The sequence below is a fragment of the Agromyces sp. P2_B3 genome (assembly GCF_056404815.1).
The window spans coordinates 1-99,668 of record NZ_JBFUDH010000011.1 but is presented as its reverse complement, the minus strand read 5'-3'; the positions used below and the strand labels follow the sequence as shown (position 1 = coordinate 99,668).

99 protein-coding genes are annotated in these 99,668 nt (G+C 72.0%); 51 read left to right on the top strand and 48 right to left on the bottom strand.

Features of this window, described 5'->3' with window-relative positions:
* Nucleotides 1-696 (top strand): NUDIX hydrolase (locus tag AC1DZA_RS15470; RefSeq protein WP_476773400.1); only part of this gene is annotated, 696 nt, incomplete at its 5' end.
* A 39-nt stretch (nt 697-735) separates the two neighbouring features.
* Here the strand turns inward: AC1DZA_RS15470 and AC1DZA_RS15465 are convergent.
* From AC1DZA_RS15465 to AC1DZA_RS15450, 4 genes are all read right to left on the bottom strand, one after another.
* Nucleotides 736-1,716: a GNAT family N-acetyltransferase gene (locus AC1DZA_RS15465; RefSeq protein WP_476773399.1), complete on the bottom strand. Its 981-nt coding sequence runs from the start codon at nt 1,714-1,716 to the stop codon at nt 736-738.
* An 11-nt stretch (nt 1,717-1,727) separates the two neighbouring features.
* Nucleotides 1,728-1,937 (bottom strand): DUF3072 domain-containing protein, encoded by a 210-nt coding sequence (locus tag AC1DZA_RS15460; protein ID WP_476763295.1) that lies wholly within the window; start codon nt 1,935-1,937, stop codon nt 1,728-1,730.
* Between the two features lie 151 nt (nt 1,938-2,088).
* Nucleotides 2,089-2,379, bottom strand: coding sequence for a DUF4287 domain-containing protein (locus AC1DZA_RS15455; protein ID WP_476773398.1), 291 nt, complete (start codon nt 2,377-2,379; stop codon nt 2,089-2,091).
* Nucleotides 2,380-2,480: 101 nt separating this feature from the next.
* Nucleotides 2,481-3,446: an NAD(P)/FAD-dependent oxidoreductase gene (locus tag AC1DZA_RS15450; protein ID WP_476773397.1), complete on the bottom strand. Its 966-nt coding sequence runs from the start codon at nt 3,444-3,446 to the stop codon at nt 2,481-2,483.
* 70 nt (nt 3,447-3,516) lie between these two features.
* On the opposite strand from AC1DZA_RS15450, the gene AC1DZA_RS15445 reads away from it, so the two are divergent.
* Nucleotides 3,517-4,098 carry a helix-turn-helix domain-containing protein gene (locus AC1DZA_RS15445; RefSeq protein WP_476763290.1) on the top strand — a complete coding sequence of 194 codons (582 nt, stop codon included), beginning with the start codon at nt 3,517-3,519 and terminating at the stop codon, nt 4,096-4,098.
* A gap of 87 nt (nt 4,099-4,185) precedes the next feature.
* Here AC1DZA_RS15445 and AC1DZA_RS15440 read toward each other — a convergent pair whose 3' ends face one another.
* Nucleotides 4,186-4,950, bottom strand: a complete 765-nt coding sequence (locus AC1DZA_RS15440) for an SDR family NAD(P)-dependent oxidoreductase (protein ID WP_476773396.1) — start codon at nt 4,948-4,950, stop codon at nt 4,186-4,188.
* Nucleotides 4,951-5,096: 146 nt separating this feature from the next.
* On the opposite strand from AC1DZA_RS15440, the gene AC1DZA_RS15435 reads away from it, so the two are divergent.
* Entirely contained in the window at nt 5,097-5,891 is a 795-nt protein-coding gene (locus AC1DZA_RS15435) for a bestrophin-like domain (RefSeq protein WP_476773395.1), read from the top strand.
* Here AC1DZA_RS15435 and AC1DZA_RS15430 read toward each other — a convergent pair.
* The 5 genes from AC1DZA_RS15430 to AC1DZA_RS15410 all read right to left on the bottom strand — a co-directional run bounded on the left by AC1DZA_RS15430 (nt 5,888) and on the right by AC1DZA_RS15410 (nt 9,227).
* A complete protein-coding gene (locus AC1DZA_RS15430) occupies nt 5,888-6,178 on the bottom strand; it encodes a DUF1905 domain-containing protein (protein ID WP_476773394.1) in 291 nt (96 codons plus the stop codon). The genes AC1DZA_RS15435 and AC1DZA_RS15430 overlap by 4 nt on opposite strands.
* 7 nt (nt 6,179-6,185) lie before the next feature.
* Entirely contained in the window at nt 6,186-6,506 is a 321-nt protein-coding gene (locus tag AC1DZA_RS15425; protein ID WP_476773393.1) for a hypothetical protein, read from the bottom strand.
* Between the two features lie 360 nt (nt 6,507-6,866).
* Nucleotides 6,867-7,889, bottom strand: coding sequence for a 1-aminocyclopropane-1-carboxylate deaminase (locus AC1DZA_RS15420; protein ID WP_476773392.1), 1,023 nt, complete (start codon nt 7,887-7,889; stop codon nt 6,867-6,869).
* A 45-nt stretch (nt 7,890-7,934) separates the two neighbouring features.
* Nucleotides 7,935-8,639, bottom strand: coding sequence for a GntR family transcriptional regulator (locus AC1DZA_RS15415; protein ID WP_476773391.1), 705 nt, complete (start codon nt 8,637-8,639; stop codon nt 7,935-7,937).
* Nucleotides 8,640-8,693: 54 nt separating this feature from the next.
* The gene (locus AC1DZA_RS15410) at nt 8,694-9,227 is read right to left on the bottom strand and encodes a winged helix-turn-helix transcriptional regulator (protein ID WP_476773390.1); all 534 of its coding nucleotides are present in this window, start codon (nt 9,225-9,227) and stop codon (nt 8,694-8,696) included.
* 86 nt (nt 9,228-9,313) lie between these two features.
* Between AC1DZA_RS15410 and AC1DZA_RS15405 the strand changes: the two genes are divergently transcribed.
* From AC1DZA_RS15405 to AC1DZA_RS15395, 3 genes are all read left to right on the top strand, one after another.
* A complete protein-coding gene (locus AC1DZA_RS15405) occupies nt 9,314-10,507 on the top strand; it encodes an MFS transporter (RefSeq protein WP_476773389.1) in 1,194 nt (397 codons plus the stop codon).
* 111 nt (nt 10,508-10,618) lie between these two features.
* The gene (locus AC1DZA_RS15400) at nt 10,619-11,044 is read left to right on the top strand and encodes a VOC family protein (RefSeq protein WP_476773388.1); all 426 of its coding nucleotides are present in this window, start codon (nt 10,619-10,621) and stop codon (nt 11,042-11,044) included.
* 89 nt (nt 11,045-11,133) lie between these two features.
* Nucleotides 11,134-12,657: an ATP-dependent DNA ligase gene (locus tag AC1DZA_RS15395; protein ID WP_476773387.1), complete on the top strand. Its 1,524-nt coding sequence runs from the start codon at nt 11,134-11,136 to the stop codon at nt 12,655-12,657.
* Between the two features lie 37 nt (nt 12,658-12,694).
* Here the strand turns inward: AC1DZA_RS15395 and AC1DZA_RS15390 are convergent, their stop codons facing one another.
* Complete coding sequence (locus AC1DZA_RS15390; protein ID WP_476773386.1) at nt 12,695-13,777, bottom strand: DNA glycosylase AlkZ-like family protein; 1,083 nt, start codon at nt 13,775-13,777, stop codon at nt 12,695-12,697.
* 289 nt (nt 13,778-14,066) lie between these two features.
* On the opposite strand from AC1DZA_RS15390, the gene AC1DZA_RS15385 reads away from it, so the two are divergent.
* Nucleotides 14,067-14,834 (top strand): SDR family oxidoreductase, encoded by a 768-nt coding sequence (locus AC1DZA_RS15385; protein WP_476773385.1) that lies wholly within the window; start codon nt 14,067-14,069, stop codon nt 14,832-14,834.
* A 264-nt stretch (nt 14,835-15,098) separates the two neighbouring features.
* Nucleotides 15,099-18,797 (top strand): glycoside hydrolase, encoded by a 3,699-nt coding sequence (locus AC1DZA_RS15380; protein ID WP_476773384.1) that lies wholly within the window; start codon nt 15,099-15,101, stop codon nt 18,795-18,797.
* A 189-nt stretch (nt 18,798-18,986) separates the two neighbouring features.
* Here the strand turns inward: AC1DZA_RS15380 and AC1DZA_RS15375 are convergent, their stop codons facing one another.
* Complete coding sequence (locus tag AC1DZA_RS15375) at nt 18,987-20,024, bottom strand: LacI family DNA-binding transcriptional regulator (protein ID WP_476773383.1); 1,038 nt, start codon at nt 20,022-20,024, stop codon at nt 18,987-18,989.
* 126 nt (nt 20,025-20,150) lie between these two features.
* Between AC1DZA_RS15375 and AC1DZA_RS15370 the strand changes: the two genes are divergently transcribed.
* The 4 genes from AC1DZA_RS15370 to AC1DZA_RS15355 all read left to right on the top strand — a co-directional run bounded on the left by AC1DZA_RS15370 (nt 20,151) and on the right by AC1DZA_RS15355 (nt 25,388).
* Complete coding sequence (locus tag AC1DZA_RS15370; RefSeq protein WP_476773382.1) at nt 20,151-21,089, top strand: carbohydrate ABC transporter permease; 939 nt, start codon at nt 20,151-20,153, stop codon at nt 21,087-21,089.
* On the top strand, nt 21,086-22,036 hold the full coding sequence (locus tag AC1DZA_RS15365) for a carbohydrate ABC transporter permease (protein ID WP_159604361.1): 951 nt from the start codon (nt 21,086-21,088) through the stop codon (nt 22,034-22,036). Before AC1DZA_RS15370 ends, AC1DZA_RS15365 begins: the two co-directional genes overlap by 4 nt.
* Before the next feature lie 97 nt (nt 22,037-22,133).
* Nucleotides 22,134-23,477 carry an ABC transporter substrate-binding protein gene (locus tag AC1DZA_RS15360; RefSeq protein WP_476773381.1) on the top strand — a complete coding sequence of 448 codons (1,344 nt, stop codon included), beginning with the start codon at nt 22,134-22,136 and terminating at the stop codon, nt 23,475-23,477.
* A gap of 117 nt (nt 23,478-23,594) precedes the next feature.
* A complete protein-coding gene (locus AC1DZA_RS15355) occupies nt 23,595-25,388 on the top strand; it encodes a glycoside hydrolase family 35 protein (protein WP_476773380.1) in 1,794 nt (597 codons plus the stop codon).
* 37 nt (nt 25,389-25,425) lie between these two features.
* Here the strand turns inward: AC1DZA_RS15355 and AC1DZA_RS15350 are convergent, their stop codons facing one another.
* A complete protein-coding gene (locus tag AC1DZA_RS15350) occupies nt 25,426-26,430 on the bottom strand; it encodes a LacI family DNA-binding transcriptional regulator (protein WP_476773379.1) in 1,005 nt (334 codons plus the stop codon).
* A 233-nt stretch (nt 26,431-26,663) separates the two neighbouring features.
* On the opposite strand from AC1DZA_RS15350, the gene AC1DZA_RS15345 reads away from it, so the two are divergent.
* The 5 genes from AC1DZA_RS15345 to AC1DZA_RS15325 all read left to right on the top strand — a co-directional run bounded on the left by AC1DZA_RS15345 (nt 26,664) and on the right by AC1DZA_RS15325 (nt 33,693).
* Nucleotides 26,664-27,974 (top strand): ABC transporter substrate-binding protein, encoded by a 1,311-nt coding sequence (locus AC1DZA_RS15345; protein ID WP_476773378.1) that lies wholly within the window; start codon nt 26,664-26,666, stop codon nt 27,972-27,974.
* A gap of 93 nt (nt 27,975-28,067) precedes the next feature.
* On the top strand, nt 28,068-28,952 hold the full coding sequence (locus AC1DZA_RS15340) for a carbohydrate ABC transporter permease (protein WP_309973921.1): 885 nt from the start codon (nt 28,068-28,070) through the stop codon (nt 28,950-28,952).
* Between the two features lie 5 nt (nt 28,953-28,957).
* Nucleotides 28,958-29,869 carry a carbohydrate ABC transporter permease gene (locus AC1DZA_RS15335; RefSeq protein ID WP_476773377.1) on the top strand — a complete coding sequence of 304 codons (912 nt, stop codon included), beginning with the start codon at nt 28,958-28,960 and terminating at the stop codon, nt 29,867-29,869.
* Entirely contained in the window at nt 29,866-32,598 is a 2,733-nt protein-coding gene (locus AC1DZA_RS15330; RefSeq protein WP_476773376.1) for a family 78 glycoside hydrolase catalytic domain, read from the top strand. Before AC1DZA_RS15335 ends, AC1DZA_RS15330 begins: the two co-directional genes overlap by 4 nt.
* Nucleotides 32,599-32,637: 39 nt before the next feature.
* On the top strand, nt 32,638-33,693 hold the full coding sequence (locus AC1DZA_RS15325; RefSeq protein ID WP_476773375.1) for a family 43 glycosylhydrolase: 1,056 nt from the start codon (nt 32,638-32,640) through the stop codon (nt 33,691-33,693).
* Nucleotides 33,694-33,741: 48 nt separating this feature from the next.
* Here AC1DZA_RS15325 and AC1DZA_RS15320 read toward each other — a convergent pair whose 3' ends face one another.
* A complete protein-coding gene (locus AC1DZA_RS15320; RefSeq protein WP_476773374.1) occupies nt 33,742-34,356 on the bottom strand; it encodes a dihydrofolate reductase family protein in 615 nt (204 codons plus the stop codon).
* A gap of 138 nt (nt 34,357-34,494) precedes the next feature.
* Here AC1DZA_RS15320 and AC1DZA_RS15315 point away from each other — a divergent pair, with 138 nt between their 5' ends.
* On the top strand, nt 34,495-35,373 hold the full coding sequence (locus tag AC1DZA_RS15315; RefSeq protein ID WP_476773373.1) for an intradiol ring-cleavage dioxygenase: 879 nt from the start codon (nt 34,495-34,497) through the stop codon (nt 35,371-35,373).
* Between the two features lie 26 nt (nt 35,374-35,399).
* Here the strand turns inward: AC1DZA_RS15315 and AC1DZA_RS15310 are convergent, their stop codons facing one another.
* Nucleotides 35,400-36,173: an SDR family oxidoreductase gene (locus AC1DZA_RS15310; protein ID WP_476773372.1), complete on the bottom strand. Its 774-nt coding sequence runs from the start codon at nt 36,171-36,173 to the stop codon at nt 35,400-35,402.
* Between the two features lie 43 nt (nt 36,174-36,216).
* Nucleotides 36,217-37,131 carry a LysR family transcriptional regulator gene (locus AC1DZA_RS15305; protein WP_476773371.1) on the bottom strand — a complete coding sequence of 305 codons (915 nt, stop codon included), beginning with the start codon at nt 37,129-37,131 and terminating at the stop codon, nt 36,217-36,219.
* Nucleotides 37,132-37,231: 100 nt separating this feature from the next.
* Between AC1DZA_RS15305 and AC1DZA_RS15300 the strand changes: the two genes are divergently transcribed.
* A complete protein-coding gene (locus AC1DZA_RS15300; protein ID WP_476773370.1) occupies nt 37,232-38,167 on the top strand; it encodes an aldo/keto reductase in 936 nt (311 codons plus the stop codon).
* 11 nt (nt 38,168-38,178) lie between these two features.
* Here AC1DZA_RS15300 and AC1DZA_RS15295 read toward each other — a convergent pair whose 3' ends face one another.
* Both AC1DZA_RS15295 and AC1DZA_RS15290 read right to left on the bottom strand, forming a co-directional pair.
* Complete coding sequence (locus AC1DZA_RS15295; protein WP_476762252.1) at nt 38,179-38,880, bottom strand: endonuclease/exonuclease/phosphatase family protein; 702 nt, start codon at nt 38,878-38,880, stop codon at nt 38,179-38,181.
* 72 nt (nt 38,881-38,952) lie between these two features.
* Entirely contained in the window at nt 38,953-39,345 is a 393-nt protein-coding gene (locus AC1DZA_RS15290; protein ID WP_476773369.1) for a cupin domain-containing protein, read from the bottom strand.
* A 98-nt stretch (nt 39,346-39,443) separates the two neighbouring features.
* On the opposite strand from AC1DZA_RS15290, the gene AC1DZA_RS15285 reads away from it, so the two are divergent.
* Nucleotides 39,444-40,424 (top strand): ArsR/SmtB family transcription factor, encoded by a 981-nt coding sequence (locus tag AC1DZA_RS15285; RefSeq protein ID WP_476773403.1) that lies wholly within the window; start codon nt 39,444-39,446, stop codon nt 40,422-40,424.
* A 114-nt stretch (nt 40,425-40,538) separates the two neighbouring features.
* Here AC1DZA_RS15285 and AC1DZA_RS15280 read toward each other — a convergent pair whose 3' ends face one another.
* Genes AC1DZA_RS15280 through AC1DZA_RS15270 form a run of 3 tightly spaced genes read right to left on the bottom strand, consistent with a single transcriptional unit; the run spans nt 40,539 to nt 43,157 of the window.
* Entirely contained in the window at nt 40,539-41,252 is a 714-nt protein-coding gene (locus tag AC1DZA_RS15280) for a response regulator (protein WP_476773368.1), read from the bottom strand.
* The gene (locus AC1DZA_RS15275) at nt 41,249-42,481 is read right to left on the bottom strand and encodes a sensor histidine kinase (RefSeq protein WP_476773367.1); all 1,233 of its coding nucleotides are present in this window, start codon (nt 42,479-42,481) and stop codon (nt 41,249-41,251) included. Before AC1DZA_RS15275 ends, AC1DZA_RS15280 begins: the two co-directional genes overlap by 4 nt.
* 4 nt (nt 42,482-42,485) lie before the next feature.
* A complete protein-coding gene (locus AC1DZA_RS15270; protein ID WP_476773366.1) occupies nt 42,486-43,157 on the bottom strand; it encodes a DUF2306 domain-containing protein in 672 nt (223 codons plus the stop codon).
* A gap of 150 nt (nt 43,158-43,307) precedes the next feature.
* On the opposite strand from AC1DZA_RS15270, the gene AC1DZA_RS15265 reads away from it, so the two are divergent.
* On the top strand, nt 43,308-43,925 hold the full coding sequence (locus tag AC1DZA_RS15265; protein WP_476773365.1) for a histidine phosphatase family protein: 618 nt from the start codon (nt 43,308-43,310) through the stop codon (nt 43,923-43,925).
* 4 nt (nt 43,926-43,929) lie between these two features.
* Here AC1DZA_RS15265 and AC1DZA_RS15260 read toward each other — a convergent pair whose 3' ends face one another.
* Nucleotides 43,930-44,625: a TetR/AcrR family transcriptional regulator gene (locus AC1DZA_RS15260; protein ID WP_476773364.1), complete on the bottom strand. Its 696-nt coding sequence runs from the start codon at nt 44,623-44,625 to the stop codon at nt 43,930-43,932.
* A gap of 78 nt (nt 44,626-44,703) precedes the next feature.
* Here AC1DZA_RS15260 and AC1DZA_RS15255 point away from each other — a divergent pair, with 78 nt between their 5' ends.
* The 3 genes from AC1DZA_RS15255 (at nt 44,704) to panD (ending at nt 46,810) form a co-directional block, all read left to right on the top strand.
* Nucleotides 44,704-45,720 (top strand): NAD(P)-dependent alcohol dehydrogenase, encoded by a 1,017-nt coding sequence (locus AC1DZA_RS15255; RefSeq protein WP_476773363.1) that lies wholly within the window; start codon nt 44,704-44,706, stop codon nt 45,718-45,720.
* A 43-nt stretch (nt 45,721-45,763) separates the two neighbouring features.
* Entirely contained in the window at nt 45,764-46,294 is a 531-nt protein-coding gene (locus tag AC1DZA_RS15250) for a hypothetical protein (protein WP_159603460.1), read from the top strand.
* 99 nt (nt 46,295-46,393) lie between these two features.
* Complete coding sequence (panD, locus tag AC1DZA_RS15245) at nt 46,394-46,810, top strand: aspartate 1-decarboxylase (RefSeq protein ID WP_476773362.1); 417 nt, start codon at nt 46,394-46,396, stop codon at nt 46,808-46,810.
* Nucleotides 46,811-46,846: 36 nt separating this feature from the next.
* Here panD and AC1DZA_RS15240 read toward each other — a convergent pair whose 3' ends face one another.
* On the bottom strand, nt 46,847-47,293 hold the full coding sequence (locus tag AC1DZA_RS15240; protein WP_476763776.1) for an SRPBCC family protein: 447 nt from the start codon (nt 47,291-47,293) through the stop codon (nt 46,847-46,849).
* Nucleotides 47,290-48,258, bottom strand: coding sequence for a helix-turn-helix transcriptional regulator (locus tag AC1DZA_RS15235; RefSeq protein WP_476773361.1), 969 nt, complete (start codon nt 48,256-48,258; stop codon nt 47,290-47,292). Before AC1DZA_RS15235 ends, AC1DZA_RS15240 begins: the two co-directional genes overlap by 4 nt.
* Nucleotides 48,259-48,321: 63 nt before the next feature.
* Here AC1DZA_RS15235 and AC1DZA_RS15230 point away from each other — a divergent pair, with 63 nt between their 5' ends.
* Complete coding sequence (locus AC1DZA_RS15230; protein ID WP_476773360.1) at nt 48,322-49,473, top strand: epoxide hydrolase family protein; 1,152 nt, start codon at nt 48,322-48,324, stop codon at nt 49,471-49,473.
* 57 nt (nt 49,474-49,530) lie between these two features.
* Here AC1DZA_RS15230 and AC1DZA_RS15225 read toward each other — a convergent pair whose 3' ends face one another.
* Both AC1DZA_RS15225 and AC1DZA_RS15220 read right to left on the bottom strand, forming a co-directional pair.
* A complete protein-coding gene (locus AC1DZA_RS15225) occupies nt 49,531-50,628 on the bottom strand; it encodes a phage tail sheath family protein (RefSeq protein WP_476773359.1) in 1,098 nt (365 codons plus the stop codon).
* Nucleotides 50,629-50,792: 164 nt separating this feature from the next.
* The gene (locus AC1DZA_RS15220; protein ID WP_170963971.1) at nt 50,793-50,930 is read right to left on the bottom strand and encodes a hypothetical protein; all 138 of its coding nucleotides are present in this window, start codon (nt 50,928-50,930) and stop codon (nt 50,793-50,795) included.
* A 238-nt stretch (nt 50,931-51,168) separates the two neighbouring features.
* Here AC1DZA_RS15220 and AC1DZA_RS15215 point away from each other — a divergent pair, with 238 nt between their 5' ends.
* On the top strand, nt 51,169-52,119 hold the full coding sequence (locus AC1DZA_RS15215; protein WP_476773358.1) for a cytochrome b/b6 domain-containing protein: 951 nt from the start codon (nt 51,169-51,171) through the stop codon (nt 52,117-52,119).
* Nucleotides 52,120-52,183: 64 nt separating this feature from the next.
* Entirely contained in the window at nt 52,184-52,783 is a 600-nt protein-coding gene (locus tag AC1DZA_RS15210) for a class I SAM-dependent methyltransferase (RefSeq protein ID WP_476762923.1), read from the top strand.
* 198 nt (nt 52,784-52,981) lie between these two features.
* Here the strand turns inward: AC1DZA_RS15210 and AC1DZA_RS15205 are convergent, their stop codons facing one another.
* A complete protein-coding gene (locus AC1DZA_RS15205; RefSeq protein ID WP_476762922.1) occupies nt 52,982-53,773 on the bottom strand; it encodes an EI24 domain-containing protein in 792 nt (263 codons plus the stop codon).
* Nucleotides 53,774-53,791: 18 nt separating this feature from the next.
* Between AC1DZA_RS15205 and AC1DZA_RS15200 the strand changes: the two genes are divergently transcribed.
* Complete coding sequence (locus AC1DZA_RS15200) at nt 53,792-54,700, top strand: alpha/beta fold hydrolase (protein ID WP_476773357.1); 909 nt, start codon at nt 53,792-53,794, stop codon at nt 54,698-54,700.
* Nucleotides 54,701-54,740: 40 nt separating this feature from the next.
* Here AC1DZA_RS15200 and AC1DZA_RS15195 read toward each other — a convergent pair whose 3' ends face one another.
* Both AC1DZA_RS15195 and AC1DZA_RS15190 read right to left on the bottom strand, forming a co-directional pair.
* Complete coding sequence (locus tag AC1DZA_RS15195; RefSeq protein ID WP_476773356.1) at nt 54,741-55,832, bottom strand: trans-sulfuration enzyme family protein; 1,092 nt, start codon at nt 55,830-55,832, stop codon at nt 54,741-54,743.
* A gap of 67 nt (nt 55,833-55,899) precedes the next feature.
* On the bottom strand, nt 55,900-56,439 hold the full coding sequence (locus tag AC1DZA_RS15190) for a hypothetical protein (protein ID WP_476773355.1): 540 nt from the start codon (nt 56,437-56,439) through the stop codon (nt 55,900-55,902).
* Between the two features lie 159 nt (nt 56,440-56,598).
* On the opposite strand from AC1DZA_RS15190, the gene AC1DZA_RS15185 reads away from it, so the two are divergent.
* Both AC1DZA_RS15185 and AC1DZA_RS15180 read left to right on the top strand, forming a co-directional pair.
* Nucleotides 56,599-57,774: an adenosylhomocysteinase gene (locus AC1DZA_RS15185; protein ID WP_476773354.1), complete on the top strand. Its 1,176-nt coding sequence runs from the start codon at nt 56,599-56,601 to the stop codon at nt 57,772-57,774.
* Nucleotides 57,771-58,508, top strand: a complete 738-nt coding sequence (locus AC1DZA_RS15180; RefSeq protein WP_476773353.1) for an IclR family transcriptional regulator — start codon at nt 57,771-57,773, stop codon at nt 58,506-58,508. The genes AC1DZA_RS15185 and AC1DZA_RS15180 overlap by 4 nt, the downstream gene beginning before the upstream one ends.
* Nucleotides 58,509-58,547: 39 nt before the next feature.
* On the opposite strand, the gene AC1DZA_RS15175 is transcribed toward AC1DZA_RS15180, so the two are convergent.
* Nucleotides 58,548-59,195: a uracil-DNA glycosylase gene (locus AC1DZA_RS15175; RefSeq protein ID WP_476773352.1), complete on the bottom strand. Its 648-nt coding sequence runs from the start codon at nt 59,193-59,195 to the stop codon at nt 58,548-58,550.
* Between the two features lie 30 nt (nt 59,196-59,225).
* On the opposite strand from AC1DZA_RS15175, the gene AC1DZA_RS15170 reads away from it, so the two are divergent.
* Nucleotides 59,226-59,420 carry a hypothetical protein gene (locus tag AC1DZA_RS15170; RefSeq protein ID WP_309973859.1) on the top strand — a complete coding sequence of 65 codons (195 nt, stop codon included), beginning with the start codon at nt 59,226-59,228 and terminating at the stop codon, nt 59,418-59,420.
* A complete protein-coding gene (locus AC1DZA_RS15165) occupies nt 59,417-59,836 on the top strand; it encodes a DoxX family protein (RefSeq protein WP_476773351.1) in 420 nt (139 codons plus the stop codon). Before AC1DZA_RS15170 ends, AC1DZA_RS15165 begins: the two co-directional genes overlap by 4 nt.
* Before the next feature lie 63 nt (nt 59,837-59,899).
* Here AC1DZA_RS15165 and AC1DZA_RS15160 read toward each other — a convergent pair whose 3' ends face one another.
* On the bottom strand, nt 59,900-60,523 hold the full coding sequence (locus AC1DZA_RS15160; protein ID WP_476773350.1) for a hypothetical protein: 624 nt from the start codon (nt 60,521-60,523) through the stop codon (nt 59,900-59,902).
* A gap of 93 nt (nt 60,524-60,616) precedes the next feature.
* On the opposite strand from AC1DZA_RS15160, the gene AC1DZA_RS15155 reads away from it, so the two are divergent.
* The 4 genes from AC1DZA_RS15155 (at nt 60,617) to AC1DZA_RS15140 (ending at nt 63,825) form a co-directional block, all read left to right on the top strand.
* On the top strand, nt 60,617-61,312 hold the full coding sequence (locus tag AC1DZA_RS15155; RefSeq protein WP_476773349.1) for an NAD-dependent deacylase: 696 nt from the start codon (nt 60,617-60,619) through the stop codon (nt 61,310-61,312).
* 122 nt (nt 61,313-61,434) lie between these two features.
* Nucleotides 61,435-62,610: an AI-2E family transporter gene (locus tag AC1DZA_RS15150; RefSeq protein ID WP_476773348.1), complete on the top strand. Its 1,176-nt coding sequence runs from the start codon at nt 61,435-61,437 to the stop codon at nt 62,608-62,610.
* 16 nt (nt 62,611-62,626) lie between these two features.
* Entirely contained in the window at nt 62,627-63,007 is a 381-nt protein-coding gene (locus AC1DZA_RS15145; protein WP_476773347.1) for a hypothetical protein, read from the top strand.
* Nucleotides 63,008-63,012: 5 nt separating this feature from the next.
* Entirely contained in the window at nt 63,013-63,825 is an 813-nt protein-coding gene (locus AC1DZA_RS15140; RefSeq protein ID WP_476773346.1) for a nitroreductase family protein, read from the top strand.
* Here AC1DZA_RS15140 and AC1DZA_RS15135 read toward each other — a convergent pair.
* Entirely contained in the window at nt 63,759-64,649 is an 891-nt protein-coding gene (locus AC1DZA_RS15135) for a glycosyltransferase family 2 protein (protein WP_476773345.1), read from the bottom strand. The genes AC1DZA_RS15140 and AC1DZA_RS15135 overlap by 67 nt on opposite strands.
* 9 nt (nt 64,650-64,658) lie before the next feature.
* Nucleotides 64,659-66,518 (bottom strand): Na+/H+ antiporter NhaA, encoded by a 1,860-nt coding sequence (gene nhaA / locus AC1DZA_RS15130; RefSeq protein WP_476773344.1) that lies wholly within the window; start codon nt 66,516-66,518, stop codon nt 64,659-64,661.
* A 312-nt stretch (nt 66,519-66,830) separates the two neighbouring features.
* Between nhaA and AC1DZA_RS15125 the strand changes: the two genes are divergently transcribed.
* Nucleotides 66,831-67,046: a hypothetical protein gene (locus AC1DZA_RS15125; RefSeq protein WP_476773343.1), complete on the top strand. Its 216-nt coding sequence runs from the start codon at nt 66,831-66,833 to the stop codon at nt 67,044-67,046.
* Nucleotides 67,047-67,059: 13 nt separating this feature from the next.
* On the opposite strand, the gene AC1DZA_RS15120 is transcribed toward AC1DZA_RS15125, so the two are convergent.
* Nucleotides 67,060-68,679 carry a DHA2 family efflux MFS transporter permease subunit gene (locus AC1DZA_RS15120; protein WP_476773342.1) on the bottom strand — a complete coding sequence of 540 codons (1,620 nt, stop codon included), beginning with the start codon at nt 68,677-68,679 and terminating at the stop codon, nt 67,060-67,062.
* Between the two features lie 256 nt (nt 68,680-68,935).
* Between AC1DZA_RS15120 and AC1DZA_RS15115 the strand changes: the two genes are divergently transcribed.
* Nucleotides 68,936-69,238, top strand: coding sequence for a DUF1540 domain-containing protein (locus tag AC1DZA_RS15115; protein WP_309973839.1), 303 nt, complete (start codon nt 68,936-68,938; stop codon nt 69,236-69,238).
* A 74-nt stretch (nt 69,239-69,312) separates the two neighbouring features.
* Here AC1DZA_RS15115 and AC1DZA_RS15110 read toward each other — a convergent pair whose 3' ends face one another.
* Nucleotides 69,313-69,903: an NADPH-dependent FMN reductase gene (locus AC1DZA_RS15110; protein ID WP_476760814.1), complete on the bottom strand. Its 591-nt coding sequence runs from the start codon at nt 69,901-69,903 to the stop codon at nt 69,313-69,315.
* 88 nt (nt 69,904-69,991) lie between these two features.
* On the opposite strand from AC1DZA_RS15110, the gene AC1DZA_RS15105 reads away from it, so the two are divergent.
* From AC1DZA_RS15105 to AC1DZA_RS15090, 4 genes are all read left to right on the top strand, one after another.
* Entirely contained in the window at nt 69,992-70,468 is a 477-nt protein-coding gene (locus AC1DZA_RS15105) for a MarR family winged helix-turn-helix transcriptional regulator (RefSeq protein WP_476773341.1), read from the top strand.
* A gap of 113 nt (nt 70,469-70,581) precedes the next feature.
* Nucleotides 70,582-71,061, top strand: coding sequence for a helix-turn-helix domain-containing protein (locus AC1DZA_RS15100; protein ID WP_476773340.1), 480 nt, complete (start codon nt 70,582-70,584; stop codon nt 71,059-71,061).
* 110 nt (nt 71,062-71,171) lie between these two features.
* Nucleotides 71,172-72,047, top strand: coding sequence for a hypothetical protein (locus tag AC1DZA_RS15095; protein WP_476773339.1), 876 nt, complete (start codon nt 71,172-71,174; stop codon nt 72,045-72,047).
* A gap of 13 nt (nt 72,048-72,060) precedes the next feature.
* Nucleotides 72,061-72,426 (top strand): hypothetical protein, encoded by a 366-nt coding sequence (locus AC1DZA_RS15090; RefSeq protein WP_476773338.1) that lies wholly within the window; start codon nt 72,061-72,063, stop codon nt 72,424-72,426.
* Here AC1DZA_RS15090 and AC1DZA_RS15085 read toward each other — a convergent pair.
* The 3 genes from AC1DZA_RS15085 to AC1DZA_RS15075 all read right to left on the bottom strand — a co-directional run bounded on the left by AC1DZA_RS15085 (nt 72,423) and on the right by AC1DZA_RS15075 (nt 74,325).
* Complete coding sequence (locus tag AC1DZA_RS15085; RefSeq protein WP_476773337.1) at nt 72,423-73,028, bottom strand: ClpP family protease; 606 nt, start codon at nt 73,026-73,028, stop codon at nt 72,423-72,425. The genes AC1DZA_RS15090 and AC1DZA_RS15085 overlap by 4 nt on opposite strands.
* On the bottom strand, nt 73,025-73,648 hold the full coding sequence (locus AC1DZA_RS15080) for a ClpP family protease (RefSeq protein WP_476773336.1): 624 nt from the start codon (nt 73,646-73,648) through the stop codon (nt 73,025-73,027). The genes AC1DZA_RS15085 and AC1DZA_RS15080 overlap by 4 nt, the downstream gene beginning before the upstream one ends.
* A 155-nt stretch (nt 73,649-73,803) precedes the next feature.
* Nucleotides 73,804-74,325 (bottom strand): MarR family winged helix-turn-helix transcriptional regulator, encoded by a 522-nt coding sequence (locus tag AC1DZA_RS15075; protein ID WP_476773335.1) that lies wholly within the window; start codon nt 74,323-74,325, stop codon nt 73,804-73,806.
* Nucleotides 74,326-74,427: 102 nt separating this feature from the next.
* Between AC1DZA_RS15075 and AC1DZA_RS15070 the strand changes: the two genes are divergently transcribed.
* Complete coding sequence (locus AC1DZA_RS15070; protein WP_476760822.1) at nt 74,428-75,003, top strand: NADPH-dependent F420 reductase; 576 nt, start codon at nt 74,428-74,430, stop codon at nt 75,001-75,003.
* Between the two features lie 4 nt (nt 75,004-75,007).
* On the opposite strand, the gene AC1DZA_RS15065 is transcribed toward AC1DZA_RS15070, so the two are convergent.
* Complete coding sequence (locus AC1DZA_RS15065; protein WP_476773334.1) at nt 75,008-75,817, bottom strand: MBL fold metallo-hydrolase; 810 nt, start codon at nt 75,815-75,817, stop codon at nt 75,008-75,010.
* Between the two features lie 81 nt (nt 75,818-75,898).
* On the opposite strand from AC1DZA_RS15065, the gene AC1DZA_RS15060 reads away from it, so the two are divergent.
* From AC1DZA_RS15060 to AC1DZA_RS15050, 3 genes are all read left to right on the top strand, one after another.
* Entirely contained in the window at nt 75,899-76,639 is a 741-nt protein-coding gene (locus AC1DZA_RS15060) for an NUDIX hydrolase (protein ID WP_476760824.1), read from the top strand.
* Between the two features lie 19 nt (nt 76,640-76,658).
* A complete protein-coding gene (locus tag AC1DZA_RS15055) occupies nt 76,659-78,089 on the top strand; it encodes a phytoene desaturase family protein (RefSeq protein ID WP_476773333.1) in 1,431 nt (476 codons plus the stop codon).
* A 227-nt stretch (nt 78,090-78,316) separates the two neighbouring features.
* Nucleotides 78,317-79,762 (top strand): lipase maturation factor family protein, encoded by a 1,446-nt coding sequence (locus AC1DZA_RS15050; protein ID WP_476773332.1) that lies wholly within the window; start codon nt 78,317-78,319, stop codon nt 79,760-79,762.
* Here AC1DZA_RS15050 and AC1DZA_RS15045 read toward each other — a convergent pair.
* Entirely contained in the window at nt 79,759-81,168 is a 1,410-nt protein-coding gene (locus AC1DZA_RS15045) for an MDR family MFS transporter (RefSeq protein ID WP_476773402.1), read from the bottom strand. The genes AC1DZA_RS15050 and AC1DZA_RS15045 overlap by 4 nt on opposite strands.
* Before the next feature lie 278 nt (nt 81,169-81,446).
* Between AC1DZA_RS15045 and AC1DZA_RS15040 the strand changes: the two genes are divergently transcribed.
* Complete coding sequence (locus AC1DZA_RS15040; RefSeq protein WP_476773331.1) at nt 81,447-82,490, top strand: serine/threonine-protein kinase; 1,044 nt, start codon at nt 81,447-81,449, stop codon at nt 82,488-82,490.
* A gap of 115 nt (nt 82,491-82,605) precedes the next feature.
* Nucleotides 82,606-83,730, top strand: a complete 1,125-nt coding sequence (locus tag AC1DZA_RS15035; RefSeq protein WP_476763818.1) for an AI-2E family transporter — start codon at nt 82,606-82,608, stop codon at nt 83,728-83,730.
* 67 nt (nt 83,731-83,797) lie between these two features.
* Here AC1DZA_RS15035 and AC1DZA_RS15030 read toward each other — a convergent pair whose 3' ends face one another.
* From AC1DZA_RS15030 to AC1DZA_RS15015, 4 genes are all read right to left on the bottom strand, one after another.
* Nucleotides 83,798-85,096 (bottom strand): sugar ABC transporter permease, encoded by a 1,299-nt coding sequence (locus AC1DZA_RS15030; RefSeq protein WP_476773330.1) that lies wholly within the window; start codon nt 85,094-85,096, stop codon nt 83,798-83,800.
* The gene (locus AC1DZA_RS15025) at nt 85,093-85,848 is read right to left on the bottom strand and encodes an ATP-binding cassette domain-containing protein (protein WP_476762951.1); all 756 of its coding nucleotides are present in this window, start codon (nt 85,846-85,848) and stop codon (nt 85,093-85,095) included. Before AC1DZA_RS15025 ends, AC1DZA_RS15030 begins: the two co-directional genes overlap by 4 nt.
* Nucleotides 85,849-85,974: 126 nt before the next feature.
* Nucleotides 85,975-87,039: a sugar ABC transporter substrate-binding protein gene (locus tag AC1DZA_RS15020; RefSeq protein WP_476762950.1), complete on the bottom strand. Its 1,065-nt coding sequence runs from the start codon at nt 87,037-87,039 to the stop codon at nt 85,975-85,977.
* Between the two features lie 279 nt (nt 87,040-87,318).
* Nucleotides 87,319-88,641: a GNAT family N-acetyltransferase gene (locus tag AC1DZA_RS15015; RefSeq protein ID WP_476773329.1), complete on the bottom strand. Its 1,323-nt coding sequence runs from the start codon at nt 88,639-88,641 to the stop codon at nt 87,319-87,321.
* 45 nt (nt 88,642-88,686) lie between these two features.
* Between AC1DZA_RS15015 and AC1DZA_RS15010 the strand changes: the two genes are divergently transcribed.
* On the top strand, nt 88,687-90,456 hold the full coding sequence (locus AC1DZA_RS15010) for an ABC transporter ATP-binding protein (protein ID WP_476773328.1): 1,770 nt from the start codon (nt 88,687-88,689) through the stop codon (nt 90,454-90,456).
* Nucleotides 90,457-90,602: 146 nt separating this feature from the next.
* Here AC1DZA_RS15010 and AC1DZA_RS15005 read toward each other — a convergent pair whose 3' ends face one another.
* A complete protein-coding gene (locus AC1DZA_RS15005; protein WP_476773327.1) occupies nt 90,603-92,318 on the bottom strand; it encodes an NAD(P)/FAD-dependent oxidoreductase in 1,716 nt (571 codons plus the stop codon).
* 174 nt (nt 92,319-92,492) lie between these two features.
* Here AC1DZA_RS15005 and AC1DZA_RS15000 point away from each other — a divergent pair, with 174 nt between their 5' ends.
* A complete protein-coding gene (locus AC1DZA_RS15000) occupies nt 92,493-95,096 on the top strand; it encodes an ATP-binding protein (protein ID WP_476773326.1) in 2,604 nt (867 codons plus the stop codon).
* Nucleotides 95,097-95,145: 49 nt separating this feature from the next.
* Nucleotides 95,146-96,039, top strand: coding sequence for a hypothetical protein (locus AC1DZA_RS14995; RefSeq protein WP_476773325.1), 894 nt, complete (start codon nt 95,146-95,148; stop codon nt 96,037-96,039).
* On the opposite strand, the gene AC1DZA_RS14990 is transcribed toward AC1DZA_RS14995, so the two are convergent.
* The 3 genes from AC1DZA_RS14990 to AC1DZA_RS14980 are packed head-to-tail and all read right to left on the bottom strand — an operon-like array spanning nt 96,029 to nt 99,410.
* Nucleotides 96,029-96,907: a sugar phosphate isomerase/epimerase family protein gene (locus AC1DZA_RS14990; RefSeq protein ID WP_476773324.1), complete on the bottom strand. Its 879-nt coding sequence runs from the start codon at nt 96,905-96,907 to the stop codon at nt 96,029-96,031. The genes AC1DZA_RS14995 and AC1DZA_RS14990 overlap by 11 nt on opposite strands.
* Nucleotides 96,904-98,160 (bottom strand): dihydrodipicolinate synthase family protein, encoded by a 1,257-nt coding sequence (locus tag AC1DZA_RS14985; protein WP_476773323.1) that lies wholly within the window; start codon nt 98,158-98,160, stop codon nt 96,904-96,906. Before AC1DZA_RS14985 ends, AC1DZA_RS14990 begins: the two co-directional genes overlap by 4 nt.
* Nucleotides 98,161-98,162: 2 nt before the next feature.
* On the bottom strand, nt 98,163-99,410 hold the full coding sequence (locus AC1DZA_RS14980) for a Gfo/Idh/MocA family protein (protein WP_476773401.1): 1,248 nt from the start codon (nt 99,408-99,410) through the stop codon (nt 98,163-98,165).
* Between the last annotated feature and the right edge of the window lie 258 nt (nt 99,411-99,668).

Below are 99,668 nucleotides of genomic sequence, written 5' to 3'. Positions count from 1 at the left end.
GCGGTCGACCCCGCCGCGCCCGCGCGCGCGGCGCGCGCCGAGCTCGTCGCCCTCTGCGAGCGCGGCCTCGAGTGGAACGCCGACATGCCGCAGGGCCTATGGGATGTCTCGAGCCTGCGTCCGGCAGCGGTGCTGGTGCTGTTCGGGGTGCTCGACCACGTGCCCGCGCGCACCGACGGCCCCGTCGCCCGCGACCTCGACGTGCTGCTGCTGCGCCGCGCGGCGACGCTCGGCAGCCACGCGGGGCAGATCGCGTTCCCGGGCGGGCGGCTCGAGGCATCCGATGACGGACCCATCGCCGGCGCCCTGCGCGAGGCGGTCGAGGAGACCGGGCTCGACCCCGACGGCATCGAACCGCTCGGCACGCTCCCCGAGATGGCGGTGCCGGTCAGCCGGCACATCGTCACGCCCGTGCCCGCGTGGTGGACGCATCCGAGCGAGGTGGTCGCGGTGGACCACGACGAGTCCGTCGACGTGTTCCGCATCCCGGTCGCCGACCTGCTCGAGCCCGCGAACCGCGCGATCACGGTGTACACCCTCGGCGACCACACGTACCGGTCGCCGGCCTTCACCGTGGGCGGCCGCATCGTGTGGGGCTTCACGGCGCTGGTGCTGTCGCGCATGTTCGACGAGCTCGGTTGGGCCGAGCCCTGGGACGCCGAGCGCATCGTCGAGCGCGACGACCTCACGCGCTGACGCACGTGCGCCGCGGGCCGACCAGCGGATGCCGCGGGCTCAGCCCCAGGCCAGGTTCACCAGTCGCTCGAAGGTGACGTAGCCGGCCCGGGCGAACGCCGCGGCCATGGGCACGTTGCCCACGTCGGTGGAGGCGCGGATGTGCGAGACCCCTGCCTCGTGGAGCACCCGGGTGCCCTCCGTCAGGATCCCGTCGATGTAACCACGTCCGCGATGCTCGGGCAGCACGCCGAGGTAGGCGATGATCGGGTGGTAGGAGTTGCGGGCCGGCACGACGAAGCCGACGATTCCGCCGGCGTCGTCGACCGCGACGCGCCACCACTCCCTGGGCGTCGTGTACCGGGCGAACTCGTCGTCGTACCAGGCCTCGGCCACCTCGCGGGGTGAGTGCTCGGCGAGCTCCTCCACGCTGTGGGCGTCGAGCGTGCCGGTGAGCACGCGCGTGGTCACGTCGAGGAACTCGGCGTCCGAGGCGAACGGCCGGAACGTGAGCCGGCCATCGGCTGCGGCCATCGGGGTGCCCGGAGTCCACTCCAGGCGGAGGCGCTCGACGACGAAGCGGGCACCGGTGCGCTCGAGCAGCTCCATGCGCAACTCGGTGCCCCGCCGCTGCACGGGATCATCGCGCCAGTCGCCGGGGAGGTAGCGCGCGAACTCGGGTGGCGTGTCGACGCCCGCGAGCACGTGCGCGGCGGCCCGTTCGAGGAGTGCCGCGCCGACCTCACGGAAGCTGTCGTCGGGGAGCGCATCGTCGACGTCGAAGATGTCGAGCTGCTCCGGTACGGCACCCTCGGTGCTCGTCCACCAGCCGATGCGCCCGAGGAACCGGCCGTCTCGCACCGCGACCCACATCCAGTCGAGCCGTCGGCGTCCACCGGCGAGGTCGTCGGCGAGCTCGTCGTTGAGCGAGTAGGGGATGCGGTTGAACAGTTCGAGCTCGTCGGCGTCCGTCAGGTGCCGGATCGTGAGATCGGCGGCGGGCTCGGCGAGGGCGGCGGAGTCGTCGGAGAGGTGTCGCATGCGTGTCGAGGCTACTGCCCCCGACCGGTGAGCCGCTGCAGTCGCTCGATCTCCGCCGACGCCTGCGCCTTCGTGAGGTCGGCGGGGACCTCCTCGCCCGCCTCGCGCGCGAGCGTGTCGAGGTAGCTGCGCTGTGCGGCGGTCATGGGCTCGTCGCCGGTCACCCAGTCCGACGGGTCCTTGCTGGCGGCGTCGTCACCGCTTCCGCGGGAGCCCAGCATGTCGTCGGATTCCTCGACGAGTCCGTCGTCCTCGGTGTCGTCGGGCTGGCTGCTTGCGGCATTCTGGTCGGTCATGCCGCGATCGTACGAGGAGCGACCGGCACCGCTGCAGGGGCTTGCATTCGCGGCGGAGGCGTGGTCGCGTCGACGCTCAGGGGTTCGGGTTCGTCGCCTTGCCGTCGAGCCAGAGGGTGTCGGATGCGTCGCTGTGGGCGCCGTCGGTGCCGACGTGCTTCGTGCTGATCTGCGGCCCCTTCGTGATCACGTGCACGAGCGCCATGGCGTGCCCCTGGCCGAGCCCGTAGTCCTCCTTCAGCCACGCCACGATCGGCGCCGACTTGGTGGTCTCGTCGAAGCCGCGCTCGTGCGCGAGCTCGATGAACTGGCGCGGCGTGAGTCCCGTCTTCGTCTCGACGTTGTCGAGGTATGCCTGGAACGACATGCGGTGGTCCTTTCGTCAGCGGGTGCGTGGGGGTGTGCCATGCACGAGCCTCGCGCTGCGGCATCCGACCCGCCAGCGTTTCGATCTGGATCGAAACTCGCTCAGACGACCGTGACGGCGGCGGCCAGCGCCTCGCGGATCTCCTCCTCGACGAGGTCGGCGTTGATCGCCGCGCCCACGGCGTTGCCGGCACCCGAGGCGATCGGCACCGACGTGCGCGGCGATACCACGTTGCCCGCCGCCCACAGCCCCGGCACGCTCGTGCGGCCGTCGGCGTCGACCGCAACCCAGTCGACGCCGAGCTGCTCGGTCGTCGCCGCGCCCAGCGAGCGAAGCACGGCGTCGTTCGGCAGTGGCAACGGCTGCAGGAACAGCGAGTCGATCGGCACCTCGGTGCAGTCGGCGAGACGGATGCCGCTGAGCCGGCCGTGCTCGTCGGCGACGACCCGCACGACCTCGCGCGACTCCACGGCGATGCCGCGGGCGACGAGTGCCGCGTAGGCGTCGGCCGGCAACTCCGTGCCGTTCACGAAGTAGGTGATGTCGGCCGACCACTGCCGCAAGAGCTGCGCCTGGTGCAGCGCCACCGGCCCGCCGGCGAGCACGCCGATGCGGCGGTCGCGCACCTCCCATCCGTCGCAGTACGGGCAGACCACGGCGCCCGATCCCCACTGCTCGGCGAGCCCGGGAATCTCCGGCAGGCCATCGCGCACGCCGGTGGCGACGAGCAGGCGACGGGCGACGTGGCGGGTGCCGTCAGCCGCGGCGACCTCGAACCCGCCGTCGACGGGCGTCGCGCCCCCGCGCCCGCCTGGGCCCGCAGCAGCGACCTCGCCCGACTCCACGACCACCCCGTACCGCCGCACCTCCTCGCGGCCGGCGGCGAGCAGGTCGAGCGGCGACCACCCGTCGCGGCCGAGCACGCCGTGCATGTGGGCGGCGACGCCGTTGCGCGGGGCGCCTCCGTCGAGCACGAGGACGCGGCGACGCGCGCGCCCGAGCATGAGGGCGGCGCTGAGCCCGGCGCTGCCGCCGCCGATGATGATGACATCCCACGAGTTCTGCATGTCTCCCATGCTGCGGAGCGTGCGCCGAACTGGCAACATGGTTTGCCGGAACGGCAAAGGAGGGGCGAACATGCCCGACGACCTCGACGGCGTGCTCGACGGCGTCGCCCCACGGCTGCGCGCGCTCCGGGCGCGGCGCGGACTCACGCTCGCCGAGCTCTCGGAGCACACGGGCATCTCGGTCAGCACGCTGTCGCGCCTGGAGTCGGGCGGCCGCAAGCCGACCCTCGACCTGCTCATCCGGCTCGCCTCCGTCTACCAGGCGAGTCTCGACGACCTCGTCGGCGCCCCGCAGATCGCCGACCCGCGCGTGCACCCCAAGCCGTTCTACCGGGGCGGGCGCGCGATCATCCCGCTCACGCGTGACAACCCCGATGTGCACGCCTTCAAGATGGTGCTGCCTGGGCATCCGCCCGACGAGCCCATCGCGCAGCGCGCCCACGAGGGCTACGACTGGATCTACGTGCTCAGCGGCCGCGTGCGGCTCGCCCTCGGCGACGATGAGATCGTGCTCGAGGCGGGCGAGGCCGCCGAGTTCGACACGCGCGTGCCGCACGGGCACGCCAGCGCCTCGACCGAGCCCGCCGAGATCATCAACCTGCTCAGCCGCCAGGGCGAGCGGGTGCACCTGCGCGAGGCCGGCGCGTCCTGAGCTCGCGCCCCCGGGCGATTCGAGCACCGGATGCCGCGTGCATCGGCGTCGGCAGCGGATGCCCCGCCGCGCCGCTCCAGGCGGAGGTCAGCGCTCCTCGGGGTCGGCGCCGCGCGCCGCGCGGCCCCCGTCGACCGGGATCACCGCCCCCGAGACGAAGCCCGCGGCATCCGACAGCAGGAACGCGACCACGTGCGCCACGTCGGCGGGCTCGCCCGGCCGGCCGAGCGGATGCAGCCGGCGCACCTGCGCCTCGAACGGCGCGCGGCTCGAGACCGACAGCTCGTCGAGGTGGGCCGTGTAGCGCTCGGTCACGATCGAGCCGAGGGCCACGCCGTTGCAACGGATGCCGCGGGCGCCGTAGTCCACCGCGATCGCGCGCGTCAGGCCCTCGATCGCCGCCTTCGCCGTGGCGTAGGGCAGCGCCCCGCGCACGGCGCGCTGGGCCTGGTGCGAGGAGACGTTCACGATCGCGCCGGCGACCCCCGTGTGCAGGAACTCGCCGATCGCCGTCGCCGCGCCGGCCAGCACCGGCCGGAGGTTCTGCGCCACGAGGTCGAGCGTCGCCTCGCCGCCGGCCTCGTGCAGCCAGGCGTCGTGGAACACCGCGGCGTTGTTCACCCAGCCGCGCAGCTCGCCGAGCGACCGAGCGCGGTCGAGCGCCTGCTCGAGCACCACGGGATCGCCCGCATCGCCCACGACGGAGGCGCCGGATGCCGCGTCCAGCCACTCCGCCGGACGCACGTCGACCACGACCACCGCCGCGCCCTCGTCGGCGAGGACCTCGGCGATCCGCCGGCCGATCCCGCCGGCGGCTCCGGTCACCACGTGGACTGGCGTCGGCTCGGCCATGGGGTCATCGTAGGTCGAACGCGCGCACGCGGCATCCGCTGATCGCGTCGATTCGATGCGCGAGACGCCCCGAATCCCTAGGCTGAACGTCGATCGGACCACCTCGTCCGGCATCCGCTGTTCCGCACCTCGGGGGAGGGGCGCCGATGTTGAACTGGTTCTACAGCAGCAGCGTGTGGATCACCATGCCGCTGTTCGTCGGTGGGTTCGTGCTCGCGTCGTGCCTCATCGTCGTGGGACTCCGGCCGGTCGTGCACCGGTTCGTCGACGACACGAAGGAGTGGGACCGCGCGCTCGCCCACGTGATCGGCACCTTCGGCGTGTTCTTCGGCATCCTGCTCGCGCTCGTCGCCGTCTCGGTGTACGAGAACTTCGCCTACACCCGCCAGGCCACGATCGAGGAGGCCGGCGATGTCGGTGCCCTCTACCGCGCCACGCAGGGACTGCCCGCCGAAGACGGGGAGCCCATGCGGCAGTCGCTCGACGACTACATGCACGCCGTGATCGAGATCGACTTCCCGCAGCAGGAGGCGGGCCTCCTCCCCGACGCGAGCGACGGTGAGGTCGACGAGTTCGAGGCGCGCCTCCACCAGATCGAGGCGCAACCCGGCGACGAGCAGGCCGAGTTCAACCAGGTGCTCGCCACCTTCGACACGTTCATCGAGTCGCGTCGTGCTCGCATCGACGCCACCGCCCTGGCGTTGCCGCCACTGTTCTGGCTCGTGATCTGGGTGGGCGCCGCCGTGAACGCGGTGCTCATCGCCTTCATCGCCGTGCGGAGCGCCCGGCTCCACCTGTTGATGGCGGGACTCCTCGCCCTCTTCATCGGGCTGGTGATCTACGTGACCGCCGACATGGACCACCCCTACGAGGGCGCGATCTCGGTGGGGTCGGGCGCCTACGAACGGGTGCTCGAGCAGATCATCGACAATCCCGACTAGACCGTCAGCCGCACGTCGACGGCGTCGCCCACCTCCAGGCGCTCCGCCTCGCGCACCCACGCCTTCACCGGCACGATGTAGCCGCCGTCCTTCGGCCAGAGCGACGTGGCCCACTCGCTGCCGCCGATGCGCACGGTGGCGGGGACCATGCCCCAGCCATAGGTCACCGCCGGGGCGATCGCCGCGATCGCGTCGCACTCGTCGGCGGGCACGGTCACGAAGTGCCACGGAGCCGGGCCGCGCCAGAACCACACGTCGCCGGTGAACGCCAGGTGCACGCCCGTCATCGTGAGGTCACGCCGTGATCGAACCCACGAAGGCGTACGCCTCGTCGGCGAGCTGCCGCCAGCGGTCGGCGCCGGCGTCGAACGGCACGGCCGCCCACTCGCGCATCGGGCTGCCGCGCATGATCATGTGGTCGAGCGCGAGCTCGTGGATGCGCTCGGACGGCAGCTTCACCACGAGGCGCCCGTCGGCGGCCACGAACGCGAACAGCTTGCCGCGCACCGAGTAGCCCTCGGATCCGAACATGCGGCCGACGCCCACGTCGGGCCGCGCGACGAGGTCGCCCGCCGCCTCGGCGAGCCGCTCGCGCCCGCGCGTGCGGTCATCCATGCCTCGACGATACGGCGCCCCGCCGACACGCCGCGCCCCGCCGACACGCCGCACCCCGCCGCATCCGGTCCCCGTCGCCGCATCCGCCTAGGGTGCGGCATCCGCTACTCGTGAGGACACGATGTGCGGGTGCGGCGCGCGTTGGACCCGCAGATCTCGTCCTGACGTGGGGAAGCGCACCCGCCTGCAGCCGCTCGCCCCGGTGTGCGCTCGCTGCCCCGCATCCGCTCGCCTCCGGCGTGTCGAGATGACGCGAATCGACCTTCCGACGCGCGCGAAGGTCGATTCGCGTCACCTCGGCGAGCTCGCGCGCGGCGGTCGAGCCGCGGCATCCGCTCGGCCCGCCGGCATCCGCCCCGCTCAGTGGTATCGGCCGCTGTAGGCGTTGATCGCGGGCTGGCCGCCGAGGTGCGCGTAGAGCACCTTCGCGTCGCGGGGGATCTCGCCGCTCGTCACGAGGTCGATGAGCCCGGCCATCGACTTGCCCTCGTAGACTGGGTCGAGGATGACGCCCTCGAGGCGGCCCGTGAGCCGCATCGCCTCATCGGTCGACTCCACCGGCACCCCGTAGAGGTCGCCCGCCCACCCCTCGAGCACGGTCATCTCGTCGTCGCGCAGCTCGCGCCCGAGCTCGATGAGCGCGGCGGTGTTGCGCGCGATGCGGGCGACCTGGTCGCGGGTCTCGTCGATCTTCGCCGAGGCGTCGATGCCGATGACGCGCCGCTGCGGTCCGCCGAAGTTGTGCTCCAGGTCGGCGAAGCCGGCGATCATGCCGGCGTGCGTCGATCCGGTGACCGAGCACACCACGATCGTGTCGAAGAACACGCCGAGTTCGCGCTCCTGCGCGGCGACCTCGTGCGCCCAGTTCGCGAAGCCGAGCCCGCCGAGCCGGTGATCGGACGCCCCGGCCGGGATCGCGTACGGCGTGCCGCCGCGCTCCTCGACGTCGGCGATCGCCTGCCGCCACGAGTCCTTGAAGCCGATGCCGAACCCGGCGGGGGAGAGCCGCACGTCGGCGCCCATGAGCCGCGACAGCAGGATGTTGCCGACCCGATCGTTCACGGCATCGGGCCAGTCGACCCAGTGCTCCTGGACGAGCACGGCGCGCATGCCGAGGTGCGCGGCCACCGCGGCGACCTGCCGGGTGTGGTTCGACTGCACGCCGCCGATCGACACGAGGGTGTCGGCGCCCTTCGCGAGCGCGTCAGGCACGAGGTACTCGAGCTTGCGGGTCTTGTTGCCGCCGAAGGCGAGGCCGCTGTTCACGTCCTCGCGCTTCATCCAGATGCGCGCGCCGCCGAGGTGGTCGCTCAGGCGGTTCACCGGATGCACCGGGCTCGGCCCGAACGTCAGCTGGTGGCGTGGGAAGTCGGCGAGTGCCATGGTGCTCCTCTGGTGGGGGTGGTGTGAGACGGGTGACGGATGCCGCTACGCGGACGCGTGCCCGTCGGTGGCCGTGTCGACGGCCGGCTCGCCGTCGTCGAGGTGCAGGAGCCGGCCGAGGGTCGACCAGTTCTCGCGGGCGGCGGCACCGGCCTCGTCGGCACGGCCGGCCGCGCAGAGCTCGATGATGCGGGCGTGGTCGGCGACGGAGCCGCGCCCGGCGAGCGAGCCGAACCGTGCGCGCTCGAGCCGGCGCAGGAGCGGCGTGACCTGTTCGAGCAGGCCTGGCAGCAGGGGATTCGCGCTGGCGCGCACGGCGACGCCGTGGAAGTCGTCGTCGGCGGCGATCGCGGCCTCCACGTCGTCGGCGTCGAGCGCCGCGGCGAAGCGGTCGTTCGCGGAGCGCATGGCGTCGAGGTCGGCGTCGGTGAGCTGTGGCACCGCGTCGCGCACCGCGAGCTCGTGCAGGGCGGCCGCGATGCGTTGGGCCGCGAGCGCCGCGCGGGTGTCGAGCGGAGCGACCACGGTCTGCTTGGCCCGGCGGGTGTGCACGAGCCCGGCGATCTCGAGCCGCGCGATCGCCTCGCGGATCGGCGTGCGGCTCACGCCGAGCCACTGCTCGAGCTCGGGGTCGCGCAGGCGCTCGCCGGGGGCGAGCTCGCCGCTCACGATCGCGTCGCGCAGCTCGCGATAGGCGTAGTCGCGCAGGGAGCTCGGGCGGGCGACGGCGCGTGCGGCGGCCAGTGGCATGCAATATATTGCAGCGGATGCCGCAGCGCATGTCAAGGCAGGTGTGACGAGCGGCTACGCGAGCGGCCGGGCGCCGGGTCCGCGTACGACGGCGACGCCCGCGGGGTCGCGCTCCACGCCGTCGGCGTCGACGAACGCGAGACGCAGGGGAGCGCCCGAGTCGCGGTCGGTGTAGAGGGCGGCCGGCCCGAAACCGCTCGGGCGGTGCTCGTCGCCCCAGGCGCTCATGGCGGCGAGGACCGGCAGCAGGGCCCGCCCGGCATCCGTCAGCACGTATTCCTCGCGCTCGCGCTCGCCCTCGTCGCGGTAGGGCCGACGCTCGAGGATGCCGCCGTCGACGAGTCGTCCGAGGCGGTCAGTGAGCACGTCGGGCGCGATGCCGAGGCGGGAGCGGAACTCGGCGAACCGGGTGCGGCCCCACATCGCCTCGCGCACGATGAGCAGCGACCACTTCTGGCCGAGCACCTCGAGGCTGCGGGCGATCGAGCACCGCTCGACGGCCGCGGCGTCGCCGCCGCGGAGGGCCGCAGTCGCGGCATCCGTCAGCTCGCCGACGGCGGTCGCCGTGGCATCCGCTTCACGTTCCATGCATGCAGCATACCAACTGACTAGGAAAAACAGATCCAGCGTGCTAACTTGGTGATTCCAACTCAGGGGATCGAGAGGCGGCACCCATGGCCCTATCGGATCGCGCAGGATTCTGGACCGCGGCATCCGTCGCCGGACTCGCGCTCTGGGCGAGCGCAGCGCCCACGGTCGTGTATCCGCTCTATGCCGCGGAGTGGCAGCTGCAGCCCTCGGTGACCACCGCGATCTTCGCGATCTACCCGCTCGTGCTGGTGCCGGTGCTCATCGTGTTCGGCAACCTGTCCGACGTGATCGGCCGGCGGGCGGTCATCCTGATGGGGCTGGCTGCGCTCACCGCCGGCTCGGTCGCCTTCGGGCTCGCTCCCGACCTGGCCTGGGTCTTCATCGGACGCGCGCTCATGGGCGTCGGCGTCGGGCTCTCGCTGAGCCCAGCCACGGCCGCGATGGTCGAGTTCGGCGGCCGCGACGGCGCACGCCGTGCGAGCTCGGCGACGACCGCGGCCACCGCCGGCGGGCTGGCACTCGCGACGATCGTCGGGGGAGCGCTCGTGCAGTACGCGCCTGCCCCACTGCACCTGAGCTTCTGGGTGCTCACGGCGGTCACGGTGCTGGTCGGTGCGTTCGTGTTCGCCCTTCCCCGGCACACCCGCGACGAGGCGTCCGGCACGTGGCGACCGCGACTGCCCCGGATGCCGCGTGAGGAGCGTGCGTCGTTCACCGCAGGCACCCTCGGCATCTCGGCGGCCTACGCGATGGGGGCGATCTTCCTCGCGCTCGGGGCGCAGATCGCCCGTGACCTCGTGCGCAGCGACAACGCGTTCGTCAACGGCGCCATCATCTCGATCTCCGCCGTGACCATCGGCGTCGTTGCCGTACTCGCCCGGCCGCTGCGCCCGCGCGTCGCCGTCACGCTCGGTCCGGTGCTCGCGCTCGTGGGTCTCGGCCTGCTCATCGTGGCGGGGCTCGACCACTCGCTCCCGGCGTTCATCGCCTCATCGCTCGTGGCAGGCGCCGGCTACAGCCTCATGTTCTCGGGCGGGCTCGGCCTCGTCACCGGGAGCGCGCCCGCCCACCATCGCGCGGCCGTGATCTCGGCGGCCTACGTCGTGGGCTACCTCGTGCAGGCGGTCGCGGCGCTCGGGCTCGGCGTGCTCGCCACGACCGCGGGCCTGCAGGTCGCGCTCGAGATCGGGGCGCCGGTCATCCTGCTGCTGGGGGTCGCCGCGCTCGTGGTGGCGAACGCCGGGCGGCGGCGGAGCGCCGTGGTCGTGTCCGCATAGTCCGGCGTCGCGGCCCGGGTCGCGGGCTGGGTTCGCGCCGGCGCGCGGGCCGGGTCGCGGATCTCGGCGCCCGGGCGTACCGTGTGCGGCATCCGAGACCGGGAGGACACCATGGCGAACCTCGTCGTGCACTTCGAGATCCACGCGTCGGAGCCGCAGCGGCTCATCGACTTCTACTCCGAGCTGCTCGGCTGGGAGTTCACGCAGTTCGGCGACATGCCGTACTGGTCGATCGACACCGGCGAGGGTGCCATCGGCAACACCGCCGGGCAGCCGGGCCTCGGCATCAACGGCGGCCTGACCCAGCGTATGGGCCCGAAGCCCGAGGCGGGCGCCGCCGTGAACGGATGCAACATCGTCGTGGGCGTCGACGACGTCGACGCGCTCATGCGTCGCGGCCTGGAACTGGGCGGCGCTGAAGCGCTGCCCGCCGACGACATGCAGGGCGTCGGAAGGGTCGGCTACCTGCTCGACCCCGACGGCAACGTGTTCGGGCTCATCTCCCCGGTGATGTCGGACGGCACCAGGGCGATGTGAGCCGCTGGGGCCCGGCAGGTCGCGTCGGCCGCTCTCCGCCGATCGGTCGTCGCAGCGTCGATGTCGGAAGCCGGTGGCAGACTGGCCCCGTGCTGCTCGACGAGCTCGTGACCACGGCCGACGCCGTCACGTCGACGCGCTCGCGCCTGGCCAAGGTCGACGCGCTGGCCGATCTCCTCCGTCGGCTCGAGCCCGACGAGATCGCGCCCGCGGTCGGGTTCCTCGTGGGCAAGCCGCGACAGGGCCGTGTCGGCGTCGGATGGCGCGGGGTCGCCGCCGCGATGGGTGAGCCGGCCGCCGAGCCCAGCCTCACCGTGGCCGAGCTCGACGAACTGCTCGACCGGCTGGCCGTCACGGGCGGAGCCGGGTCGACCGCCGAGCGCGCGCGGGCGTTGCGAGAGCTCACCGCCCGTGCGACCGAGCGGGAACAGGGCTTCCTCGGCCGGGTGCTGCTCGGCGACATGCGCACCGGCGCCCTCGAGGGTGTGCTCACCGACGCCGTCGCGCGCGCCGCCGATCGCCCCGGCGACGTGGTGCGCCGCGCGGCCATGCTTTCGGGCGACCTCGGCGAGACGGCGCGCACCGCGCTCACCGAGCCGCCCGAGGTGCTCGACGCGGTGGGGCTCGTCGTGGGCCGCCCCGTGCTCCCGATGCTCGCCGCGACCGCTGCCACGGCGTCGGCGGCGCTCGAGACCACGGGCGAGGCATCCGTCGAATACAAGCTCGACGGCGCGCGCATCCAGGTGCATCGGTCGGGCGACGAGGTGCGCGTGTTCACCCGCAACCTCGCCGACATCACCCACCGGCTGCCCGAGGTCGTCGAGGTGGTCCGTGGCATGCCAGTGCGCGACGTCATCCTCGACGGTGAGACGCTCGCCCTCGATGAAGACGGCGGTCCGCGGCCGTTCCAGGACACGATGTCGCGCTTCGGCGCCGAGACCGCACGCGAGACGCTGCTGCATCCGTGGTTCTTCGACGTGCTGCACGTCGACGGCCGCGACCTGCTCGACGAGCCGCTCTCGACGCGGATGGGCGAGCTCGAGCGCATCGCCGGGGAGCACCGGATCCCCGGCGAGGTCACCACCGACCCCGAGGTCGCCGAGCGCATCTCCCGCGACGCGCTCGCCGCCGGGCAGGAGGGCGTGGTCGTCAAGGCCATCGACTCGCCGTATGCCGCCGGCCGGCGGGGCTCGAGCTGGATCAAGGTCAAGCCCGTGCACACCTACGACCTCGTGGTGCTCGCGTGCGAGTGGGGTTCCGGCCGGCGCGAGGGCTGGCTCTCCAACCTGCACCTCGGTGCCCTCGATCCCGTCGGCGAGTTCGGTGAGCCGGGCGAGTTCGTGATGGTCGGCAAGACGTTCAAGGGCCTCACCGACGAGTTGCTCCGCTGGCAGACCGAGACGTTCCAGCAGATCGAGGTGCGCCGCACTGCGAACACCGTGTGGGTCGCGCCGACGATCGTGGTCGAGATCGCGATCGACGGCGTGCAGCGCTCGACGCGCTATCCCGGCGGCATCGCGCTGCGGTTCGCGCGGGTCAAGCGCTACCGCGACGACAAGCGGCCCGAAGACGCCGACACGATCCAGACGCTGCGAGGGCTGTTGCGCGGGTAGCCTCTGGTCGCTCCGGCGCCCGGCCGGCGCCGCCGCGTCAGCGTCGCACCTCGAGCCCCAGCCACGACGCCAGGGCGTCGATCTCATCGTCAACGTCGCGCCGCACGACGGTCGTGAACGGCTCGTCCTCGTGGATCGCGTTCACGATGAGCACGCCGCCCTTGCGGTCGGCCGTCGCGTCGAGCTTGCCGACGAGGCGATCACCATGCAGGATCGGCAGCGCGAAGTACCCCCAGCGGCGCTTGGCGGCCGGCTTGTACATCTCGAGGGCGTAGTCGAAGTCGAACAGCTCGAGGGCGCGGGTGCGGTTGTGCACGAGCCGGTCAAATGGCGAGAGCAGGGCCGTTCGGCCCTCGAACGGATGCCCCAGCAACGCGGGGTCGACGCGCCACTCGCCGTCGACCCCCTCGACCACGGCCGGTTCGCCGGCGGCGCCGACATCCGCCGGCTCCATCGGCACCACCGGCGACTTCGCGCGTGCGATGCCGAGTGAGCGCAGGCGGCGCTCGTCGCGGAGCCGTCGTGCCTCGTCGGCGGTCACGGCGCCCAGGTCGGCCGGAAGCGCGCGCTCGCCGAGATCCCAGATCCGTTCGCGCTTGCGGCGCCCGACGATCGCGATCTCGCCGCGGGCGGCCAGGAACTCGAGCATCTGAGTGACGTTGCGGTTGCCCGTCCAGCCTGACGAGGTCCACGGCACCACGCTCGTGTCGGGGATCTCCCGCGAGGTCAGCGGTCCTTCGTCGCGCAGTCGGGCGAGCACGTCTCGACGGAACGACTCGTTGGCGTCGAGCCACTCGTGCCACCGGGGGTAGTCGGGCGACCGTTCCATGTCGGCGCGGAAGAGGGCGAGGTCCTCCATCGGCCGGATCAGCGCGTTGAACTCGATGAGGGTGCGGTCGTCCTCGAGCGCACGCACGAGGTCGGCCGGCGCGTAGGCCCCGCCGAGCCGGCTCCAGGCGACGAGGTCGGCGTTCGGCGCGATCGCGGCGGTCGGGTCGACCTGGAGGAACGTGAGGTGCCGCACGGTGTCGAGCAGGTCGGCCGGCCGGTCGGCGCCGAGCAGTTGGGCGCGCACGGCGACACGACGTGCCTGCGTGCGGTCGAGACGGTGGGGCTCCACGGGTCCACGGTAGCCACGGCCGCCGACGTTCGTCACCCCGGCTCCGCGCGGCCCTCGCCCTGGCGCTCCGACCTGCGGATATACGATCCGGCGCGTCGACCTCCGGGCGCGACCGGCGGCGCGCCGGATCGTATATCCGCAGAAGCGAGCAGTGCAGCTGTCGATGGCCGGCGGTGCGGCGTCGGAGTGACGAGGTCGCAGTCGGATGTCACATCTCGCCGCGGCATCCGGTCGTATTGGATGTGAGCAGCGAACGTCGCAGCCCGACCACCCAGGAGGAGACCGCACGATGAAGATCGCTGTCGCAGGAGGAACCGGAACCGTCGGCCGTCACGTCGTCGACGTCGTGCGCGACCGCGGCGACGAGCCGGTCGTGCTGGCCCGTTCGACCGGCGTCGACCTCGTGACGGGGGCGGGGCTGGCCGGCGCGCTCGACGGCGTCGAGACGGTGATCGACGTCGCGTCGGTGCAGACGCTGTCGGATGCCGCGTCCCGCGACTTCTTCGGCGCGGTCACCCGCACCCTGCTCGGCGCCGAGGTGGCGGCGGGCGTGCGCCACCACGTGGCACTCTCGATCGTCGGCGTCGACGACGCCCCACACGGGTACTACGCCGGGAAGGTGCTGCAGGAGCAGCTCGTCGAGGCAGGGCCGGTGCCGTGGACGATCCTGCGCGCCACGCAGTTCCACGAGTTCGCGGGCCAGATCTTCGACACGGCCAAGGTCGGCCCGCTCGTGTTCGTGCCGCGCATGCGGTCGCAGCCGGTGGCCGCCCGGGAGGTGGCCGAGCGGCTGGTCGCGCTCGCGGCGCGGGAGCCGGCGGGGAGGGCGAAGGACCTCGCGGGTCCCGGCGAGGAGCGGATGGCGGACATGACACGGCGTTGGGCGACGGCGACCGCCCGGCGGGGCCGGGTCGTGGAGGTGCCGCTCCCCGGCGCGTACGGGCGGGCCCTGCGTGACGGCACGCTGCTGGCGCGCCCCGGCTCGGACCTCGGGGTGCAGACGTTCGACGCCTGGCTCGCCGCCGTGGCTCCGGCGCGGCATCCGCTGGACTCCTGAGGGCCACGCCCGCCTCGCGCTCCCGGCCGCGGTCGCTGGTGCGCCGCGGAGCCCGCCCGTTCATGCCGGCGGCCGCCCGCGGTCGAGTCGATGCCGAACCCGCACCTCTGCGTCGCAAAGCGCGGGTTCGGCATCCACTCGCCGATCTCGACATCCACCTCTTCCCAATGTTGACGTCAACATGTATCGTCGCCCTCGAGCGTGTTGACGTCAACACGCTTGCTGACCCACACGATCTCTCAACGGCGAAAGAGGACGACGTCAATGACGATGCACGGGAGGCGGCCGGATCCGGCCGCGGCACGGCACACGCGGGCCAAGCGGCTCGCCGCGATGATCACGGGTGGAGCGCTGCTCGGCGGCGCCCTCCTGGCGGTGCCGATCGGGGCCGCGACGCCCGCGGCGGCGGCCCCGGCGGACGGCATCACCATCACCCCGAACCCCGCCTACCAGGGCGAGTCGTTCCAGGGGTGGGGCACGAGCCTGGTCTGGTTCGCGAACGCGACCGGCGGCTACCCGGCCGAGCTGCGGGAGCAGCTCTACCAGGCCGTGTTCGGCGAGGACGGCCTCGACCTCAACATCGCGCGCTACAACATCGGCGGCGGCAACGCGTCCGACGTGCAGGACTACCTGCGCCCGGGCGGCGCGGTCGACGGCTGGTGGGCCGCCGACCCCGACGGCTCAGCGGGCGCCTACGACGGCACCACCACGAGGTTCGCCGACCGCAACGCGCTGCTCGCCAAGTGGGACGCCGACGACGCCGCATCGTACGACTGGTCGGCCGACGCGACCCAGCGCTGGTGGGTCGAGCGCCTCGCCGAATACGACCAGATCACCCACTGGGAGACGTTCGCCAACTCGGCGCCGTACTTCATGACCGAGAGCGGCTACGTCTCGGGCGGCTTCAATGCGACGTCCGAGCAGCTGAAGCCCGCGGCCGAGGCGCAGTTCGCCACGTATCTCGTGAACGTCACCGAGCACCTCGAGGACGAGTACGGCATCCACGTCGACACGATCGACCCCTTCAACGAGCCGAACACGAACTACTGGGGCACGACCCTCAGCAACGGCAAGCCGGTCGGCGGCCGCCAGGAGGGCATGCACATGGGGCCCGCCCGTCAGGTCTCGCTCATCGACGACGTGCGCGCCGAGCTCGACGACCCCGCCACGACCACCGACGCCGGCCTCGCCGCGATGGACGAGACCAATCCCGGCATCTTCGCGACGAACTGGGCCGGCTACCCGGCCGCGACGCGCGCCAAGGTCGACCGCATGAACGTGCACACCTACGGCACCTCGGGCCGGCTCGTCGTGCGCGACCTCGCCAAGCAGGCCGACACCGACCTCTGGATGAGCGAGATCGAGGGCAACTGGGTCAGCGGCTTCAACCCCGTGAACATCGAGAACGGCCTCGGCATCGCCGGCCGCATCCACGACGACCTCCGCGAACTCGAGCCGAACGCGTGGGTGCTCTGGCAGCCCGTCGAGGACCTCTACAACATGGAGCCGCAGGGCGAGAACCTCAACTGGGGCTCGATCTTCATCGACCTGGACTGCACGCCCTACCAGGAGGCGGGCGGCACCGTGTGGAAGTCCGCGCGCCGGGTCGCCGACGCGGGCGGCGACTCCCCGAAGGCACCTGAGTGCGGCGTGCAGGTGAACTCGAAGTTCAACACGATCCGCAACTTCACCAAGTACCTCCACGAGGGCGACCACCTCGTGGCGGTCGACGACGCGTCGAGCACGGCGGCCGTGCGTGGCGACGGCACTGGGGCGACCATCGTGCACACGAACACCGCGGCATCCGAGCGCGTCGTCACGCTCGACCTGTCGAACTTCGGCGAGATCGCCGAGGGCGCCACGGTCACGCCCGTGGTCACCACGCAGGCCGCGTCGGCGGATGCCCCGACGGCCAACGCGCTCGTCGAGGGTGCGCCGGTCGCGATCGATCGCGCCGCGAAGACCGCGACGCTCACGGTGCCCGCGAAGTCGGTCACCACGTTCGTGATCGACGGCGTCTCGGGGGTCGCGGCGGACGCCCCAGCGCTCCGTGACGGCCACCGCTACCAGTTCGTCGGCACCCAGAGCGGCAAGGCGCTCACGGCCGGCGCGACGGGCGCGGCCACCACGATCCGCAACCTGGCGACGGATGCCGCGGCGGCAGCGCCGCAGGCGTGGACCGTGCACGAGGTGCCGGCGGGCGACCGCGAGGCGACGCGACGCGTGGTGCTCGAGGCATCCGACGGTCGCGTGCTCGGCGCGACGAGCTCGGGCACCGACCTGCGGACAGCCTCGCTCGAGACCGCGGTCGCCACGGCCGCCACGCGCTGGATCGTGAACACCACCGACGGGCGCGCGTACACGCTCGTGAACGAGGCGCTCGGCCTCTCGCTCGACGTCAACGGCCAATCGACGACGAGCGGCGCGACCGTGGGCGTCTACGGGTCGAACGGCGGCGCGAACCAGTCGTGGGATCCGCGCGACCTCGCCCCGCTCGATGGGCAGACGGTCGCCGCGCGCACCCAGGCGGGCGTCGCGCCCGTGCTGCCCGAGACGATCGTGCCGCGCTACGCCTGGGGCGCGGGCGTGCCCGTCGCCGTCACGTGGCAGCTCCCCGACGAGGGCGCGTGGGCCGAGACCGGCCGCGTCGAGGTGCCCGGCACCGCGACCGACGTCTTCGGGCAGGCCGTCGCCGTGACCGCGCTCGTCGACGTGGGCGGGCTCACGGCCGCCGATCCCGTCTCGATCACGGTCGCCGCGGGCTCGTCCCTCGCCGGCGTGCAGGCCGCCGCCCCCGCCGTGGTTCCGGCCCGGGTCGGGGCGTCGGAGAACGCGTTCGACGTGCCCGTGACCTGGGATTGGACGGGCATCACGGATGCCGCGTTCGACGAGGTCGGGATCGTGCGGGTGCCCGGCGCGGCATCCGCCGACGGAGCCTCGCTGAGCGCGCAACTCGCGGTGCTCGTCACCGAGGGGACGCTGCGCAACATCAACCCGGATGCCGGCACCACCGCGTCGGCGAGCTCGACCGAGTCGGGCTACCCGGCCGACCGCACGCGCAACGGCGTCGAGGGCGACAAGGGCTGGTCGAACTGGGTGTCGACGAACAAGCCGGCGCAGTCGACGCTGACGTACCTGTACGCGGCGCCGCACCAGGTGCAGCAGGTGTCGGTGCAGTTCTACCGCGACGGCACCACGAGCTGGGCCCAGACGATGCAGGTGCAGGTGCGCGGCACCGACGGCACGTGGGTCGCCGCACCCGGTTGGGAGACCGCGAAGCCCGTGGCATCCCCGGCCGACGGCAGCGCGCCGACGGTCGTGGCGTCGTTCGCGCCGGTCACCGCGACCGGCGTGCGGGTCGTCATGAACGCCTACCCGAACACGCACCTCATCGTGTCGGAGGTGAAGGTGTTCGAGTCCGTGGCCGCGCCGGCGGCAGTGGCCGACCTCGCGGTGCTGCGCCTCGACGGCGAGACGATCGACGGGTTCGACCCGGCGCGCCTCGACTACGAGGTCGACGTCGACGGCGGACGACTGCCCGCGGTCGACGGGATCGCGGTCGACTCGGCCGCGGCCGTGCGGGTCACGCAGGCCTCGACGGCGAACGGCGGCGTCGCCACGATCGTCGTGACGTCGGCCGACGGCAGCGCGACTCGCACGTACTCGGTGACCGTCCGCAGGCACGCGGTGATCGACGGGTTCGCGCTCGCCGACCGGCCGCGCGTGGGCACCCCGGCCGCTGCCATGGGCTCGTTCGATCCTGCCGACGGCGACATCGCGTGGCAGTGGCTGCGCAACGGCGAGCCCATCCAGGGCGCGACGGATGCCACGTACACGCCGGTCACGAGCGACGCGGGCAAGCTCCTGAGCGTGCGAGTGACGGTGTCGGCCGACGGCGTCGAGGCGGCGACGACCGTGAGCGACGCGCAACGGATCCTGGCCGCCAACTCGCGCAAGCCGTGATGCCGTGAGCTGGTGAGCTGCCGATGACCTGATTCCGGATGCCGCGAGGGCGGCCGTCGCATCGCGCGGCGGCCGCCCTTCGCGTGCCGCGCGCCCGATCGAGTGGATGCCGAACCCGCGCCTCGGCGCACTGGCGTGCGGGTTCGGCATCCACTCGATGCCCGGTGCGCGTGCAGCGCGCGGCGCGCCTCAGGCGCGCGGGGGCGCCGTGCTCTCGCGCACGATGAGCTCGGTCGCCACGAGCGTGCTGCCCTCGCGCTCGCCCGACTCGACCTCGCTGAGGAGCGCCTCGACCGAGCGGCGGCCGACCTCGCCGAAGAACTGCCGCACGGTGGTGAGCGGCGGCCAGAAGCTGCGCGACTCCTCCATGTCGTCGAACCCGACGACGCTGACCTCTGCGGGCACCGCCCGTCCTGACTCGTGCATGGCGCGGAGCACGCCGAGGGCCATCTGGTCGTTGGCGGTGAAGATCGCCGTGACCTCGGGGTCCTTCGCGAGCTCGAGGCCGATCGCGTGGCCCGACTCGCTCGACCAGTCGCCGACGAGCGCGGCGGGCACCTCGGCGCCATGGGCGCGCAGGGTCTGCTCCCACGCCTCGCGGCGATGCGTCGCCGAGTAGGAGCGCTCGGGCCCGGCGACGTGCCACACGGTGCGGTGGCCGAGGCCGAGCAGGTGCTCGGTGGCGAGGCGGGCGCCGTGCGCCTGGTCGGTGTCGACCATCGGGTAGCGGTCGCCGGCGGTGGAGTCGACGACGACCACGGGGAGGCCCGCGGGGAGCTCGACGTCGTTCTCGTCGAGCAGGTGCGCCTCGACGATGATGATGACCCCGTCGACGGCCTCCTCGCTGAGGCGGTCGAACGCACCCGCGACCTCGCCCTGCGTCGGGTGCGGCACGGGGATGAGCGTGATCGAGTAGCCGGCGTCGGCCGCGGCGACCGCGATCGCGTCGAGGGTGCGCATGTTGCCGAAGCTCGAGAGCGTGAACATGATGACGCCGATCGAGTGGAACCGGCCGCTGCGAAGCGCCCGCGCGGCGCTGTTGGGCCGGTAGCCGAGCTTGCGCATCGCCGTCAGCACGCGCTCACGGGTGTCGGCGTCGACGTTGCTGCGCCCGTTGGAGACGCGCGACACGGTCTGCCCCGAGACGTTCGCCTCACGCGCGACATCCGCCATCGACGGCCCGCGCCGGCGGAGCGGCAGCGCCTCGCCCTGGGTGGTGGTGGTCATCGCCGGCTCCCTCGAACACTTCGTGCGTCACGCACAGACTTGCACAGACTGGCGCATGTTCACGTCAACATGCTACGGTAACCGCACTGCATGTTGACGTGAACATGCGAGCGATTGGAAATCCGAATGACAACGACGTCCCCTCCCGCGCCGGCCGCGGTGGTCACCGCGCCGCCGCCCCGCCGCATCCGAGTCCGTGGGCGCAGCGAGTGGAAGGGCCTCGCCTTCGTGGCGCCCTTCCTCGTGGTGTTCCTGCTGGTGTTCATCGCACCGGTCGCCTACTCGGTCTACCTCAGCCTCTTCCGCGAGCAGCTCATCGGCGGCAACGCGTTCGTGGGCGCCGAGAACTACCTCGAGCTCTTCGCCGACCCCCAGTTCTGGGAGGGCTTCGGCCGCGTCACCCTCTTCCTGCTCATCCAGGTGCCGATCATGCTCGGCCTCGCGCTCGTCGCGGCGCTCGCCATCGACAGCGCACGCCTGCACGCCTCGGGCTTCTTCCGCATCGTGATCTTCCTGCCCTACGCCGTGCCCGCGGTCGTCGCGGTGCTCATGTGGGGCTTCATCTACGGCGACAACTTCGGCCTGGCCGCGAACATCAACGACTGGCTCGGCAACGAGGTCATCACGCCGTTCGCCCGCAACTGGATCCTCGTCTCGATCGGCAACATCGTGACCTGGGAGTTCGTCGGCTACAACATGCTGATCTTCTACTCGGCGCTCCGCGTCATCCCCACCGACCTCTACGAGGCGGCCGAGCTCGACGGCGCCGGGCCGATGCGCGTCATCACCGGCATCAAGCTGCCCGCCCTGCGCGGCGCGATCGTCATCGCGACGATCTTCTCGATCATCGGCAGCTTCCAGCTCTTCAACGAGCCGAACATCCTGCGCACCCTCGCCCCCAACATCATCACCACGTACTTCACGCCGAACATGTACGCCTACAACCTGTCGTTCGCCGGCCAGCAGTACAACGCCTCGGCCACGGTCGCCATCGTCATGGGCGTGATCACCGCGGTGATCGCCTACGTCGTGCAGCTCCGCGGCTCCCGGAAGGAAGAACGATGAGCGCCACCATCGCCCCCGAGGTGCGAGCCGCAGACCACAAGCGAGCGGATGCGGCATCCGCCCGCCGTGGCACTCGAGGCCCGCGCCGCCGCAACTCGCCGCTGCGTCCCCGCAAGTCGGTGGCGTTCACGCTGCTCATGGGCATCTTCGTGCTCTACAGCCTCGTGCCGCTCGCGTGGCTCGTGATCAACGCCACGAAGACGCAGAGCGGGCTCTTCTCGAGCTTCGGGCTCTGGTTCGACGACGACTTCGTGCTGTTCCAGAACATCTGGGAGACGCTGACCTACCGCGACGGGATCTTCCTGCGTTGGTTCGGCAACACGCTGCTCTACGTGGTGGTCGGCGCCGGCGGCGCGACCCTCCTCGCCACGCTCGCGGGGTATGGGCTCGCGAAGTTCCGGTTCCGGGGCCGGCGGGCGATCTTCGCCGTCGTGCTCGGCGCCATCGCGGTGCCCGGCACGGCGCTCGCGGTGCCGACGTTTCTCATGTTCAGCCAGCTCGGCCTCACGAACACGCCGTGGGCGATCATCATCCCCTCGCTGATCAGCCCGTTCGGCCTCTACCTGATCTGGGTCTACGCGGTCGACTCCGTGCCGACCGAGATCCTCGAGGCGGCGCGCATGGACGGCGCGGGGGAGTTCCGCACGTTCTTCACGATCTCGGGACGCCTCCTCGCGCCCGGCATCGTCACCGTGCTGCTGTTCACCGTGGTGGCCACCTGGAACAACTACTTCCTGCCGCTGATCATGCTGAGCGACCCCACCTGGTATCCGCTCACGGTCGGCCTGAACCAGTGGAACGCCCAGGCCACCGGCGTGGCCGCGCAGCCCATCTACAACCTCGTCATCACGGGCTCGCTCCTCACCATCCTCCCCATCGTCATCGCGTTCCTCGGCCTGCAGCGGTTCTGGCAGTCGGGGCTCAGCGCCGGCAGCGTCAAGCAGTGACCGAGCGGCACTGCCTGTCCATTGCGCACCCCACCGCTCACCCGGAGCGTCCTGCCCCGGATCACAGATGGCACAACGAAGTGAAGGGAAACATCACATGACCATCGCCCGCACCGCCTTCCGGCGGACCCTGGCGGTCGCCGCGACCGCCGCCCTCGCGGTCGCCGCGCTCGCCGCGTGCTCGACCGGAGCCGACACCACCTCGGGCTCCGGCAGCGCCGACGACCTCGACGCCGCGCTCGAGGCCGGCGGCAAGCTCACCTACTGGAGCTGGACCCCGAGCGCCGAGGCGCAGGTGGCCGCGTTCGAGGAGGCGTACCCCAACGTCGACGTCGAGCTCGTGAACGCCGGCACCAACACCGAGGAGTACACGAAGCTGCAGAACGCGATCAAGGCGGGCTCGGGCGCGCCCGACGTCGTGCAGATCGAGTACTACGCCATGCCGCAGTTCGCCCTCGCCGACTCGCTCGTCGACCTCAGCGAGTACGGCCTCGACGAGCTCGAGGACCAGTACAGCGCGTCGACCTGGGGCAGCGTGAACGTCGACGGCAAGCTCGTCGGCCTGCCGCAGGACTCGGGCCCCATGGCGCTCTTCTACAACAAGTCGGTCTTCGACCAGTACGGCATCGCCGTGCCGACCACCTGGGACGAGTACGTCGACGCCGCGCGCCAGCTGCACACCGCCGACCCGACGAAGTACATCACGTCCGACACCGGCGACGCGGGCTTCGCGACGAGCATGATCTGGCAGGCCGGCGGCCGTCCGTTCGCCATCGACGGCACCGACGTGACCGTGAACTTCCAGGACGAAGGCACCGAGCAGTGGACGGGCGTCTGGAACCAGCTCATCCAGGAGGACCTCGTCGCCACGACCCCCGGGTGGAGCGACGAGTGGTTCAAGGGCCTCGCCGACGGCTCGATCGCCACGCTGCCCATCGGCGCGTGGATGCCCGGCGTGCTCGAGTCGAGCGTCGCGGATGCCTCGGGCGACTGGCGCGTCGCGCCGATGCCGACCTACGACGGCACCCCGGTGACCTCGGAGAACGGCGGCGGCGGCCAGTCGGTCGTGAAGCAGTCGAAGAACCCGGCGCTCGCCGCGGCGTTCCTCCGCTGGCTGAACAGCGACCCGGCGTCCATCGACGTGTTCCTCGAGAGCGGCGGCTTCCCGTCGACCACGGCGAACCTCGACGACCCCGAGTTCGTGAACCAGGAGTCCGAGTACTTCGGCGGCCAGAAGATCAACGAGGTGCTCACGCAGGCCTCGAAGGACGTGGCGCCCGGCTGGTCGTACCTGCCCTACCAGGTGTACGCGAACAGCATCTTCGGCGACACCGTCGGCCAGTCCTACGCGAACAAGACCGACCTCAACGAGGGCCTCGCCGACTGGCAGTCCCAGCTCGTCGACTACGGCAACGAGCAGGGCTTCACGGTCGGCGAGTAGCCGTCGCGACACCGCGGGGCCGGTCGGGCACTCCCGGCCGGCCCCGCCGCTTCCCACTCTTCCGACCGCCGTGTGCCTCGAGCGCCGCCCTTCCACCGTCCACGATCACCAGAACGGATGCCTGTGACCGCCCACTCCCGCTTCGCCATCGGGCCGACCGACTTCGAGCTCGACGGGCAGCCGCACCGCATCCTCGCGGGCGCGTTGCACTACTTCCGCGTGCACCCCGACCTCTGGGCGGACCGCATCCGCAAGGCCCGCCTCATGGGCCTGAACGCCATCGAGACCTACGTCGCGTGGAACGCGCACGAGGCGCACCGCGGTGAGTGGCGGGCCGACGACGGCCTCGACCTCGGCCGGTTCCTCGACCTCGTGGCGGCCGAGGGCATGCACGCGATCGTGCGGCCCGGGCCCTACATCTGCGCCGAGTGGGACAACGGCGGCCTCCCGGCGTGGCTGTTCCGCGACCCCGAGGTGGGCGTGCGTCGCTCCGAGCCGCACTACCTCGCGGCGGTCACCGAGTACCTCCGGCGCGTCTACGAGGTCGTGGCGCCGAGGCAGGTCGACGCGGGCGGGCCGGTCATCCTCGTGCAGATCGAGAACGAGTACGGCGCGTACGGCGACGACAAGGCCTACCTCGCCGAGCTCGTGCGGGTCACCCGCGACGCCGGCATCACTGTGCCCCTCACCACGATCGACCAGCCCACCCCGCAGATGCTCGCCGACGGCAGCCTGCCCGGCCTGCATCTCACGGGCTCATTCGGCTCCCGCGTGCCCGAGCGCCTCGAGACGCTCCGCGAGTTCCAGCCCACGGGCCCGCTCATGTGCATGGAGTTCTGGTGCGGCTGGTTCGACGACTGGGGCTCGCACCACCACGTGACGGATGCCGCGGCATCCGCTGCCGAGCTCGACGCGCTGCTGGCGGCCGGCGGGTCCGTGAACGTCTACATGTTCCACGGCGGCACGAACTTCGGGCTGACGAACGGCGCGAACGACAAGGGACGCTACGCGCCGATCACGACGAGCTACGACTACGACGCCCCGCTCGACGAGAGTGGATACCCGACCGAGAAGTTCTGGGCCTTCCGCGAGGTCATCGCGAAGTACGCGCCCGTGCCCGACGAGGTGCCCGGCGCGCGACCCGACGCGCCCGCGCTCGTCGCGCCGCTCGCGGTCGGACCGGCGCTCCTGGCCGTCGCGGCCGCCGGTGACCTGGGCGACGCGTCCGAGCACGACCGGCTGCCGACCTTCGACGAGCTGGGGCACGACCGCGGCGTCGCCGTGTTCACGACCCGGCTCGACCGCGGAGGCCGCGGGACCCTCACGATCGGCGAGGAGGTGCGCGACCGCGCGTGGGTGCTTGTCGACGGCGTGCCGATCGGCGTGCTCGCCCGCGACGCGCACGAGCGCGCGGTGGTGCTGCCCGACGCGCGCGGCGAGCTCGCGATCGTCGTCGAGGACCAGGGCCGCGTCGACTACGGCACCCGCATCGGCGAGCACAAGGGCCTCATCGGCGGCGTGCTCCTCGACGGCGTCGAGCTCACGGGGTGGGCGGCACGTCCGCTCGACCTCGACCGCGTCCCCGCGCTGGCGATCGGGCTCCGCGCGAAGCCCGGCGCCGACGGGCGAGCGGCTGCCGCGGCCGGCCCGCACTTCGCGAGCGGGTCGTTCGAGCTCGACGCGCCGGCCGACCTCTATCTCGACACGCTCGACTGGGGCAAGGGCCTCGTCTGGGTGAACGGCTTCCTGCTCGGACGCTACTGGCGCCGCGGCCCCCAGCGCACGCTCATCGTGCCGTCGCCCGTCACCCGGGTCGGTCGCAACGACGTCGTGGTGCTCGAGTTCGAGGCGATGGCCGACCCGGCCATCCGCCTGCTCGCCGCGCCCGAGCTGGGCCACACCGAGATCTGACCCCGGTCAGTCGCGGCGCCACGCCCCTGACCCGCGGTCAGTCGCGGCGCCACGCCTCGCCGAGCGTGGAGCGGCGCGCGATGAGGTGCGGCTCGAGGGTCACGGTGCGCGGGATCGCGGTCTCGGGCTCGGTGATGCGGTTGATGAGCAGCTGGGCCGCCACCCGGCCCATCTCCTCGCCGGGTTGCGCGATGGTGCTGACCGGGATGGCGCTCTCGGATGCGAAGTGGTTGTCGTCGTACCCGGTGATGGCCAGGTCGGCGGGCACCTCGAACCCCTGCTGCCCGTCGAGCACCTGGATGCAGCCGATGGCCAGCAGGTCGGAGGCGGCGACGATGCCGTCGTAGCGGCCGGCGCCCTGCTCGAGGATCTCGCGGGCGGCCTGGCGTCCGTGCGGGATGTTGAGGCCTCGCGTCTCGAGCGTGTCGAGCGTGACACCGGATGCCGCTTCCACGGCCTGGCGGGCACCCGCGCGCCGTTCCGAGACGGCGTCGAGCAGGAACGGGCCGCCCACGAACAGCAACCGCGTGCGGCCGAGCTCCATGAGGTGCCGTGCCGCGAGCTCGCCGCCGCGACGCTCGTCGACGACCACGCCCGAGTGCGAGGCATCCGTCGGCGGCGCGTTGACGTAGACGAGGGGAGTGCTCCGCACCGCGGGGAGCCGGGAGGGCATCCACGGCGTCGGGGCGATGAGGATGCCGGCCACCCGGGCCTCCTCGAAGAGCGTGAGGTTGCGCTGCTCCCTCGCGGGGTCGACGTCGGTGTTGGCGATGAGCAGGCTCATGTCGTGCTGTCGCAGGATCGACTCCGCACCACGGGCGATGTCGACGAAGAACGAGTTGTCGAGGTCGGCGAGCACGAATCCGACGGTCGAGCTGCTTCCGGCCGCGAGTGACCGGGCCGCATCGTTGCGCACGAACCCCAGCTCGGCGATGGAGGCGAGCACGCGTCGCCGCGTCGGCTCGGCGACCTTGTCGGGGTTGTTCAGGGTGTTCGAGACCGTGCCGAGCGCCACGCCCGCGTGGCGGGCGACATCGCTCATGCTGGGCTGCGAGTTCAGCCCACGACGTCGTTCAGCGGGAATGGTGCACCTCCGTGTGCGCGGCCCTACGTGCTCGGCCGTCGGTCGTCGCTATCGTCGCACGAACCCCCGGCGGCAACCGGATTTCGGATGAAGCGTTTCAAATTCGTTACCGATCGAGGATGACAATTCGCGAGTCTAGCGGTATCTTCCAAGTGAAGCGCTTCAAAAGCGCCCACATTCAAGGAGGAATAGTGACCACAGCATCTCGGCGCCTCCGGCGCCTGGCTCCGCTCGCGGCCGTCGTGGGGGCAGGTGCCCTCGTGCTCACCGGATGCGGCCCGGCCTCGGGCGGCTCATCCGACAGCGGCAAGTTCACGTACTTCGGCCAGACCGAGAACACGACGATCATCGACACGCTGACGACCCTGTCCGAAGACCAGTGCGCCGCCGAGGAGAAGGCCGCACCCCTGACGGCCGACAAGTCGGCCGGCGCCCAGTTCGACCAGAAGCTCCAGCTCCTGGCCGGCCAGGACGCCCTCTCGAACATGTCGATGGCCGCCGGCACCCCCTCGCTCATGAAGCAGTTCATCGACGCCGACCAGGTGCTGAACCTCTCCGACGAGCTCGACGACCTCGGCCTCACCGACAAGATCCTCCCCGCCGCGGCATCCACCATCGAGGCGCTGTACGGCGAGGACGACATGTACTCGCTGCCGACGGAGTTCAACATCGAGGGCTTCTGGTACAACAAGCAGCTCCTCTCCGACAACGGCATCGAGGCCCCGGCCACCTGGGACGACCTCGTCGCCGCCGCCGCGACGCTCGACGCGGCGGGCGTGCAGCCCTTCGCCGCCGACGGCAAGGACGGCTGGCCCATCACCCGGCTCGTCGGCAACTACATCGCCCGCGACCTCGGACCCGACGCGCTCAAGGCCGTCGCCGACGGCGACGCCAAGCTCACCGACGACGAGTACGTGAAGGCGGCCGACGCCGTGGCCGAGCTGGGCAAGGCCGGCTACTTCGGCGACGCGGTCGGCTCGATCGACTACAACGCGGCCATGAACCAGTTCCTCACCGGCCAGGCCGCGTTCTTCTACATGGGCAGCTGGGCGCTCGCGAACTTCAACGACGAGACGCAGAACACCATCGGCCTCGACAACATCGGCTACGCGCCGTTCCCCGAGGTCGAGGGCGGCAAGGGCTCGATCGACCAGGTCCCCGCCAACGTCGGCGTGCCCGTCATGTTCGCCAAGAAGGGCTTCGGCGAGAACCAGAAGGCGTGGCTCGAGTGCATCGTCTCGAACTACGGCGACACCGTCCTCAACGACAGCGGCGTGGTATCGGGCTTCACGATCGACAACCCGCCCGCCGACCTGCCCGAGACGACCCAGACCGTGCAGCAGGTCATCGCCGACGCGCCGTCGAGCATCCTGTGGTTCGAGGCGCTCTTCAACTCGAAGGCCACGAGCGTCAGCCAGACCAACGGCGGCGGGCTCGCCAGCGGCAGCCTCAGCGGCGCCGACTTCATGAAGCTGGTCCAGGACGCCAACGACGAGGGCTGACCCCCGTCGGATCCTGATGCGGGGGCGCGGTGATCGCGCCGCGCCCCCGTGCTCCACCCCCGCTGCTCCGGCAGCCGACAGATTGCGTGAACCATGGAACGAGTCCTCGGCGACAAGCGCGCCGTCCTGATCCTCCTCGGACCGGCCCTCCTGCTCTATTCGCTCATCATGCTCGTGCCGATCATCTGGTCGCTCGGCTACACGGTCATGGACGGCAACCCCATCGTCGGGTTCACCTTCAACGGCCTCGACAACTTCGTCAAGTTCTTCAACGATCCGGCCGCGTGGAGCGCGGTGTGGTTCACCATCCGCTTCGCGTTCGTGATGACCGTGCTGCAGGTCGCGGCCGGCTACGGCCTCTCGCTCCTCTACGTCTTCTACCTGAAGAAGGCGTCGTCGACGATCCGCACGATCATCTTCTTCCCGATCGTCCTGCCGACGGTCGCCATCGCACTGCTCTTCACCCGCCTGTTCGAGGCGGCACCGACGGTCGGGCCGGTGAACTCGTTCCTGAACCTCCTCGGCATCGAATCCGTCGACTGGTTCGGAACGCCCGACGCCTCGTTCTGGGTCCTGATCCTCATGGGCCTGTGGCAGTCCATGGGCTTCTACGGGGTGCTCCTCTACGCCGGAGTCCTCGACATCCCCGAGGAGATGCTCGAGTCGGCACGGCTCGACGGCGCCGGGGGCTGGAAGCTCGTCCGCACGATCGTGCTGCCGCTCTCGCTTCCCGTGCTGCTGTCGTCGCTCATCTTCAGCATCAACGGCACGCTCAAGGTCTTCGACAGCGTCGTCGCCCTGACCAACGGCGGGCCCGGCAACGCCACGACGCCCCTCACGCTCTACATGTTCCAGACGTCGTTCACCTATGGCCAGTACGGCTACGGCAGCACGATCGCGCTCATGCTCACGATCCTCTGCCTGCTGTTCACCGTGTTCATCTTCCGGTCCACGCGCCGCGACCTCACGAAGGACTGAGACCGATGACCGTCCAGACCACCGCCGTCACCAGCGTCAACCCCCGCGGGCTCGCTCCCGAACGCGTTCCGCAACGTCGCGCGGGCGGCCCGCGCCGCTTCTTCGCTCGGCTCCCGGTGCGCATCCTGCTCGCCATCCTGCTCGTCATCATGATCTACCCGATGGTGTGGATGTTCCTCGGATCGTTCAAGACCCAGGGCGAGTTCCTCAACGAGCCCTTCTGGTCGCTGCCGCAGAACTGGTCGTTCGAGAACTACGTCTCGGTGTTCGAGAACGGCTTCGGGCAGTACATCCTGAACAGCATCATCGTGGTGTTCCCGTCGCTCGCGATCGTGCTCATCGTCGGCGTCGCCGCGGGCTTCGCCCTCGAGGTCATGGTGTGGAAGGGCCGCGGCACGGTGCTGCTGCTCTTCCTCGCCGGCATCATGGTGCCCACGCAGATGATCCTGCTGCCGCTGTTCACGATCTACTTCCGCACCGGCCTCACGGGCACGTACTGGCCGATGATCCTGACCTACATCGCGACCGGCCTCCCGCTCACGGTGTTCATGATGGCGACGTTCTTCCGGTCGGTGCCGCGTGAGATCTTCGAGGCCTCGACGCTCGACGGCGCGGGCATCCTGCGCTCGTTCTGGGCCGTTGGGCTCCCACTGGTCAAGAACGCCGTCTTCACGGTCGGCCTCGTGCAGTTCTTCTTCTTCTGGAACGACCTGCTGATCGCCCTGACGTTCACGAACAGCGACGCGCTGCGCACCATCCAGGTGGGCCTGCTGAACTTCACCGGGCAGTACGGCGCGGTGCAGTACGGCCCGACGTTCGCGGCCATCGCGGTGAGCGTGTTCGGCACGCTCGTCATCTACCTGTTCCTCAACCAGCAGGTCATGAAGGGCCTGACGGCGGGATCGGTGAAGGGATGACCCGCGAGGAGGTCCGGATCGAATCGGTCTGGCTCGAGAACCGCCACGCAGTCGACGGACTCGGCATCGGCGAGCCGCGGCCGCGGCTGTCGTGGATCGCCTCGGCGGTGCCCGACGCCTGGGAGGTCGAGTTCCGCCGCGACGACGGCGTGGTGCACGCCGTTCGCCTCCCGGCCGAGCGCACCCGGCTCGTGGACTGGCCGTTCGACGGGCTGCGCTCGCGCGAGGGCGGCCAGCTCCGCGTGCGCGCCGCCGAGGACGCCGGCGGGTGGAGCACCCCGCTCCGGGTCGAGGCCGGGCTGCTCGATCGCGACGACTGGAGCGTGCCGTTCATCTCGCCGTCGCCGGCGGCTCCCGCGGGAACGTTGCGGCCGGGCTACCTGCTGCGCGCGACGTGGGACACGGCCGAGCTCGGCATCGCGCCCGGCCGCATCCTCCGGGCCCGCATCTACTCGAGCGCGCACGGGGTCTCGGAGCTCGAGGTGAACGGCCGCCCCGTGTCCGATGACGTGCTGTCGCCCGGCTGGACCAGCTACCGGCATCGGCTCCGCACGCAGACCTCCGACGTGACGGAGGCGATCGTCGAGGGCCGCAACGCCGTCGGCGCCTGGCTCGCCGACGGCTGGTACCGGGGCCGCATCGGCTTCGACGGCGGGCTCTGGGACGTCTACGGCACGGATGTCGCGCTGCTCCTGCAGCTCGAGCTGACCCTCGACGACGGCTCGATCGTGCGGGTGCCGCTCGAGGACGCCTGGTCGTGGCATCCGTCGCCCATCACCGAGGTCGGACTGTACGAGGGCGAGCGGTACGACGCCCGACTGCTGCCGGCAGGTTGGAGCACGCCGGGGTTCGACGACAGAGGGTGGTCGTCACCGACCGTGCTGCCGTTGGCGGACTTCCCGGCCCGCCTCGAGGCGCCGACCGGTCCGCCGGTGCGGGTGATCGAGACCCTGCGGCCCGTCACCGTCGAGGTGATCGCAGGCGGGCGGATCCGCCTGGACTTCGGCCAGAACATCTCGGGCAGGCTCCGCATCAACGTGCGCGGGCCCGCGGGCCACGAGGTGCGCCTGCACCACGCCGAGGTGCTCGAGAACGGCGCGCTCGGGGTGCGGCCGCTGCGCGCCGCCGTCTCCATCGACGCGTACGTCTGCGCGGGCTCGGGCCTCGAGACGTGGACGCCCCGCTTCACGATCCACGGGTTCCGCTACGCCGAGCTCGAGCACTGGCCGGGCGACCTCGCCTCGGTCGACGTCGAAGCCCTCGTCGTGCACACCGACATGCCGCGAACGGGCTGGTTCGAGAGCTCGCACGCGGGCCTGAACCGGCTCCACGAGAACGTCGTATGGAGCATGCGCGACAACTTCGTCGACCTGCCGACCGACTGCCCGCAGCGCGACGAACGGCTGGGCTGGACCGGCGACATCCAGGTCTTCGCGCCCACCGCCCTGCGGCTGTACGCGGCGCACGGCACGCTCACCGGCTGGCTGCGCGACCTCGCGGCCGAGCAGGCGGAACAGGGCCACGTGCCGAACTTCGTGCCCTGGCTCGAGTGCGGCTTCCCGAACTTTCCGACCGCCGCGTGGGGGGATGCCGCGGTCATCGTGCCGTGGGAGCTGTACCAGCACGACGGCGACACCCGGGTGCTCGAGGCGCAATACGAGAGCATGACGGCGTGGGTGGACCTCGTCGACGGCCTCGCCGGCGGCACGGGCCTCTGGAACACGGGCTTCCAGCTCGGTGACTGGCTCGATCCCGCGGCGCCGCCCGACAACCCGGGGCAGTCGCACACCGACAAGCACCTGGTCGCCACGGCCTACCACGTGCGCACGGCCCGGATCATGGCCGAGACCGCGGCGCTGCTCGGCCGCTCGGGCGACGAGGAGCGGTACCGCGGCATCGCGGAGCGCGCGCTCGCCGCGTTCCGCTCGGAGTACCTCTCGCCGAGCGGACGCGTCGTGAGCGACACCCCGACCTCGGTCGCGCTCGCCATCGTCTTCGACCTCTTCGCCACGCCCGAACAGGAGCGGCGCGCCGGCGAACGGCTCATCGAGCTCGTCGCCGAGAACGACTTCCGCATCAGCACGGGCTTCGTCGGCACGCCGATCATCTGCGACGCCCTCGCCCGGGTCGGCGGCATCGACGCGGCGTACCACCTGCTGCTGCAGGACGAGATGCCGTCATGGCTCTACCAGGTGGGCATGGGCGCGACGACGATCTGGGAGCGGTGGGACAGCATGCTCCCCGACGGCACGGTGAACCCCGGCGACATGACGTCGTTCAACCACTACGCCCTCGGGGCGATCGCCGGCTTCATGCACCGCGTCGTCGCGGGGCTCGACACCGCGGCACCGGGCGGCACCGCCCTCCGGATCGCCCCGCGACCCGGCGGCGGACTCACGCACGCGTCGGCGAGCCACGACGGCCCGCTCGGGCTCGCGTCGTCGTCCTGGCGGCGCGAGGGCACGCGGTTCACGCTGAACGTGGTCGTGCCCGTAGGAGCCACCGCGTCGATCGAGCTGCCCGACGGCTCGACCGTCGACGACGTGCCGGCAGGACGGCACTCGTTCACGTGCACCGTGCGCGACGCCGGATCCGACCCGGCGAGGCCGCCCAAGCGCTGGCGCGGCGGCCCCCACGAAGACGAGCAGGCGGAAGCCGGGGCCGGTCCGATCGCGGTCGACGCGCCCGACGCCACCGACGCCGCCGACCCCGCCGTCAGCGTCGCCTGACCACCGCACGACCGACTCGACCTCTCCGAAGGGACCGCAGTGCAGCATTCGATCAGACCCGGGCAGCCGTGGCTCGACACCGACGGCAACCGGATCCAGGCCCACGGCGGATCCGTCATCACCGTGGGCGACACGTTCTACTGGTACGGCGAGAACAAGGAGCGCACCGCTCCGGGCAACGGCATCTGGCACTGGGGCGTGCGGTGCTACTCCTCGAAGGACCTCTACAACTGGCAGGACCTCGGCACCATCCTGCCGCCGGTGCTCGACGACGAGGCGCACCCGCTGCATCCCGCCCAACTCGCCGACCGGCCCCACATCATCCACAACGCCGCGACGGGCAAGTTCGTGTGCTGGGTGAAGGTCATGCATCGCAACGGCGAGCAGCGCTCGAGCGTCTTCACGGCCGACGACATCCTCGGCCCGTACGAGCTCGTGACCCGCGGCATCAAGCCGCTCGGCATGAACGCGGGCGACTTCGACCTCGTGGTGGAGCCGTCGGACGGCAAGGCGTACTACATCTTCGAGCGCGTGCACAGCGAGCTCATCGTCGCGGACCTGAACGACGAGTACACGGATGTCACGGGCTACTACTCCACGCACTTCCCGCGGCTCCAGCCGCCGTTCGTGCGGGAGGCCCCGGCGTACTTCCGCCGGAAGGGCCGCCACTTCCTCGCGACCTCCGGAACGACGGGCTACTTCCCGAACCCCTCGGAGTTCGCGACGGCCGACTCGTACCACGGGCCCTGGACCGTGCTCGGCGACGCCCACCCCGGCGACGACTCGCGCACGTCGTTCCGGTCGCAGATCTCGTCGATCTTCACGCACCCGCAGCGGCGCGACCTCTACATCGCGATCGCCGACCGATGGGTGGTCTCGCCGCCCGACGACCTGCCCGACATCCAGGCCCTGTTCGAGGAGGTGTTCCGGGTCGACCTCGAAGGCCCCCGCGAGTGGGGTGCCATCGACCTCGGCGAACCCGACACGTCGCTCGCCGACTACGTGTGGCTGCCGATCCGGTTCGACGGCGACCGCCCGTACATCGACTGGCGCGAGGAGTGGACGATCGAGGAGTACCCGGCCCTCGAGGGATGACGATCGGCGATCGGTTGCCGCGGGCGGCAGCGGCCTCGCGCAGCGGCCCTATCCCTCGCTGATGTCGATGCCCGTGACGGGTGCGCCCGCGCGCTCGTAGAACAGTGCGATCGCCCCCTTGGGGAACGCCCGCGGCGGCTCCGCGAGCCGGAACGCCGCGGGCACGCCCCGGCCGTCGGCGAAGAGCCGCTTGCCCGATCCGAAGGTGAGCGGGTAGAGGTACAGGTTCAGCCGGTCGACGAGGTCGGCCTCGAGCAGCGAGCGGGCGAGGTCGCCGCTGCCCACCACGTGGATGTCGTCGAAGCGGTCCTTCAGCGCGGCCACCTCCGCGACATCCGACAGCGCCGTCGTGCCCTGCCACCCGGGATCGGTGAGCGATCGCGACACGACGAACTTCGGCAGCGCGTTGAACGTCACCGCGATCGGGTCGTCGTCGCCGCGGTTCGGCCAGAACCCCGCGAAGATGTCGTAGGTCTTGCGGCCGAGCAGCAGCGCGTCCATGCGATCGATGCCGGCGCCGATCACCTCGCCGGACTCGTCGTCGAAGTAGGCGCCCTGCCAGCCGCCGTACTCGAAGCCGCCCTCGCGGTCCTCGTCGGGCCCGCCGGGCGCCTGGTAGACACCGTCGAGCGTGATGAACAGGTCGACCGAGATGGTTCCCATGCTGAGCTCCCTCGCGTGATGGAGGCCGCACCCGCGCGGTCCGGCCATCGGCGCCTCCATCATAGGAAACGCACCGGCCGCGCACAGCGGCGTGCCGGACACCCGGGCGATGCTGTCCTCTCCGGAGAGGAGCACGACATGACCACCGACCCCCGCTGGATCGACGAGCACGGCCACGAGATCGACGAGGACCACCGCGGCCTCGTCTACGACATCCGCACCCTGGTCGACCGCCGCCGCGCGCTCGGCCTGTTCGGCGGCATCGGCGTGACCGCCCTGCTGGCCGCGTGCGCGAGCCCCGAGTCCCGCAGCGGCGCGACCGCCGCGACGAGCGCGACCCCGAGCCCGAGCGCGAGCGCGTCCGCCAGCGCGTCGGCCGCGGCATCCGACCCCCTTGCCGAGGTGCCCGACGAGACCGGGGGCCCATACCCCGGCGACGGCTCGAACGGCGTGAACGTGCTGGACGACTCGGGCATCGTGCGCAGCGACATCCGCTCGAGCTTCGGCTCGTCGACGACGGTCGCGGCCGGCGTGCCGCTCACCATCGCGCTCACGGTGCGGGATGCCGCGACGGGCAGCGCGCTCGTGGGCGCGGGCGTCTACCTCTGGCACTGCGACCGTGACGGCAACTACTCCCTGTACTCGCGTGGGGTCGAGGGCGAGAACTACCTGCGCGGCGTGCAGGAGACCGACGCGACCGGCACGGTGCGCTTCACGTCGATCTACCCGGCGTGCTACTCGGGCCGGTGGCCGCACATCCACTTCGAGGTCTATTCGGATATCGCGAACGCCGTGGCGTCGGGGCCGATCGTGAAGACGTCGCAGATCGCCCTGCCCGAGGAGGTGAACGACCTCGTGTACGCCGCCTCGGGCTACGAGCAGAGCGTGCGCAACCTGGCGCAGACGAGCCTCTCGCGCGACATGGTGTTCGGCGACGACGGCGGCATCCACCAGATCGCGAGCATGTCGGGATCGGTCGCCGGGGGCTACACCGCGGCACTGACGATCGGCGTGTAGACGCCGACGGATGCGCGGCCCTGCGGTCACATCGTGGGGCGCAGGCCGCCGTCGATCACGAAGTCCGCGCCGGTCACGTTGCCGAGCCGCGTGCTCGCGAGGATGGCGATGAGGTCGCCGACCTCCTCGGGCTGCGTGAACCGACCCGTCGGCGACTGCCCGGCCGCGCCGCGCTCGACGTCGGCGGCATCGGCGCCGGTCGCACGCGACACGGTCGCCGCGACACCGTGCTCACCGAGCCACAGGTCGGTGGCCACCGGCCCGGGACTCACGGAGTTGACGCGGATGCCGCCCGGCGCGAGCTCCTTCGACAGCGACTTCGAGAAGCTGAGCAGCGCGGCCTTCGCGGCGCTGTAGTCCATGACGAGCGGGTCCGCGAGCAGCGAGTTCTCGGAGGCGACGTTCACGATCGCGCCGCCGGCCGTCATGCGGGGGATCGCCGCGCGGGTGAGGCGCACGGCCGCCAGCACGTTCAACGTGAACGTGCCCAGCCAGTCCTCGTCGGCGATCGAGGCGAAGCCCGCGGGTCGCACGGGCGCCCAGCCGACGTTGTTCACGACGGCGTGGATCTCGCCGTCGACCGCGTCGATGAGCCGCTGCGGCCCGTCGGCGGTGCCGAGGTCGACCTCGACGAACGAGAATCCGTCGCGCCTCTCGAGCGCACGCGTGTCGTCGTTGGCGCTGCGCGAGCCGGCGACGACGAGCGCGCCCTCGTCGAGCAGCGCCCGCACGGCGGCGAGCCCGATGCCCTTGCCCGCTCCGGTGACGACGACGGTCCTGCCTGCGAGCCCGAGATCCATGGTCGTCACCCTAGCGGCGCCCGATGACGCAGGACAGGGCGGATCAGGCCGATCGCGCCGCGAGGGCCTCGTCGTCTCGGGATCGGAGTTCGCCGTCGAGGATCTCGAGGAGGAGCGATGCGCCGGCCGCGGCCGGAGTGGCGGTGACCGCCGACACGATCCACTGCGGCGTCGACGCAGGGGGCAGCTGCAGCATCGCCAGGCCGGCCGCCTGCGGCTTCGATGCCACATGCTGCGGCACGAGCGCGACGCCGAGGCCGCGCTGCACGAGGTCGAGCAGCGTGTGCACGTCGTTCACGGTGCAGCGCACGCGCCGCGCGACGGACTGCTCCGCGCACGCGGCATCGTTGAGGGAGCGCACCGCCCACGACTCGTGGAAGTCGATGAAGTCGACGTCGCGCAGGTCGGCCCAGTCGAGGCGGGCGGATGCCGCGAGCGGATGCTCGGGCGGGCAGAGCAGCACGACGGGGCGGCGCCCCAGCTCGGTGCGGGTCATGCGCGCCAGGTGGTCGGTGGCCGCGACGAACGCGACGTCGAGTTCGCCGTCGCGGACGCGGCCGACGAGGTCGTGCGAGCCGGCCTGGGTGAAGTGGATGTCGACGAGCGGGTAGCGTCGGCGGAACCGCTCGAGCAGCGGCGGCACGTCGACGATGCCGAGGCACTGCTCGGTGCCGACCCGCAGCTGCCCCGAGAGTTCGTTCGTGGCGCGCACGACGGCGTCGCGCCCGGCGGTGGCCTGGGCGAGCATCGCACGCGCGTGTGGGAGCAGGGCCAGTCCGGCATCCGTCGGCTCGACGCGGCGCGTGGTGCGCGTGAAGAGCGTCGTGCCGAGCTCGTCCTCGAGGCTCCGGATGGCCGCTGAGAGGCCTGACTGGGACACGTGGCACAGGGCGGCGGCTCGGGTGAACTGCTGCTCGTCGGCGAGGGCCACGAGGTACTCCATCTGCCGCAGATCCATTTATGACTCTCGCTTCTCAATGCCATCAAGCAAATTTGTTGGACTTCTAGCTTGGGCCCGCCTAGCGTGAACACGCAACCCCACGACAACTGAGGACCTCATGAAGACCTTCACCCTCCCGGGCACCGACATCACCGCGCCGAACGTCGTGCTCGGCCTCATGCGCATCCCCGACAAGACCGACGACGAGATCCGCGAGCTCGTCCGTACCGCGCGCGACGCGGGTATCGACTTCGTCGACCATGCCGACATCTACGGGCGCGAGCTGCACGAGTGCGAGCGCCGGTTCGCCGAGGCCATGCAGCTCACCCCGTCGCAGCGCGCCGAGTACACGATCCAGAGCAAGGCCGGCATCGTCAAGGACGGACCGTACTTCGACTTCTCGTACGAGCACCTCGTCGAGTCGGTCGAGGGCTCGCTCGCCGCGCTCGGCACCGACTACCTCGACATCCTGCTGCTGCACCGCCCCGACGCGCTCGTCGAGCCCGAGGAGGTCGCCCGGGCGTTCGACGACCTCGAAGCGGCCGGCAAGGTGCGCGCCTTCGGCGTCTCGAACCACACGCCGAGGCAGATCGACCTGCTGAAGCGGTACGTGCGCCAGCCCATCGTGGCCAACCAGCTGCAGCTCTCGATCACGCATGCGCCGATCATCAGCCAGGGCGTCGCGGCGAACATGGCCGCCGAGGGGCAGTCCGCCACGCTCGATGGCGGCGGCATCGTCGACTACTGCCGGCTCAACGACATCACCGTGCAGGCATGGTCGCCGTTCCAGGCGGGATTCTTCACGGGCGTGTTCCTCGGCTCGCCCGAGTACGCCGAGCTCAACGCGGTGATCGACCGCCTCGCCGGCGCCTACGACGTGCCGCCGATCGCGATCGCCACGGCGTGGATCACGCGGCATCCGGCGAACATGCAGGTCGTGCTCGGCACGACGAGTCCCGAGCGCGTGGCAGCCGCCGCTCAGGGGTCCGACATCCCACTCACCCGCGCCGAGTGGTACGAGCTGTTCCGCGCCGCCGGGCACCTCGTGCCCTAGCGGGGCGCGGCTCAGCTGGCGAGGTCCTCCTCCGCCACCACGGCGGCCGCATACCGCGTCTCGACGAGGATCGGCAGGTGGTCGGAGGAGCCTCGCGGCAGCGTCTCGACCCGGTCGATCTCGAAGCCGACGGACGTGGCGAGGTCGAAGTGCCCGCGGAAGAACTTGTACCGCGTGTACGTGCGGCTGTCGCTGAGGTTCAGCTCGTAGCCGACCTCGCGCACCTTCTCGGCGAGGTTGTCCTTGAACACCGGGTAGTTGTAGTCGCCCACCATGAGGGTCGGCAGGCCGGGTCCGAGCAGCTGCAGCTCGCCGAGGGCGGCACGGATCTGGTGCCGGCGCAAGGAGTTCAGGGCGGTGAGCGGTGCCGCATGGAACGACGCGACGACGAGCTCGCGCTGCGCCTCGAGGTCGAACAGGCGCACGCCGATGAGCCGTTCGTGCGCCGGACGCAGCAGGTGATCATGCAGCGACTTCTTCAGGGCCACCGCGCGCGTCGCACGGCCCTCGAACCGGTCGGCCCGGTAGTACACGGCGAGGCCCAGCCGGTTGCCGGAGGTCGACGTCGCCAGCTCGAGCCGGCCCACATGCTCGGGCAGGTCGGTGGTGTCGCACTCCTGCAGGCAGATGAGGTCGGGCGTGTACCGCTCGTCGAGCGCCGCGAGCTCGTTGATGGCGCGATGCTTCCGCAGGTTGTAGCTGACGACCTTCACTCGCCCAGCCTACGCAGGCAGCGGGGTCCGGTGGCCGCGAGCTCGCCGTGAACCTGCAGGGTCGACACCCGCTCAGTCCTCGAGGTTCTCCTGGATCATCACGTCCGAGGCGTGGATGCACACCATGCGCAGCCGGCCGGTACCCGAGTTCGTGAAGCCGTGCCAGGTGTGCTCCGGCACCGTCGCGGTGTGGCCGGCGGTCGCCTCGAGCTCGGCGTCGCCGATCGTGATGCGTGCCTCGCCCTCGAGCACGATCCACGTCTCGGTGTACGGATGCCGGTGCAGGCCCGGTCCCTGCCCCGGGTCGTTGTCCACCAGGAAGTACGAGATCCCGGCGCCGTGGTCGCGGCCCTCGAAGCGCAGGGTGCGCCCGGTGCCGAATCGAAGCTCGTCGGCCCCGACGAGGCGGGGTGCGGCTGATCCGGCCGCATCCGGTGGGGTGGCGGTGGGTTCGTCGGCTGCCATGACGGCCTTCCTCTGCGGTTCCGGATGCCGCTGCGGCATCCGTTTCCCTCACCCTCCGCCTGCGCGCCACGACTCGGTAGCATTTCGACGTGGATCGAATGTTCGTGGACTTCCGGCTCGCGCCCGACGACATCTCGGCGATCCGGTTCGGCATCTCGCCGGGGCATGAGCTGTGCCACGCGGTGCGGGTGCTGCAGCGGCCCGACGAGCAGCCGCTGCAGTGGGGCTGGGTCCGCAACGTGCGCGGCGACGTGCCGCGCGAGGCGTTCGAGCTCATGGCGCTGGTCATCGGCGCCGACGGCTACTTCCCCGACTTCCTCACCGCCACGCCAAGCTGGGACATGGGCCCCGACGACGAGGTGCGGCGGCTGCGGGCGGTGCCGCCCGAGCTGTTCCGGGCCGACCTCGCGAAGATGCTCGCCCGGTCGTCGGGTCGACGGCACGAGGCGATCGCGCGCCTCCGTGACGAGCCGGTGCGAGCGCGCAGCATGATCGCCGACGCGTGGCAGGAACTGTGGGACGCGCTGCTCGCGCCCGTCTGGGTGCAGGTCGAGCGGATCCTTCGCGCCGACATCGCCGTGCGGGCACGCCGGGTGACGACCGACGGCCTCGGTGCGATGATCGACGGGCTGCACGAGTCCGTGAGCTGGCAGGGCGAGCGCGTCAGGGTGCGCCTGCGGCTGCATCACGAGTTGGTCGACTGCCGCGGCAGCGGGCTCGTGCTCGTGCCGTCGGTGATGAGCTCCCATCGCAGCCAGGTGCTCACCGAGCCGCCCGCCCAGCCGACCCTGTTCTACCCGGCGCAGGGGATCACCGAGACGTGGGCGCGCGACCCCGAGTCAGCGACGCGGTCGCTCGCGGCGCTGATGAGCGCCGCGCGCGCCGAGATCCTCCTCACCGCCCACGACTCCCGCACGACGTCGCAGGTGGCGGCCGACTGCGGACTCGCCGTGTCGACGGCGTCGCACCACCTCACCGTGCTCCGCAACAGCGGGCTGATCGCGAGCGTGCGGGACGGCGCCCGGATGCTGCACACCCGCACGCCGGTGGGAGAGGCGCTGGTCGGCGCGGCACTGTAGGGCGAGCGGTGCGCGGGTCGTCGGGCCGCAGGGCGGCGGAACGCAGCATCCGTCCGCGTCCCGCCGCGGTCTCGACGCCGAACGGCGATGCGCCCGACGCTACGTGAGCGCCGCTCAGCTCGCGTCAGGGTCGGTCCTGACCCGGGATGCTCCGTTGGCGCCGGCACGACCGCTCTCGTACGCCCAGATGGCCACCTCGACGCGGTTGCGCGCGCCGACCTTGGCCATGAGGCTCGCCAGGTGCGTCTTGACGGTGCTGAGCGAGATGTGCAGCTCGCTCGCGACCTCGGGGTTGCCGAGGCCGCGTGCGACCGCGGCGAGCACGTCCTCCTCGCGCGGGGTGAGCGGCTCGATGGGCTGCGCCGGCGGGGTCGGGGCGGCGGCGGGCGAGGCGGACGCCGACCCCGCGAACGTCTCGATGAGCCGCACCGTGACGTTGGGGTCGATGAGCGCGTCGCCGCGCGCCGCCGCGTGCACGGCCTGGGCCAACAAGGCGGGACCGGCGTTCTTGAGCAGGAATCCGCGGGCCCCGGCGCGCAGGGCGGCGTACACGTACTCGTCGAGGTCGAACGTGGTGATCACCACGACGGGGATCGGGTGCTCGACGCCGGGCCCGGCGAGGGCGAGCGTCGCCGCGATGCCGTCGAGCACCGGCATCCGGATGTCGAAGAGGCACACGTCGGGCTGGATGTCGCGGGCGAGCGACACCGCCTCGGCCCCGTCGTTCGCCTCGCCGACGACCTCGATGCCGGGCTGCGCGTCGAGGATCATGCGCAGGCCGGTGCGCACGAGCTCCTGGTCGTCGGCGATGAGCACGCGCACGCTCATGTGGACCATCCGGCGCGGGGGAGGGCCACGGCGACCGACCAGCCGCCTCCGGGTGCGGCACCGGCCGTGAAGGTGCCGCCGAGCAGGGCGGCGCGCTCGGCCATGCCACGGAGGCCGTAGCCGGGCGTCCCGGATGCCGCGGGCTCGCCGTCGTCGTGCACGTCGACCCGGATCCCGTCGGCGTCGGCGACGACGGCCACGTCGACCCGGGTGGCGCCCCGCGCGTGGCGTCGGGCGTTCGTCACGCCCTCCTGGGCGATGCGGTAGACCGTCGCGGCCACGACCGGCGGAACGGCGGCGAGATCGCCCTCGAGTCGCACGTCGACGACCGGGCCGGCGGTCTCGCGCCCGGCACCGACCTCCCCGGCACCGACCGCCCCGGCACCGAGCTCCCCGGCACCGCCGCCCACGGCCAGCCTCCGGAGGTCGGCGATGGCGGGGCTGGGGGCGCGGTCGGCCGCCGCCGTGCCCGCCGCGCCGGCGGTGCCAGCAGGCTCGACCGCCTCGTCGCGACGCAGGATGCGCACCATCGAGCGCATCTCGTCGAGGGTGCGGGATGCCTCAGCCTCGATGACCCGCAGCACGCGGGCGGCGGCGTCGGGGTCGGTGGCGGCCACCGCGGTGCCCGCCTGCGCCTGGATCGCGATCGCCGAGACGTGGTGCGCCACGGTGTCGTGCAGGTCGCGGGCCAGCTGCTCGCGTTCGAGGAGCTTGACCCGGTCGAGCTCGCGGGCGCGGGCAGCGGCCCGCCAGCGGAACGCCACCCCGAGGCTGATCGTGGTGGCCAGCACGGCGACCGCGCCGATGAGGTCGGCCAGGGTGAACGGGCCGTACGCGAACGAGAGCGCCGACGAGGCCAGCACCAGCGCGGCACCGCCCACCATGGCGCGCCCCGAGCCCCAGCGCACGGCCGCGTAGACGAGCAGGAGCATGGCGGCGGTGGCGACGAGCTCGGGATCGCCGCCCGTGACGACGGTGAACACCGATCCCAGGCCGAAGGCGATCGCGAGCATGGCGAGCGGGTGCGTGCGGCGCCAGAGCAGCGTCGGCGCGATCGCGGTGAGCACGACCGCCCACACCCAGCGCGACGGGACCTCGGGACGGGCCGCCGCCTCGACGACGGCCGCCATCGGCACCACCGCGACGAGCACCCAGTCGCGCCAGACGCGTCGGGGAGGACGCGGTGTGGCCGCCGGCGCATCCCAGATCGAGCGGAGGGGGCTCGTCATGCCCTCATGATAGGGGCGCACCGAGCACACCGGCCCGGCGAGGCGCAGCGGGGGAGCGGCGGCCGAGGGCGGCGCGCCGGCGGATCACGACCTCGGCCACGGCGAGGTTGATCACCCATCCGGCCCCCATGAGCACGGCGTGCATCGCCTGGCCCGGTGCCCCGAACACGAGCGTCCACGGCAGGAAGGTGAGCACCTGGGTGCCGGCGCCGAGACCGATCGCGTAGGCGCGGGTCATCCACGCGCTGTGGGTCGTGACATCGCCGCGCCGGATCGCCGTGAACCCGAGCACGATGAACGCCGCCATCGCGGTGCCGAAGCCGAGGCGCATGACGAACATCGCGACGCCGTTCACCGCGGGCAGGGCGTAGAACAGGGTCATCCACAGCGCGGACAGGGCCGACAGCAGGCCGGCCGGCACGAGCACGCGGCCGGCGACCCGGTGCCAGCGGCGCCGCCGCAGCGACGGCGCGAACTGGAGCGCGCCGAGCACGAGGAACACGCTCGACGCGACGATGTGCGTCACCACCGGGACCGGCGAATCGAAGAACCGGGCATTCTCGGCGGTCACGGTGCCACCGCCGGCGAGCTCGGTGAGCCGCATGGACCCGGCGAGGACGGGCACCAGGCTGAGCACGATGAGCCCTGAAGGGGCGAGCCATTCCGACTTCTTCATGGCTCGATGCTCGTCGCCGGCCCGCGCCGCCGCATCGGCCTCGCGGCCCGAACTCCCTCGTCCGATCGGCTGAGGCGCACGCGCACGAGCGTGGCCGTGGGACCGCCACCACGCGGCATCCGCTCAGCGTGCGGCCCGTAGGCTGGAACGATGCTGCTCGCCCTCATCCGCCACGGACAGACCGACTGGAACCTGGCGCTGCGCATGCAGGGCCGCACCGACATCCCCCTCAACGCGACGGGTCGCGAGCAGGCCCGCCTGGCGGCATCCGCGCTCGCCGGCGAGCCGTGGGACGTCGTCGTGAGCTCACCGCTCGGCCGGGCACGCGAGACGGCGGAGATCATCGCGGCCGCCCTCGGCGTGCCACTCGGCGGCACCTACGACGAGCTCCTCGAGCAGGACTTCGGCGTCGCCGAGGGCACGCACGTCTCGGAGCTGTACGTGCGCTGGCCCGACCGCGAGTGGGCCGGCAAGGAGCCCGACGACGAGGTCGGTGCGCGCGGGGTCCGGGGTCTCGAGCGCATCGCCGACGATCATCCCGGCGCGCGCGTGATCGCGGTGGCCCACGGCACGCTCATCCGGCACACGCTCGCAGAGATCAGCGGGCACGAGCCCCGGCACTACCCGAAGCTCGAGAACGCGTCGTCGTCGTACGTCGACCGGGCGGATGCCGCGTGGCGCGTGCGCACCGTCGGCGGTGCGGACTTCGCCGTGGTGCTCCCGGGCCTCGAGGCGGGTGCCGACGAGGCGGCGCGGCTCGTCAGCTGAGGACTCAGTCCCGTCGGCCGGCGCGTTCGATGCCGTCGAGGATGAGGTCGAGCCCGAACTCGAACTCGAATTGGTCGTCACACCAGCCGAGGGTCGACTCGGGGTCGTCGTGGCGCACGACCGACAGCATCTCGGCGAGGTGGGGCACCTGGGCGGCCATCTGCGCCAGCTCATCGGGGTCGCCCGACCCGTCGTCGCCGGCGTTCTCGCCGAGCTCCTGCGAGAAGCCGAACATGCGGCTGCCGAGCGCGTGCATCGCGTGGTGGATGAGGTCGTACGACAGTCCCCCCGAGCGCAGCGTGCCGACGACCGAATCGACGTACCTCGCGGTCGTCAGCCCGAGGCCCTGCCGTGAGTCCATCACGCCCGGCAGCCACGGATGCCGCAGCATCACCCCTCGCGCGGCGAGGATGCGTTCGCGGAGTGCGGCCTTCCACGCGGCATCCGCCTCGGGCACCTCGAAGCCGCCGACGGCCGCCTCGACCTCGGCGAACACGAGGTCGACCACCCCGTCGAGGATGGCCTCCTTGCTCGGCACGTGGTGGTAGACCGACATGGCCTCGACGCCGAGCTGCTCGCCCAGGCGCCGGATGGTGAGGGCGTCGATGCCGCCCGAGTCGGCCAGGTCGACCGCCGTGCGCAGCACCCGGTCACGCGTGAGCGGCGCTCGCCGCCTGGTCGCCTGCCCTGTGGTCGACATCGGGAATCCTCTCGACAATCGCGTGGCTCGAGCGTACCTTACGTCGTAAGACATACAACGTAAGGTTGGAGCTCGGAAATGACGCACGCATCGCAGACGGGGACCACGACGACCACGAGGACGATGACCGCGGCGGTGCACCGACGCTTCGGGCCTCCCGAGGTCGTGCACCTCGAGCGGGTGCCGGTTCCGGTCCCGAAGGCCGACGAGCTCCTCGTGCGGGTGCATGCGAGCACCGTGAGCATCGCCGACCACCGCACTCGCAGCCGCGACCTGCCGAAGGGGCTGTGGCTCTTCATCCCGATCGCGCTCGGCGTCTTCCGGCCGCGCAAGCGGGTGCTCGGCATGGACATCGCCGGCGTGGTCGAGTCGGTCGGCGACGACGTGACCGGGTTCGCGCCCGGCGACGAGGTCATCGCGATGCTCGGCGGCGACTTCGGCGGCCACGCCGAGTACGCCCGTGTTCCGCAGGGCAAGGCCATCGCGCGGAAGCCCCGCAACCTCGACATGGGCGAGGCCGCGGCGCTCCTGTTCGGCGGGCACACCGCCCTCGCCTTCCTCGGCCTGGTGCCCATCGGTCCGGGTACCGAGGTGCTCGTCAACGGCGCCTCGAGCGCCGTCGGCACCGCCGCCGTGCAGCTCGCGGCGGCGCGGGGCGCGACCGTCACCGCCGTCTGCGGCGCCCGCAACGTCGCGCTCGCCGCGGAGCTCGGCGCGGCTCACGTCATCGACTACGGCGCCGAGGATTTCACGCAGGTGCCTGGCGCCTACGACGTCATCGTCGACTGCGTGGGCAACGCGTCGTTCGATCGCGTCGAGCACCTCCTGAAGCCGGGCGGCGCCCTGCTCCTCGTCATCGCCGACCTCTCGAGCATGACCTCCGCCAGGCGGAACTCCCGCCGCAGCGGCAAGCTCGTCACGTTCACCGGTGCACCCGTCACGCACGACGACCTGGACGGCCTCGTCGCCCTCGCCGAGGAGGGTCGCTTCCGGCCGGTCGTCGATCGCACCTACCCGCTCGACGACATCGTCGAGGCGCACCGGTACGTCGACGCCGGCCACAAGACCGGCAACGTGGTGCTGCGGATCGCCTGAGCGACCTGCCGGCGGACGTCGCGGGCGGACGTACAATGCGGAAATGGAGGCACCGGCCAGCACCACCCTGGTCGTCGTCGGAGATGAGGCGACGTCGGCCATCCACGCCCTGGAGGGGTTCGCCAACGTGCGCGCGGCGACCTTCGACGCGGCATCCGACGACGAGGTCGCCCGTTGGTCGGCGGCCGCGGCCGCACCGTACGTGGTGCACGACCGCGACCCGCTCGGTCACGTGGCCGCCGCCTGGGTCGAGTTCTTCGACGACCAGTCGACGTACGGCGTGCTCGAACTGGAGATCGACCGCGCGGTCGAGGCCGCCGAGCGGCACGGCATCGCGGTGCCCGACTACTACGTGGTCATCCACCCCGAGACCCTGCCCGTGACCTGGAAGCACTGGTGGCTCGGCGTGCTCGCGTCGGAGTCGCCGACCCGCGTCATCCCGTGGCCCGACGCCGACGCCTCACTCGCCGGGTTGCTGCGGCACCTCCCCACGGGTCGCGCATGGCCCGACGTCGAGTCGTGGCTCCCGACGGTCGCGGGCGCCGTGCCCGACCGGATCGGGCTCGGCGGCTAGGGCTCGGCGGCTCGCACTGCTCGCGCGCGTCGGAGCGGCATCCGTCGCCTGCCGTCACCGAGCGGCATCCGACCGACCGCGGCCGCTAGGCTCTCGGACGTGTTGCGCACCATGCTGAAGTCCAAGATCCACCGCGCCACCGTGACGCACGCCGACCTGCACTACGTCGGCTCGATCACGATCGACCGAGACCTGATGGATGCCGCCGAGCTGCTGCCCGGCGAGCAGGTCGCCGTCGTCGACGTGACGAACGGGGCACGCCTCGAGACCTACGTGATCGAGGGCGAACGCGGCAGCGGCGTGCTCGGTATCAACGGCGCGGCCGCGCACCTGGTGCACGAGGGCGACGTGGTGATCGTCATCTCCTACGCCCAGTTCGACGACGCCGCGGCGCGTGCCTGGCGGCCCCGCATCGTGCACGTCGATCGCACCAACCGCATCGATGACGTCGGGTCGGATGCCGCGGCCGCACCTGACGAGGCGATCGAACTGCTCCGGCCGCCGCTCGCCGTCTGAGCTGCGCTCGCCGCACGTTCTGCGCCCGGCACGCGTTCAGTGCTCGGCGTGCGCCTTGAGGGCGGTGAGCATCCGCTCGCTCTCGCTCGTGTAGCGCCCGACGATGATCGACCGCGCCGGCGCGAGGCGCCTCGGGATGCCGAGCTCGACGGTTCGCGTGACGCGCGACCCCGTGGCCGTCGCCGCGACCGACATCGAGACGGTCGCGTCGATGGTGCCGGCGGCGCGCGGCCGGAGCGTCATCGGCTGCCGGAACGCGATGACGTCGGGTCGGGCGAGGGCGATCACGACGCCGCGGCGGACGCCGGCACGGCTGTGCTCGACGTAGGTCGTTCCGACGGCGACGGGCGGCGGAGAGATCTCGCTCGTGCCGTCGTAGTCGCCCGAGGGCGGCAGCCAGCCGTAGTCGTGCAGGTCGGCGATGAGGTCGAACACGACCTCGGGCGCGGCCGCGATGTCGAGGTGCCGCTCGATCGTCGTCATCGGTCCACCCTCCCACCTTCCGCGGCCCGAGCGTAGCGCTCGGAGAGGGTGCGGAGCAGCGGAACGAGCTCGGCCGGCGACTCGACAGTGAAGTCCATGTTCAGCATGCCGATGTAGGCGGCGACCGTGTCGAGCGAGTCGGCGCCGGTGACGAGCACCGATGCGTCGTCCCCGACGGCCTCCACCACGCCGACAGTGGGGTTGATGCGCGCGATCACCGCGGCTGCGGGGGCGGCGACCCGCAGGCGTGCGTGCACGTTCCAGCCGCTCATCGCGATCGAGCGCATGGCGAAGGCCGTGTAGTCCCCGCCGGGCAGCGGTGCGGGGGAGAAGCGGCGACGGGTCGGCATCCGCGGCTCGATCCAGTCCGCCCGGAAGACGCCCCATTCGCCCGAGGCCGGGTCGCGAGCGACGAGATACCAGCGCCGCTGCCAGCTGAGCAGCCGGTACGGCTCGACGAGCCGGGCCGTGCCGCGGTCGTCGAAGCGCAGCCACTCCTCGTCGCGGATGGCCGCGGCGATCGCGGCGAGCACGGCCGGATCGACCTCGGGGTCGGGGGCATCCGTGCCGACGTTCTCGGGGGCGCGATCGACGACCGAGCCGATCGCCGCGACCGTGGGGCGCAGGCGCGAGGGCAGCACCTGCTCGAGCTTGGACAGTGCGCGGGCGCTGGACTCGCCGATGCCCGCGATGCCCGTGGCGGCGCGCAGGCCGACGGCCACGGCGATCGCCTCCTCGTCGTCGAGCAGCAGCGGCGGCAGCTTGCCGCCCGCGCCCAAGCGGTAGCCGCCGGCCGCGCCGCGCGTGGCGTCGACCGGGTAGTCGAGCTCGCGCAGGCGGTCGATGTCGTTGCGGATGGTGCGCGTCGAGACACCGAGGCGCTGCGCGAGCTCGGTGCCGCTCCAGTCGGGGCGCGTCTGCAGCAGCGAGAGCAGGGCGAGCAGGCGTGCGGCGGTATCCGACATCTCCTGCACCTTTCCCGGCCATTAGGAACTGAACGTGCCTATATGCACCGTACCGTCGAAGACATGACGAACACCACCGCTTCCACCGCTTCCACCGACATCCGCCCCTTCCGCGTCGAGGTCGCCCAGGCCGAGCTCGACGACCTCATGGAACGGCTCGCCCGCACCCGGCTGCCGCAGCCCGCCCCGGTCGACGACTGGGACGCCGGCACCCCGAACGCCTACCTCCGCGACGCCGTCGAGCAGTGGCGCACCGGCTACGACTGGCGCGCCCAGGAGGCCCGCATCAACGCCGTGCCGCACTTCATGACCGAGATCGACGGGCAGCCGATCCACTTCATCCACGTGCGCTCGGAGCACCCCGAGGCGACGCCGCTGCTGCTCGCGCACACCTACCCCGGGTCGTCCGTCGACTACCTCGACCTCATCGGTCCGCTCGTCGACCCGGTCGCGCACGGCGGCCGCGCCGAGGACGCGTTCGACGTCGTGATCCCGGATGCCCCCGGCTACGGCTTCTCGAACCCGGTCGCCGAGGCCGGCTGGACAACCGCCCGCGTGGCTCGGGCGTACGACGCGCTCATGCGCCGCCTCGGGTACGCCGAGTACGGCATCCACGGCTCCGACAACGGCGCGATGGTCGCCCGCGAGCTGGGGCTGCTCGATCCCGAGGGCTTCCTCGGCCTGCACGTGCTGCAGCTCTTCTCGTTCCCGTCGGGCGACCCGAGCGAGTTCGAGCGGCTCGAGCCCCAGGACTACGCGGGTCTCGAGCACATGCAGTGGTTCCAGTCGGTGGGCGGATACAACACGATGAACGCCTCCCGCCCGCAGACCGTGGCGGTCGGCCTCAGCGACTCGCCCGTCGGCCTGCTCGCCTACAGCGAGCTGTTCAACTCGTTCGGCAACGGGACCTCGCTCGTGCCGCTCGAGAAGATCCTCACCGAGGTGAGCGTGAACTGGTTCGCGAATGCCGCCGCGGGGATGAGCCGCAGCTACTTCGACAACGCGCGCGCCGAGGCAGAGCCGCAGGTGAGCGCCGCGCGCACCGGCGTGGCCGTCTTCAAGGACGACTTCCAGACCATCAAGGTGTTCGCCGAGCGCGACAACACGAACATCGTGCACTGGAGCCGGTTCGACGAGGGCGGGCACTTCGCCGCGCTCGAGCGTCCCGAACTCGTCGTCGGCGACCTCCGGGCGTTCTTCGGCGGAGCCGAGTAGGGGCGGGCCGCGCCGAACGGCGAGCGGATGCCGCGGGCGAGGGCTCGCGGCATCCGCTCACCTCGGTGGCAGCGCCCGCGCCCAGATGCGCAGCACGACGAACTCGGCCGGCCGGATCGGGGCGAACCCCACGAGCACGAGCAGCTCTCCGGCGTCGATCTCTCCCTGCGTCATGGTGCCGCGATCGCATCGAACGAAGAACGCGTCCGAGGAGGAGTGGCCGTGGAAGGCGCCCGCCCGGAAGAGACCGTGTAGGAACGCGCCGACGGACTCGCGGACCTCCTGCCAGAGCGGCTCGTCGTTCGGTTCGAACACCGTCCAGGCGAGGCCCCGCTCGATGCTCGCCTCGAGGAACAGCGCGGTGCGTCGCACGGGCACGTACTTCCACTCGCCCGAGTCGGGCCCGCCCGCCGCGAGCGTGCGCGCGCCCCACACGATGGGACGCCGCCCGGGAAAGGTGCGCAGGGCGTTCACTCCCCGCGCGCCGAACTCCCGCACGTCGTCCTGCTCGAGCTCGAACTCCAGCTCGACGCCGAGCACCTCGGACTCCTGCCCGGCCGGTGCGGCCCAGACGCCCTGCGCCGCGTCGGTGCGTGCGATCACGCCGGCCACCGTGCCCGAGGGTGGGAATGGCGCATCCGCAGCGCCCTGCGCCGGATCGGCATGACGCAGCCGCGGTGCGTACAGGGCGGCGTTCGGGCTGGTGGTGCCGACGGCGGCGGCGGCGCCATCCGACAGGGCGGCCGCCATCTGCGCCGCGCTCGTCCACGACGACGGCGGGTCGACGAGGAGCATCGCCCGCCGACGTTCGCAGAACGCGACCGCCTCGGCGACGACCTCGCGGGCGTCCTCGCGTTCGGCGGACTCGGACGGCAGCACGAGCAGGTTGACGTCCACGTCGTCGAGGGCCGTGAGGCCCGACCGGACCGCCGTCACGCCCGCGTCCTCGACCTGGATCGCCACCGCGGTGGTGCCGCCGTTCTCGAAGAAGCTCCGCAGGGCGCGGCCCTGCGACCGGGCGCGCAGCCGGTCGAAGAGCTCGTCCTCGTCGGTGCCCCAGCCGTCGAACGTGTCGGGCGTCTCGAACGGGCCCTCCTCGGCGAGCCCGACGAACGCCGCCACGTTGGTCCCGACGCCTTCGATCGGCCGCGTCATGAGCCCTCCCTCTCGAGCGGAGGCGTCGGCGGGATCGTCGGCGGATGCCTCGTCGCGAGCCTCCTCCCGGCCGCGTCCGGCGTCAAGGGAGCGCACACCATCCCGCGGGAGCGACGACGAAGGGCGCCGTCCGTGAACCGGAGCGGCGCCCTCATCGTTCCCCGCTACTTGCGGTGGGTCGCGTCCGTGACGTCGTTGCCGGCGCGGCCGGCGACCTTCGCCTTCTTGTCGGCGCGTTTCTCCTTGAGCGTCTTCGACGCTGCGGTCTTGCTGGACGACTTCTTCGGTGACTTGTCTGACACGGTGACGCCCTTTGATCGGGAGCCTGGACGGCCCCGTGGCCGCAACCCTACTGCCGGACGCTGTGAGCCGGTCGCGTGACCGGCCACCCCGCGGTGTGGCGTGCTGTTGCGCGTGGACTTCGCGCTCCCGGCCGCCGACGCTATCGTCGAGGCATCCGCTGTTCACCGCCGCGGTCGGCGCGCCCGCGCCCGGCCGTCGCGACGGACCCACACGTCCCCAGAAGGAACCGCCCCGGAGATGACCGTGACCACGCCGAAGCCCAGCCGCGTCGCCCGTGCCGCCGACTGGTGGAAGGCGCAGCGCGTTCGGGTGCTCTGGTCGGTCGCGATCGCCCTCGTGGCGCTCGTCGTCGTCGTGCTCCTCGCCCGGTGGCTCCGCACGCTCCCGGCCGTCGAGCAGTTCCTCGACACCTACCCGGGCATCCTCCCGCCGCCCGAGGGCACCCCCGTCGGCATCCCGGCGTGGCTCGGCTGGCAGCACTTCCTCAACTCGTTCTTCCTGCTGCTCGTCATCCGCACGGGCTTCCAGCTCCGCTCGAAGCAGCGCCCTCCGGGCTTCTGGACCCGCGACAACACGCGCTGGCTCCGCACGCGGCGCAACCCGCGTCGCATGGGCATCTTCCTCTGGTTCCACCTCTGGCTCGACGCGTTCTGGGTGCTCAACGGCGTGATCTACGTCGTGCTGCTCTTCGCGACCGGGCAGTGGCTGCGCATCGTGCCCACGGACTGGGCCGTCGTGCCGAACGCGCTGTCGGCGGCGCTGCAGTACGCCTCGCTCGACTGGCCCACCGAGGACTCGTGGGTCGTCTACAACTCGCTGCAGCAGCTGGCCTACTTCGCGATCGTGTTCATCGCGTCGCCGATCGCAATCGCCACCGGGCTGCGGCTCTCGTCGGCCTGGCCGCTCGAGGGCTCGCTCGTGCGAGCCTTCCCCGAGAAGGTCGCCAAGTCGCTGCACTACCCGACGATGCTGTTCTTCCTCGCGTTCGTCTTCGTGCACGTGGTGCTCGTGCTCACCACGGGCGCGCTGGTGAAGCTCAACCAGATGTACGCCGCGCGCGACGCCGACGACTGGGTCGGATTCACGGTGTTCGCGGCATCCGTCGCCCTCATGGTCGTGGCGTGGGTGCTCGCGAAGCCGCCGCTGCTGAAGCGCATCGCGGCCGGCTCGGGGCGCGTGCAGGGCTGACCCGGGCGCCGACCGGGCCTGACGCGGGGCTGACGCATCGGGCCTCGCGCGGTACCGTGCGATGGTGACGACGCCCCTCATCGACGACGACGCGCTCGACGACCTCGAGCGCGAGTTCGTGGGGCGGGTGCGCGGTCGCGTGCTCGAGATCGGCGCGGGCGACGGCGCCAACTTCGGCGCGTTCGATCCCGACGTGCAGTGGCAGGGGCTCGAGCCCGACGCCAAGCGGAGGGCCGAGCTCGCGATCAGGGCGCGGGAGTGGCGGCACGAGGCCGCGCCGCTCGACGCGCACGCCGAGCGCATCCCGCTGCCCGATGCCTCGGTCGACGCCGTCGTCGGCACCTACGTGCTCTGCTCGGTCGGCGACCCCGCCGCCGCCCTCGCCGAGGTGCGCCGGGTGCTGGTGCCCGGCGGTCGCGTCGTGTTCGTCGACCACGTGCTCGCCCCGTCGCGCACGCTGAAGCGGGCGGTGCAGCGCGTCGCCACGCCCATCTCGAAGCGTGTCTGCCACGGATGCCACTGGGACCGCGACACCGAGCGGGCGCTCGCCGAGGCGGGCTTCATCGGCCGCGACATCCGGCGGCTGCGCGTGCGGTCGATGCCGTTCGGTCCGGTGCCGATGCTGCTCTTCGACGGGCGCGCGCCCGGGGGCGTGCCGGCCTGAGCAGCTTGGCGCCCCCGATCCACTCGGCTCTGCCGCCGCCCCCCCCCCGAAACGGCCGCGCCCCGCCCCGCCGAAATGGAGGAAGTTCGGGGCGACGCGCCGCGCGTGGCATCCGTTTCGACCGGCGTGCCGCGCGGATGTTCCTACATTTCGCCGCTGCGGGGCGGGGCGGATGCCGCGGCGCCGGGTCGGGGCCTGCTACGCGTCGACCGAGCGCACGGGGGCGCCCGCGCCGCCGACACCGCCGACACCGGCGACGCCGGCGGCGTCGAGCACCGAGCGGGCGAGCATCGTCGACCCTGCGACCGCCGCGGGCATCACCAGCACCGCCCCGAGCGGCACCATGAAGCAGAGCTGGGTGGCCACGCCGAAGCCGAGCACCTTCGCCCGGTGGCCGCGCAGCAGCATCCGCCGATCGGATGCCGGGATGCCACGGGCCTCGAACGCCCGCGAGCTGAGTTCCATGGCCAGTAGCCGCCCCGAGAGCACGACGCCGAGCACGGGCGCCAGCACGGCGCCGACGACGGGGATGAAGCCGGTGACGGCGACCCCCATCGCGGCGAAGACGCCGAGCCCGATGAGCGCGGCCGAGTCGCGCACCGAGCGCCAGAAGCCCGTGCCATGCTCGGGCACGCTGCCGCCGAGCTCGACCTCGACGGCACGCCAGATGCGTTCGTAGAAGGGGTCGCCCACCGCGAGCGTGACCGCCGTGAAGGTCACGGCCGCGAGCACCACGGCGGCGCCGAACAGGATGGCGCCGATCGCGCTGCGGATGATCGTCGGCCACGGGTCGACCCACTCGTCGGCGAACGGCGTCAGCCAGTCGGTGATGCCGGGCAGGCCGAAGCCGAGGGCGACGAGCGCGCCGGCCACGAGCAGGAACACGACGGCGGCCGGGATCAGCCCGAGCAGCATGACGCCGGGGCGTCGCGCCCAGAAGCCGAAGCCGCGCACGAGCATCCGCACACCTGAGAAGAAGCCGCCGATCACCCGCCCAGCCTAGGCTTGGTGTCCGAAGCGGACGTGCGGGTTGACGGGAGGATCCACGTGGTGCAGGCGATCGACGTGCGGCTCGACGACGGGCGCGTGCTCCGCGCCTACGACAGCGGGGCGGATGCCGCGAACGGAGCCGATGCCGCGAGCCGGTCGGATGCCGCGGCGGGCCCGGTGCTCGTCTGGCACCACGGTTCGCCGCAGACGGGTGCTCCGCTCGAGCCGGTGCTGGCCGCGGCGGCGGCGCGCGGCATCCGGGTGCTCTCGTACGGGCGACCGTCGTACGGGGGATCCTCGCCGAATCCCGGCCGCGACGTCGCCTCGGCCGCAGCCGACGCAGCCGCGGTCGCCGACGCGTTCGGCGTCGGGCGCTTCGCCGCGATGGGCGCGTCGGGAGGCGGGCCGCACGCCCTGGCCGGGGCCGCGCTGCTTCCAGAGCGGGTGACCGCGGTCGTCACGCTCGCGGGCATCGCGCCGTACACCGACGCGTTCGACTGGTTCTCGGGCATGCGCTCACCCGGCGGGCTGCTCGCTGCACGGGAGGGTCGAGAGCAGCGCGCGGCCTTCGCCGAGGTCGAGGAGTTCGACCCCGAGCAGTTCCTGCCCGCCGACTTCGAGGCGCTCGATGGCGCCTGGTCGGCACTCGGCGCGGATGTCGCCGCCTCCGAGGCGTTCGGGAACGACGGGCTCATCGACGACGACGTCGCCTTCACGCGTCCATGGGGGTTCGAGCTCGAGAACGTGCGCGTGCCGGTGCTCCTCGTGCAGGGCGAGGGCGACCGCGTGGTGCCACGGCGGCACGCGGCGTGGATGCTCAGCCGCCTGCCCGACGCCTCCCTGTGGATGCGCCTCGACGACGGGCACGTCTCGGTGCTCCACACGGTGCCCGACGCGATGGACTGGCTGCTCGCCCACGCGCACTGAGGCGGCGCGGGGCGGCGAGAGACGCCGCGAGGCGGCGAGGTCAGCCGAGCGAGTCGAGCGCCCGCACGAGGTCGCCGTGCAGGTCGTCGACGTGCTCGAGTCCGACCGAGAGCCGCACCAGCCCCTCGGGGATGGTGGGCTGCTCGAGCGCCCAGCGGCGTCGCCGCTCGAACGTCGACTCGACGCCGCCCAGGCTGGTCGCGTGCACCCAGAGGCTCGTGCGCTGCACGAGCGTGTCGGCAGGCTCTGCGCCGCCGCGCACGACGATCGAGACGATCGCGCCGAAGCCGGGGTAGCGCACGTCCTCGAGCGCGGGGTGGCCGGCGAGCCGGCGCACGAGCTCCTGCGCGGTGGCCTGGGCGCGCTCGAGCCGCACGGGCAGGGTGCGCAGCCCGCGCAGCGCGAGGAACGTCTCGAGCGGGGCCGGGATCGCGCCGTGCAGCGAGCGTCGCTGCACGGTCGCATCGGCGAGCTCGTCGGACGCCGTGACCACCGCGCCCATGAGCACGTCGCTGTGGCCCGAGATGTACTTCGTCGCCGAGTGCACGACCACGTCGGCGCCGAGGGCGAGCGGACGCTGCAGCAGCGGCGTGGCGAACGTGTTGTCGACGGCGACCAGCGCGCCGTGCTCGTGCGCCGCTCGCGCGATCGCCGCGATGTCGGCGACCTCGAGGGCGGGATTCGTGGGCGACTCGAACCACACCATCGCGGCATTCTCGCAGGCGGCGGCCACGGCGGCGGTGTCGGTGATGTCGACGTACACGGCCCGCAGGCGGCCCTGCTCCTCGCGCTCCTCGAGCGCGGCCACCGTGCCCGTGTACGAGTGCCGCGGCGCGACGACCGTGCCGCCCGGCTCGACGAGGTCGAGCACCGCGGCGACGGCGGCCATGCCCGACGCGAACGCGACGCACCGGCCGCCCTCGAGGGCGCCGAGGGTCTCCTCGAAGGCCGTCCACGTGGGATTGCCGTACCGCCCGTACTCGAGCTCGCCGCCCGCGACGTAGGTCGAGGTGAGGTGCACGGGCACGCTCATGGGCTGGTCGGGCGTCTTCGCCGGGCGGCCGGCGATGACGGCGAGGGTGTCGGGATGGAGCGCCGGCGTGTCCGGCGTGCTCGCGTCGTGCACGGTCATGCCTCCAGGGATCGGGGGAGCGGAGGTCGTGGCATCCGCATGCGCCAGCCTATGACGCGGCCCGGCGTCACTGCTTCCGGTGGTCCGCGGCCGGCACGATTCCGCTCCTGCCGCCAGGGCCGCTGCCCTCGCTCTTCCCCTCGCCTTTGCCCTCCTTCCCGTCTTTGCCGTCCTTGCCGTCCTTCTCGGACTTGCCGTCCTCACCTGGCGCCGGCGCGGGCGGCGCCGGCTCGGACTGGTCGGCCTGCAGCTGCGTGATCTGCTCCTGCAACCGGGCCTGCTCGGCCAGCAGTCGCTGCTGCTCTGCCTCGGTCTCGGCCGCCGCGACGGCCGCTTCGAGGTCCTGGCGCACGAGATCCATCGCCGACACGATCGCCGCGAAGCGCTGGTCGTCGAGCCGGCCGTCGCGGCGGGCCTTCGACACCTCCGTGGCGAGCTGGTCGAGCCCGGCGATCGCCGTCGGCCAGTCGCCTGCGGCGCTCGCGGTGCTCACGGCGACGACCTGGGCTCGCAGGTCCTCCTTCGTCGCGGCGTCGTACTGAGGCGCACAGCCCGACAGCGCCAACGTCGCCGTGAGCACGACGGACGCGATCGGTCCTGCGCGCATGTCACCCCCCATCCGTTGCGGTCACGATACGCAGCCGCTTCGGCGAAGTCGTGGGGGTTGACTCGACCCTCACGCGCGGCCCCGGCGGGCGACCGGCGCCCCGCCTCTTCGCGCGGTATCATCTGTAAAAGAAGCATTCATATATGAAAGTGAGCCGACATGTCGGAACTGCTCGAACGCGGCGCCGCGCGTACCACCTGGATCAGGTCCCGGATGCCGCTGCTCGCCGCCACCCGCGAGGACTTCGCCGCCCGACGGCCCTTCGCCGGGCTCCGGGTCGGCATGTCGCTGCACGTCGAGCCGAAGACCGCCGTGCTGCTCGAGGTGCTCGCCGCGGGCGGCGCCGAGATCGTCGCCACGGGCAACCACGGCTCGACGCAGGACGACGTGGTCGCCTACCTGCAGAGCCTCGGCATGACGGTGTTCGGTCGCCGCGACGACACGCTCGACGAGCACCACGCGAACGTCGCAGCAGTCGTCGACGCGCGTCCCGACCTCGTGCTCGACAACGGTGCCGACCTCGTCGCCGGCATCGTGACGGCGGGCACGGCGGCCGGGGTGGTCGGCGGCACCGAGGAGACGACGAGCGGCGGCATCCGGCTGCGCGGCGAGCTCGCCGGGCGCGTGCCGTTCCCGTCGATCGTCATCAACGACAGCCCACTCAAGGCGATCGGCGAGAACCGGCACGGCGTCGGCCAGTCGGTCGTCGAGAGCATCATGCGAATCACGAACCTGATGATCCCCGGGCGGCGGTTCGTCGTCGCGGGCTACGGCTGGTGCGGGCGGGGCATCGCGCAGTACCTCCGGGCCTTCGGCGGGCGTGTCGCGGTCGCCGAGATCGACGAGATCAAGGCCTTCGAGGCGGCCCTCGACGGCTACCGCGTGGGCGAGCTCGGCGACCTCGCCGAGTGGGGCGAGTTCTTCATCACCGCCACCGGGCATCCGGGCATCATCACCGACGCCGTCATCGACCGGATGCCGAGCGGCGCCGTGCTCGCGAACGCGGGCCACTTCCCGTGGGAGATCGACACCGACGCCCTCTATGCCCGCGCCGTCGCCGTGACCGAGCTCGACGCGGCGATCGAGCGCATCGACCTGCCCGATGGACGCGAGCTCGTCCTCCTCGCGGGTGGCCGCATGGTGAACCTCGCCGGACGGGAGCCGAAGGGCAACTCCCTCGAGGCCATGGACCTCGGCTTCCTGCTGCAGTCGCTCTCGCTCGAGCGGGTGGCGACGGATGCCGCGTCGCTGGCGCCCGGGCCGCAACCGGTGCCCGACGACCTCGAGCGCGAGATCGCGCGACGGTTCGTCCGGGCGCTCGGGGCCGACCGGTGAGCCCCGAGCCCGAGGCGACGACGGCGGGCCGCGGGATCGAGTACGCCGCGCCGGCCCTCGACAAGGCGCTCGACATCCTCGAGCTGCTCGCGAACGAGGCAGCCGGGCTCACGCAGACCGAGATCGCCGAGGCGGTCGGTCGCAACGTCAGCCAGATCTACCGCGTGCTCGCGACCCTCGAGCGCCGCGGCTACCTCACGCGTGACGACCGGTCGGCGCGGTACGTGCTCTCGATGGCGCTGTTCGACCTCGCCCACCGACATCCGCCGCTCCGTGGCCTCGTGCAGCTGGCGGCAGCGCCCATGCGCGAGCTCGCCGACCGCGTCCGCCAGTCGTGCAACCTCGGCGTCGACGACGCCGGTGAGGTGCGCATCATCGCCCAGGCCGAGTCGCCCGCCGACTTCGGCTACCAGGTGCGGGTGGGCGCGCGCTTCCCGCTCGAGACGACGGCGACCGGCGCGGTGCTCACGGCGGGGGCTCCGGATGCCGCGGGCCGGCTGCTCCCCGGAGAGGCGGAGCTGCTCGCGGCCGGGTACCTGACCCGCGCCGACCGCCTGCAGGCGGGCATCACCGACGTGGTGACCGCCGTCACCGATCGCGCCGGAGGCACGATCGCCGCGCTCACCGTGCCGTACATCGGCACGTCCTACAGCGCCGTCGGCCTCGACGAGGTGGTCGCCGCCGCCCGCGCCACGGCCGCTGAGATCTCGGCCCGCCTCGGCGGCGCCCGCTGACCGTCGCCGCCGCGCTGGGCGCCGGGCGCGGCCTGCCGATCAGCGGATGACGCCCTCGTCGAGCAGCGCCTGCAGCCCCGCCCGGAACCCCTCACGACCGCCGTGCGACGGATGCCGCACCCGCGGCACGTCCCACCCGCTGCGGGCGAGGCTCGCCTGCGCGACATTCCCGACCGCGACGATCGACCGGATGCCGAACACCTCGGCCAGCGCGCGCCACGACCACGCCCACTCCGCCGTCTCGGCACCGGTCGGCGTGCGGTTCGACAGCGGGGCATCCGGGCGATGCGGGTGCAGGGGGAACGCGCTCCACAGCAGAGGGAGGAAGTCGAGGTCCTCGAGGACCTGCCACATCACCGTCGCCGTCGGCTCGGCGGCGACGCCGGCGGCATCCGGGATCTCATAGCCGTGCTCGGTGCCGAACAGGTCGAAGTGCGGAACGCCCCGCCGCAGCAGCGCCGTGTTCGTGAACGGCACGCCCGTGATCGCCATGCCGCGGTAACCGGGCGCCTCGCCGACGAGGAGCGTCGCGGGCTGCCGCTCGGCGAGCTGCCGCAGGTAGCGGTCGAGGTTGCGCCGCCGCAGCGCGTTCTCGGGGCGGGAGGCATCGAACGGGTTCGCGCTGTTCGGGCCGGACCGGCCGGCCGCCAGCCGTTCGATGAAGCCGTCGATCGCATCGGGGGCCATGAGCGGTCATCCTACGGCTAGCCTCGAAACATGAGTCGAACCGTCTGGACCGTCATCGGCGTGATCGTCGCCGTCCTCGTCGCATGGTTCCTCGTCGACGTGGTGTTCAGCCTGCTGTGGTTCATCGCCAAGCTGGCCATCGTCGCCGTGGTGGCCGTCGTCGTCTTCTTCGTGCTGCGCGCCGTCGTGCGCCCGTCCGACGACCGGAAGTCGATCGAGCGATGAGCCGCCGTTCGGGCGTGCCCGCCTCGACGCCGGCCCGCACCCTGGGGCGACTCGTGCTCGCCGGGTTCCTCGTCTTCGCCGGCGTCAGCCACCTGTTCTGGGCGCGCCGCGAGTTCCGTGCGCAGGTGCCGCCGTGGGTGCCGATGGACCCCGACGCGGTGGTGGTCGGCTCGGGCGTGGTCGAGGTCGGCCTCGGCGCGGCGCTCGTCGCGCTGCCGCGCGAACGCGGTCGCATCGGCGCGATCGTCGCGGCGTTCTTCGTCGCCGTGTTCCCCGGCAACCTCGCCCAGTGGGCCGAGCGTCGCGACGCGTTCGGCCTCACGACCGATCGGGCGCGGTTCATCCGCCTGTTCTTCCAGCCGCTGCTCGTGGCGCTCGCCGTCTGGTCGACGTCGCCGTCCGGCCGGCGGGGCTGACCGCCCGGCGGGGCTGAGCCGACGACGCGTCTCGCACGCTGCATCCGCTCGATGCCTCGCGCGTCAGGCGATTCCCTCGATCGTGTTCGTTCGCGGTTTCTCCGGTACTTCGGTACTTCGGTACGTCGGTACCGAAGAATCGGGAGGGAAACGTCGCGTGCGGCCCCACGGCTTGAACACCGACAGCGTCATCGCCGCGAGGAGCGCGGTCGACGAGACGACGGGCGGGAAGACGAGGTTCGCCGTCACCGTGGGCGCCACCCCGTCGGCGAGCGCCGCGCGAGCGCCGTCCGCGACGGTGGTGAGGCCGGGCCAGAGCACGAGCACGACGATCGTCACGAGCACCACGTTGACGACGAGCTTCACGAGCACCCAGCGGTAGCGCACCAGCCCGTACTTCGTGCCGAGCCCCAGGAGCACCCCCGTGGCCAGCGTGACGAGCCCGACGATCACCAGCGGCCACGTCGACGCCGCGACGAGACTGAGCGCCGCGGCGCCGGCGCCCATCGCATCCGCGGTGAGCGCGGTGACGACGAGGATGCCGAGTGCCAGGTCGAGCCCGAGCCAGGTGCCCGCGGCCGCGATGTGCACGAGCAGCAGGAGCTTTCGCGCGCGGGATGAGAGCGGCATCCGGATGCCCCCTGCCCCCGTGCGCGGGAGTGGCGGCGTGCGCGTCGTGGTGCCCATGCCTCCACGATGCCGGTGCGGCGGAGCCAAGGCATCCGCCCGTCGGAGTCACCTGGCATACCCCGACGGACGTACTCGCGATTCAATGGAGGCATGCGACTCGTCGTGCTCACCGGCGCCGGCATCTCGGCCGAGAGCGGCGTGCCGACGTTCCGCGACGCGGGCGGACTCTGGGAGGGGCACCGCGTCGAGGACGTCGCCACCCCTGAGGGCTTCGCGCGCGATCCCGTCATGGTGCAGCGCTTCTACGACGCGCGGCGCCATGCCGTGGCCCGAGCCGAGCCGAACCCGGCGCACCTGGCCCTGGCCCGGCTCGAACGCGAGCTCGGCGACGACCTGCTCGTGGTCACCCAGAACATCGACGACCTGCACGAACGCGCGGGCTCGCAGCGAGTGGTGCACATGCACGGCGACCTGCTGCAGGCGCGCTGCCTGGCCTGCGGTCGGCGGGTGCCCGTCGCGGCCGACCTCGTCGAGCGGCCGCCGTGCCCCGAGTGCGGCGAGCGGATGCTGCGCCCCGACGTGGTGTGGTTCGGCGAGATGCCCTACGACCTCGACCTCATCGACGAGGCGCTGCTCGCCTGCGACCGCTTCGCGGCGATCGGCACCTCGGGCGCCGTCTACCCGGCGGCCGGGTTCGTGATGACGGCTGCCGCGGTCGGCGCGCACACGATCGAGCTGAACCTCGCGCCGAGCGAGATCACGCCGCTGTTCGACGAGGTGCGGCACGGCCCGGCGAGCGTGGTGGTGCCCGCCTGGATCGACGACGTGCTCCACGCCCGCGGCTGAGCCGCAGGCGGCTGAGCCCGCAGGCGGCTGAGCCGCACGCGCCGCCGGGCCGGACCGTATCCCATCGGTCGGGCGCGGGACAGGGGGTTCGTCACCGAGGGCCTGGCCCCTAGGGTGAGGGCATGAGCGATCGACCTCCCTCGCCGGCTCCCACCGAGCGCCTGTGGGCCGACCGGCTCGGTCGCTGGAGCATCCGGAGCCTGCAGGTCCTCCTCGTCGTGACGCTCGGCGCGCTCGCCGTGTGGGCGCTGGTGCAGGTGAAGCTCCTCGTCATCCCCGTGCTCATCGCGCTCATCGTCGCCTCGGCGGCGGCGCCGCTCGTGGGCTGGCTGCGCCGTCGTGGACTGTCGCCGATCCTCGCGGCCTGGGTCACCCTCGTCGGCGGCATCCTCGTGCTCGGCGGCGTGGTCACCGCGATCGTGTTCGCGGTGCGCAACCAGTGGGACGAGCTGGCCGCGTCGGCAGGCGAGGGCTTCGACGACCTCCAGGCCTGGCTCAAGGACCTGCCCTTCCCCATCGACCAGCAGCAGGTCACCTCGGCACGCGACGCGATCGTCGACTACGTGACGAGCGCCGAGTTCGGCGCCGGGGCCGTGCGCGGCGTCTCTGCGGCCACCGAGTTCGTCGCGGGCGCCCTGCTGGTGCTCGTGGTGCTCTTCTTCTTCCTCAAGGACGGCGACCGCATCTGGGCGTTCTTCCTCCGGCCCTTCAGCGGCGTGCGGCTCGAGCGCGGACGCCGGGTCGGCACGACGAGCGTCAAGGTCTTCGGCGGCTACATCCGCGGCACCGCGATCGTCGGGCTCGTCGACGCCGTCGTGATCGGCCTCGGCCTCGTGATCCTGCAGGTGCCGCTCGCCCTGCCGCTCGCCGTCATCGTGTTCCTCGGCTCGTTCATCCCGCTCGTCGGCGCCACGGTCGCCGGCATCCTCGCCGCGCTCGTCGCGCTCGTGGCCAACGGACCGGTCGTCGCGCTCATCGTCGTCGCGATCGTCATCGCCGTGAACCAGCTCGAGGGCGACCTGCTGCAGCCCGTGGTGATGGCGCAGTCGCTGAAGCTGCATCCGCTGGTCATCCTCATCGCCCTCACCGCCGGCACCATCCTCGGCGGCATCGTGGGCGCCGTGCTCGCGGTGCCGATCGCGGCGGTCGGCTGGGCGATCATCAAGGTGTGGGACGGCCCCGACCCGTCGATCGACGCACGCAAGCCACTGCGCCGACGGCGCGAGACGGCCTCGGGAGCCACCTCGCAGGGCGAGCAGCTTCGGCAGGACTCCGCCGGCGGAAGCCCGGTGGCCTGACGTGCGCTCCGCGCCGATGTTCACCGCGGCCACGGTGAGCTACGCCGCGAACTGCGCGCTCGGGGCATCCGTCGCCCTGCGCCTCGTCGACACCCGGAATGTGCGGTGGGTGCACCACGCGCTCTACATCGCGACGTTCTCGCTCGCCGTCGGCGCGATGAGCTCGGCCGTGTGGGGGAGTCCGCGGGGCGCGAGCCGTGCCGCCGCCGCGCTGCTCGCCCCGGCCGCCGTGCCGCTGACGCTGATCCCGTACGCGGGCACTCGGACACGGCGGCATCCGCTCGTCGCGCTCACCGCGGCGCCGTTCTTCCTCGCCGCGCTGGTGCGTTCGAGCCTGCCCGAGCGCACGAGGTCGCAGACCCGGAAGCCCGGGAACACCCGGAAGACCAGGAAGTAGGACGCATGGAACTGCTCGACGCGATCCGCCGCCGCAAGACCACGAACGGGCCGTTCCTGCCCGACCCCGTCTCGGAGGAGCACCAGCGGATCCTCATGGAGGCGGCCGGCCGGGCGCCGTCGCAGCTCAACAGCCAGCCCTGGCGCTTCGTCGTGATCGAGGACCGCCCGACCATCGAGGCGATCGCGCGCATCTCGGGCGAGAGCATGACCGAGGCGATGTCGAACGGCACGTTCTTCGAGCGCTACAAACCCTACTTCCGGTTCAGCCAGGCCGAGATGGACGAGCAGCGCAGCGGCATGCTCTTCGACAAGCTGCCCGCGCCGCTGCGGCCGTTCACCAGCCAGGTGTTCACCAAGCGCGGGCAGAAGCTCATGAACACGTTCGGCGTGCCGAAGACGCTCGGCGAGGAGAACCGCAAGCTCGTCGCCGGGTCGCCGCTGCTGCTCGGCGTCATGCTCGACCGCAGCGAGTACCGGCCCGGGCAGCTCTCGTCGTTCTACTCCGTCTTCAGCATGGGCGCCGCCATGGAGAACGTCTGGCTCACGACGGTCGAGCTGGGCATGGGCATCCAGTTCATCTCCTTCCCGATGGAGGTGCCCGGCCGTTGGGACGAGATCGTGCGCCTGCTGCGGGTGCCCGACGAGCTCGAGCTCATGGCCGTCTACCGGCTCGGCTACGTGCCCGAAGAGCAGCGCCGGCCCGCGATCGACTGGGTCAGCCACGAGCGCAAGCGGCCGTCGCAGTACGTCTACCGCGAGACCTGCGAGACGCCGCAGGCGGGCTGGGACGACGTGCGCCGGCCCGATCGCGCCTGAGTCCGGCGCGCCCGCACGATGCGCGCCCACCGGTACGGCGGCAACTCCTCGGGCCAGTGCCGGGTGAACGTGTGCACGCCCATGCTCGCGGAGCGCCAGAGCTTGCCCGGATCGCGGAACGGCCGCGTCGACACGCCCACCGACAACCGCTGGTCGCGGAGCACGCGGGTGCCCGGCGGCAAGTGCAGGCTCAGGTCGAGGTCGTCGTGCACGCGCTGGTCGTCGCGGCAGACGTCGTCGTGCACGGCGAGCCACAGGTCGCGCCGCAGCACGGCCGACGACCCCCAGAGCGGCCGATGCCCGAGCGCGACTCCGGCGAGCACGGTGTAGCCGCCGAGGTACGCCATGATGAGCAGCCGTGATGCGAGCGACGGCGCGCTCGGCAGCCACGCCCACCCCGTGACGGCCTCCACGGCCGGGTCGGCGAAGCGCTCACGGGCGTCCCGCACCCAGTCGGGCGGCAGCACGGTGTCGGCGTCGACACGCGCGAGCAGGTCGCCGGATGCCGCGTCGAGGCCGGTCGAGGTCGCCGCAGGGATGCCGACGACGGGCTCGGGCACCACGCGGCATCCGTAGCGCGCCGCCAACGGGCCGAGGTCGCCGTTGCCGCCGTTGTCGACGATGACGATCTCGTCGGGCGCGACGGACTGCGCCGCGACCGAGGCGAGCAGCCGCTCGAGGCGGTCGCGGTCGTTGCGCACCGGCACCACGATCGAGAGGGTGAGCGCCCGGCCCGCGGAAGCTGCTCGGCCGCCTGCCTCGGTCGCGGCGTCGGCCGCAGCGTCGGTGTCCGCCTGAGCGGTCAGCGGTTCGTCGGGTGGCATGCCCCCACGCTAGGCACCGGCGGCGGGCTCACCAAGGGGCTTGCGCTCCGCCTCGAGCGCGGCGATCAGCGTGGCCGAGTCGTACGGGCCCTTGTGGCGGCGCTCGCCGATGAAGAACGTGGGCGTGCCGTGCAGGTCCATCATCTGCGCGTCGAGGCGGTCGTCCTCGACGCGTCGCACGACCGCGGGCGACCGCAGGTCGTCGGCGAAGCGATCCATGTCGAGGCCGAGGTCGCGGGCGTAGCGGCAGAGGTCGTCGGTGGTCAGGTCGTCCTGGTTCGCGAACAGGGTCAGCGCCATGTCGAAGAACCGGCCCTGCAGCGCCGCCGCCTCCACCGCCTGGGCCGACTCCCGCGCGTGCGGATGCACCGCCTCGAGGGGCAGGTGGCGGAACACCCAGCAGACGTCGTCGCCGAAGTGGTCGATGACCGCGTCGATCGATCCCGTCGCCCGGCTGCAGAACGGGCACTCGAAGTCGCCGTACTCGACGATCAGGTGGGGCGCGTCGGGCCGCCCGCGGAAGTGGTCGCGCTCGGGGTCGAACGGCCGCACGAGCTTGGCGCCGACGGCGACGGGCGGCCGCAACCGGTCGCCGACCAGGAAGATGAGCCAGCCGAGCACGAAGGCGATGACGGATGCCGCGAGCACGCCGACGCGCGCGAGATCCTGGGTCTCGGGGTCCTCGATCGCGAGTCCCACGATGAACAGCGCGATCGTGAAGCCGATGCCCGACAGCGCCGCGCCTCCCGAGATGCGCGACACGGTGAGTCCGGGCGCGAGGGTGCCGATGCGCAGCATCCGCACCAAGGCCGTGGCCCCCGTGATGCCGACGAACTTGCCGATGACGAGGCCCGCCACGATGCCCCAGGTGAGGGGCGACGACACCGCGGCCGACAGCGTCTGCGGGTCGAGCTGCACGCCGGCGTTCGCGAGCGCGAAGATCGGCAGCACGATGAACGCGACGTAGGGCGACCACGCCGCCTGCAGCCGCTCGTTGATGGAGATGGAGTCGCGCAGGCTCCGCGTGGCCGCGCGCGCATACGTCGTGTTCGGCGACTCGCGGAACGCGCGAGTGAGCTCGGCGGCCCGCTCGACCTCCATGCGGCGCGGGGGGAACACCGGGATCACGAGGGCCACGGCGACGCCCGCGAGCGTCGGGTGCACGCCTGCTGCGCCGACGCCCAGCCACAGGCCGAAGCCGAGCACGGCGTAGGCCGGGCCGCGGCCGACGGGCAGGAAGCGCACGAGGGCGAGGGCCACGAGCAGCACCGCGCTGATCACGAGCGGCAGCAGCTGTATGCCCTCGTTGTAGAACACCGCGATCGCCACGAGCGCGCCGATGTCGTCGACCACGGCGAGGGTGAGCAGAAAGGTGCGCAACCGCCACGGGAACTTGGGCCCGATGATCGCGAGCGCGCCGAGCAGGAACGCCGTGTCGGTGGAGATCACGACGCCCCACGCGTGCATCTCGTCGGTGCCCGCGTTGAACAGCATGAAGATCGCGGCAGGGAGCACCAGCCCCGCGACGGCCGCGATGACGGGCACCGCCGCGCGCGAACGGTCGGTGAGCTCGCCGATGGTGAACTCGCGTTTGACCTCGAGGCCGACGGTGAAGAAGAAGAACGCCATCAGGCCGTCGTTGACGAGCTGGTGCAGCGTGAGCTGTGCCTGGAACCCGCCGACGACGATCTCGACATGCGTGTCCCAGAACGCGTCGTACGTCGACCCCCATGGCGAGTTCGCCCACACGATCGCGATCAGGGTGAAGCAGAGGAGCAGCAGTGCGGAGAGGCGGTCACCGGCGCCGGCGCCGGCGGGCGGCGGCGAACGGCGGGGCAGCACCGGAGCCGTGGTGGTGGCGCTCGTCATACGGTCGATTCGGTGCGCGGAGTCAGCGCTGGCGAGGAGCGCGGATGATCGACCAGAGCGCCGCGAGGAGCAGCACGCCGCCGACGGCGACGATCAGTCCGAGAATCGACCAGATCACGGTTTCGATGTCCACGTGTACCTCCGAGGGGCTCCCCGCCATTCTGTCGTGCCCGGGCGCGCGCCCACCAGAGGCAATCCGTCAACCCGTTGACCCTCGCGCCGGTCGAGCGGACGCTGGAGGCATCCGCACGCGGCAGCCGGATGGGAGATCGCCCGGGGCATCCGCATGCGGCCTTCGACCGAGGAGGGGCCATGACCGACCCACGCGACCACGCCCAACGGCACGACGCCGACCGCTTCACGCCCGACGTCGGGCAGGACGAGACCGAGGGCGAGCCGCGCAACGACGCCGACGAGATCATGCACGACGGCGACGACCTCGGCCCCGACGCGAACGAGCTCGACGCCGACAACCCGGTCGAGGAGCAGACCCTCGAGGCGGTCGACCCCGACAACGCGCCCGACTGAGTCGCCGGAGGTCCTAGGCGGGCGACCCGCCGCTCGCGGCCGGCACGGTGTCGACGTCGTCGGGCGCCCACGTGTCCTGCCTGCGCCCCGACCCGAGCGAGATCGTGGCCAGGAGCCCGACCGCGAGGAATCCGGCCGCCGTGAGCGCCGACGCCCGCGTGGCATCGCTGAACGCCTCGCGGGCCGCCTGCGCGGCCTCGGGCGACTGCGCCTCGATGGCCGGGATGGCCGCCCCGGCGCTGTCGACCACCGCATCGACGACCTGCTCGCGCTGCGGCTGGGGCACGAACGGCTCGAGCTCGTCGTCGAGGTTGGCGCCGAGCGAGGTGAAGAGCACCGTGCCGAGGATGGCGATGCCGAGCGCCGAGCCGAACTGGCGCGCGGTGCTCTGCGTGCCCGACGCCTGGCCGCTCTGCCCGACGGGCACGTCGGCGAGCACGACGCCGGTGAGCTGCGCGGTCGCGAGACCGACGCCGAACCCGTACACGAACAGGCCGATGACGATCTGCCACCACGGGGTGTCGACCGCGATGACGAACGCGATGACGACGAGGCCGGCGATCTCGAGCAGGATGCCCACGCGCACGGTCCACACTGGTGCGACCCGCTGGCCGAGGGTGCCCGCGACGCCGCTGGCGGCGAACGCGCCGATGGCGAGCCCGAGCAGCACGTAGCCGGTCTGCAGGGCGTCGTAGCCGAGCACGTTCTGCAGCCAGAGCGGCAGCGACAGGATGATGCCGAACTCGCCGAGCGACACGATGAGCGCCGCGATGTTGCCGTTGCGGAACGACGGGATGCGGAACAGCCCGAAGGGCAGCATCGGGTCCTGGCCGCGCCGTTGCCGGGCGAGGCCCCAGGCCACGAAGGCGGCGCCGCTCAGCACGGCGATCGCGAAGAGGAACGGCGTGGGCGAGATCGGGAAGGTCCACTCCCAGTCGCCGAACATGAGCGGCGACTCGGTCTCCCACCACCCGTAGGTGCGGCCCTCGATGAGGGCGAAGACGAGGCTCGCCGAGGTGATCACCGAGAGCACGGCGCCCACCGGGTCGAGGCGCATGGGGTGCGCGGCCCGCGACTCGGCGACGGTGAGCAGGGCGCCCACGATCGTGATGATGCCGAGCGGCACGTTGATGCCGAACGCCCATCGCCACGAGTAGTCCGTCGTGAGCCAGCCGCCGAGGAGCGGTCCGACCGCCGCCATGCCGCCGATCGTGGAGCCCCACACCGCGAAGGCGATGCCGCGCTCGCGGCCGTGGAAGTTCGCGTTGATGATCGACAGGGAGGTCGGCAGGATCATCGCGCCGCCGACGCCCTGCACGACCCGCGAGAGGATGAGCAGGTCGCCCGTCGGTGCGAGGGCTGCGGCGACGCTCGCAAGGCTGAAGATCGTGATGCCGATGACCATCATGCGTCGGCGGCCCACGCGGTCGGCGATGGTGCCGAACGTGAGCAGCAGGGCGGCGAACACGATGGTGTAGCTCTCCTGCACCCATTGCACCTGGGTGGACGTGATGCCGAGGTCGTCGACGATCGAGGGGATCGCCACGTTCACGATCGTCGAGTCGACGATGATCAGCGCGACGGCGAGGCTGATGACGACCAGGCCGATCCAACGGCGTGCTGCGGATGCCACGTGCGCTCCGATCTCGTACGGGTGACTCGCTCACCCTAGGCCGGTGACGCGGCCGACGGCATCCATCCGAAGTTCGTCGCCGCAGTCGGGGGCGAGCGGGTGCGGGGGCGAGCCGACCGATGCACGAAGGTTAGGCTAGCCTCACCAAGAAAGTGCCTCTGATCTGCGGAAAAGTCGGCGTCGGATGCTGCGGGCGACCGCTCGTCGGGGCTACCATCGCGGTATCGCACCGTCGCAACCGCCCTTGGAGGTCACCATGAGCATGACGCTCGACGATCTGCCCGCCGTCGCCGAGTGTTCGGTGTCCGGCTGCTCGTACAACGATCATTCGCACTGCCACGCCGCCGCGGTCACCATCGGCGGATCCGTCGGCGACGCGGAGTGCGCCACCTTCATCCCGCTCGGCACGAAGGGCGGACTCGACAAGGTGCTCTCGCACGTCGGCGCCTGCCAGCGGTCGGAGTGCGTGCACAATTCGTCGCTCGAGTGCACCGCGGCATCCGTTCGCGTCGGCCCGGGCGTCGACGACGCCGACTGCCTCACCTACGAGCCGGCCTGAGCCACGACGAACGCCCCGGCGCACCGCGTTGAGCGGGCGCCGGGGCGTTCGTGCGCGAAGCGCGGCCGGTCGGGTCAGGCCGCCTGGGCGAGCGCGGAGCGCGCGTCGCGCACGCCCTTGAGGGCAGCGGCCCACGGCACGAGCTGGTCGAGCTGGGTCGCGAGCATGCCCTGGTGGTAGGCCGCGGGCGTGAACACGTGGTAATTCTCGAAGTCGGTCATGAGCGAGAACGCGACCTGCTGGCGCACGTCGGCGACCTGCAGCTCGCCGAGGATGAGCCGGAGGTGCTCGGCCGCTCGGGTCCCGCCTGCCGCGCCGTAGCTGACGAGTCCGGCCGCCTTGTCGTTCCACTCGCCGTAGACGAAGTCGAGCGCGTTCTTGAGGGCGCCCGAGGTGGAGTGGTTGTACTCGGGCGTCACGAAGATGTAGCCGTCGAAGGAGTCGACCTTCTCGGCCCAGGCCTTCGTGTGGTCGTTGGCGTACTGACCGAGGCTGGGCGGCATGGCCTCATCGAGGTGGGGGAGCGCGAAGTCGGCGAGGTCGACGAGCTCGAACTCGGCGTCGGTGCGCGTGGAGGCGTGCTCGAGCACCCAGTTCGCGACCTGGTCGCCGACGCGGCCCGGACGCGTGCTGCCGATGATGATGCCGATCCTGACAGTGGACATGGTGTGTGTGCCTTCCCGATGAAGTAGTTGACGCGTCATCATAACCTTAATAGATGACACGTCAACCATCCTTGGCTAGGCTGGGCGCATGTCCGAGGTGTCCGAGATCGATGCGACCGAGTGGCAGCTCTGGCACGACTTCGCCACGATGCACCGCGACCTCATGCGCGAGCTCGACCGGCGCCTGCAGCGCGACGCGGGCATCTCGCAGGGCGACTACGGCGTGATGCTCACGCTGTTCCAGGCGCCCGACCACCGCCTCCGTCCCGGCGAGCTCGGCGACGCGATCGCGTGGGAGAAGAGCCGCCTCTCGCACCAACTCACCCGCATGGCGGCGCGCGGGCTCGTCGAGCGCGTCGAGTGCGACACCGACGGCCGCGGCTCGTGGGTCGTGCTCACCCGCGACGGCCGCCGGGCGCTGCTGGGCGCCATGCGCGATCATGCCTCGGCGATCCGCGGCCTCTTCCTCGACGTGCTCCAGCCCGACGAGAAGCGCATGATCGCCGACGTGGCCGCGCGGGTGAGCGAGCGGCTCGACGAGGAGCCGACGCGCGCGGCGAGCTGAGCGCGAGTGGCAAGCTGCCGGCGCGCGGCGCGCGGCGCGCTGCCGCGGCATCCGGATTCTGCCCTGAGCGGATCGGGCTGACGGCGGCGACGGCGCGCGATTAGCCTCGGCACATGGGCAAGGTCGTCGAGTTCCCGGGGGCGGTCGCCCCGCAGGCCACCAAGCCGCTCTGGCGGCACGTGCTCGGCGAGGTGCTCCGCGGCGAGCGCCTCGAGCAGGAGCGCATCCTGACCGAGGTCGCCGCCACGGCGGGCGTCTCGCCGCAGTACCTCTCCGAGATCGAGCGCGGGCGCAAGGAGCCGTCGTCCGAGATCCTCGGGTCGGTCGCCGACGCGCTCGGCCTCGAGCTCGTCGACGTGGTGCGCCGCGTGGGCGACCGGCTCGGGGCGCGGCTCGACGCCGAACGCCGTGAGGCCGAGCGGCGCGAGCGGCTCACCGTCGAGGCGTCCTACGCGTTCCGGGCGGACGCCTCGGTGCGGCATCCGCTGGACGTCGCCATCGTCGACCTGGGCCACACGGATGCCGCGGGCTCGGTCGTCGTGACGGGCGTCGGGCTCGCCGCGCCCGGCGACGTGTTCCTGCTCGCGGCGTAGCGCTTCCGCTGCGCGCTCCCGCGGCCCGCGCTCGCGAGCGCCCGCGAGCCTGCCCGAACGCCTGCACATTGGAGCAGGTCGCCGCCGCGGTCGCGAGCGACGATGGTGGGATGGGCCGCATCCGTCACCTGGAGCAGGGCCCGGAGGCGCAGGACGCAGCGGTGCCCGCCCCCACGGCCCACCGTGCGGAGGCGCCCGGGCTCGACACCGCCCGGTTGCGAGCCGAACCGGCCGGCATCGCGCGGGACGCGATGGCCAGGATGCAGGGCACGGTCGGCAACCGCGTGGCGCAGCGGGTGGTCGCCGGGGAGCAGCTCCGCGGGGTGCCGGCGGGGACCGTGCCCGTGGTCAGCCGCGACGTGACGACCCGCACGGCGATCTCCGAGACGACCGACACGGGCAACACGTACACCCAGGACCTCCTCCTCAACCGCACCCAGTCGAGCATCGAGATCACGCTCGGCATCAACTGGGTGCGTCACGGCACCTGGGCGTCGGATGCCGCGTACGCCGCGTTCGTCCGTCGCGTGAAGACCGCGGCGTACTCCTACCTCGACAACAAGTTCAAGGTCGTCTGCACGCCGAACTCGGCGGCCGCCGGGCCGGCGCCGATCGAGCTCCCGATCACGTTCCTCCTGTACGACCTCGACAGCGGCTACCAGATCGGCGTGCACGGCGGCGCCCCGGGCGGCGACAGCGCGATGGCGGCCGCCGGCGGCAACGTCTACGAGCTCGAGGGCAGCGGGGCGCCCGAGATCGACATCACCTACGCCCACGAGTTCGGCCACGCGGCGCTCGGCGTGAGTGACGAATACTCGAACCCGGCGATCCCGGGGCGGGTGCTGACGAACGACCACAGCATCATGGCGAACTACTACGCTCAGGGCATCCCGCAGGCGAAGTTCAGGGCGCGCCACTTCCAGCACATCGTCACCGAGGTGGCGCGGGCGTTCGCCGGCTACACCTGTTCCCTGCGGGAGATGTGAGGAGGGGGCCGACATGATCATGCGGTACCGGCGCGGACACGAGATGTCCGGCTACGTGACGCTCACCGTCGAGCCCGATGGCACCGCCACCGCGTCCCGTTCCGGTCGTGGCGACCTCGGGCGTCGTGAGGCGACCGGCGTGCTCACCCCCGCGCAGGCCGAGCGACTCTCGGACGCGGTCGAGGCCGCCGACCTCGCGCACCTCCGGGGATCGACGCGCCGGATCGGCGACGACGAGGTGCCCGTCACGGTGGAACTCGGTGGCGGCGCCGAGCGGCACGAGCTGCGACTGTGGTCGGAGGACGCCGCCGCGAACCCGGCCTTCGTCGCGTTCGAGGCGACCGTGCGAGCCCTCGTCGACGAGCTGCTCGCGTCCTAGCGGGTGGCGGCCAGCGCCTGCACCTCGAGCACGTGGTCGGCGATGCCGTAGGCGACCGCGGCCGCCGCAGGCAGGATGAGGTCGCGGTCGGTGTCGTGGCGCAGCGTCAGCACGTCGCGCCCCGTGTCGGCCGCGAGCGCCGCCTCGAGCTCGGCCCGAACGCGCACCACCTCGTCGGCGTGCAGGATCAGGTCGGGCACGGTGCCGCGTCCCTGCGTCGACGGCTGGTGCAGCGTGACCTTGCCGTGCGGGAGGATCGCGCGCTGCCCCTTCGCGCCGCCCGCGAGCAGCACCGCGGCCGGGCCGCCGGCCTGCCCGACGCATGTCGTCGCGACATCCGGCCGGATGTGCTGCATCGTGTCGTACACCGCGAGGGCGGCCCCGGGCGATCCGCCGGGCGAGTTCAGGTACAGGCTGATCGGCGTCTCGCTCGACTCCGACGCGAGGTGCAGGAACTGCGCGATGAGCACGTTCGCGACGCCGTCGTCGATCTCGGTGCCGAGGTAGACGATGCGCTCGGAGAGCAGGCGGCTGTAGACGTCCATCGTGCGCTCGGCGTTGCCGCGCTTCTCGACGACGTAGGGGATCGTGTAGGAGCTCATGCCGGCACCCGCAGTCCGGTCATCTGGCGGGCGCTGCCGCCGTAGAGCTCCTCGGAGCCGTGCACCACCCGGTCGACGAACCCGTACTCGACGGCCTGCTCGGCGGTGTACCAGCGGTCGCGCAACGAGTCCTGGGCGATGCGCTCGATCGTCTGCCCGGTGAGCTCGGCGGTGATGCCGAGCACCACGTCGCGCGTGTAGCGGAGGTCGTCGGCCTGCAGCTCCACGTCGACGGCGGTGCCGCCGATGCCCGACGAGCCCTGGTGCATGAGCACCCGCGCGTGCGGCAGGGCGTACCGCTTGCCGGGCGTGCCCGCCGTGAGCAGGAACTGGCCGGCGCTCGCCGCCCAGCCGACGGCGATGGTCGCGACGTCGTTCGGGATGGCGCGCATCACGTCCATGATCGCGAGCATCGCGGGCACCGACCCGCCGGGGGAGTTGATCCAGAAGCGGATGTCGCGGCGCGGGTCGTCGGCGGCCAGCGTGAGCAGCTGCGCGATGATGCGGTTGCCGCCGGCCTGGTCGAGCTCGTCGCCGAGCACGATGATGCGCTCGTGGAACAGCCGTCGCGTGAGCTCGGCGTCGATCGGCTGGATCGGTGGGGTCTCGTGTTCGCTCATGACCCCAGCCTGCGCCGGGGCCGGCGGCGGTGGGGCGGATGCCGCTCACGGCAGCGCTGCCCGCAGCAGCGCTGCCACCCCACCCTTCGTAAGGACGGAATTCGCGGGTGGGCGACGCGGACGACCCGCAGATCCCGTCCTGTCGCGGCCGCGGGTCAGCCCGCGCGGGCGACGGCCGGGCCCTCGCTGAACTGGCACGACGTCGCGGTCAGCCGCTCGTCGGGGTCGAGTCGCGCGAGCACGGCCCCGGCGATGGCGTAGAGCTGCTCGAGCTGCTCGGGGGAGAGCGCGTCGAGCACGTTCGACCGCACCGTGTCGACGTGGCCGGGCGCGGCATCCGCGATGAGCTGCAGGCCCGCGTCGGTGATGGTGGCGTTCGTGGCGCGACGGTCCTCAGGGCACGGGAACCGACGGATGAGCCCGCGCTCCTCGAGCCGCCGCGCGACATGCGAGAGGCGGGGGAGGGTCGCGTTGGTTCGGGACGCGAGCTCGGTCATGCGCATGGTGCGATCGGATGCCGCGCCGAGCGACATGAGCACCCCGTACTCGAAGTGCGTGAGCCCGGCGTCGCGCAGCAGCTGGGCGTCGAGCGCACCGGGCAGCAGCTCGGTGAGCGCGACGAGGCGCACCCAGGCGGCGGATTCCTCGGTGCTCAGCCATCTCGTCTCGCTGGTCATGACTCCATCCTACCCGTATTGGTTGACGCGACAACTGATTGCCGCTAGGGTGATGGTTGTACCAACAAGTAACTGCGTCCGAAGGGCGCACGAGAGGACGACATGACCACCGTCAGCATCATCGGGAACGGCAACATGGGCAGCGCGATCGGGGCCATCGTGGCCGCCGGCGGCAACAGCGTCGAGGTCGTGGGCCGCGACGCGAGCGACCCCATCACGGGCGACATCGTGGTGCTCGCCGTGCCGCACTTCGCCATCGACGAGATCGTCGCGGCACGCGGGGCCGACCTCGCCGGACGGATCGTCGTGGACATCACGAACCCGCTGAACTTCGAGACCTTCGACTCGCTCGTCGTGCCGGCCGACGGCTCGCGCGCCAGTGAGCTGGCCAAGGCGCTGCCCGACTCGCGCGTGCTCAAGGCGTTCAACACCAACTTCGCCGCGACCCTCGCGCAGAAGACCATCGGCGGCCTGCCCACGACGGTGCTCATCGCCGGCGACGACGAGCTCGCCAAGCAGGCGCTCGCCGACGTCGTGCGGGCCGGCGGCCTCAACGCGGTCGACGCCGGCAGGCTCGCACGCGCCCGTGAGCTCGAGTCGCTCGGGTTCCTCCAGCTGACCGCCGCCGTCGGCGAGAAGATCGGCTGGACCGGCGGCTTCGCGCTCGTCGCGGCCTGACGCGCTACGCCCGCCCGCGGAGGTACACGAGCTGCGCTCGAACGGATGCCTCCGCGGCGGGCCGCACCGCGGCATCCGTGTCGACGTAGACGAGGTCGGTGACCTCGCCGACCGACGCGTCGGCGCCGAGCTTCGCGAGGGCACGGCGCACCTGCTCGAGGCGGTCGGCGCGGTGCACCAGGTAGTCGTCGCAGATCGAGCCGAGGTCGCGGAGCACCGGTCCGTGTCCGGGCAGCACGGCGACCATGCCGCGCACCGAGCCGGCGAGGGCCTTGAGCCGGCCGAGCGACTCCAGGTAGGGGCCGAGCGCCCCATCGGGATCGGCGATGATCGACGTGCCGCGGCCGAGGATGGTGTCGCCCGTGAGCACCGATCCGTGGTCGCCGTCGTCGGCGAGCACGAAGCACGCCGAGTCGGCCGTGTGCCCCGGGGTCCGCATGACCCCGATCTCGATGCCGGCGGCCTCGATCACCTCGCCGTCGATGAGCGGGGCGCGATCGATGCAGAACGCCGGATCGACCGCGGCGACCGGCGCGCCCACCCGGGCGGCGAACTCGGCCAGCGCCTCGCTGTGGTCGGGGTGGTGATGCGTGAGCAGCACGAGCTCGACCGGGCCGAACGACGCCAGGCGGTCGAGGTGCGACGCGATCGACGGGCCGGGATCGACCACGACCGTGCCCACGGCGCCCGGTGCCCGGAGCACGTACGAGTTGGTGCCGTCGAGCGTCATCGGCCCGGGATTGGGCGCGCGCACGAACGTCGCGAACGGCGACACGGCCTCGTCGTCGGGTCCGCGGAATCGAGGCAGTTGCATGCCCGAAGTGTATCCACCGCGGACGCGCGTCGGGCGGCGGGAATCGGTGCGCTCGCCGCGCGCGCGGCCTAGTCTGAAGGCATGAACACGGACCTTGAATCCCTCACCAACGATGAGGTCTCCGGCGCAGCGGCCACCGTCGTCCTGCTGCGCGACGGCGAACGCGGCGTCGAGGTGCTCCTCGCGGAGCGACCGCGCGACCGCGGCTCCTTCGCCGGCGCGTGGGTCTTTCCCGGCGGTGCCGTCGACGAGGCCGACGCCCTCGGCGGCTCGGTCGACACCGAGGACGCCGCCCGCCGCGCCGCCGTGCGCGAGACGCGCGAGGAGATCGGACTCGAGCTCGACCGCTACGACCTCGTGCCGTTCTCGCACTGGACGCCGCCGAAGAACTCGCCCAAGCAGCTCCGCACCACCTTCTTCGCCGTGCGCGTGCCCGACGGCGAGATCACTCCCGCCCCCGAGGAGGTCATGGCCGTCGAGTGGTTCCGACCCGTCGACGCGCTCGACCGGCACGCCGCCGGCTCGTTGACCCTGTGGCCGCCGACCTGGGTGACGCTGCACGGGCTGCAGCGCGCGGCATCCGTCGACGCCGCGCTCGCCGAGCTGCGCTCCGGCGACGTGAAGCCCTATGTCGCGCAGGTCAGCGACGACGGGCGCACGATCCTCTGGCAGGAGGACGACGAGCACGAGAGCCAGCAGCGGCGCCAGTCGTCGAACCCCGCCGTGCCCGACGAGGGGCCCGACGCCGAGGGCAACCAGCACCGGCTGGTGATGGACCGCCTGCCGTGGATCTACGTGAACACCATGGGAGCCGGGTTCTGACGCGGTGAGCCCACAGCCCGTGATCGACGTCACGGTCGTCGGAAGCGGGCCGAACGGCCTCGTCGCGGCGGTCGTCGCGGCGCGGGCCGGGTTGTCGGTCCGGCTGCTCGAGGCCGAGTCGTCGATCGGCGGGGGCGTGCGCTCGGCCGGGCTGACGCTCCCCGGCTTCCGGCACGACGTCTGCTCGGCCGTGCACCCGGCCGCGCTCGCCTCACCGGTGTTCCGCAGGCTCGGCCTGCTCGACCGGCTCGAGTGGATCGTGCCCGAGGCGTCGTACGCGCACCCCCTCGACGGCGGCCGCGCGGGCATCGCCTGGCGCGACCTCGACCGCACCGTCGCCGGTCTCGGACGCGACGGACCGGCGTGGCGGCGGCTCATCGCGCCGCTCCTCGCCCGGCAGCGCGGGGTCGCCGAGTTCACGGGCTCGCAGCTGCTGCGCGTGCCGCGCGACCCGATCGCGACGGCGCGGTTCGGGCTGCGTGCGCTCGAGCAGGGCACGTCCCGGTGGGACGCCCGCTTCGCCGGCGACGTGGCGCCGGCGCTCCTCACCGGGGTGATGGCGCACGCCGCGGGCCGGCAGCCGTCGCTCGCCACGGCCGGCGCCGGACTGCTGCTCGCGATGCACGCGCACGGCGTGGGCTGGGGGCTGCCCAAGGGCGGCTCGCAGGTCATCGCCGACGCGCTCGCGAACGAGCTGCGCTCGCTCGGCGGCGAGATCGTGACGGATGCCCCGGTGCGCGCGCTCGGCGACGTGCACAGCCGCGTGGTGCTGCTCGACACCGCACCCGAGCTGCTCCTCACCGCCGACCTCCCGGCGGGGTACGCCCGCGCCCTCCGCCGGTACCGCTACGGCTCGGGCGTCGCCAAGGTGGACTTCGCGCTCGACGGGCCGGTGCCGTGGACGAACCCCGAGGTCGGCCTCGCGCCGACGGTGCACCTCGGGGGGTCGCGCGATGAGATCGCCGCGGCCGAGAACGCCGTGCAGCAGGGACGCCAGCCCGGCGTGGACGACGGCGCGCCGCGGCATCCGTACGTGCTGGCGACGCAGCCGACGGTCGTCGACCCGTCGCGGGCGCCGACCGGCAAGCACGTGCTCTGGGCGTACACGCACGTGCCCGCCGGGTCGACGCTCGACGCGACCGAGCTCATCACCCGCGAGGTCGAGCGGTTGGCCCCGGGGTTCCGCGACCTCGTACTCGGCTCGGCGCAGCGCACGGCCGTCGACCTGGCGGCGCACAACGCCAACTACCTCGGCGGCGACATCTACTCGGGTGAGCTGAGCCTGGCGCAGCTCGTGAAGCGGCCCGTGGTGTCACGGGCGCCGTGGCGCACCCCGCTGCGCGGCGTGTACCTCTGCTCGAGTGCGACCCCGCCCGGACCCGCCGTCCACGGCATGAACGGCTGGTACGCCGCGAAGCTCGCGCTCCGCGAGCAGTTCGGCATCGCCTGAGCCGCCTGAGCCGCCTGAGCCGCCTGAGCCGCCTTCGCCGTTCGCTGACGCGCCGATGCCCGCCCCGCGACATCCGATCACGTGCGAAATGGAGGAAGAAAGCGGCGGATGCCCCGGCGTGCCGTGCCGCGACATGCGGGCGTGTGGCCAGAACTTCCTACATTTCGGATGGTGGGAGTGGTGGGAGCGGGTTCCGGCGGCGCGGCAGCCGGGCGTAGCGTGAGGGCGTGGACTGGCCCGACTGGTTCGACGCGCACGACTACGAGATCGCCCGCCAGGTGCTGCAGCGCGGGGTGGGTGCGCTCGCGCTCCTCGCCTTCCTCTCGACGCTGAACCAGTTCCGTCCGCTGCTCGGCGAGCACGGCCTGCTGCCGGTGCCCGAGCTCCTGCGCATCGCCCGCCGGCTCCGGGGCCCGAGCGTGTTCCGTCGGGGCTACACCGATCGGCGCCTCGTCGCCGTCGCGGTCACCGGCATCGTGCTCGCGGCATCCGTCGTCATCGGGCTGCCGCAGCTCGGCCCGCCCTGGGTGCCGCTCGTCGTGTTCCTCGCGCTCTGGATCCTCTACCTCTCGATCGTGAACGTCGGCCAGACGTTCTACGGCTTCGGGTGGGAGATGCTGCTCTGCGAGGCGCTGTTCACCGTGGCGTTCCTCGGTTCGAACGACCAGCCGCCCCCGATCACGATCATCGTCGCGATCTGGTGGCTCGTGTTCCGGCTCGAGTTCGGCGCGGGCATGATCAAGATCCGCGGCGGGCGGGAGTGGCGCGACCTCACCGCACTCATGTACCACCACGAGACGCAGCCGATGCCGAACCCGCTCAGCCGGCAGGCGCACCTGCTGCCGAAGTGGTTCCACCGGGGCGAGGTGCTCGGCAACCACTTCGCCCAGCTCGTCGTGCCGTTCCTGCTCTTCGTGCCGGGCCCGATCGGGTCGATCGCGGCCGCCATCGTGATCCTCACCCAGCTGTGGCTGATCATCACCGGCAACTTCGCGTGGCTGAACTGGATCACCGTGGTGCTCGCGGCATCCGCCATCACCGACTCGGCCTGGCACCGGCTCGTTCCGGCGATCCCCGTCGACCTGGGCACGGATGCCGCGACGACGCCGATTTGGTGGGCGATCGTGGTGCTCGCGGCATCCGCCCTGCTGCTCGTGCTGAGCTGGTGGCCGATCCGCAACCTGCTCTCGCGGCGGCAGCTCATGAACGCGAGCTTCAACCGCTGGATGCTCGTGAACGCCTACGGCGCGTTCGGCACGGTCACGAAGCGGCGCATCGAGGTCGTCGTGGAGGGCACGCTCGACCCGTCGCCTGACGACGAGTCGGACTGGCGCGAGTACGCCTTCAAGGGCAAGCCCGGCGACGTGCGCGCCGTGCCACGGCAGTGGGCGCCGTACCACCTGCGGCTCGACTGGCTCATGTGGTTCCTGCCGCTCGGCCGCATGTGGGAGCCGTGGTTCGAGATGTTCCTGCTGCGCCTGCTCGAGGCGGATGCCCCCACGCTGCGCCTCCTCGCGCATGATCCGTTCGACGGGGTCTCACCGCGGTGGGTGCGCGTGCACGCCTACCACTACCGGTTCACGACGCACGCCGAGTACCGGGCGACCCGGCAGCGCTGGATCCGCACCTTCGAGCGGGAGGTCATCGGGCCTGCCGGGATGCGGGCGGACTAGCGCGGCTTGCGCTCCGGCGCGGCCGCCGGCTCTGGCTCCGGCCCGGCCGGACGGTGCTCGATGTCGTCGACGTGCGCGCTCGGCATCGCGGCCGCGCCGGCGATCGTGGCCACCGCCGCGACGATGACCGCGAAGAACACCGCCGTGGAGGCCGCGTGGATGGCGACGGGGGAGTGCTCGCCGAGGCCCGTGCCCGCGATGACGCCGTTCGCGATCGCGCCGAAGATCGCCACGCCGACGGCGCTGCCCATCGAGCGCAGGAACATGTTCGCGCCGGTCACCACGCCGCGCTCCGTCCACGGCACCGACGACTGGGCCGCGATGAGCGTGGGCGAGGCGACGAGGCCGAGCCCGAGGCCGACGACGAAGCAGGCGATCGCCGTGGTCCACACGTTGGGCACCAAGGATGCCGCGAACAGCCCGATCGCCCCGAGCACCGCGATGCCGAGGCCGATGAACGCGGTGCTGCGGAATCCGATGCGCAGGAAGATGCGCCCCGACTGCGACGCCGAGATCGGCCAGCCGAGGGTGAGCGCCGCGACCGCGAGGCCCGACACGATCGGGGTCGCGCCGGCCGTCATCTCGAGGAACGTCGGCACGTACGAGGTCAGGCCGATGAGCGCTGCGCCCACGCCGAACGAGATGAGCGACGTCGTGAGGATGAGGCGCCGGGAGAACACCCAGAGCGGCAGCACGGGCTCGGCCGCCCGCCGCTCGATGAGCACGAAGACCGCGATGAGCACGAGGCCGAGGGCGAACGCCCCGATGCTCTGCCACGAGTTCCACGCCCACGCCTGCCCGCCCTCGAGCACGGCGAGGATGAGCAGCGTCAGGGCGACGGTGAGCACCACGGCGCCGGCGACGTCGATGCGGTGCCTCTGCCGCTCCACGTTCTCGTGGTAGTTGCGCATGAGCATCAGCGCGGCGATGAGGCAGAGCGGGATGTTCACGAAGAAGATCCAGCGCCAGGTGAGGAACTCGGCGAACAGGCCGCCGAGCGAGGGCCCGATGACGGATGACGCGGCCCACACGCTCGCGATGTAGCCCTGCACCCGTGCCCGCTCGCGCACCGTGTAGATGTCGCCCGTGATCGTGATCGACACGGGCAGCACGGCGCCGGCGCCGAGGCCCTGCACCGCGCGGAACACGATGAGCGAGGTCATGTCCCAGGCCACGCCGCAGAGGATCGACCCGATGAGGAAGAAGCCGATGCCGATGAGGATGATCGGCTTGCGGCCGACCGTGTCGGCGAGCTTCGAGTAGACGGGTACCGACACCGCCTGGGCGAGCAGGAAGACCGAGAACAGCCAGGGGAACTGCGTGAAGCCGCCGAGGTCGGCGACGATCGACGGCACGGCCGTCGCGAGGATCGTGGCCTCGATGGCGACGAGTCCCGTCGACAGCATGAGGGCGATGAGCACCGGCCCTCGGTCGGAGCGGAATCCCACGGCGGTCTGCTCGGTCACGTTCCTCCTCGTCCGTGCGGCTCGCGGGCCGCGGCCCACCCCAACCACAACGCAGTGGGCGTTCGCGCATTCCCGACCCGCCCGGCATACGGCACGATCGGCTGCAGCGCAAGCCCTCGGGCCGGTCTCGGGTCCTTGTGTAACCTGACCACACGCATGAGTCCATCGATGCGGAGTGCGTCGAACCCGAGGCGCGCAGTGACATCAGGAGCCGACCCATGACCGACCCCACCCTCGCGGATACCACAGCCGCGCCCGACCACTCCCGACAACGCTACGACTTCCGCGAGCACCTCGGCTCGGGCGGCATGGCCGACGTCTACCGTGCCCGCGACACCGAGCTCGGCCGCGACGTCGCGGTCAAGGTGTTCCGGGCGACCGACGACACGGTCGCCGACCTGCAACGCCGGGAACGCGAGATCCGGCTGCTCAGCCGCCTGAACCATCCCGGCCTCGTCGACATCCACGACGCCGGCACCCTCCTCCACGAGGGAACCGCGCGCCGCTACGTCGTGATGGAGTACATCGAGGGGCGCTCGCTCGCGCACCGCCTCGCACGAGGGCCCATGACCCCGCGCCAGGTCGCGGACGTCGGCGCCCAGATCGCGGATGCGCTGAGCTACGTGCACGGGCACTCCATCGTGCATCGCGACGTGAAGCCCGAGAACATCCTCGTCGCCGACGTGCCGACGCTCGGCTACACGCTCATGGCGAAGCTCGCCGACTTCGGTGTCGCCCAGTTCATCGACGGGTCCCGCCTCACGAGCGACGGCGCGATCATGGGCACCGCGGCCTACATCTCACCCGAGCAGGCGCGCGGCGAGGAGATCGGCACGTCGAGCGACGTCTACTCGCTGGGCCTCGTGCTCCTCGAGGCGCTGCGCGGCGAGCGGGAGTACACCGGCAGTGCGATCGAGGCCGCCCTCGCCAGGCTGCACCGCCCGCCGCACATCCCCGAGGACCTGCCCGAGCAGTGGCAGGCGCTCCTCGCGGCGATGACCTCGACCGATCCGGCCGTGCGGCCCACCGCGCACGACGTCGCCGCGAGCATGCGCGACATCATCCGCGGCATGATCATCACCGGGCGCGGGAAGCACGAGAGCCGTCGAGCCCGTCCGTCCCGCACGCGCAGCGTCGCGCGGGTGCCCGAGGGCACCGCGGCACCTGGCCGCGGCGCCGTCGTCGCCGGCGCCGCGATCCTCGGCCTCGCCGCCGCGGTGACCGTGGTCGTGGGGATCGTCGCCGGTGTCGTCGCGTTCTGACGCCGTCGAACCCGCGGTGCCCGCCGGCCCGGCGGCACATCGCGACCCGGTGGTGCGCGACCCTGATCCGGCGCGGCGCGCCACCGCGTCGGCGGGAACGCGTAGCGTCATGGCCATGTTGAGACGAAAGCGCGCCGGGGTGGTCGAGCCGCCGCCCGCGGCGGAAGTCACCGCCAACGCCGAGTCGGCCGGCCCCGAGGTCAAGATCCGGGCGTTCCGCATCGGCTTCGTCGGAGCGCTCGGCGTGCTGCTCGCGATCCTGCTCGGCGGGATCCTCGGCCAGCTCGGCACCGTCATCCTCTACGTGGCGCTCGCCCTGTTCCTCGCCCTCGGCCTCGACCCGGTGGTGAGCTGGATGCAGCGGCGCGACATCCCGCGCTGGCTCGCCATCCTGCTCGTCTTCGTCGTGGTGATCGGCGTGTTCGTCGGACTCATCGCGACCCTCGTCCCGATCGTCATCGAGCAGACGCAGATCCTCGTCGAGGACTGGGACTCGATCGTCGAGAACATCAAGAACAGCGACCTGGTGGCGTGGCTCAACTCACTGGTGGGCGGCGACGCGATCCAACAGGCGATCGACGGAGCGGGCGACTGGTTCGGCGACCCCGACAACCTCGGCGCCCTCACCGGCGGCATCCTCGCCGTCGGCGCGGGCATCGCAGGCGGCTTCACGGGTGCGACGATCGTGCTCATCCTGACCCTCTACTTCCTCGCGTCGCTCGCCTCGATGAAGCGCTATGCCGCCCGGTTCGTGCCGGCGAGCTCGCGGCCCGGCTTCCGGTCGGTCTCGGAGGAGATCACGGGTTCCGTCGGCCGCTACGTCATCGGGCAGGTGTCGCTCGCGGCCATCAACGGCGTGCTGAGCCTCATCTTCCTGTCGATCATCGGCGCCCCGGCGCCGATCCTCCTGGCCTTCATCGCGTTCCTGTTCTCGCTGGTGCCGCTCGTCGGCACGCTCACCGGCGCGATCATCATCTCGCTCGTGTGCCTCGCGGCCTCGCCGGCCACCGCGCTCGCCGCCGCGATCTACTACCTCATCTACATGCAGGTCGAGGCCTACGTGCTGAGCCCCCGCATCATGAGCCGTGCCGTCGCGGTGCCCGGTGCGCTCGTCGTGATCGCCGCCGTCGCGGGCGGCACGCTCGGCGGCGTGCTCGGCGCACTCGTCGCGATCCCGGTCGCCGCCTCGCTCATCATCATCGTGGAGAAGGTCGTGTTCCCCAGACAAGACGTGCGCTAGCCACGAACGACGAAGCGGATGCCGCGGGCGACGAGCCCGCGGCATCCGCTTCGTGCATCGTGGTGCGTCAGGTGCGAACGAGCGACCCGCCCCCGCGCGTGCGCGAGACGGCGTCGACCGTGGCCGCGAGGATCAGCACGCCGCCGGTGACCGCGTAGTTCACGCCGGCCGGCAGGTTGAGCAGGCCCAGGCCGTTCGTGATGACGGCGATGACCAGGGCACCGATCGCGGCATGCATGAGCCGGCCGCGACCGCCGAAGAGGCTGACGCCGCCGACGACGGCCGCCGCGACGCCGCTCAGCACGAGATCGCGGCCCGCTGCGGCATCCACCGACCCGACCTTGCTGATCGAGAAGAGTCCGGCGACGACCGAGAGGGTGGAGCAGACGATGAACGCCGTCCAGCGGATCATCATCACCTTCACGCCCGAGCGGCGGGCCGCTTCGGCGTTGCCGCCGATCGCGTAGATGTAGCGGCCGTACTTGGTGCGGTCGAGCACGAACGTGCCGATCCACAGGATGACGAGCACGATCGGCACGACGATGGGCACGCCCTGCACGGCCCGGAGCGACTGGCCGCGGTCCTGGTTGAGGATGTACACGACCACGCCGCCCAGCACGGCGATGACGCCGAGCTTGATCCAGACGAGCGAGATGGCGCGGTTCGGCACCCCGGCGCGGTTGCGTCGCGACCGGTCCCAGAACGAGGTCGCGGCCGACACGGCGACGATCACGACGAGCATGACCCACCCGGCCCAGGTCGGCAGGTTGCTGTTCTGGATGGCGAGGATCTCGGGCACCTGCACGCGGTAGAGGCCGCCCGAGCCGATGATGATGAGCTCGAAGCCCTGGAGGCCGAGGAAGAGGCCCAGCGTCACGACGAACGACGGGATGCCCACCCTCGCGACGAAGAACCCGATGAACGTGCCGATCGCGATGCCGGCCAGGAACGCGATCGCGAGCGCGACGACCCAGTTGATGCCCTGCACGTTGACCAGCACGATGAAGATGCACATCGTGACGCCGGCGGTGACACCGGCCGACAGGTCGATCTCGCCGAGCAGGATGACGAAGACCAGCGCCATGCCGAGCATGACGAGCGTGGCCGCCTGCGTCATGAGGTTCGCGAAGTTGCGCTCGGTCAGGAAGAACGGGCTGAGGATCGAGAACATGATGCTGAGCACGATGAACCCGCCGATGGCGGGCAGCGCGCCCATCTCGCCGCTGCGCACGCGCTGGAACCAGGCGCGCACCTGGTCGCCGATGCCGCCCTCCTGGCCGCTGCCGATGAGGTCGGCCGCGACGAAGGTCGCCGGGGCTTCCGCCACGGGGTCGTCGGTCGTGGGCGTCGTCTTCTGGGTGCTCATGCGGACGCTCCTGCGGGGGTCTTCGTGCCGGTGATGTAGCCGACGACGTCGTCACTCGTGGTCTGGCTCGTCTCGAGGGAGGCGACCATCTGCCCGAGGTAGAGCACGTTGATGTGGTCGGCGACGGCGAACACGTCGACGAGGTTGTGGCTGATGATGATGACCGCGACGCCCTGCTCGGCGAGGCGCTTCACGAGGTTCAGCACCTGCTCGGTCTGGGCGACGCCGAGGGCCGCGGTGGGCTCGTCGAGGATGACGACCCGCGCCTTCTTCAGCACGGCCCGGGCGATGGCCACGGTCTGGCGCTGGCCGCCCGAGAGGGAGGACACCTTCTGCCGCACCGACTTCACGGTGCGCACCGAGAGCGAGCGGAGGGTGTCGGACGCCTGCCGTTCCATGCGGCCCTCGTCGAAGGTGCCGAACTCGGTCTCCTCGCGGCCGAGGAACATGTTCTGCACGATGTCGAGGTTCTCGCAGAGGGCGAGATCCTGGTAGACGACCTCGATGCCGAGCCGGGAGGCCTCTCGGGGGGTGTGCAGGGCGACCTCCTGCCCCTCGAACCTCACGCTGCCGGCGTCGTAGGGCTGCACGCCCGCCAGGCCCTTGATGAGGGTGGACTTGCCCGCCCCGTTGTCGCCGACGAGCGCGGTGACCTTGCCGGGGTAGGCCTTGAGATCCACGCCCTTGAGCACGCTGACCGGGCCGAAGCTCTTGACGACTCCACTCAGCTCGATGATGGGCACGTCTTCCATGCCGGGTTCCTTTCGACGGCGCTGTCTGGCTCTCAGTGTGGCACTCGCCGGCTACCGCCGGGAGAGGGGATCGGGGCCCCGGCCGCGGCGATGACGCCGTGGCCGAGGCCCCGAGGATGGAACTGGTTATTCGATGCCGTACTCGCCGCACTTCGCGGCGACCTCGCCCTGGCAGAGCTCGGCCGGGTCGGCATCGCCGGCGTCGACGACGTCGGCCACCTGGTCGGGTCCGACCAGCTGGGGCGTCACGGCGATGTAGGGCGTGCCGTCCTCGAGCTCCTGGTCGGCGGTGGGAGTGTCGCCCTTCAGCAGCTTGGTCGCCAGGTCGATCGCGGCGTCGGCCTCGAGCTTGATCGGCTTGTAGACCGTGGCGGTCTGCTTGCCGAGCAGCACGTTCTGCAGGCCCGCGACCGAGGCGTCCTGGCCCGAGACCGGAACGACGAGGCCGTTCTTGTCGAGGACCGTGATGACGCCGGCGGCGTTGGTGTCGTTGGCCACCCACACCGCGTCGACCTTGCCGCCGAGCGAGGTGAGGGCCTGCTCGAAGTTCGTCGCCGACTTCTCGCCGTCCCAGACGCCCGGGGGCTCGGCCGCCGGCTTGATGCCGGCTGCCTCCATGACCTCGACGGCTCCGTCGTGGAACATCTTCGCGTTTCCGTCGGTCGGGTCGCCGCCCATGTAGACGACGACGGCGCTGGCCGGGTCCTTGCCGGCGGCGGCGAGGCCATCGACGATGGACTGGCCCTCGAGCCGCCCGACCTCTGCGTTGTCGAACGACACGTAGTAGTCGACGCCCTCGATGGGGCGGTCGTAGGCGATGACGGGGATGCCCTCGCCCTTCGCCTTGGCGGCCACCGCGGCGCCTGCGCCGTTGTAGTCGACGAGGAGCATCACGCCGCAGCCCTTGCTGAGCTGCTGGTCGGCGATGGTCGCGTACTTGTTGACATCGCCCTGCGCGTTCTGGATGTCCGTCTCGAAGCCGGCGGCCGTGAGGCCGTCCTCGAGGTACGGGCGGTCGTTGTTCTCCCAGCGCGGCGATGACGCGGCGTCGGGGAGGATGACGCAGGCACGCGTCGCTGCCGCGTCGCCTCCGTCGCTCTCTCCGCCGCTGCCGCCGCTCGAACAACCTGCCAGCAGCAACGCCGAGACACCGACGAGCGCTGCAGTAGAGACCAATGAAGGTGTCTTCATGGCTCTCCCCTTCTGTGATTGAGGTCGACCCCTCGAGGGTTCCGCCGTCATCCTTGGCGGCGGCACAGCAATGATGACGCAAATGTGGGACAGCGGAACAAAACGGTTGATAACGCTTCCGTAACTTACTGACGTGTCAGTAAGTTGGAAAGCGGTACCCGCGGGCGAATGCGGGGGAGCGCTCTCACATCGCGCCCCCGGAATGGGGGCACCAGGTGGCACCGCGACCTCCCGCGACGCGCCGCCCAACCCGGCGCGCCCGCACGCGGCATCCGGCCGTCAGAACCAGATGCTGAGGTGCGGGGTGCGCTCCGCCGCGAACAGCTGGTCGGCGAAGGCGACCGACCGCGGAGCCGTCTCGACGATGCGTCCCGCTCGCGAGAGCACCGAGGGACGCACACCGCCGAGGTAGACGGCGCCGAGCTCCTGCACCCCGAGCTGCAGCGATGGGCCGGATGCCGCGGCGGCGCCCTCGTCGAGGCGCTCGACCTCGGCGCGACCGCGCTCGTCGACGGTGAGCCGGAAGCGCCCGCGCGCGTGGCCGAGCGGATCGGCCACGCGGAGCTCGAGCGAGCCGGGGAGTCCGTACCGGCGCGCGGAAAGGGCATCGACCGGATCGAGCACTCGCACCCAGAGGTGGTCGCCGACGTCGCTGACGGTGACCGCACGCGGGTCCTCGAGCAGCCACGGCAGCGGTTCGTCGACCGAGCGCAGGCGGCCGCGCACGGCGGTGACGAAATCCTGTTCGACGAGGAAGCGCCAGAGCGCGCGCTCGGCGTCGTCCGTCGCGGCCGAGAGGAAGTCGAACTCGAGCACGCCGGGCTCGTCGGGCTCGCGCGTGACCCGGAAGCTCGCAAAGCCCTGCGGCTGTCCGTGCTCGTCGTCGTAGCGCACCGTGCGGAGGGCGCGCGCCCGATCGCCGTCGGGGTTCACGAGTCCGAGCGCCCGGTCGATGATGCCGGGCCACCGGTCGATCTCGCCCGGAGTGCGGGCGACGGCGCGGCGCGCGATGCCCGGCGCGACCTCACGCAGCGAGGTGGGGTCGACGAACTGCACCCGGCCCGGGGTGTCGGGCCCGATCCAGTGGGTGCGGCGTCGGTCGACGGTGATCGTGGCGGCCCTGGCCGCGGGGGCGTAGCCGTAGCGGCCGTAGATGGTGGCCTCGGTCGCCGTGAGCATGGCGACGGCGGCGCCGGCGTTGCGGGCGTTCGCGAGCTCGCCCTCCATGAGTGCCCGGGCGATGCCCCGACGGCGGTGCGTCGGCGACACCGTCACGGCGCTGACGGCCCAGGCGTCGACGCTGCGCCCGCCCGGCACGCTGAGCCCGGTGGGCCAGCCGTCGACCGTGGCGACGGGCACCTCGGGGTGCGCCGCGGTGCGATCGTAGACGCCGTGCACCCGGCGCTCCCCGGCGACCGAGACGTCGTGGTCGAGGTCGATCTCGCGCGGCCGGGGGTGGTGGAATCCCCGCGTCTCGGCCTCGGCCCAGGCCCGCATGGCGGGCTGGTCGGCCGGGTCGAGCAGGCGGTATTCGAGTCCGTTCCTCGCCAGCGCGGCCGTTGCGGAGGGATCGACCGGGATGCTGCGGGGATCGAAGGACATCGGTCCAGCGTAGCGAGGCGACCTGATCGGCGGCACAATGGGAGGATGACCGGGCAAACGCTTTCCCAGATCGAGCGGGCCATCGACGGGCGACATCCGCTCCGCTCGGTGTTCCGCCTCCTCGACCTCCATCGCAGCCGTGTCCTCACGGCGGTCGGCTTCTTCGCGCTCAAGGACACGCCCCTCTGGCTGCTGCCCGTGGTGACGGCCGGCATCATCGACGTCGTCGTCGACGGCGGCCCCATGTCCACCCTCTGGCTCTGGGCGGGCGTCGCCCTCGTCGCACTCGCGCAGAACTACCCGAACCACGTCATGTACACGCGGCTCTTCATGGGCGCCGTGCGGTCGATCGGCGCCGACCTGCGCAACGCCCTCGCCGCCCGGCTGCAGTCGCTGTCGATCGGCTTCCACTCCCGCGCGAACTCCGCCGTCGTGCAGACCAAGGTCGTGCGCGACGTCGAGAACGTCGAGGTCATGCTGCAGCAGACGACGCATCCGCTGCTCTCGGCGACCATGGTGCTGCTCGGCGCCATCGTGATGACGGCCATCAACGTGCCCGCGTTCCTGCCGGTCTACGCGCTCGCGATCCCGCTCGCCGTGCTGCTGCGCGCCATCCTGAACCGGCGCAGCGCCGCCCGCAACGAGACCTTCCGCCGCGAGGTCGAGCAGTTCTCGGCTCGCGTGGGCGAGATGGCGACGCTCATGCCGATCACCCGCGCGCATGGCCTCGAGCAGACGGCGGTCACCCGCGTCGCCCGCGGCGCCGAGGGCGTGCGCAGCGCCGGCTTCCAGCTCGACCTGCTCAACGGCCGCTTCGCGTCGCTGTCGTGGGTCAGCCTGCAACTGCTGGGCGTCGGATGCCTCGTGCTCGCCGCCTGGATCTCGATCACCGGGCTCATCCCCATCACCCCCGGCCAGGTCGTGCTGCTGAGCTCGTACTTCGCGCTGCTCACCGGCGCGGCGACGAACCTCCTCATGCTGCTGCCCGTGATCGCCCGCGGCACCGAGTCGATCCGGTCGATCGCCGAGGTCGTGCAGGAGCCCGACCTCGAGTTCAACGAGGGCAAGCGCGCGGTGCGCGAGGTGCGCGGCGAACTCGGCCTCGAGCACGTCGAGTACCGCTACGACCTCGGCATCCCGCCCGCGCTCGACGACGTGACGCTCGACATCCGCGAGGGCGAGACCGTCGCGTTCGTCGGCTCGTCGGGATCGGGCAAGTCGACCCTGCTCAACCTCGTGCTCGGCTTCCTCCGTCCGACGCGCGGCCGGGTGCTGCTCGACGGCGTGGACATGGAGGAGCTCGACCTCCGCACGTTCCGCCGGTTCGTGTCGGTCGTGCCGCAGGAGTCGGTGCTGTTCGAGGGCACCATCCGCGAGAACATCGTCTACGGGCTCGGCGACGTGAGCGACGAGCGCGTGCTGGCCGCGCTGCGCGACGCGAACGCCCTCGAGATCGTCGAGGCGCAAACCGACGGATGGAACACGGTCGTCGGCGAACGCGGCGCGCGGCTCTCGGGCGGGCAGCGCCAGCGGCTCTCGATCGCGCGGGCGCTCGTGCGCGACCCGCGCGTGCTGCTGCTCGACGAGGCGACGAGCGCCCTCGACCCCGAGTCGGAGGCGAAGATCAAGGGCGCCCTCGAGCACCTCATGCGAGGGCGGACGACGCTCGTGGTCGCCCACCGGCTCTCCACCATCCGCGGCGCCGACCGCATCGTGGTGCTCGAGCGCGGCCGCGTCGTCGAGGTGGGCTCGCACGCCGAGCTGCTCGCCGCGGGCGGGCGCTACGCGGAGCTCGACCGGGTGCAGTCGGCCTGAGCGGATGCCGCGGTCGGGCGTGACGTGCCCCCCGCTTCGTCATCCGAAGCCCGTGAGGACGGGATCTGCGGGTGCCGGAAGGTCGGGACCCGCAGATCCTGTCCTCACGCGGCTCTCCGGGCGGGCGGGGGCCCGGGCGCGCCGCGTCAGCCGCCGACGTGCGGCCCGAGGTGCTGGTGCACCGAGGAGATGACAACTGAGCCCTCGCCGACGGCGGAGGCCACGCGCTTCACCGACCCGCGGCGGACGTCGCCCACGGCGTAGAGGCCGGGCACGGATGACTCCAGCGGCGTCGGGCCGCGGCCGCCGTCCCCGAGCCACGCGCCGGGCCCGCCCTCGTCGGCGACCTCGACCCCGGTGATGACGGAACCCCACTGGTCGCGGAGCACCTCGGGGGGCAGCCACTCGGTGTGCGGCCGGGCGCCGATCGTGATGAAGACGGCATCGGCGCGCTGCGGCATCCGCTCGCCCGTGTCGGTGCGCTCGAGCACGACGTGGTCGAGCCGGCTGGGATCGTCGGCGGCACCGGCATCCACCACCTTGGTGTGCGTGATCAGGCCGACGCCCGCCGCGTCGAGCTCCTCGATGAGATAGCTCGACATGCTCTCGGCGAGCGACGGTCCGCGCACCACGAGGGCGACCGAGCGAGCGTAGCGGGCGAGGTGCAGCGCCGCCTGCCCGGCCGAGTTGCCGCCACCCACCACGAGCACGTCGCGCCCCGACTGCGCTCGCGCCTCGACCGAGGTCGCTCCGTAGAACACGGATGCCCCGACGAACGGCTTGAGTCCCGGCGCCGCGAGCCGGCGATAGGTGACGCCCGTCGCGAGCACCACCGCGCGGCCGCGCACCACGTCGCCGCCGGCCACGTCGAGCTCGAAGCCGCCGTCGACCCGGCGCAGGCCCGTCACCGCTCGGGTGTGCGCGAACCGCGCCCCGAACACCCATGCCTGCTGGTAGGCCCGCTGGGCGAGCTCGGAGCCGGAGACGCCACGCGAGAACCCGAGGTAGTTGCGGATCAGCGAGCTCGACCCGGCCTGGCCGCCGATCGACTCGGCCTCGAGCACCAGCGTGTCGAGCCCCTCGGATGCCGCGTACACCGCCGAGGCGAGCCCGCTCGGTCCCGCGCCGACCACGACGACGTCGACGACCCGGTCGGGCAGCGAGGTGTCGAGCCCGTGCGCGCGCGCGAGCTCGGCGTCATCGGGATCGACGAGCACGCGGCCGGCCGCGGTGCGCACGAGCGGCACGCCCGCGTACGCCACGCCCGCCTCGGCGAGCATCGCGACCGCGTCGGGATCGTCGGGGTCGAGCCGCTCATTCGGCACGCCGCTTCGGGCGAGCCGGTTCTGCAGCACGTGCGTGCGCGGCTGGGCGTCGTCGCCGATGACCGTGAACGCGCGGTGGCGCTTGCCGGCGGTCGCCTCCCACTCGCGCAGGAAGTCGGTGATCGCCCGGTGGAACGACTCGTCGGGGGAGTGCACCGGGCGCACGACGTAGTAGTCGATCTGCACGCGCGACATGAGCCGCAGCACGGCGTCGGAGGTCGCGGCATCCGCCCACGCGCCCCACTCGATCACGAGGCCCCGGCGCACGTCAGGGAACCGCCGGCGAGCCGCGGCGAACACGGTCTCGTGGTCGTCGACGGGAGTGGCGTCGTCGGAGAGCACGAGGGCGAGGGTGCCGCCCTCGGCGGCGAGCGCCTCGATCGCCTGGAGGGCGGCGGTCGCGCCGTCGGCCTCGAGGATGCGGTAGTCCTCCGAGTAGCGTCGGCGCAGCGGCCCGAGCAGGGAGGCGCGCACCCCGTCGTCGGCCGAGGCGACGAGGATCGCGGGCGGCCCAGCCGCCGGTGCCCGGGCATCCATGCGACTCCCTCGGAGCGTCAGGACGGCGACGGTCGGTCGCCACGGCGCGAGTGTACCGCCGGGCGCCGTCGCGCCGCCAGCATCCACGCGCGACGGCCGCCCGGCCGGGGCTCGCATGCTCGCGCTTCCACCGGGCTATTTACAGGCGGATGCCGGGAGGAACAGACTCTGAGCATGAGCCCGGCTGATCGGCCGATCCGCACCCCTGACCAGCGCCTCCGCGTGTTCGTGAGCTCGACACTCCGCGAGCTGGCGGCCGAGCGTCGTGCGGTGCGCGCCGCGGTCGAGCAGCTGGGCCTGGCCCCGGTCATGTTCGAGCTCGGCGCCCGGCCGCATCCGCCGCGAGATCTCTACCGCGCCTACCTGGCGCAGAGCGACATCTTCGTGGGGCTGTACGGCGAGCAGTACGGCTGGGTGGCTCCGGGCGAGGAGCTGTCGGGACTCGAGGACGAGTACCGCCTGGCGCCCCCGCAGCTGCCCAAGCTCGTCTACGTTCGGGAGGGCGGCACCCGCGAGCCGCGGCTGCTGGAGCTCCTCGAACGCATCAAGGCCGACGACCGCGCCTCGTACGCCTACTTCACCGACGCCGAGCAGCTCGCCGACCTCGTGCGCGCCGATCTCGCGACTCTGCTCGCCGAACGCTTCACGAGCGCGACGGCTGCCGTCGCCGAGACGGCGGACCCCGTCGAGCGCACGTCCGCGCTGCCGTCGGCGCTCTCCGCCCTGATCGGACGCCAACGCGAACTCGAGGCGGTCGTCGACCTGCTCTCCGACGACGACGTACGGCTCGTGACGCTCACCGGTCCGGGCGGCATCGGCAAGAGCCGGCTCTCCCTGGACGCCGCGAACCGGCTGCGCGACCGCTTCACCGGCGGCATCGCGTTCGTCGACCTCGCGCCCGTGACCGACCCGGCGCAGGTCGCCGTGGCGATCGCCAACGCGCTCGGGGTGATCGACGTGGGCGACGGCACGCTCGACGAGAAGCTGCGCATGGCGGTGCGCGACCGGCGCATGCTCCTGCTCCTCGACAACGTCGAGCAGGTGGTCGAGGCCGCCCCGACGATCCGGTCGCTGCTGACGGATGCCCCGCGCCTCGCGGTGCTCGCGACCAGTCGCATCCTCCTGCGAATCTCCGGCGAGCACGGCATCGAGCTCGGGCCGCTGCCGCTGCCCGACCTGCGACACGGTGCCGACGTGGCGCGCGCCCTCGCGTCGCCCGCGGTCGCCCTGTTCGTCGAGCGAGTGCGCGCCGCGAAGCCCGACTTCGAGCTCACCGCCGACAACGTCGAGGACGTGGTCGGCATCTGCTCGGCCCTCGACGGCGTGCCCCTGGCGCTCGAGCTCGCGGCCGCCCGGGCCCGTGTGCTCGCCCCGGCCGAGCTCCTGCAGCGGCTCGGCAACCGGCTGCTCGTGCTCGGCGGCGGCGCACGCGACCTGCCCGAACGCCAGCGCACCATGCGGTCCACCATCGAGTGGAGCACCCAGCTGCTCACCGAGTCGCAGCGGGAGCTGCTCGCGCGGCTCGGCCTGTTCTCGGGCGGGTTCACCCTCGACGCCGCCGAGTGGATCGCGGAGGGCATCCCCGACGCCGACACCATCGACGACCTCGCGGCGCTCGTGGACGGCAGCCTCGTGCGCCAAGAGGATCGCGGCGACCGCGCCGTGTTCACGATGCTGTCGACGGTGCGCGAGTACGCGCTCGCAGAGCTCGACGGTCACGAGGGCGCCCGGGCGCTGCGAGACCGCCATGCCCGGTACTACCTGCGGCTCGGCGAGCAGGCCGAGTACGAGCTCGAGGGCCCCGCACAGCTGCAGTGGATCACCCGGCTGGCCGAGGAGGGCGACAACCTCCGTGCCACGGCCCGGCACCTGCTCGACACGCGCCAGTGGGCGACGGCGGCGCACTTCGCGTGGACGCTCTACGTGTTCTGGTGGGTGCACGGCCACCTCGGCGAGGTGCAGGCGTGGATGCGCGAAGTCCTCGACTCCGGCGACGAGCTCGACGATCTCACGCGCGCCACGGCGCTCTACTTCACGCGGGCGATCGCCTTCTGGCGGGACCCCGACGAGTGGCTGGTGCCCGGGCTCGGCGAGAGCGCGGCGCTGTTCCGGCGCGAGGGCGAGCGCTCGGGCGAGGCGCTGGCGCTCATCTCGCTCAGCCTGGCCCTGCTCGGGGCGCGCGAACCCGACGCGACCCGTGCCGACGAGGCGCTCGAGGCGAGCCTGACCCTGTTCCGTGAGGCCGGCGACAACTGGGGCGAGGCCCTGGCGCTCGTGACACTCGGGCGGGTGGCGCTGTTCCGCCAGGACGTGCAGGCGGCGCTCGCCCGCTTCGACGAGAGCATCGCGGTCGCCAAGCGGCAGAACGACGACCTCGGCGAGGCGATCGCGCTGCACCACCGCGGCTGGGTCGAGGTGCTCCTCGGCGCCTTCGACGTCGCGAGGGAGTGCTTCGAGCAGAGCCTCGCCAACTCCGAGCGGCTGCACCACGACGAGGGGGTCGCCTACGGGCTCGAGGGGCTCACGGCCGTGGCGGCCGGCACCGGCGATGTGGTGCGGGCGGGCACGCTCCTCGGCGCGGCGGAGGTGGCACGCGAGCGCACCGGGCTCTACGACGCGCCGTCGTTCTCGTTCCACCGGCAGTTCGTCGACGGGCTCCTCGCCTCGCCGTCCGCGGGCACCTTCGAGGCCGCTCGTGCTCGGGGCCGCCGGCTTCCCCTCGATGAGGCCGTCGCCATCGCCCTGGGTCGCGGTGGGACGCCCGAGCCGCCCACCTGACCGACTGCCGCGCACGCGGCATCCGCCCACCCATCCCGAGGAGGCACCCATGAGCGACGCGGCACCCATGAGCGACGCGGCACCTGCAACGCACGCGCCCGACCGGCACCACCACGCCGGACCCGAGGACCGGGTGCTGCCCTACACGCGCGTGGTCGCCTACGTGATCATCCCGTTCCTCGTCGCCGCCGCGTTCCTGCTGCTCGTGCTGCCGGGCGGCACCGAGCAGCACTTCGCCTGGACGATCGCGCCGCCGATGACGGCCATGCTGCTCGGTTCCGCCTACGCGGGCGGCATCTGGTTCTTCGCGCAGGTGGCGGTGCAGAAGCGCTGGCATCGGGTGCGGCACGGGTTCCCGGCGGTGCTCGTGTTCGCGACGCTGCTCGCCATCGCCACGATCCTGCACTGGGACCGCTTCCACTTCGGCCACGTCTCGTTCATCACGTGGGCCACGCTCTACGCCTGCACGCCCGTGCTGATCCTCATCGCGATCATCCTGAACCTCCGCGAGGACGACGGCATGCCCGAGGGCGACGACATTGAGATCGCCGCGCCTTGGCGGTACGTGCTCGCGCTCGTCGGCGCCGCGGCATCCGTCACCGGGCTGGTGCTCTTCATCTCCCCGTCGCTGCTCATCGGCGCTTGGGCGTGGGACGTCACCCCGCTCACCGCCCGCGTCGTCGGCGCGGTGCTCACGCTGCCGGGCCTCGTCAACGTGTGGATGCTCTGGGACGACCGGTGGTCGGCGTTCCGCCACGTGTTCCAGGCCCAGCTGGCGAGCCTCGCCTGCATCCTCATCGCGATCGTCGTGCGGATCGGCGACTTCCAGTGGCAGCGGCCGAGCGCGTGGCTGTTCGTCGGCGGCATCGTGCTGTCGGCCGTCGTCTACGTCGTGTTCTACGCCTCCCTCGAGCGGGCGCGCCGGGGGAACGTCAGACGGTGACGGATGCCGCGAGGTGCGGCGCGACCGCGGAGCCGAAGCCCGCGGCGGTGCGCGCGACGACCTCGGCGTACGGCGTGTCCCAGATCTCCTGGTTGAAGATCTCGACCTCGACGTCGCCCCGATAGCCGGTCGCCTCGACCGCGTCGGTGAGCGACGCGAAGTCGATGACGCCGTCGCCCGGGTAGTGGCGGCCGAGGAGCACGTCGGCCGGCAGTGGGGTCTTCCAGTCGCAGACCTGGTAGGTCGCGATGCGACCCTCGGCGCCCGCGCGCGCGATCTGCGGCAGCACCTCGGGGTCCCACCAGACGTGGAACGTGTCGACGGTGACGCCGACCACCGAGGGGTCGAACGGCGCCGCGAGGTCGAGCGCCTGCTTCAGCGTCGAGACCACGGCGCGATCCGACGCGTACATGGGATGCAGCGGCTCGATCGCGAGGGTCACCCCAGCCGCCTGCGCCTCGGGGGCGAGTTCGGTGAGGGCGTCCGCGATGCGGGCGCGTGCGCCGAGCAGGTCGGTCGACCCCTCGGGGATGCCTCCGGCGACGAGCACGTAGACCGAGGTGGACCCGGGTGCGCCGGCGGCGGCGAGCGTGGCCGTCTCCTCGATGCCACGGCGGTTGTCGTCGATCGAGGCGCGCCGGGCGGGCCCCTCGGGCATGGTGAAGAAGCCGCCGCGGCAGTAGGTCGAGAGTCGCAGGCCCGAGTCGCCGAGTCGGCGCGCCGCCTCGTCGAGGCCGACCGCCTGCACCGGCTCGCGCCACAGGCCGATCGACTCGTAGCCGCCGGCCGCGGTGACCTGGAGGGCCTCGTCGAGCGAGGCGTACTTGATCGTGGCCTGGTTCAGCGACAGGCGGGGGTGGGCGCTCATGCGAGCACCTCGATGTCGTCGGACGGGGCCCCGGCTGCGGCATCCGTCGCCTCGGGGGTCGCCTCATCGTCAGCGGATGCCGGGACCGCCGCCGTGACGTCGACGCCGTTGAGCGTGAGCAGCGAGTGCCAGCGCGCCGCCGCGAGCTCGGGTCGCTCGAGCGACCCGGAGGCGTTCGCGAGCTCGACGATGCGGGACAGGTGCGGCAGGCTGCGAGCGGCGTGCAGGCCGCCCACCATCTGGAACGCGGCCTGGTGGCCGTTCAGCCACGACAGGAACGCGACGCCCGTCTTGTAGTAGTACGTCGGGGCGGCGAAGACCTGCTGCGAGAGCGGCTCCGTCGGGGCGAGGATCGCGCGATACGCGTCGACATCGCCGCGGTCGAGCGCCTGGATCGCCGCCGACGCGTTCGGCGCGAGCGCCGCGAACGCGCCGAGCAGCGCGTCGGAGTGGCCCCGCTCGTCGCCCTCGATGAGCCCGACGTAGTGGAAGTCGTCGCCCGTGAACATGCGCGCCGACTCGGGGAGCTTCTCGCGCACCGCGATCTCGGCGTCGGCGTCGAGCAGGCTCATCTTCACGCCCTGCACCTTGTCGCGGTTGTACTCGATGATCTGCAGGAGCGTCGCCGCCGCGGCATCCGTGTCTGCCGACCCGAAGTAGCCGGCGAGGCTCGGATCGAACGCCGGCCCCAGCCAGTGCAGCACCACCGGACCGCCGGCCGCGGCGAGCACCTCGCGGTACACCCGGCGGTAGTCGTCGGCCGTGCGGGCCGCCCGCGCGAGGTGGCGACTCGCCATGAGCACGACGCCCGCGCCCGCGTCCTCCGTGTGGTGCAGCTGCTCCTTGTAGGCGTCGATGACCTGCTCGAGCGAGATGTGCTCCTCGTCGACGTGGTCGGTGTTCACGCCCACGACCAGCCTGCCCCCGACGGATGCCGCTTCCGCGGCACTGCGGCTGATCAGCTCGCGCGTGGCCAGGGCATCGAGCCCCATGTTGCGCTGCGCGGTGTCCATCGCGTCGGCGACGCCGAGCCCCCACGACCACACATGGTGGCGGAACGCGAGCGTCGCGTCCCAGTCGATGTCGGCCGGCTCGCCGGGCGTGTTGTCGGCGAACGGCTTGGGCACCACGTGCGCGGCCGCATAGGCGATCCGGCTCGTGAGGGGATGCCGCGGCTTCGAGAACGCGGGCGCCTCCGCGAGCGGCACGGCGCGAAGATCGCCGGTGCCGTCGATGAGGGTGATCGCGGTCATGGTCAGCGCGCCCCGGTCAGCTCGGGGGCCTCGACGGACGCCGGCGCCGCGGCATCCGTGGTGCCCGTGGTTTCGCCTGTGCCTGCGGCATCCGCTCCGCCCGCGGCATCCGTCGAGGCACCGTCGAGCGTCACGACCGGCAGCGTGATGCGGCGGCCCTCGGCGGAGGACTTGAGGCCCTCCTCGGCGAGGAGCACGCCGCGGGCGCCGGCGAGGAAGTCGTAGTGGTTCGGGGCATCCTCGACGACGTGGCGGATGAACTCCTCCCACTGCGTCTTGAAGCCGTTCTCGAACTCGCGGTTGCCGGGGGACTCGATCCAGTCGGCGGCGTAGTCGTGCTCGTCGGCGAGATCGGGGTTCCACACCGGCTTCGGGGTGGCGTTGCGGGGCTGGATCTTGCAGCCGAACAGGCCGACCACGGCCGAGCCGTGCGTGCCGTCGACCTGGAACTCGACGAGCTCGTCGCGGTTCACGCGGGTCGTCCAGCTCGAGTTGAGCTGCGCGACCACGCCGCCCTCCAGCTCGAAGATCGCGTAGGCGGCGTCGTCGGCGGTGGCCGCGTAGGGGTGGCCCTTCTCGTCGACGCGCTCGGGGATCTCGGTGACGGCACGCGCGTACACCGACTCGACGCGGCCGAAGAGGTTCTCCAGCACGTAGTTCCAATGGGGGAACATGTCCACGATGATGCCGCCGCCGTCCTCGGCGCGGTAGTTCCAGCTGGGCCGCTGCGCGGGCTGCCAATCGCCCTCGAAGACCCAGTAGCCGAACTCGCCGCGCACGCTCAGGATGCGCCCGAAGAATCCCGAGTCGATGAGCCGCTTCAGCTTCTGCAGGCCCGGGAGGTAGAGCTTGTCGTGTACGACGCCGTTCTTGATGCCGGCCTCCTCGGCGAGGCGCGCGAGCTCGAGCGCCTCCTCGAAGGACTCGGCGGTGGGCTTCTCGGTGTAGATGGCCTTGCCCGCGGCGATCGCCTTCTTGATGGCCTGCGCCCGTGCCTTGGTGACGAGGAAGTCGGCGTAGATCTGCCAGCGGTCGTCGGCGAGCGCCTCGTCGAGGTTCGTCGTGTAATGCTCGATGCCGTGCTTCGCGGCGAGGTCGGCGAGCTTCTTCTCGCTGCGGCCGACGAGGATGGGCTCGACCTGCACGCGGGTCTCGCCGTCGGCGAGGAGCACGCCGCCCTGCTCGCGGATCGCGAGGATCGAGCGCACGAGGTGCTGCCGGTAGCCCATGCGGCCCGAGACGCCGTTCATGATGATGCCGATGGTCTGCGGCGCCTGCGCGGTGTGCTGGTCGCGGGTCTGCTGGTCGGTCTGCGGGGTGGTCTGCTCTGCCACGGTGGATTCCTGTTCGAGCCGGGAGCGGGCGGAGGCGGGAGCCGCCGCTTCGCTGCGGGAAAGCGTTTACCCGAGTGTAGGACAGGCATGGCGAATGCGCAACACCCCTGTGCGGGGCGGCCGCACGCGCGGCGGCGCCGGCGCGGCGCCGGAGCGCTGCGACCGGGGCGCAGC

Coding starts and splice junctions, on each gene's coding strand:
- AC1DZA_RS15465 (WP_476773399.1), bottom strand. CDS start 1,716: ATGCGACACCTCTCCGACGACTCCGCCGCCCTCGCCGAGCCCGCCGCC.
- AC1DZA_RS15460 (WP_476763295.1), bottom strand. CDS start 1,937: ATGCTGGGCTCCCGCGGAAGCGGTGACGACGCCGCCAGCAAGGACCCG.
- AC1DZA_RS15455 (WP_476773398.1), bottom strand. CDS start 2,379: ATGTCGTTCCAGGCATACCTCGACAACGTCGAGACGAAGACGGGACTC.
- AC1DZA_RS15450 (WP_476773397.1), bottom strand. CDS start 3,446: ATGCAGAACTCGTGGGATGTCATCATCATCGGCGGCGGCAGCGCCGGG.
- AC1DZA_RS15445 (WP_476763290.1), top strand. CDS start 3,517: ATGCCCGACGACCTCGACGGCGTGCTCGACGGCGTCGCCCCACGGCTG.
- AC1DZA_RS15440 (WP_476773396.1), bottom strand. CDS start 4,950: ATGGCCGAGCCGACGCCAGTCCACGTGGTGACCGGAGCCGCCGGCGGG.
- AC1DZA_RS15435 (WP_476773395.1), top strand. CDS start 5,097: ATGTTGAACTGGTTCTACAGCAGCAGCGTGTGGATCACCATGCCGCTG.
- AC1DZA_RS15430 (WP_476773394.1), bottom strand. CDS start 6,178: ATGACGGGCGTGCACCTGGCGTTCACCGGCGACGTGTGGTTCTGGCGC.
- AC1DZA_RS15425 (WP_476773393.1), bottom strand. CDS start 6,506: ATGGATGACCGCACGCGCGGGCGCGAGCGGCTCGCCGAGGCGGCGGGC.
- AC1DZA_RS15420 (WP_476773392.1), bottom strand. CDS start 7,889: ATGGCACTCGCCGACTTCCCACGCCACCAGCTGACGTTCGGGCCGAGC.
- AC1DZA_RS15415 (WP_476773391.1), bottom strand. CDS start 8,639: ATGCCACTGGCCGCCGCACGCGCCGTCGCCCGCCCGAGCTCCCTGCGC.
- AC1DZA_RS15410 (WP_476773390.1), bottom strand. CDS start 9,227: ATGGAACGTGAAGCGGATGCCACGGCGACCGCCGTCGGCGAGCTGACG.
- AC1DZA_RS15405 (WP_476773389.1), top strand. CDS start 9,314: ATGGCCCTATCGGATCGCGCAGGATTCTGGACCGCGGCATCCGTCGCC.
- AC1DZA_RS15400 (WP_476773388.1), top strand. CDS start 10,619: ATGGCGAACCTCGTCGTGCACTTCGAGATCCACGCGTCGGAGCCGCAG.
- AC1DZA_RS15385 (WP_476773385.1), top strand. CDS start 14,067: ATGAAGATCGCTGTCGCAGGAGGAACCGGAACCGTCGGCCGTCACGTC.
- AC1DZA_RS15380 (WP_476773384.1), top strand. CDS start 15,099: ATGACGATGCACGGGAGGCGGCCGGATCCGGCCGCGGCACGGCACACG.
- AC1DZA_RS15375 (WP_476773383.1), bottom strand. CDS start 20,024: ATGACCACCACCACCCAGGGCGAGGCGCTGCCGCTCCGCCGGCGCGGG.
- AC1DZA_RS15370 (WP_476773382.1), top strand. CDS start 20,151: ATGACAACGACGTCCCCTCCCGCGCCGGCCGCGGTGGTCACCGCGCCG.
- AC1DZA_RS15365 (WP_159604361.1), top strand. CDS start 21,086: ATGAGCGCCACCATCGCCCCCGAGGTGCGAGCCGCAGACCACAAGCGA.
- AC1DZA_RS15360 (WP_476773381.1), top strand. CDS start 22,134: ATGACCATCGCCCGCACCGCCTTCCGGCGGACCCTGGCGGTCGCCGCG.
- AC1DZA_RS15355 (WP_476773380.1), top strand. CDS start 23,595: ATGCCTGTGACCGCCCACTCCCGCTTCGCCATCGGGCCGACCGACTTC.
- AC1DZA_RS15350 (WP_476773379.1), bottom strand. CDS start 26,430: ATGAGCGATGTCGCCCGCCACGCGGGCGTGGCGCTCGGCACGGTCTCG.
- AC1DZA_RS15340 (WP_309973921.1), top strand. CDS start 28,068: ATGGAACGAGTCCTCGGCGACAAGCGCGCCGTCCTGATCCTCCTCGGA.
- AC1DZA_RS15335 (WP_476773377.1), top strand. CDS start 28,958: ATGACCGTCCAGACCACCGCCGTCACCAGCGTCAACCCCCGCGGGCTC.
- AC1DZA_RS15330 (WP_476773376.1), top strand. CDS start 29,866: ATGACCCGCGAGGAGGTCCGGATCGAATCGGTCTGGCTCGAGAACCGC.
- AC1DZA_RS15320 (WP_476773374.1), bottom strand. CDS start 34,356: ATGGGAACCATCTCGGTCGACCTGTTCATCACGCTCGACGGTGTCTAC.
- AC1DZA_RS15315 (WP_476773373.1), top strand. CDS start 34,495: ATGACCACCGACCCCCGCTGGATCGACGAGCACGGCCACGAGATCGAC.
- AC1DZA_RS15310 (WP_476773372.1), bottom strand. CDS start 36,173: ATGGATCTCGGGCTCGCAGGCAGGACCGTCGTCGTCACCGGAGCGGGC.
- AC1DZA_RS15305 (WP_476773371.1), bottom strand. CDS start 37,131: ATGGATCTGCGGCAGATGGAGTACCTCGTGGCCCTCGCCGACGAGCAG.
- AC1DZA_RS15300 (WP_476773370.1), top strand. CDS start 37,232: ATGAAGACCTTCACCCTCCCGGGCACCGACATCACCGCGCCGAACGTC.
- AC1DZA_RS15290 (WP_476773369.1), bottom strand. CDS start 39,345: ATGGCAGCCGACGAACCCACCGCCACCCCACCGGATGCGGCCGGATCA.
- AC1DZA_RS15285 (WP_476773403.1), top strand. CDS start 39,444: ATGTTCGTGGACTTCCGGCTCGCGCCCGACGACATCTCGGCGATCCGG.
- AC1DZA_RS15280 (WP_476773368.1), bottom strand. CDS start 41,252: ATGAGCGTGCGCGTGCTCATCGCCGACGACCAGGAGCTCGTGCGCACC.
- AC1DZA_RS15275 (WP_476773367.1), bottom strand. CDS start 42,481: ATGACGAGCCCCCTCCGCTCGATCTGGGATGCGCCGGCGGCCACACCG.
- AC1DZA_RS15270 (WP_476773366.1), bottom strand. CDS start 43,157: ATGAAGAAGTCGGAATGGCTCGCCCCTTCAGGGCTCATCGTGCTCAGC.
- AC1DZA_RS15265 (WP_476773365.1), top strand. CDS start 43,308: ATGCTGCTCGCCCTCATCCGCCACGGACAGACCGACTGGAACCTGGCG.
- AC1DZA_RS15260 (WP_476773364.1), bottom strand. CDS start 44,625: ATGTCGACCACAGGGCAGGCGACCAGGCGGCGAGCGCCGCTCACGCGT.
- AC1DZA_RS15255 (WP_476773363.1), top strand. CDS start 44,704: ATGACGCACGCATCGCAGACGGGGACCACGACGACCACGAGGACGATG.
- AC1DZA_RS15250 (WP_159603460.1), top strand. CDS start 45,764: ATGGAGGCACCGGCCAGCACCACCCTGGTCGTCGTCGGAGATGAGGCG.
- AC1DZA_RS15240 (WP_476763776.1), bottom strand. CDS start 47,293: ATGACGACGATCGAGCGGCACCTCGACATCGCGGCCGCGCCCGAGGTC.
- AC1DZA_RS15235 (WP_476773361.1), bottom strand. CDS start 48,258: ATGTCGGATACCGCCGCACGCCTGCTCGCCCTGCTCTCGCTGCTGCAG.
- AC1DZA_RS15230 (WP_476773360.1), top strand. CDS start 48,322: ATGACGAACACCACCGCTTCCACCGCTTCCACCGACATCCGCCCCTTC.
- AC1DZA_RS15225 (WP_476773359.1), bottom strand. CDS start 50,628: ATGACGCGGCCGATCGAAGGCGTCGGGACCAACGTGGCGGCGTTCGTC.
- AC1DZA_RS15215 (WP_476773358.1), top strand. CDS start 51,169: ATGACCGTGACCACGCCGAAGCCCAGCCGCGTCGCCCGTGCCGCCGAC.
- AC1DZA_RS15195 (WP_476773356.1), bottom strand. CDS start 55,832: ATGACCGTGCACGACGCGAGCACGCCGGACACGCCGGCGCTCCATCCC.
- AC1DZA_RS15190 (WP_476773355.1), bottom strand. CDS start 56,439: ATGCGCGCAGGACCGATCGCGTCCGTCGTGCTCACGGCGACGTTGGCG.
- AC1DZA_RS15185 (WP_476773354.1), top strand. CDS start 56,599: ATGTCGGAACTGCTCGAACGCGGCGCCGCGCGTACCACCTGGATCAGG.
- AC1DZA_RS15175 (WP_476773352.1), bottom strand. CDS start 59,195: ATGGCCCCCGATGCGATCGACGGCTTCATCGAACGGCTGGCGGCCGGC.
- AC1DZA_RS15170 (WP_309973859.1), top strand. CDS start 59,226: ATGAGTCGAACCGTCTGGACCGTCATCGGCGTGATCGTCGCCGTCCTC.
- AC1DZA_RS15165 (WP_476773351.1), top strand. CDS start 59,417: ATGAGCCGCCGTTCGGGCGTGCCCGCCTCGACGCCGGCCCGCACCCTG.
- AC1DZA_RS15160 (WP_476773350.1), bottom strand. CDS start 60,523: ATGGGCACCACGACGCGCACGCCGCCACTCCCGCGCACGGGGGCAGGG.
- AC1DZA_RS15155 (WP_476773349.1), top strand. CDS start 60,617: ATGCGACTCGTCGTGCTCACCGGCGCCGGCATCTCGGCCGAGAGCGGC.
- AC1DZA_RS15150 (WP_476773348.1), top strand. CDS start 61,435: ATGAGCGATCGACCTCCCTCGCCGGCTCCCACCGAGCGCCTGTGGGCC.
- AC1DZA_RS15145 (WP_476773347.1), top strand. CDS start 62,627: ATGTTCACCGCGGCCACGGTGAGCTACGCCGCGAACTGCGCGCTCGGG.
- AC1DZA_RS15140 (WP_476773346.1), top strand. CDS start 63,013: ATGGAACTGCTCGACGCGATCCGCCGCCGCAAGACCACGAACGGGCCG.
- AC1DZA_RS15135 (WP_476773345.1), bottom strand. CDS start 64,649: ATGCCACCCGACGAACCGCTGACCGCTCAGGCGGACACCGACGCTGCG.
- nhaA (WP_476773344.1), bottom strand. CDS start 66,518: ATGACGAGCGCCACCACCACGGCTCCGGTGCTGCCCCGCCGTTCGCCG.
- AC1DZA_RS15125 (WP_476773343.1), top strand. CDS start 66,831: ATGACCGACCCACGCGACCACGCCCAACGGCACGACGCCGACCGCTTC.
- AC1DZA_RS15115 (WP_309973839.1), top strand. CDS start 68,936: ATGAGCATGACGCTCGACGATCTGCCCGCCGTCGCCGAGTGTTCGGTG.
- AC1DZA_RS15110 (WP_476760814.1), bottom strand. CDS start 69,903: ATGTCCACTGTCAGGATCGGCATCATCATCGGCAGCACGCGTCCGGGC.
- AC1DZA_RS15105 (WP_476773341.1), top strand. CDS start 69,992: ATGTCCGAGGTGTCCGAGATCGATGCGACCGAGTGGCAGCTCTGGCAC.
- AC1DZA_RS15100 (WP_476773340.1), top strand. CDS start 70,582: ATGGGCAAGGTCGTCGAGTTCCCGGGGGCGGTCGCCCCGCAGGCCACC.
- AC1DZA_RS15095 (WP_476773339.1), top strand. CDS start 71,172: ATGGGCCGCATCCGTCACCTGGAGCAGGGCCCGGAGGCGCAGGACGCA.
- AC1DZA_RS15090 (WP_476773338.1), top strand. CDS start 72,061: ATGATCATGCGGTACCGGCGCGGACACGAGATGTCCGGCTACGTGACG.
- AC1DZA_RS15085 (WP_476773337.1), bottom strand. CDS start 73,028: ATGAGCTCCTACACGATCCCCTACGTCGTCGAGAAGCGCGGCAACGCC.
- AC1DZA_RS15080 (WP_476773336.1), bottom strand. CDS start 73,648: ATGAGCGAACACGAGACCCCACCGATCCAGCCGATCGACGCCGAGCTC.
- AC1DZA_RS15075 (WP_476773335.1), bottom strand. CDS start 74,325: ATGACCAGCGAGACGAGATGGCTGAGCACCGAGGAATCCGCCGCCTGG.
- AC1DZA_RS15070 (WP_476760822.1), top strand. CDS start 74,428: ATGACCACCGTCAGCATCATCGGGAACGGCAACATGGGCAGCGCGATC.
- AC1DZA_RS15065 (WP_476773334.1), bottom strand. CDS start 75,817: ATGCAACTGCCTCGATTCCGCGGACCCGACGACGAGGCCGTGTCGCCG.
- AC1DZA_RS15060 (WP_476760824.1), top strand. CDS start 75,899: ATGAACACGGACCTTGAATCCCTCACCAACGATGAGGTCTCCGGCGCA.
- AC1DZA_RS15045 (WP_476773402.1), bottom strand. CDS start 81,168: ATGCTGTCGACGGGACTCGTCGCCATCGAGGCCACGATCCTCGCGACG.
- AC1DZA_RS15040 (WP_476773331.1), top strand. CDS start 81,447: ATGACCGACCCCACCCTCGCGGATACCACAGCCGCGCCCGACCACTCC.
- AC1DZA_RS15035 (WP_476763818.1), top strand. CDS start 82,606: ATGTTGAGACGAAAGCGCGCCGGGGTGGTCGAGCCGCCGCCCGCGGCG.
- AC1DZA_RS15030 (WP_476773330.1), bottom strand. CDS start 85,096: ATGAGCACCCAGAAGACGACGCCCACGACCGACGACCCCGTGGCGGAA.
- AC1DZA_RS15025 (WP_476762951.1), bottom strand. CDS start 85,848: ATGGAAGACGTGCCCATCATCGAGCTGAGTGGAGTCGTCAAGAGCTTC.
- AC1DZA_RS15020 (WP_476762950.1), bottom strand. CDS start 87,039: ATGAAGACACCTTCATTGGTCTCTACTGCAGCGCTCGTCGGTGTCTCG.
- AC1DZA_RS15015 (WP_476773329.1), bottom strand. CDS start 88,641: ATGTCCTTCGATCCCCGCAGCATCCCGGTCGATCCCTCCGCAACGGCC.
- AC1DZA_RS15010 (WP_476773328.1), top strand. CDS start 88,687: ATGACCGGGCAAACGCTTTCCCAGATCGAGCGGGCCATCGACGGGCGA.
- AC1DZA_RS15005 (WP_476773327.1), bottom strand. CDS start 92,318: ATGGATGCCCGGGCACCGGCGGCTGGGCCGCCCGCGATCCTCGTCGCC.
- AC1DZA_RS15000 (WP_476773326.1), top strand. CDS start 92,493: ATGAGCCCGGCTGATCGGCCGATCCGCACCCCTGACCAGCGCCTCCGC.
- AC1DZA_RS14995 (WP_476773325.1), top strand. CDS start 95,146: ATGAGCGACGCGGCACCCATGAGCGACGCGGCACCTGCAACGCACGCG.
- AC1DZA_RS14990 (WP_476773324.1), bottom strand. CDS start 96,907: ATGAGCGCCCACCCCCGCCTGTCGCTGAACCAGGCCACGATCAAGTAC.
- AC1DZA_RS14985 (WP_476773323.1), bottom strand. CDS start 98,160: ATGACCGCGATCACCCTCATCGACGGCACCGGCGATCTTCGCGCCGTG.
- AC1DZA_RS14980 (WP_476773401.1), bottom strand. CDS start 99,410: ATGAACGGCGTCTCGGGCCGCATGGGCTACCGGCAGCACCTCGTGCGC.